Annotated in this window: 101 protein-coding genes and 2 pseudogenes (2 of these 103 cut by a window edge); 56 read left to right on the top strand and 47 right to left on the bottom strand. The window is 71.4% G+C overall.

The genetic code is table 11. From position 1 onward, the window contains the following. From ACZ3KP_RS32440 to iolC, 9 genes are all read right to left on the bottom strand, one after another. Positions 1 to 94, bottom strand: partial view of a vWA domain-containing protein gene (locus ACZ3KP_RS32440; protein ID WP_467503802.1) — the 5' portion only. 1394 nt of this gene lie to the left of the window's left edge; the window shows 94 of its 1488 coding nt (coding positions 1-94); its start codon is at positions 92 to 94; the stop codon falls past the left edge of the window. Between the two features lie 128 nt (positions 95 to 222). After that, positions 223 to 1086, bottom strand: a complete 864-nt coding sequence (locus ACZ3KP_RS32435) for an ABC transporter permease (RefSeq protein ID WP_358972457.1) — start codon at positions 1084 to 1086, stop codon at positions 223 to 225. Beyond that, positions 1083 to 3728 carry a CocE/NonD family hydrolase gene (locus tag ACZ3KP_RS32430; protein ID WP_467503800.1) on the bottom strand — a complete coding sequence of 882 codons (2646 nt, stop codon included), beginning with the start codon at positions 3726 to 3728 and terminating at the stop codon, positions 1083 to 1085. Before ACZ3KP_RS32430 ends, ACZ3KP_RS32435 begins: the two co-directional genes overlap by 4 nt. 355 nt (positions 3729 to 4083) lie before the next feature. Next, positions 4084 to 5481: an APC family permease gene (locus ACZ3KP_RS32425; RefSeq protein ID WP_467503799.1), complete on the bottom strand. Its 1398-nt coding sequence runs from the start codon at positions 5479 to 5481 to the stop codon at positions 4084 to 4086. A gap of 330 nt (positions 5482 to 5811) precedes the next feature. Then, positions 5812 to 7314, bottom strand: coding sequence for a CoA-acylating methylmalonate-semialdehyde dehydrogenase (gene mmsA / locus ACZ3KP_RS32420; RefSeq protein ID WP_467503797.1), 1503 nt, complete (start codon positions 7312 to 7314; stop codon positions 5812 to 5814). Between the two features lie 14 nt (positions 7315 to 7328). Further along, on the bottom strand, positions 7329 to 9200 hold the full coding sequence (iolD, locus tag ACZ3KP_RS32415) for a 3D-(3,5/4)-trihydroxycyclohexane-1,2-dione acylhydrolase (decyclizing) (RefSeq protein WP_467503795.1): 1872 nt from the start codon (positions 9198 to 9200) through the stop codon (positions 7329 to 7331). After that, the gene (iolB, locus tag ACZ3KP_RS32410) at positions 9197 to 10012 is read right to left on the bottom strand and encodes a 5-deoxy-glucuronate isomerase (RefSeq protein WP_132886918.1); all 816 of its coding nucleotides are present in this window, start codon (positions 10010 to 10012) and stop codon (positions 9197 to 9199) included. The genes iolD and iolB overlap by 4 nt, the downstream gene beginning before the upstream one ends. A gap of 10 nt (positions 10013 to 10022) precedes the next feature. Further along, complete coding sequence (locus ACZ3KP_RS32405; RefSeq protein ID WP_358973008.1) at positions 10023 to 10898, bottom strand: Cgl0159 family (beta/alpha)8-fold protein; 876 nt, start codon at positions 10896 to 10898, stop codon at positions 10023 to 10025. Positions 10899 to 10957: 59 nt separating this feature from the next. Beyond that, positions 10958 to 11908: a 5-dehydro-2-deoxygluconokinase gene (gene iolC, locus ACZ3KP_RS32400; RefSeq protein ID WP_467503794.1), complete on the bottom strand. Its 951-nt coding sequence runs from the start codon at positions 11906 to 11908 to the stop codon at positions 10958 to 10960. A gap of 368 nt (positions 11909 to 12276) precedes the next feature. Between iolC and ACZ3KP_RS32395 the strand changes: the two genes are divergently transcribed. Then, entirely contained in the window at positions 12277 to 12477 is a 201-nt protein-coding gene (locus ACZ3KP_RS32395) for a helix-turn-helix transcriptional regulator (RefSeq protein WP_037649824.1), read from the top strand. A 53-nt stretch (positions 12478 to 12530) separates the two neighbouring features. Here ACZ3KP_RS32395 and ACZ3KP_RS32390 read toward each other — a convergent pair whose 3' ends face one another. Beyond that, positions 12531 to 13574 (bottom strand): zinc-dependent alcohol dehydrogenase family protein, encoded by a 1044-nt coding sequence (locus ACZ3KP_RS32390; RefSeq protein WP_467503792.1) that lies wholly within the window; start codon positions 13572 to 13574, stop codon positions 12531 to 12533. Positions 13575 to 14227: 653 nt separating this feature from the next. Between ACZ3KP_RS32390 and ACZ3KP_RS32385 the strand changes: the two genes are divergently transcribed. The 3 genes from ACZ3KP_RS32385 (at position 14228) to ACZ3KP_RS32375 (ending at position 17923) form a co-directional block, all read left to right on the top strand. Then, positions 14228 to 15178 (top strand): PrsW family intramembrane metalloprotease, encoded by a 951-nt coding sequence (locus ACZ3KP_RS32385; protein WP_358972437.1) that lies wholly within the window; start codon positions 14228 to 14230, stop codon positions 15176 to 15178. Between the two features lie 73 nt (positions 15179 to 15251). Further along, entirely contained in the window at positions 15252 to 15491 is a 240-nt protein-coding gene (locus ACZ3KP_RS32380; RefSeq protein ID WP_132887072.1) for a heavy-metal-associated domain-containing protein, read from the top strand. 107 nt (positions 15492 to 15598) lie between these two features. After that, complete coding sequence (locus tag ACZ3KP_RS32375; protein WP_467503790.1) at positions 15599 to 17923, top strand: heavy metal translocating P-type ATPase; 2325 nt, start codon at positions 15599 to 15601, stop codon at positions 17921 to 17923. A gap of 590 nt (positions 17924 to 18513) precedes the next feature. On the opposite strand, the gene ACZ3KP_RS32370 is transcribed toward ACZ3KP_RS32375, so the two are convergent. Together ACZ3KP_RS32370 and recD2 are read right to left on the bottom strand one after the other, a co-directional pair. Further along, complete coding sequence (locus ACZ3KP_RS32370) at positions 18514 to 19803, bottom strand: citrate synthase (RefSeq protein ID WP_132886925.1); 1290 nt, start codon at positions 19801 to 19803, stop codon at positions 18514 to 18516. Positions 19804 to 19981: 178 nt separating this feature from the next. Then, positions 19982 to 22270 (bottom strand): SF1B family DNA helicase RecD2, encoded by a 2289-nt coding sequence (gene recD2, locus ACZ3KP_RS32365; protein ID WP_467503789.1) that lies wholly within the window; start codon positions 22268 to 22270, stop codon positions 19982 to 19984. A gap of 112 nt (positions 22271 to 22382) precedes the next feature. On the opposite strand from recD2, the gene ACZ3KP_RS32360 reads away from it, so the two are divergent. Further along, entirely contained in the window at positions 22383 to 23057 is a 675-nt protein-coding gene (locus ACZ3KP_RS32360) for a ribonuclease FAU-1 family protein (RefSeq protein ID WP_467503788.1), read from the top strand. 183 nt (positions 23058 to 23240) lie between these two features. On the opposite strand, the gene ACZ3KP_RS32355 is transcribed toward ACZ3KP_RS32360, so the two are convergent. Then, a complete protein-coding gene (locus ACZ3KP_RS32355) occupies positions 23241 to 24185 on the bottom strand; it encodes an aldo/keto reductase (RefSeq protein WP_467503787.1) in 945 nt (314 codons plus the stop codon). A 66-nt stretch (positions 24186 to 24251) separates the two neighbouring features. On the opposite strand from ACZ3KP_RS32355, the gene ACZ3KP_RS32350 reads away from it, so the two are divergent. Continuing rightward, on the top strand, positions 24252 to 24881 hold the full coding sequence (locus ACZ3KP_RS32350) for a TetR/AcrR family transcriptional regulator (RefSeq protein ID WP_467503786.1): 630 nt from the start codon (positions 24252 to 24254) through the stop codon (positions 24879 to 24881). 429 nt (positions 24882 to 25310) lie between these two features. On the opposite strand, the gene ACZ3KP_RS32345 is transcribed toward ACZ3KP_RS32350, so the two are convergent. After that, positions 25311 to 25526 (bottom strand): DUF397 domain-containing protein, encoded by a 216-nt coding sequence (locus tag ACZ3KP_RS32345; protein WP_467503784.1) that lies wholly within the window; start codon positions 25524 to 25526, stop codon positions 25311 to 25313. Between the two features lie 7 nt (positions 25527 to 25533). Further along, positions 25534 to 26373 carry a DUF5753 domain-containing protein gene (locus tag ACZ3KP_RS32340; protein WP_467503782.1) on the bottom strand — a complete coding sequence of 280 codons (840 nt, stop codon included), beginning with the start codon at positions 26371 to 26373 and terminating at the stop codon, positions 25534 to 25536. 180 nt (positions 26374 to 26553) lie between these two features. Between ACZ3KP_RS32340 and ACZ3KP_RS32335 the strand changes: the two genes are divergently transcribed. The 9 genes from ACZ3KP_RS32335 to rbsD all read left to right on the top strand — a co-directional run bounded on the left by ACZ3KP_RS32335 (position 26554) and on the right by rbsD (position 35984). Then, positions 26554 to 26958, top strand: a complete 405-nt coding sequence (locus tag ACZ3KP_RS32335; RefSeq protein WP_358972410.1) for an ATP-binding protein — start codon at positions 26554 to 26556, stop codon at positions 26956 to 26958. Positions 26959 to 27090: 132 nt separating this feature from the next. Next, a complete protein-coding gene (locus ACZ3KP_RS32330; RefSeq protein ID WP_467503780.1) occupies positions 27091 to 27837 on the top strand; it encodes a VOC family protein in 747 nt (248 codons plus the stop codon). 86 nt (positions 27838 to 27923) lie between these two features. Further along, a complete protein-coding gene (locus tag ACZ3KP_RS32325; protein WP_467503778.1) occupies positions 27924 to 28709 on the top strand; it encodes a VOC family protein in 786 nt (261 codons plus the stop codon). Positions 28710 to 28855: 146 nt separating this feature from the next. Continuing rightward, positions 28856 to 29746, top strand: coding sequence for an MBL fold metallo-hydrolase (locus ACZ3KP_RS32320; protein ID WP_467503776.1), 891 nt, complete (start codon positions 28856 to 28858; stop codon positions 29744 to 29746). Positions 29747 to 30116: 370 nt separating this feature from the next. Further along, entirely contained in the window at positions 30117 to 31142 is a 1026-nt protein-coding gene (locus tag ACZ3KP_RS32315) for a LacI family DNA-binding transcriptional regulator (RefSeq protein ID WP_467503775.1), read from the top strand. Next, positions 31139 to 32662 carry a sugar ABC transporter ATP-binding protein gene (locus ACZ3KP_RS32310; RefSeq protein ID WP_467503773.1) on the top strand — a complete coding sequence of 508 codons (1524 nt, stop codon included), beginning with the start codon at positions 31139 to 31141 and terminating at the stop codon, positions 32660 to 32662. Before ACZ3KP_RS32315 ends, ACZ3KP_RS32310 begins: the two co-directional genes overlap by 4 nt. Beyond that, entirely contained in the window at positions 32652 to 34589 is a 1938-nt protein-coding gene (locus ACZ3KP_RS32305) for an ABC transporter permease/substrate-binding protein (RefSeq protein ID WP_467503771.1), read from the top strand. The genes ACZ3KP_RS32310 and ACZ3KP_RS32305 overlap by 11 nt, the downstream gene beginning before the upstream one ends. Before the next feature lie 100 nt (positions 34590 to 34689). Next, positions 34690 to 35598: a ribokinase gene (locus ACZ3KP_RS32300; RefSeq protein WP_360563571.1), complete on the top strand. Its 909-nt coding sequence runs from the start codon at positions 34690 to 34692 to the stop codon at positions 35596 to 35598. Then, positions 35595 to 35984, top strand: a complete 390-nt coding sequence (gene rbsD / locus ACZ3KP_RS32295) for a D-ribose pyranase (protein ID WP_467503769.1) — start codon at positions 35595 to 35597, stop codon at positions 35982 to 35984. Before ACZ3KP_RS32300 ends, rbsD begins: the two co-directional genes overlap by 4 nt. Positions 35985 to 36022: 38 nt before the next feature. Here the strand turns inward: rbsD and ACZ3KP_RS32290 are convergent, their stop codons facing one another. Further along, positions 36023 to 36196: a hypothetical protein gene (locus ACZ3KP_RS32290; protein ID WP_467503767.1), complete on the bottom strand. Its 174-nt coding sequence runs from the start codon at positions 36194 to 36196 to the stop codon at positions 36023 to 36025. 29 nt (positions 36197 to 36225) lie between these two features. On the opposite strand from ACZ3KP_RS32290, the gene ACZ3KP_RS32285 reads away from it, so the two are divergent. Then, positions 36226 to 36795: a putative immunity protein gene (locus tag ACZ3KP_RS32285; protein WP_467503765.1), complete on the top strand. Its 570-nt coding sequence runs from the start codon at positions 36226 to 36228 to the stop codon at positions 36793 to 36795. Here ACZ3KP_RS32285 and ACZ3KP_RS32280 read toward each other — a convergent pair whose 3' ends face one another. Then, positions 36796 to 37065, bottom strand: coding sequence for a Smr/MutS family protein (locus ACZ3KP_RS32280; protein ID WP_467503764.1), 270 nt, complete (start codon positions 37063 to 37065; stop codon positions 36796 to 36798). Between the two features lie 203 nt (positions 37066 to 37268). Between ACZ3KP_RS32280 and ACZ3KP_RS32275 the strand changes: the two genes are divergently transcribed. Next, complete coding sequence (locus tag ACZ3KP_RS32275; protein WP_467503763.1) at positions 37269 to 38813, top strand: protein kinase domain-containing protein; 1545 nt, start codon at positions 37269 to 37271, stop codon at positions 38811 to 38813. Positions 38814 to 38858: 45 nt separating this feature from the next. On the opposite strand, the gene ACZ3KP_RS32270 is transcribed toward ACZ3KP_RS32275, so the two are convergent. Further along, positions 38859 to 39179, bottom strand: a complete 321-nt coding sequence (locus ACZ3KP_RS32270) for a GYD domain-containing protein (protein ID WP_467503761.1) — start codon at positions 39177 to 39179, stop codon at positions 38859 to 38861. 244 nt (positions 39180 to 39423) lie between these two features. On the opposite strand from ACZ3KP_RS32270, the gene ACZ3KP_RS32265 reads away from it, so the two are divergent. The 5 genes from ACZ3KP_RS32265 to ACZ3KP_RS32245 all read left to right on the top strand — a co-directional run bounded on the left by ACZ3KP_RS32265 (position 39424) and on the right by ACZ3KP_RS32245 (position 44518). Then, positions 39424 to 40320, top strand: coding sequence for an ABC transporter substrate-binding protein (locus tag ACZ3KP_RS32265; protein ID WP_467503760.1), 897 nt, complete (start codon positions 39424 to 39426; stop codon positions 40318 to 40320). Then, positions 40317 to 41153, top strand: coding sequence for an ABC transporter permease (locus ACZ3KP_RS32260; protein WP_467503758.1), 837 nt, complete (start codon positions 40317 to 40319; stop codon positions 41151 to 41153). The genes ACZ3KP_RS32265 and ACZ3KP_RS32260 overlap by 4 nt, the downstream gene beginning before the upstream one ends. A 245-nt stretch (positions 41154 to 41398) precedes the next feature. Continuing rightward, positions 41399 to 42157 carry an ABC transporter permease gene (locus tag ACZ3KP_RS32255; RefSeq protein WP_467503756.1) on the top strand — a complete coding sequence of 253 codons (759 nt, stop codon included), beginning with the start codon at positions 41399 to 41401 and terminating at the stop codon, positions 42155 to 42157. Beyond that, a complete protein-coding gene (gene mdlC / locus ACZ3KP_RS32250) occupies positions 42154 to 43761 on the top strand; it encodes a benzoylformate decarboxylase (protein ID WP_467503754.1) in 1608 nt (535 codons plus the stop codon). The genes ACZ3KP_RS32255 and mdlC overlap by 4 nt, the downstream gene beginning before the upstream one ends. Before the next feature lie 4 nt (positions 43762 to 43765). Continuing rightward, positions 43766 to 44518: an ABC transporter ATP-binding protein gene (locus ACZ3KP_RS32245; RefSeq protein WP_467503753.1), complete on the top strand. Its 753-nt coding sequence runs from the start codon at positions 43766 to 43768 to the stop codon at positions 44516 to 44518. Between the two features lie 201 nt (positions 44519 to 44719). Here the strand turns inward: ACZ3KP_RS32245 and ACZ3KP_RS32240 are convergent, their stop codons facing one another. Further along, positions 44720 to 45787 (bottom strand): DNA polymerase III subunit beta family protein, encoded by a 1068-nt coding sequence (locus ACZ3KP_RS32240; protein WP_467503752.1) that lies wholly within the window; start codon positions 45785 to 45787, stop codon positions 44720 to 44722. A 196-nt stretch (positions 45788 to 45983) separates the two neighbouring features. On the opposite strand from ACZ3KP_RS32240, the gene ACZ3KP_RS32235 reads away from it, so the two are divergent. Then, positions 45984 to 47297, top strand: a complete 1314-nt coding sequence (locus ACZ3KP_RS32235) for an RHS repeat-associated core domain-containing protein (protein ID WP_467503750.1) — start codon at positions 45984 to 45986, stop codon at positions 47295 to 47297. A 21-nt stretch (positions 47298 to 47318) separates the two neighbouring features. Here the strand turns inward: ACZ3KP_RS32235 and ACZ3KP_RS32230 are convergent, their stop codons facing one another. Further along, positions 47319 to 47600, bottom strand: a complete 282-nt coding sequence (locus tag ACZ3KP_RS32230; protein ID WP_467503749.1) for a hypothetical protein — start codon at positions 47598 to 47600, stop codon at positions 47319 to 47321. Then, positions 47597 to 47797, bottom strand: coding sequence for a hypothetical protein (locus ACZ3KP_RS32225; protein ID WP_467503747.1), 201 nt, complete (start codon positions 47795 to 47797; stop codon positions 47597 to 47599). Before ACZ3KP_RS32225 ends, ACZ3KP_RS32230 begins: the two co-directional genes overlap by 4 nt. A gap of 128 nt (positions 47798 to 47925) precedes the next feature. On the opposite strand from ACZ3KP_RS32225, the gene ACZ3KP_RS32220 reads away from it, so the two are divergent. Together ACZ3KP_RS32220 and ACZ3KP_RS32215 are read left to right on the top strand one after the other, a co-directional pair. Continuing rightward, positions 47926 to 48750 (top strand): helix-turn-helix domain-containing protein, encoded by an 825-nt coding sequence (locus tag ACZ3KP_RS32220; RefSeq protein ID WP_467503746.1) that lies wholly within the window; start codon positions 47926 to 47928, stop codon positions 48748 to 48750. Further along, positions 48737 to 48964: a DUF397 domain-containing protein gene (locus ACZ3KP_RS32215; protein WP_467503744.1), complete on the top strand. Its 228-nt coding sequence runs from the start codon at positions 48737 to 48739 to the stop codon at positions 48962 to 48964. Before ACZ3KP_RS32220 ends, ACZ3KP_RS32215 begins: the two co-directional genes overlap by 14 nt. Here the strand turns inward: ACZ3KP_RS32215 and ACZ3KP_RS32210 are convergent. The 7 genes from ACZ3KP_RS32210 to ACZ3KP_RS32180 form a co-directional block, all read right to left on the bottom strand. Beyond that, the gene (locus tag ACZ3KP_RS32210; RefSeq protein WP_467503742.1) at positions 48954 to 49715 is read right to left on the bottom strand and encodes an HNH endonuclease family protein; all 762 of its coding nucleotides are present in this window, start codon (positions 49713 to 49715) and stop codon (positions 48954 to 48956) included. The genes ACZ3KP_RS32215 and ACZ3KP_RS32210 overlap by 11 nt on opposite strands. Beyond that, on the bottom strand, positions 49712 to 51124 hold the full coding sequence (locus ACZ3KP_RS32205) for an AAA family ATPase (protein WP_467503740.1): 1413 nt from the start codon (positions 51122 to 51124) through the stop codon (positions 49712 to 49714). The genes ACZ3KP_RS32210 and ACZ3KP_RS32205 overlap by 4 nt, the downstream gene beginning before the upstream one ends. A gap of 28 nt (positions 51125 to 51152) precedes the next feature. Next, a complete protein-coding gene (locus ACZ3KP_RS32200) occupies positions 51153 to 51545 on the bottom strand; it encodes a PIN domain-containing protein (protein ID WP_467503739.1) in 393 nt (130 codons plus the stop codon). Beyond that, positions 51542 to 51823 carry an Arc family DNA-binding protein gene (locus ACZ3KP_RS32195; protein WP_366888591.1) on the bottom strand — a complete coding sequence of 94 codons (282 nt, stop codon included), beginning with the start codon at positions 51821 to 51823 and terminating at the stop codon, positions 51542 to 51544. The genes ACZ3KP_RS32200 and ACZ3KP_RS32195 overlap by 4 nt, the downstream gene beginning before the upstream one ends. Before the next feature lie 80 nt (positions 51824 to 51903). Next, a complete protein-coding gene (locus ACZ3KP_RS32190; RefSeq protein WP_467503862.1) occupies positions 51904 to 52701 on the bottom strand; it encodes a sugar phosphate isomerase/epimerase family protein in 798 nt (265 codons plus the stop codon). Between the two features lie 32 nt (positions 52702 to 52733). Beyond that, a complete protein-coding gene (locus ACZ3KP_RS32185) occupies positions 52734 to 53888 on the bottom strand; it encodes a dihydrodipicolinate synthase family protein (protein WP_467503737.1) in 1155 nt (384 codons plus the stop codon). Next, on the bottom strand, positions 53885 to 55042 hold the full coding sequence (locus ACZ3KP_RS32180) for a Gfo/Idh/MocA family protein (RefSeq protein WP_467503735.1): 1158 nt from the start codon (positions 55040 to 55042) through the stop codon (positions 53885 to 53887). Before ACZ3KP_RS32180 ends, ACZ3KP_RS32185 begins: the two co-directional genes overlap by 4 nt. Before the next feature lie 239 nt (positions 55043 to 55281). Between ACZ3KP_RS32180 and ACZ3KP_RS32175 the strand changes: the two genes are divergently transcribed. Continuing rightward, the gene (locus ACZ3KP_RS32175; RefSeq protein ID WP_467503733.1) at positions 55282 to 56328 is read left to right on the top strand and encodes a LacI family DNA-binding transcriptional regulator; all 1047 of its coding nucleotides are present in this window, start codon (positions 55282 to 55284) and stop codon (positions 56326 to 56328) included. Between the two features lie 550 nt (positions 56329 to 56878). On the opposite strand, the gene ACZ3KP_RS32170 is transcribed toward ACZ3KP_RS32175, so the two are convergent. After that, on the bottom strand, positions 56879 to 57274 hold the full coding sequence (locus ACZ3KP_RS32170; RefSeq protein WP_467503731.1) for a hypothetical protein: 396 nt from the start codon (positions 57272 to 57274) through the stop codon (positions 56879 to 56881). A 382-nt stretch (positions 57275 to 57656) separates the two neighbouring features. Between ACZ3KP_RS32170 and ACZ3KP_RS32165 the strand changes: the two genes are divergently transcribed. Both ACZ3KP_RS32165 and ACZ3KP_RS32160 read left to right on the top strand, forming a co-directional pair. Further along, the gene (locus ACZ3KP_RS32165) at positions 57657 to 58592 is read left to right on the top strand and encodes a bifunctional helix-turn-helix transcriptional regulator/GNAT family N-acetyltransferase (protein ID WP_467503729.1); all 936 of its coding nucleotides are present in this window, start codon (positions 57657 to 57659) and stop codon (positions 58590 to 58592) included. A gap of 16 nt (positions 58593 to 58608) precedes the next feature. After that, on the top strand, positions 58609 to 59409 hold the full coding sequence (locus ACZ3KP_RS32160; RefSeq protein ID WP_467503728.1) for a sugar phosphate isomerase/epimerase family protein: 801 nt from the start codon (positions 58609 to 58611) through the stop codon (positions 59407 to 59409). Positions 59410 to 59595: 186 nt separating this feature from the next. Here ACZ3KP_RS32160 and aroA read toward each other — a convergent pair whose 3' ends face one another. Continuing rightward, a complete protein-coding gene (gene aroA, locus ACZ3KP_RS32155) occupies positions 59596 to 60846 on the bottom strand; it encodes a 3-phosphoshikimate 1-carboxyvinyltransferase (RefSeq protein ID WP_467503726.1) in 1251 nt (416 codons plus the stop codon). A 261-nt stretch (positions 60847 to 61107) separates the two neighbouring features. On the opposite strand from aroA, the gene ACZ3KP_RS32150 reads away from it, so the two are divergent. After that, positions 61108 to 62925, top strand: coding sequence for a glycoside hydrolase family 3 protein (locus tag ACZ3KP_RS32150; protein ID WP_467503724.1), 1818 nt, complete (start codon positions 61108 to 61110; stop codon positions 62923 to 62925). A 73-nt stretch (positions 62926 to 62998) separates the two neighbouring features. Further along, a pseudogene (locus tag ACZ3KP_RS32145) lies at positions 62999 to 63406 on the top strand (NF041680 family putative transposase); the annotation flags it as partial. 183 nt (positions 63407 to 63589) lie between these two features. On the opposite strand, the gene ACZ3KP_RS32140 reads toward ACZ3KP_RS32145, so the two are convergent. The 5 genes from ACZ3KP_RS32140 to ACZ3KP_RS32120 all read right to left on the bottom strand — a co-directional run bounded on the left by ACZ3KP_RS32140 (position 63590) and on the right by ACZ3KP_RS32120 (position 69885). Next, positions 63590 to 64006: a nuclear transport factor 2 family protein gene (locus tag ACZ3KP_RS32140; protein WP_467503723.1), complete on the bottom strand. Its 417-nt coding sequence runs from the start codon at positions 64004 to 64006 to the stop codon at positions 63590 to 63592. A gap of 106 nt (positions 64007 to 64112) precedes the next feature. Next, a complete protein-coding gene (locus tag ACZ3KP_RS32135; protein WP_182909808.1) occupies positions 64113 to 64544 on the bottom strand; it encodes an Rrf2 family transcriptional regulator in 432 nt (143 codons plus the stop codon). A gap of 513 nt (positions 64545 to 65057) precedes the next feature. After that, positions 65058 to 65450, bottom strand: a complete 393-nt coding sequence (locus tag ACZ3KP_RS32130; RefSeq protein WP_467503860.1) for a hypothetical protein — start codon at positions 65448 to 65450, stop codon at positions 65058 to 65060. 140 nt (positions 65451 to 65590) lie between these two features. Beyond that, complete coding sequence (locus ACZ3KP_RS32125; protein ID WP_467503721.1) at positions 65591 to 69340, bottom strand: ABC transporter ATP-binding protein; 3750 nt, start codon at positions 69338 to 69340, stop codon at positions 65591 to 65593. A gap of 59 nt (positions 69341 to 69399) precedes the next feature. Next, positions 69400 to 69885 (bottom strand): MarR family winged helix-turn-helix transcriptional regulator, encoded by a 486-nt coding sequence (locus tag ACZ3KP_RS32120; RefSeq protein WP_467503720.1) that lies wholly within the window; start codon positions 69883 to 69885, stop codon positions 69400 to 69402. Between the two features lie 67 nt (positions 69886 to 69952). On the opposite strand from ACZ3KP_RS32120, the gene ACZ3KP_RS32115 reads away from it, so the two are divergent. The 5 genes from ACZ3KP_RS32115 (at position 69953) to ACZ3KP_RS32095 (ending at position 76327) form a co-directional block, all read left to right on the top strand. Beyond that, on the top strand, positions 69953 to 70825 hold the full coding sequence (locus ACZ3KP_RS32115) for an alpha/beta fold hydrolase (protein WP_467503719.1): 873 nt from the start codon (positions 69953 to 69955) through the stop codon (positions 70823 to 70825). A 63-nt stretch (positions 70826 to 70888) separates the two neighbouring features. Beyond that, positions 70889 to 71737: a serine hydrolase gene (locus ACZ3KP_RS32110; protein WP_467503718.1), complete on the top strand. Its 849-nt coding sequence runs from the start codon at positions 70889 to 70891 to the stop codon at positions 71735 to 71737. Between the two features lie 154 nt (positions 71738 to 71891). After that, entirely contained in the window at positions 71892 to 72935 is a 1044-nt protein-coding gene (locus ACZ3KP_RS32105; protein ID WP_467503717.1) for an esterase-like activity of phytase family protein, read from the top strand. Positions 72936 to 73069: 134 nt separating this feature from the next. Beyond that, positions 73070 to 75388 (top strand): ArnT family glycosyltransferase, encoded by a 2319-nt coding sequence (locus ACZ3KP_RS32100; protein WP_467503858.1) that lies wholly within the window; start codon positions 73070 to 73072, stop codon positions 75386 to 75388. Between the two features lie 132 nt (positions 75389 to 75520). Next, positions 75521 to 76327, top strand: coding sequence for an endonuclease I family protein (locus tag ACZ3KP_RS32095; protein WP_467503715.1), 807 nt, complete (start codon positions 75521 to 75523; stop codon positions 76325 to 76327). 145 nt (positions 76328 to 76472) lie between these two features. Here the strand turns inward: ACZ3KP_RS32095 and ACZ3KP_RS32090 are convergent, their stop codons facing one another. Then, positions 76473 to 77774: an RNA-guided endonuclease InsQ/TnpB family protein gene (locus ACZ3KP_RS32090; protein WP_467503713.1), complete on the bottom strand. Its 1302-nt coding sequence runs from the start codon at positions 77772 to 77774 to the stop codon at positions 76473 to 76475. 193 nt (positions 77775 to 77967) lie between these two features. On the opposite strand from ACZ3KP_RS32090, the gene ACZ3KP_RS32085 reads away from it, so the two are divergent. Beyond that, positions 77968 to 78225, top strand: a complete 258-nt coding sequence (locus ACZ3KP_RS32085; RefSeq protein ID WP_467503712.1) for a hypothetical protein — start codon at positions 77968 to 77970, stop codon at positions 78223 to 78225. A gap of 127 nt (positions 78226 to 78352) precedes the next feature. On the opposite strand, the gene ACZ3KP_RS32080 is transcribed toward ACZ3KP_RS32085, so the two are convergent. The 3 genes and pseudogenes from ACZ3KP_RS32080 to ACZ3KP_RS32070 all read right to left on the bottom strand — a co-directional run bounded on the left by ACZ3KP_RS32080 (position 78353) and on the right by ACZ3KP_RS32070 (position 81765). Continuing rightward, the gene (locus ACZ3KP_RS32080) at positions 78353 to 80041 is read right to left on the bottom strand and encodes a thiamine pyrophosphate-binding protein (RefSeq protein ID WP_467503711.1); all 1689 of its coding nucleotides are present in this window, start codon (positions 80039 to 80041) and stop codon (positions 78353 to 78355) included. Further along, positions 80038 to 80184: pseudogene (locus ACZ3KP_RS32075) on the bottom strand (arginase family protein); the annotation flags it as partial. The gene ACZ3KP_RS32080 and the pseudogene ACZ3KP_RS32075, both read right to left, overlap by 4 nt. A 123-nt stretch (positions 80185 to 80307) precedes the next feature. Continuing rightward, positions 80308 to 81765, bottom strand: coding sequence for a sodium:solute symporter family protein (locus ACZ3KP_RS32070; protein ID WP_467503709.1), 1458 nt, complete (start codon positions 81763 to 81765; stop codon positions 80308 to 80310). Between the two features lie 122 nt (positions 81766 to 81887). On the opposite strand from ACZ3KP_RS32070, the gene ACZ3KP_RS32065 reads away from it, so the two are divergent. Together ACZ3KP_RS32065 and ACZ3KP_RS32060 are read left to right on the top strand one after the other, a co-directional pair. Beyond that, a complete protein-coding gene (locus tag ACZ3KP_RS32065) occupies positions 81888 to 83432 on the top strand; it encodes a helix-turn-helix domain-containing protein (RefSeq protein WP_467503708.1) in 1545 nt (514 codons plus the stop codon). Positions 83433 to 83493: 61 nt separating this feature from the next. Beyond that, positions 83494 to 84282 carry a phosphatase gene (locus tag ACZ3KP_RS32060; protein WP_360563507.1) on the top strand — a complete coding sequence of 263 codons (789 nt, stop codon included), beginning with the start codon at positions 83494 to 83496 and terminating at the stop codon, positions 84280 to 84282. A 100-nt stretch (positions 84283 to 84382) separates the two neighbouring features. Here the strand turns inward: ACZ3KP_RS32060 and ACZ3KP_RS32055 are convergent, their stop codons facing one another. From ACZ3KP_RS32055 to ACZ3KP_RS32040, 4 genes are all read right to left on the bottom strand, one after another. Then, positions 84383 to 84673, bottom strand: coding sequence for a hypothetical protein (locus ACZ3KP_RS32055; protein ID WP_467503707.1), 291 nt, complete (start codon positions 84671 to 84673; stop codon positions 84383 to 84385). A 158-nt stretch (positions 84674 to 84831) separates the two neighbouring features. Beyond that, positions 84832 to 85704: an acyl-CoA thioesterase gene (locus tag ACZ3KP_RS32050; protein ID WP_467503706.1), complete on the bottom strand. Its 873-nt coding sequence runs from the start codon at positions 85702 to 85704 to the stop codon at positions 84832 to 84834. A gap of 35 nt (positions 85705 to 85739) precedes the next feature. Then, positions 85740 to 86897, bottom strand: coding sequence for an acyl-CoA dehydrogenase family protein (locus ACZ3KP_RS32045; RefSeq protein WP_467503704.1), 1158 nt, complete (start codon positions 86895 to 86897; stop codon positions 85740 to 85742). Between the two features lie 120 nt (positions 86898 to 87017). Beyond that, the gene (locus ACZ3KP_RS32040; RefSeq protein WP_467503702.1) at positions 87018 to 87614 is read right to left on the bottom strand and encodes an SACE_7040 family transcriptional regulator; all 597 of its coding nucleotides are present in this window, start codon (positions 87612 to 87614) and stop codon (positions 87018 to 87020) included. Between the two features lie 86 nt (positions 87615 to 87700). Between ACZ3KP_RS32040 and ACZ3KP_RS32035 the strand changes: the two genes are divergently transcribed. The 8 genes from ACZ3KP_RS32035 to ACZ3KP_RS32000 all read left to right on the top strand — a co-directional run bounded on the left by ACZ3KP_RS32035 (position 87701) and on the right by ACZ3KP_RS32000 (position 98659). Next, positions 87701 to 89317, top strand: a complete 1617-nt coding sequence (locus ACZ3KP_RS32035; RefSeq protein WP_358972255.1) for a carboxyl transferase domain-containing protein — start codon at positions 87701 to 87703, stop codon at positions 89315 to 89317. Between the two features lie 11 nt (positions 89318 to 89328). Then, entirely contained in the window at positions 89329 to 91383 is a 2055-nt protein-coding gene (locus tag ACZ3KP_RS32030; RefSeq protein ID WP_467503701.1) for an acetyl/propionyl/methylcrotonyl-CoA carboxylase subunit alpha, read from the top strand. An 8-nt stretch (positions 91384 to 91391) separates the two neighbouring features. Next, positions 91392 to 92312, top strand: coding sequence for a hydroxymethylglutaryl-CoA lyase (locus tag ACZ3KP_RS32025; protein ID WP_467503856.1), 921 nt, complete (start codon positions 91392 to 91394; stop codon positions 92310 to 92312). Positions 92313 to 92317: 5 nt separating this feature from the next. Beyond that, positions 92318 to 93478, top strand: a complete 1161-nt coding sequence (locus tag ACZ3KP_RS32020) for an acyl-CoA dehydrogenase family protein (protein WP_132890671.1) — start codon at positions 92318 to 92320, stop codon at positions 93476 to 93478. A 205-nt stretch (positions 93479 to 93683) separates the two neighbouring features. After that, on the top strand, positions 93684 to 96629 hold the full coding sequence (locus ACZ3KP_RS32015; RefSeq protein ID WP_467503854.1) for an alpha/beta hydrolase: 2946 nt from the start codon (positions 93684 to 93686) through the stop codon (positions 96627 to 96629). A 114-nt stretch (positions 96630 to 96743) separates the two neighbouring features. Next, entirely contained in the window at positions 96744 to 96926 is a 183-nt protein-coding gene (locus ACZ3KP_RS32010; RefSeq protein ID WP_132890669.1) for a hypothetical protein, read from the top strand. Positions 96927 to 96991: 65 nt separating this feature from the next. Continuing rightward, positions 96992 to 97795: a 2OG-Fe(II) oxygenase family protein gene (locus tag ACZ3KP_RS32005; protein ID WP_467503700.1), complete on the top strand. Its 804-nt coding sequence runs from the start codon at positions 96992 to 96994 to the stop codon at positions 97793 to 97795. 27 nt (positions 97796 to 97822) lie between these two features. Next, positions 97823 to 98659 carry a PhzF family phenazine biosynthesis protein gene (locus tag ACZ3KP_RS32000; protein WP_467503699.1) on the top strand — a complete coding sequence of 279 codons (837 nt, stop codon included), beginning with the start codon at positions 97823 to 97825 and terminating at the stop codon, positions 98657 to 98659. A gap of 37 nt (positions 98660 to 98696) precedes the next feature. Here ACZ3KP_RS32000 and ACZ3KP_RS31995 read toward each other — a convergent pair whose 3' ends face one another. Continuing rightward, positions 98697 to 99185 (bottom strand): RidA family protein, encoded by a 489-nt coding sequence (locus tag ACZ3KP_RS31995; protein ID WP_467503697.1) that lies wholly within the window; start codon positions 99183 to 99185, stop codon positions 98697 to 98699. 160 nt (positions 99186 to 99345) lie between these two features. Between ACZ3KP_RS31995 and ACZ3KP_RS31990 the strand changes: the two genes are divergently transcribed. From ACZ3KP_RS31990 to ACZ3KP_RS31960, 7 genes are all read left to right on the top strand, one after another. Beyond that, on the top strand, positions 99346 to 100392 hold the full coding sequence (locus ACZ3KP_RS31990) for an ABC transporter substrate-binding protein (protein ID WP_467503696.1): 1047 nt from the start codon (positions 99346 to 99348) through the stop codon (positions 100390 to 100392). A 48-nt stretch (positions 100393 to 100440) separates the two neighbouring features. Next, positions 100441 to 101277: a siderophore-interacting protein gene (locus ACZ3KP_RS31985; protein WP_467503694.1), complete on the top strand. Its 837-nt coding sequence runs from the start codon at positions 100441 to 100443 to the stop codon at positions 101275 to 101277. A 130-nt stretch (positions 101278 to 101407) separates the two neighbouring features. After that, positions 101408 to 102850, top strand: coding sequence for a lysine decarboxylase DesA (desA, locus tag ACZ3KP_RS31980; protein WP_467503692.1), 1443 nt, complete (start codon positions 101408 to 101410; stop codon positions 102848 to 102850). Then, positions 102834 to 104117, top strand: a complete 1284-nt coding sequence (locus ACZ3KP_RS31975) for a lysine N(6)-hydroxylase/L-ornithine N(5)-oxygenase family protein (protein WP_467503691.1) — start codon at positions 102834 to 102836, stop codon at positions 104115 to 104117. The genes desA and ACZ3KP_RS31975 overlap by 17 nt, the downstream gene beginning before the upstream one ends. After that, a complete protein-coding gene (locus tag ACZ3KP_RS31970; protein WP_467503689.1) occupies positions 104114 to 104662 on the top strand; it encodes a GNAT family N-acetyltransferase in 549 nt (182 codons plus the stop codon). The genes ACZ3KP_RS31975 and ACZ3KP_RS31970 overlap by 4 nt, the downstream gene beginning before the upstream one ends. After that, positions 104659 to 106428, top strand: coding sequence for an IucA/IucC family protein (locus ACZ3KP_RS31965; RefSeq protein WP_467503688.1), 1770 nt, complete (start codon positions 104659 to 104661; stop codon positions 106426 to 106428). Before ACZ3KP_RS31970 ends, ACZ3KP_RS31965 begins: the two co-directional genes overlap by 4 nt. Positions 106429 to 106453: 25 nt before the next feature. After that, positions 106454 to 107296 (top strand): DUF4429 domain-containing protein, encoded by an 843-nt coding sequence (locus ACZ3KP_RS31960; protein WP_467503686.1) that lies wholly within the window; start codon positions 106454 to 106456, stop codon positions 107294 to 107296. Between the two features lie 17 nt (positions 107297 to 107313). Here ACZ3KP_RS31960 and ACZ3KP_RS31955 read toward each other — a convergent pair whose 3' ends face one another. Next, positions 107314 to 108879, bottom strand: a complete 1566-nt coding sequence (locus ACZ3KP_RS31955; protein ID WP_467503684.1) for a purple acid phosphatase family protein — start codon at positions 108877 to 108879, stop codon at positions 107314 to 107316. 165 nt (positions 108880 to 109044) lie between these two features. Between ACZ3KP_RS31955 and ACZ3KP_RS31950 the strand changes: the two genes are divergently transcribed. Both ACZ3KP_RS31950 and glmS read left to right on the top strand, forming a co-directional pair. Further along, the gene (locus ACZ3KP_RS31950; protein ID WP_132890701.1) at positions 109045 to 109302 is read left to right on the top strand and encodes a hypothetical protein; all 258 of its coding nucleotides are present in this window, start codon (positions 109045 to 109047) and stop codon (positions 109300 to 109302) included. A 31-nt stretch (positions 109303 to 109333) separates the two neighbouring features. After that, complete coding sequence (glmS, locus tag ACZ3KP_RS31945; RefSeq protein ID WP_358972224.1) at positions 109334 to 111151, top strand: glutamine--fructose-6-phosphate transaminase (isomerizing); 1818 nt, start codon at positions 109334 to 109336, stop codon at positions 111149 to 111151. A gap of 239 nt (positions 111152 to 111390) precedes the next feature. Here the strand turns inward: glmS and ACZ3KP_RS31940 are convergent, their stop codons facing one another. Next, complete coding sequence (locus tag ACZ3KP_RS31940; RefSeq protein WP_467503682.1) at positions 111391 to 111957, bottom strand: GPR1/FUN34/YaaH family transporter; 567 nt, start codon at positions 111955 to 111957, stop codon at positions 111391 to 111393. Positions 111958 to 112051: 94 nt separating this feature from the next. After that, a complete protein-coding gene (locus tag ACZ3KP_RS31935) occupies positions 112052 to 112579 on the bottom strand; it encodes a universal stress protein (RefSeq protein ID WP_132890655.1) in 528 nt (175 codons plus the stop codon). Positions 112580 to 113608: 1029 nt separating this feature from the next. On the opposite strand from ACZ3KP_RS31935, the gene ACZ3KP_RS31930 reads away from it, so the two are divergent. Further along, positions 113609 to 114058, top strand: the beginning of a protein-coding gene (locus ACZ3KP_RS31930; protein ID WP_132890654.1) for a helix-turn-helix domain-containing protein. 723 nt of this gene lie beyond the right edge of the window; only the first 450 of its 1173 coding nucleotides appear in the window; its start codon is at positions 113609 to 113611; its stop codon lies off the right edge, out of view.

Below are 114058 nucleotides of genomic sequence, written 5' to 3'. Positions count from 1 at the left end.
CGTCCGCGCCGCAGCCCGTCAGGAGCAGCGTGACCGCGGTGGTCAGGGCGAGCAGTGCCCCGTACGCCTGTCGTCGGGTCCGGTGTCGTGCCATCGTGCGCCCCCTGTGCCGGTCGGAGTCGACTGCCTGACTTCTCTGCCGACTCCGACGGCGCGGGGGGGCCAAAACGTGCGCCACGACGCGTTGCGGATGGGTCTCGAAGCGGCCACGGGCCGCGTGACCTAGGAGACGACGTCCTTGCGGGCGAAGCCCCGGAAGGCCAGCGCGAACAGTACGAGGGCGTACGTCACGGACACCGCGGTGCCCTGGATCATGCCGGACCACTCGGGGTGCGGTTGTACGGCGTCCGCCCAGGCGAACTGCCAGTGCGCGGGCAGGAAGTCGCGCCAGTGGCCGAGGGCGGTGACCGCGTCCAGGACGTTGCCGACGATGGTCAGGCCGACGGCGCCGCCGACCGCTCCGAGCGGCGCGTCGGTCTTCGTGGACAGCCAGAACGCGAGTCCCGCGGTGACCAGTTGGGACAGGAAGAGGTACGCGACCACGACGGCGAGGCGCTGGGCGGCGGTGCCGGTGTCCAGGGCGCCGCCGGTGGGGATCTGGAGCGGCCCCCAGCCGTAGGCGGCGGTGCCGACGGCCAGGGCGACCAGCGGCAGCAGGATCATCGCGGCGAGGCTGAGGCCGAGCGCGACGACCAGCTTGGACCACAGCAGCCTGGCCCTCGGCACGGGCGCGGCCAGCAGGTAGCGCAGGGAGGACCAGCCGGCCTCGGAGGCGACGGTGTCCCCGCAGAACAGCGCGACCGGGATGACCAGCAGGAAGCCCGCCGACACGAACAGGTTGACCGCGGCGAAGTTGGCGCCCGACGCGGTGGCCGTGTCCAGGAGGGTGACCTGGCCGTTCTCCCGGCCCGGTTGCCCGCCGACCGCGAACGCTATGAGCAGCACGAACGGCAGTACGGCCAGGATGCCGCCCATCACCAGGGTGCGGCGCCGCTTGAACTGGCGGACCAGTTCGACGCGCAGCGGCAGGGTGCGGCCCGCCCGGTAGCCGGAGGCGACCGCCGCCTTCTCGGTGACGGTGCTCATGCGGAACCTCCGATCAGGGTCAGGAAGGCGTCTTCGAGCCGGCGGTGCGGGCCCACCGAGGCCACCGGCACGTCGAGGCGGACGAGTTCGGCGACCAGGCGTGACGCGGTGCCGCCGGGGTCCATGCGGACGAGCAGGCCGTCGTCGGTGCGGGTCACCGAGGCGACGCCGGGCAGTGCGGCGACCTTCTCCACGACCGGTCCCTCGACGGGGGTGCCGGTGCCGACCAGGAGGGTGTCGCCGGAGCCGACGATCTCGGCGACCGGACCGGCCTGGACGAGCCGGCCGCGGTCCATCACCACGAGGTGGGTGCAGGACTGCTCGACCTCGGCGAGGAGATGGCTGGAGACGATCACCGTGCGGCCGGCCGCCGCGTAGCGGATCATCACCTCGCGCATCTCGCGGATCTGCGGCGGGTCGAGGCCGTTGGTCGGTTCGTCGAGGATGAGCAGGTCCGGCAGGCCGAGCATGGCCTGGGCGATGGCGAGGCGCTGGCGCATGCCCTGGGAGTACGTGCGGACCGCGCGGGCGAGGGCGTCGCCGAGGCCCGCGATCTCCAGGGCCTCTTCCAGGTGGGCGTCCTCGGCGGGGCGGCCGGTGGCCTGCCAGTACAGCTCCAGGTTCTCCCGGCCGGACAGGTGGGGCAGGAAGCCCGCGCCCTCGACGAACGCGCCGACCCGGGAGAGGACGGGCGCGCCGGGGCGGATGGCGTGCCCGAAGACCCTTATCTCGCCGTCGTCGGGCTTGATCAGGCCCATCAGCATGCGCAGGGTGGTGGTCTTGCCCGCGCCGTTGGGGCCGAGCAGGCCGAGGACCTGGCCCTGTTCGACGCGGAAGGAGAGGCCGCGTACCGCGTACCGGTCGGTGGAGCGCGCGTAGCGCTTGCTCAGGTCCGTTATCTGGAGCGGGACCGCGGCGAGTTCCGGGGCGGGGGCCGGGCCCGCGGTGCGGCGGCGGCCGCCGAACAGCAGGGCCAGGGCGGCCAGCGCGCCGGCCAGCGGCAGCCACCACACCCAGGCGGGCAGTGCCGCGGCGGCGGTGTCCACCTGCGGTGCCGTGGGCACGCTCAGGGGGCTTTTCAGGGAGACGGTGTAGGTGGCGGGGGCGGTCGGGGAGGCGTAACCGAGGTCGGTGGAGGCGAGGACCAGGCGCAGGCGGTGTCCCTTCTGGACCTCGTGGTCGATGGCCGGGAGGGTGAGGGTGACGTCCTTGCCGGACCTCGCTCCCGTGACACGGACCGGGGCGACCAGCTGGGAGGGCAGCACCTGCTGGGTGCCGTCCGGGCCGACGTCGTACACCTTGCCGAAGAGCACGGCGTCGTCGCTGGTCGAGGTGAGGTGGACGGTGGCCGTCGGGGTGCCGGTGATCTGCACGTTGTCGGCCGTCGGGGCGGAGTCGAAGCGGGCGTACTGGCCCGGGAAGTCCAGGGAGACGCCGACGCCGAGGGAGGAGAGCTGGGCGAGGCCGCCGCCGAGGCCGGGCAGCGCGGAGACGCCGGGCGGGCTGGCGCCGGCCGGGTTCTGGACGCGCTGGGTACCGCCCTTGAGGGCGATGTCCTTCCGGTCGCTCTCCAGGCCGGGGTAGCTGTCGGCGGTCGCGCCGCGCAGCTGGGCGGTGCCGTTGGTGGAGTCGACGCCTCCGGTGCGGGTGATCCGGAAGGCCGGGCCGGTGTCGGTGGCCTTGTCGCCCTTGAGGTACCGGTCGAACCAGGAGGTGACGCGGGCCTCGACGCGGCTGGTCTCCAGGTCGCCGCCGTCGTGGCCGCCGGCGATCCAGTCGACGTCGACGGGGGCGCCGTTGGCCTTGACGGCCTTCGCCGCCGCGTCCGACTGGGAGAGGGTGAACAGGGAGTCGGTCTGGCCCTGGAAGAGCAGGGTGGGCACCTTGATGCGGCTGCCGACGGCCGACGGTGAACGCTCTTCGAGGAGCTTGACGGCGGCGGCGTCCGGCGTGCCCGACTCGGCGACCCGGTCGTACATCGCGCACAGCGCGGGCTCGAACTTCGCGCAGCCGCCGCCGGTGTTGAAGAAGATGCCGGCCCACAGCTTCTTGAAGACGCCGTCCGGGAACAGGGCGTCCGCGAGGTTCCAGTACGTGATCGACGGGGCGATGGCGTCGACGCGGTCGTCGTGGCCGGCGGTGAGGAGGGAGATGGCTCCGCCGTAGGAGCCGCCTGCCATGCCGACGCGCGGGTCGCCGGGCTTGTCGAGCTGTACCTGGGGCTGTTTCGCCAGCCAGTCGATGAGCCGGGAGACGTCGGCGACCTCGGCCTTCGGGTCGTTCAGGCCGATCTGTCCGGTGGACCTGCCGAAGCCGCGGGCGGACCAGGTGAGGACCGCGTAGCCGTCCCGGGCGAGGTCCTCGGCCTCGGCGCGCATGTCGTTCTTGCTGCCGCCGAAGCCGTGGGCGAGGAGGACCGCGGGGCGGCGGGCGGTGCCGGGCGTGGTGAAGAACGAGGTGTCCAGGCGTACGCCGTCCACCGCCATCACCCTGTCGGTACGGCGCACCGCCGGTGTGTCGTCGGAGGCGGCGACGGCCGTCCAGGTGCCGGCGCCGACCAGCACCACGACGGCGGCCGCGGCGGGCAGAAGCCGTCGCGGCCGCCGGAGCAGGGCTCGCCAGGCGGGCAGTCGAAGATCCATGCCTCAACGGTACGGCGCCGGACGGACAACGGATGCCGACGGTGGGCTGAACAGCGGGCCATCCCCGAGGAGTAGGGGCCCGTCGCCGTGTACTTCGGGCGCGGTACACCGGGGGGCCGCCGGGGGCGCGTGTGGGGCAGTGGATGCGTGCGGGCTGCTGGGGGTTGCTCGCGCAGTTCCCCGCGCCCCTGGGTCGGCCGCTCTCCCCGGCGCACGCGGATCACCGCCGCTCCACCCCCTCCCGCCGCCACGGCGATCAGCCGCCGCGGCGGAGTCCGGCGGTGCCGAGCTGGGCAGTGGGTGGGGGCTGCTCGCGCCCGCGCGGCGGAGCGGCGCACAGGGCGAGTCGGGGGCTTTACGGTTGGGCGTCCTGGGGGATGGAGACGACCCAGTGGGTGTTCTTGCGGGGGCGGAGGTAGAAGGCCCAGTAGAGGGTGGCCGCCGCCGTGATGCCGCCGGTCCACAGGAGGTACGTCGTCTCCTGCTGGGTGAGGATGTACGCCAGCACCACGATGAGGAGGACCGGCATCGCCGGCCAGAGCGGCATCCGCCAGGCGGGGGTGTGCTTGTGGTGGCCCCGGCGGGACAGCAGCGCGGCGACGGCGACCAGGAGGTACATGCCCGTCACCGACACGCCCGTCACGCCGTACAGGGTGTCCAGGTTGACGAAGCAGAGCAGGGCGCCGGGGACGCCGACGGCGAGGGTGGCGACCCAGGGGGAGCCGAAGCGGCCGAGGCGGGAGAGGCCGCTGTTGACCGGGTTCGGCCACGCCCTGTCGCGGGCCGAGGCGAACAGGACGCGGGAGTTCTGGATGACCATGACGATGCCCGCGTTGATGATCGCGAGGGCCACGCAGAGGCTGACGAACGTGCCGACCGCGGAGTTGGACCAGGCGGTGACCATGGAGCTGATGTCGCCGCCCGTGAGGGCCTTGAGGTCGGTCGCGCCCATGGTGATCGCGGCGACCGGGACGAGGATGACCACCGTGGAGATGGCGAGGGTGGCGAGGACCGTACGGGCGACGTTGCGGCGCGGGTCCTCCAGTTCCTCGGAGAGGTAGACCGCGGTGGAGAAGCCCTGGGTGACGAAGAGGGCGATGGCGAGGCCGGAGACGACGAGCATCGCGGTGACGGTCGTGGTGTGGCCGCCGGCGTCCGCCACCTGGAGGGAGGTGAGGCTGCCGACCCCGCGGTGGCTGTGGGAGAAGCCGAGGACGGCGACCACGCCGGCCGCGATCACCTCGAGGACCAGGAAGATGCCGGTGATCCAGGCGTTCGCGCGCAGGTCCAGCAGGCCCGCGAGGGTCGCGAGCAGCATCACGCCCGCGCCGGTCATGGCCGGGTCGAGGTGGACGATCGGCGCCAGGTAGTCGGCCGTGCCCATCGAGATCACCGGGGGCACGATCATCACGACGAGCAGGGAGAGGACGAAGACCAGCCAGCCGGCGAGGCGGCCCGCCATCGTGGAGACCATCGCGTACTCGCCGCCCGCGCTCGGGATGAGCGTGCCGAGCTCGGAGTAGCAGAACGCCACGGCGATACAGAGGAGGGAGCCGATGGCGATGGTGAGGGCGGTGGCGGTGCCGAGGGTGCCGAACAGGTCGGGAACGACCACGAAGAGCGTGGAGGCCGGGGTGACGCAGGAGAGGGTCAGTAGGGTGCCGCCTACCACTCCGATGGAGCGCTTGAGCGTCTGGGGGCTGTCGGGCGCCTCGGTGACGGCGGTGTCGACAGGGCGGAGCGTGTCGGTCATGCGGCGGTTCCGATCGACTTGTGCGGATGCCTCCGGCGGTTGGGCTGCGCTGCATGGAACCCCGACGAAAACCATGGCGTCAATGGCTGTTTACCTTCGGATTCCGCAGCCTTAAAGCAAGCCGTGCCACATCACTTTCTTAGGGTTGAATCCCCCAACGTCGCAATCATCAAGACTGTTCGCCGCATAACCTTGCTTTCGAAGGTAGTGAACGCAAAGTACTTAAGTCACCCGTTTCCTCCCATGGAAACGAGAACCGAAGGTGAGCCGCCAAAAAAAGTCGGGGCCGTCCGGAATCCGGACGGCCCCGACGGGGTCAGGCGATCACGCTCAGTGGTTGCGCGGGAAGCCCAGGTCGACGCCCGCGGGGGCGTCCGCCGGGTCGGGCCAGCGGGTGGTGACGACCTTGCCGCGGGTGTAGAAGTGCGTGCCGTCGTTGCCGTAGATGTGGTGGTCGCCGAAGAGCGAGTCCTTCCAGCCGCCGAAGGAGTGGTAGCCCACCGGCACCGGGATCGGGACGTTCACGCCGACCATGCCGGCCTCGATCTCCAGCTGGAAGCGGCGGGCCGCGCCGCCGTCCCGGGTGAAGATCGCGGTGCCGTTGCCGAACGGGGAGGCGTTGATCAGCGCCACGCCCTCCTCGTACGTGTCCACCCGCAGCACGCACAGGACCGGGCCGAAGATCTCGTCGGTGTACGCCTTGGCGGTCGTCGGCACCTTGTCCAGCAGCGAGATGCCGATCCAGTGGCCGTCCTCGAAGCCCTCGACCGTGTGGCCGGTGCCGTCGAGGACGACCTCCGCGCCCTCGGCCGCCGCGCCGGTCACGTAGGAGGCCACCTTGTCCCGGTGCACGGCCGTGATGAGCGGGCCCATCTCCGACGTCGGGTCGTTGCCGGGACCGATCTTGATCTTCTCGGCGCGCTCGCGGATCTTCGTCACCAGCTCGTCGCCGATCGCACCGACCGCCACGACCGCCGAGATCGCCATGCAGCGCTCGCCGGCCGAGCCGTAGGCCGCGGAGACAGCCGCGTCGGCCGCCGCGTCCAGGTCGGCGTCCGGGAGCACCAGCATGTGGTTCTTGGCGCCGCCGAGGGCCTGCACGCGCTTGCCGTTGGCGGAGGCGGTGGTGTGGATGTAGCGGGCGATCGGGGTGGAGCCGACGAAGGAGACCGCCTTGACGTCGGGGTGCTCCAGGAGCCGGTCCACGGCCACCTTGTCACCGTGCACGACGTTGAAGACGCCGTCCGGGAGCCCGGCCTCGGCCAGCAGCTCGGCGATCTTGATCGACGCCGACGGGTCCTTCTCCGACGGCTTCAGCACGAACGTGTTGCCGCACGCGATGGCGATCGGGAACATCCACATCGGGACCATCGCCGGGAAGTTGAACGGCGTGATGCCCGCGACGACGCCCAGCGGCTGGCGGATCGAGGAGACGTCCACCCGGTTCGCGACCTGCGTCGACAGCTCGCCCTTCAGCTGCACGCTGATACCGCAGGCCAGGTCCACGATCTCCAGGCCGCGCGCGACCTCACCGAGGGCGTCGGAGTGCACCTTGCCGTGCTCGGCGGTGATCAGTTCCGCGAGGGCGTCCCGGTTGGCGTCGAGCAGCGCGCGGAACCTGAAGAGGATCTCCGTGCGCCTGGCCAGCGAGGACTGGCCCCAGCTCAGGTAGGCGTCCTTGGCGGCGGCGACCGCGGCGTCGACCTCGTCGACCGACGCGAACGCGACCTTCGTGGTGACCGCGCCGGTGGCCGGGTCGGTGACCGGCCCGAAGGTGCCCGACGTGCCGTCGACGGACTTGCCGCCGATCCAGTGGTTGACGATCTTCGTCATGACCGGTTACTCCTTCACAGATGGCGGCGTCGGGTCGAGACGTGCCGTTCGTAGAGCTCACGTGCCTTGACCGCGGCGGCTCGGGTCGCGGTCGCGGCCACGGGTACATCCCACCAGGCCTGCGCCGGAGGCGGGCCCGACACAGTGTCTGCCGTTTGCGTCTCGACGTAGACACATGTGGGAGCGTCGGCGGCCCGCGCCTCGGCCAGCGCCGCGCGCAGGTCCCGTACGGTCTTCGCGCGCAGCACCCGCATACCGAGGCTGGCCGCGTTGGCGGCGAGGTCGACGGGCAGCGGGGCGCCGGTGAGCGCCCCGTCGTCCGAGGGGAGGCGGTACGCGGTGCCGAACCGCTCGCCGCCCACCGACTCGGACAGGCCGCCGATGGAGGCGTAGCCGTGGTTCTGCACCAGCAGCACCTTGATGGCAGTCCCCTCCTGGACGGCGGTCACGATCTCGGTCGGCATCATCAGATACGTGCCGTCGCCGACCAGCGCCCACACGGTGCGCTCCGGCGCGGCGAGTTTCACCCCGATGGCGGCCGGTATCTCGTAGCCCATGCACGAGTAGCCGTACTCCAGGTGGTACTGGTCGTGCGACCGGGTCCGCCACATCCGGTGCAGGTCGCCGGGGAGGGAGCCGGCCGCGTTGACGATCACGTCGGTCTCGTCGACGAGGGCGTCGAGGACGCCGAGGATCTGCGGCTGGGTCGGCCGGACGTCGGGCTCGTCGGCCTCGTAGCAGGCGTCGACGCGCTGCTCCCAGCGCTCCTTGTCCTCGGTGTACTCGGTGACGTAGGAGTCGGCGGTCCGGTGGCCGTCCAGGGCCCCGCGCAGCTCCGTGAGGGCGCTGCGGGCGTCGGCGACCAGGGGCAGCCCGGCCAGCTTGTGGCTGTCGTGGGGTGCGATGTTGAGGTTCAGGAAGCGGACGTCCGGGTTCTCGAAGAGGGTGCCGGAGGCCGTGGTGAAGTCGGTGTAGCGGGTGCCGACGCCGATCACCAGGTCGGCGGTGCGGGCGAGTTCGTCGGCCGTGGCGGTGCCGGTGTGGCCGATTCCGCCGACGTCCTGCGGGTGGTCCCAGCGCAGTGAGCCCTTGCCCGCCTGGGTGGACGCGACCGGGATACGGGTGGCCTCGGCGAAGTCGGCGAGCACCGCTTCGGCCCGGCTGTGGTGGACGCCGCCGCCGGCGACGATCACGGGGCGGCGGGCGTTCCTGATCGCCGTCACCGCCGCGGCGAGTTCGGCCCGGTCGGCGGCGGGTCGTCGTACGGTCCACACCCGTTCGGCGAAGAACTCCTCGGGCCAGTCGTACGCCTCCGCCTGGACGTCCTGCGGGAGGGCGAGGGTCACGGCGCCGGTCTCGACGGGGTCGGTGAGCACCCGCATGGCGGCGAGGGCGGAGGGGATCAGCTGTTCGGGGCGGTTGATGCGGTCGAAGAACTTCGACACCGGGCGCAGGGTGTCGTTCACGGACACGTCGGCCGCGTACGGGACTTCGAGCTGTTGCAGGACCGGGTCGGCGGGGCGGGCGGCGAAGACGTCGCCGGGCAGGAGCAGGACCGGGAGGTGGTTGATGGTGGCGAGGGCGGCGCCGGTGACCAGGTTGGTGGCGCCGGGGCCGATGGAGGTGGTGACGGCGTGTGTGGCGAGACGGTTCGACTGACGCGCGTAGCCGACCGCCGCGTGCACCATGGCCTGTTCGTTGCGGCCCTGGTGGTACGGCATGTCGTCCGCGTACTCCAGGAGTGCCTGGCCGAGGCCGGCCACGTTGCCGTGGCCGAAGATGCCCCAGGTGGCGCCGATCAGGCGGCGGCGCTCGCCGTCCCGCTCGGTGAACTGGACGGCGAGGAAGCGGACAAGCGCTTGCGCGACGGTCAGCCGAATCGTCATCGGTAACCCTCCAGATGGTCCGGGTGGAAGCAGATCCGCCACTCCCGCGTCGCGCCCGGCCCCGCCATGACGTTCAGGTAGTACATGTCGTGCCCGGGCTGCGCGATCGACGGGCCGTGCCATCCGTCGGGAACGAGCACGGCGTCGCCGGAGCGGACCTCGGCGAGGACGTCCGTACCGCCCTCACGGGAGGGGAATACGCGCTGGTACCCGATACCGTTCGGTCCGTCGATCTCGAAGTAGTAGATCTCCTCCAGCTCCGACTCCTCGCCGGGCCGGTGCTCGTCGTGCTTGTGCGGCGGGTACGAGGACCAGTTGCCGCCGGGCGTGACCACCTCGACGGCGATCAGCTTGTCGCAGTCGAAGGCGTCCGCGGAGGCGAAGTTGCGCACCTGCCGGGCGCTGGTGCCGCTGCCGCGGTCTTCGACGGGGACCTCCGGCGCGGGGCCGTAGCGGGCGGGGAGTCGTCGCTCGCACTTCGCTCCTGCCAGGGCGAAGCGGCCTCCCGCGCCGGAGGCGATCTGGACCTGGGCGTCCCGGGGCGCGTACGCGAAGTCCGAGACTCCGCCGAACACGCTCTCCCGGCCCAGGATCTGGAACTCTTGTCCCTCTGTTCGCACCGTACAACCGCCCTGGAGCGGAAGCACGATCCATTCGCTGTCCCCGGTGGTGAACAAATGCGTTCCACCAGGGGCCAGTTCGACGATCCGCAGGCTGCTGTGCGTCCACCCGGCCCGCTTGGGGTCGATGTCGAGCGCGTACTGGGCGTTCGCGGTCGAACCCTTGGTGAGATGCAGCTCGTTGGTCGTCATCTTCTCGCCCTCACAGGAGTCCGACGGCGGTGTCGACGGCGGCGGCCACGTCGCCGTCCGCCGGGTACAGCAGTGAACGGCCGACCACCAGGCCGCGCACGGTGGGCAGTTGCAGGGCGCCGCGCCATTTCTCGTAGGCGCCGTCCTGGTCGTCCCCGACCTCGCCGCCCAGCAGCACGGCGGGCAGCGTGGACGTCTCCATGACCTGCGCCATGTCGTCCGGGTCGGCGGTGACCGGCACCTTCAGCCAGGTGTAGGCCGAACTCCCGCCGAGGCCCGAGGCGATGGCGATGGACCTGGTGACCGCCTCCGCGGACAGGTCGTTGCTGACCCTGCCCTCGGGGGTGCGGCGGCTGATGAACGGCTCGACGAAGACGGGGAGCCGGCGCGCGGCCATGTCGTCGATGGCGCGCGCGGTGGACTCCAGCGTGGTGAGCGAGCCGGGGTCGTCGTAGTCGATGCGCAGCAGCAGCTTGCCGGCGTCGAACCCGAGACGCTGTATGTCCTCGGCGCGGTGGCCGGTGAACCGGTCGTCGAGTTCGAAGGAGGCGCCCTGGAGTCCGCCCCGGTTCATCGAGCCCATGACGACCTTGCCGTCCAGGACGCCGAGCAGCAGCAGGTCGTCCAGGATGTCGGCGGTGGCGAGGACGCCGTCGACGCCGGGCCGGGACAGCGCCAGGCACAGCCGCTCCAGGAGGTCGGCGCGGTTGGCCATGGCGAGCCGGTCGCCGCCGACGCCGAGCGCGCCGCGGGCCGGGTGGTCCGCGGCGACGATCATCAGCTTGCCGTCCTCGTTGAGGAGCGGACGGCGCGAGCGCCGGGCGGCCGCCTCGGCGATCGCCTCGGGGTGGTGGGTACGGGTGTGGACGAGGGCGGCGATGTCCACGGTCGTCTCCTTGGCGGGGGCGCCGCCCTCGCGGTGGGCGCCGGTGACGCGGCCGGCCCTCACCGCACCGCTCCGGCGGCGAGCGCGGCGGCGATCTCCTCGGCGGTCGGCATCGCCGAGGAGCACTCCAGGCGGGAGGCGACGATGGCACCGGCCGCGTTGGCGTGCCGCATGATCGTCTCCAGGTCCCAGCCGGCGAGGAGGCCGTGACACAGGGAGCCGCCGAAGGCGTCACCGGCGCCGAGTCCGTTGAGGACGTCGACGGGCAGCGGCGGTACCTCGGCGCGGTCGCCGTCGCGGTTCACGGCGAGGACGCCCTTGGGGCCCTGCTTCACGACCGCCACCTCGACGCCCGCGTCCAGCAGGGCCTGGGCGGCGGCCTGCGGCTCGCGGACGCCGGTGGCGACCTCGACCTCGTCGAGGTTGCCGACGGCGACGGTGGTGTGCTTGAGCGCCTCGGTGTAGAAGGGGCGGGCCGCGTCCGGGTCCGCCCAGAACATCGGCCGCCAGTCCAGGTCGAAGACGGTGGTGCCCGACTTGGCGCGGTGGGCGAGGGCCGCGAGGGTCGCCGTGCGGCTGGGCTCCTCGCTCAGGCCGGTGCCGGTGACCCAGAAGATCCCGGCGTCCCGGACGGCGTCGAGGTCCAGTTCGTGGGCGTCGATCTCCAGGTCCGGGGCCTTGGGCTGACGGTAGAAGTACAGCGGGAAGTCGTCCGGCGGGAAGACCTCGCAGAAGGTGACGGGGGTGTTCAGCCCGGGGACCGGGGTGACCCAGCGGTCGTCCACGCCGAAGTCGCGCAGCGCCTGGTGCAGGTAGGCGCCGAAGGCGTCGTCGCCGGTGCGGGTGATGACGGCGGTGCCGCGGCCGAGGCGGGCGGCGGCCACCGCGACGTTCGTCGCGGACCCGCCGAGGAACTTGCCGAAGGACGACACCTGGGCGAGCGGGACACCGGTCTGGAGCGGATAGAGGTCCACCCCGATCCGCCCCATGGTGATCAGGTCGTACGCCATCGGCATCCCTTCGTCATGGCTCTCCCGTGGTTTGTAGCCCTGCGCGGGACGTCGTGTCAATGCTTTGTCCGGACATTCGGACGACAGGATGCGAGACGTGCGGGAGGGCGGGGGCCGGGCGGTCCGTGTCAACCCGACCCGCCGGGGAGTCGGCGTGCGCCTTTGCCCCGGCTCTGTCACAACCGCCCCCGCTCTGTCACACATGTCACGCATACGCGGGTTGTCGGTCACACCAGAACGACAGCCGCTTGCGGACAGTCACTCTGCGTCGTTCACCGGGCACAGGCTTTGATCGCCAGCGCCGCGCCCGGTTCCCCCCGGTGACCGCCTCCGGTCGCCCCCGCGGTGCGCGCAGGGAGGTGCGTCCCATGACCGACCGAAGGCTCTGGTCGTACAAGGAGATCGCTGCGCACATCCGCGTGCAGCCCGACACCGTCCGCTCCTACCGAAAACACGGGCTGCTCCCGCCGCCCGACCATGTCGAGGGCGGCAAGCCCTACTGGTACGCGGACACGGTGCGCGCCTGGGTCGCCTCCCGGCCGGGCAACCGGGGCCGCAGAGACCTCTGAACCACTCCCCCGCGCAGGAGCCCCGCCCGTCGAAACGGCGGGGCGCGTGCGTGTCAGGACCAGGGCTCGACGACCGTCACGCCCGCGGCCGGAGCCGTGTCCATCGCCGCCAGGGCCCGCGGGGCCTGGTCCAGGGTGATCGTCCTGGCGGTCAGGAGGTCGGGGCGGAGGGTGCCGGCGGCGACCAGGTCGAGGAGGGCGGGGTAGGCGTGGGCGGCCATGCCGTGACTGCCCAGGAGCTCCAGTTCCAGGGCGATCGTCCGGGCCAGCGGTACCGGTGTGGTGCCCTCCGGGGACGGCAGCAGGCCCACCTGGACGTGCCGGCCGCGGCGGCGCAGGGAGTTGACCGAGGCGGCGGCGGTGGCCGGGGAGCCGAGGGCGTCCAGGGACAGGTGTGCGCCGCCGGAGGTGAGGTCGCGGACGGCCGCTGCCGGGTCCCCGGTGTCCGCCGCGTTCACGCAGTGGGCGGCGCCGAACTCCCTCGCCAGGTCCAGCGCCCCGGCCGAGACGTCGACCGCCACGACCCGCGCTCCGCAGGCCGCCGCGATCATCACCGCCGACAGGCCGACGCCTCCGCAGCCGTACACCGACACCCACTCCCCGGCCGCGGCCCTGCCCTGCTGCACCACCGCGCGGAAGGCGGTGGCGAAGCGGCAGCCGAGGGAGGCGGCCGTCGCGTACGACATGTCCTCCGGGATCGCCACCAGGTTCACGTCCGCGTGGTCCAGCGCCACGTACTGGGCGAAGGAGCCCCAGTGGGTGAAGCCGGGCTGGGTCTGGCGCTCGCAGACCTGCTGGTCGCCGGCCGCGCAGGACGGGCAGGTGCCGCAGGCGCAGACGAAGGGGACGGTGACCCGGTCGCCGGGGCGCCGGCCGGTCACCCCGGCGCCGACCGCCTCGACGACGCCGGCGAGTTCGTGGCCCGGTACGTGCGGAAGCGTGATGTCGGGGTCGTGGCCCATCCAGCCGTGCCAGTCGGACCGGCACAGACCGGTGGCCTCCACCCGGACGACCACACCGTGGGGCGCCGGGCGCGGATCGGGGACCTCCCTCACTTCGGCGGGGCCGCGGAAGTTCTCGAAGACGACGGCTCGCATACGCGCGTGCTCCTTTCGGGGACTGCGCGAAGGGTAGGCGCTGCCGCGTCCGGAACGCGCAGGTCGCACAGGGCTGACCACCCCCGCCCCGTAACGAGGGGGCCGGTCGCGCCCGCGCGGCAGCAACCGCCCACCCGACTCCACGCTCCCCCGCCGGGACACCCGCGCCGGCTTCGGGCCCGCCGCCGGGCGCGTACGCCCGGACGCGCCCGGCGGCAGCGCCGAAGCCGCGGACGCCGCCGCCCCGACTGTCCCAGGCCCGGACCAGGGCCAGCGCCGTGCTCTCCCTCCCCCCAAGCCGCCCCGCCCCAAGACGCCCGGCGGCGTCACCTAGGGCATGCCCACGCCACCCGACGGCCACAGACCCGGACCAGAGCCAGCCCCGCACCCTCACTCCTCCAAGCCGCCCCGTCCCCACACGCCCGGCGGCGTCGTCGGGGGCACGCGCGCGCCGCCCGGTGGGCGCGGGTATGTGCCGGGTTCTGCGTCCGGGCGGGTCGGCCCCTGAGCGGCGCCCCGCGCGTCGGCCCGGGCGGCGGCCACTCCCCCGCCACTCCCGGACTGCGACATGCCGGGCTTCTGCCTAAAGTTCGGGTAAATCGACCGGTTCCGGTGAGCGCCACCGCGTCCGCCGGAGCACGAGGGGACCCGCCGTGACCCACTCTCCGCCCCCCGGCCGGCCGCAGGCCCGCATCCCGGGTCCGCAGCAGCCGCCCCCGCCGTACCCCCGGATCCGCGCGGGCCTGTGGAAGCGCTGCCTCGGGGGCGGGCTCGCCCTGTGGGCGCTGACCGCGGTGGTCACGTACGCGACGGGGAACACCACGCTGCTGCCGACGCTGATCCTGCTCGGCAGCTTCCTCGTCCCGGTCGTCTTCGTCCTGTGGGCCTACGAGCGGCACGGCCGCGACCTCGGCGTCAGCGCGATCCTCGGCTGCTTCCTGACGGGCGGCACGCTCGGGGTGCTGGGCGCCTCGGTGATGGAGTCCTACCTCGTCCGCCCGTCCTGGGGGATGTTCGTCTGCGTCGGCCTGATCGAGGAGGCGGTGAAGCTCGGCGCGCTGGTGTTCGTCCTGCGCCGGCTGCCCGGGATCCGCGGCGTACGGGCCGGACTGGTGCTCGGCGCGGCCGTCGGCTTCGGCTTCGCGGCCCTGGAGAGCTCCGGGTACGCGTTCAACGCCGCCGTCTCCACCGAGGGCATCGACCTGCGGGCGCTGCTCGAGACGGAGATCCTGCGCGGCGTACTGGCCCCGTTCGGGCACGGCCTGTGGACCGCGATCGCGGGCGCCGCCCTGCTCGCCTCCCGTCGCCCGAACGGCCGCTTCCGGCTCACCGCGCAGGTGGCCGGCAGCTGCCTCGGCGTCGCCCTGCTGCACGCCCTGTGGGACTCCACGCACGGCGTGGCGATCTGGCTGGTGGCCCGTCTGGTGGGTACCGGAGTGCACAGGGAGCTGTTCGCCGAGGGGTACATCCCGCACCCGACCACGGCACAGGAGCACCTCTTCACGCTGTTCTCGGTGGGCCTGCTGATACTCGTCTCCCTGGCGGGGGTGGCCTGGGTGGGCTCGCTGGCGCGCCGGGACCCCTCTTGGAGAAATACCCCCTAGGGGTATAGTGTGAACAGAGTGGGGCCCCCTCCTGGGCCCCATCGGCCCCACCCGCCACGACGAGGAGAACGACATGACCGCCCAGACCGACACTTCGGGCTCCGTGACCGCCGTCTACAAGGTGACCGGGATGAGCTGCGGACACTGCGAGGGTTCCGTCTCCGCAGAGATCTCCGAGCTGCCCGGCGTCAGCTCGGTGACGGCCGTCGCGGCCAGCGGTGAGGTCACGGTCGTGTCCGCCGCCCCGCTCGACGAGGAGGCGGTCCGCGCCGCCGTCGACGAGGCGGGCTTCGAGCTCGTCGGCCGCGTCTGAGAACCCCGCGCAGCAGTACGCACGTCTGACACACATCTCTCCGCCGGGCCGTGCCGACCAGCTGATACTGGATCCGTACGGTCCGGTCCGTTGTCTGGAGTCCGGACATGACCACCAGCACCACCGGCACCGCATCCACCGCGAGGACATCCATAGCCCCGCCGCCTCCGACCACCGGCACGGCCGGCACGGCCGAGGTCGAGCTGCTCATCGGCGGCATGACGTGCGCCTCGTGCGCCGCCCGCGTCGAGAAGAAGCTCAACCGCATGGACGGCGTGACGGCCACCGTGAACTACGCGACCGAGAAGGCGAAGGTCACATACCCCCAGGGGGTTCAGGTCGCGGACCTGGTCGCCACGGTCGTGAAGACCGGGTACACGGCCGAGGAACCGGCACCCCCGGAGCCGGCCCGGCCGGAGCCGGACGCCACGTCCGGCAACGCGTCCGACGCCGCATCCGGCCCGGATCCCGAACTCGCCGGGCTGCGCCACCGCCTCCTGGTCTCCGCGCTGCTCGCCGCCCCGGTGGTGCTGCTCGCGATGGTCCCTGCGCTGCAGTTCGACAACTGGCAGTGGCTGTCGCTGACCCTGGCGTCGCCGGTGGTCCTCTGGGGCGGCCGGCCCTTCCACCGGGCCGCCTGGACCAACGCCCGGCACGGCGCGGCCACCATGGACACGCTGGTCTCGGTCGGCACGCTCGCCGCGTTCGGCTGGTCGCTGTGGGCGCTGTTCTTCGGCGACGCGGGCATGGCCGGCATGCACGACGAGTTCCGGTTCACGGTCTCGCGCACGGACAGCGCGTCCTCCATCTACCTGGAGGTCGCCGCCGGGGTCGTCGCGCTGATCCTGCTCGGCCGCTACCTGGAGGCGCGCTCCAAGCGCCGGGCGGGGGCGGCCCTGAAGGCCCTGCTGGAACTGGGCGCCAAGGACGTGGCGGTCCTGCGCGACGGCCGCGAGGTGCGGGTCCCGGCGGGGTCCCTGGCGGTCGGCGACCTGTTCGTCGTACGGCCCGGCGAGAAGATCGCCACCGACGGGACCGTGGTCGAGGGCGTCTCGGCGGTCGACGCCTCGATGCTGACCGGCGAGTCGGCACCGGTGGACGTGGGCGCCGGCGACACCGTCACGGGGGCGACCGTCAACGTGGGCGGGCGGCTGGTCGTCGAGGCCACCCGCGTCGGCGCGGACACCCAACTGGCCCGGATGGCACGGCTGGTGGAGGACGCGCAGAACGGCAAGGCCGAGGTGCAGCGGCTCGCCGACCGGATCTCCGCCGTCTTCGTGCCCGTCGTCATGCTGATCGCGCTGGGCACCTTCGGGGTCTGGCTGGGCGTCACCGGGGACCCGGCCGCCGCGTTCACGGCCGCCGTCGCGGTGCTCATCATCGCCTGCCCCTGCGCGCTGGGCCTGGCCACGCCGACCGCGCTGATGGTCGGCACCGGGCGGGGCGCGCAGCTCGGCATCCTGATCAAGGGCCCGGAGGTGCTGGAGTCCACGCGCCGGGTCGACACCGTCGTGCTCGACAAGACCGGGACGGTGACCTCCGGGCGGATGAGCCTGCAGGAGGTGTACGTCGCCGAGGGCGCCGACGAGGACGAGGTGCTGCGGCTCGCGGGCGCCGTCGAACACGCCTCCGAGCATCCGGTCGCGCGGGCGATCGCCGCGGGGGCCGGCGAGCGGGTCGGGGAGCTGCCCGGGGTCGAGGACTTCGAGAACGTCCCCGGGCGGGGCGTCCGCGGGCGGGTGGAAGGCCGCGAGGTGGCCGTGGGGCGGCTCGCCGAGATCACCGGCCCGGTTCCCGAGGAGCTGGCCGCGGCGCGCTCCAGGGCCGAGCGGGAGGGCCGTACGGCGGTCCTGGTCGGCTGGGACGGGGCGGCCCGCGGGGTCCTCGCGGTCGCCGACGCGGTCAAGGAGTCCAGCGCCGAGGCGGTGCGCGAGCTGCGCGCGCTCGGGCTGACGCCGGTCCTGCTGACCGGGGACAACCGGCCGGTGGCCGAGACGGTCGCGCGGGCCGTCGGGATCGACCCGGACCACGTGTTCGCGGAGGTGCTGCCCGAGGAGAAGGTGGCGGTCGTACGGCGGCTGCAGGCCGAGGGGCGGACGGTCGCCATGGTCGGCGACGGCGTCAACGACGCGGCGGCGCTGGCCACCGCCGACCTGGGGCTCGCGATGGGCACCGGGACGGACGCGGCGATCGAGGCCGCCGACCTGACGCTGGTGCGCGGGGACCTGCGGGTGGCGGCGGACGCGATCCGGCTGTCCCGGCGCACCCTCGCCACCATCAAGGGCAACCTCGGGTGGGCCTTCGGCTACAACGTGGCCGCGCTCCCGCTCGCCGCCGCCGGACTGCTGAACCCGATGATCGCGGGGGCGGCGATGGCCTTCTCCTCGGTGTTCGTGGTGACCAACAGCCTGCGGCTGCGCGCCTTCCGGTGAGATCCGCCAACTCTTCACCGCGCTGGATGTAGAAGTCCCCCTGGAGTCCGGCGCGCACCTCACATAAGCTCTTCACAAGGCTCGCGCATCATCCTTACGCTTGAGCTCCGATCGCTGTATCGGGGCTCTTGCGCATCTATCGGACATATGCAAGAGACGCAGATCACAGTGATGTGAACGTAACCATCGAAGGGGTTCGAAGGTCTAAGTTGGCGATGTCAGAGAAGCGTCTTGGGGGGCGCTGACCTGGCATCTGGGGATGTCTTGGGGGACTTCCTCAGAGATGCGTTGCCGGGGCACGTACGTCGGGAAGCTTTGAGCGGCCCTCCCGTGCCGTACGGGTCCCGGCAGATCGCACCGCATCACTGGTAGCACGACACGTAGTACGGCGGGCGGTGCCCGTTGTGCTCAACGCAGCGATTCAGGCGCTGCCGCACCGAGCGCCCGGCCGGATCCCGTGGGGGGAATCCGCACCGGGACACGGGAAGGCGCCCTGGTCGCCGGCCCGTGGGGGGACCGGTGCTCCAGGGCGCCTTCTGCTGCGCCGGGGCGGGGGCACCGTGTTGGACGGCGCCCCCTCGGCTGACGGGTCAGCGCTCCTCGACGGGGACGAAGTCGCGCTCGACGACGCCCGTGTAGATCTGGCGCGGGCGGCCGATGCGGGAACCCGGCTCCTTGATCATTTCCTGCCACTGGGCGATCCAGCCGGGCAGCCGGCCGAGGGCGAACAGGACCGTGAACATCTCGGTCGGGAAGCCCATGGCGCGGTAGATCAGGCCGGTGTAGAAGTCCACGTTCGGGTAGAGGCTGCGCGAGACGAAGTAGTCGTCGGAGAGCGCGTGCTCCTCCAGCTTCAGGGCGATGTCCAGCAGTTCGTCGGACTTGCCGAGGGCCGAGAGCACATCGTGCGCGGCGGCCTTGATGATCTTGGCGCGCGGGTCGAAGTTCTTGTAGACCCGGTGGCCGAAGCCCATCAGGCGGACGCCGTCCTCCTTGTTCTTCACCTTGCGGATGAAGGAGTCGACGTCGCCGCCGCTCGCCTGGATGCCCTCCAGCATCTCCAGCACCGACTGGTTGGCGCCGCCGTGCAGGGGGCCCCAGAGCGCCGAGATACCGGCGGAGATGGAGGCGAACATGTTCGCCTGGGACGAGCCGACCAGCCGGACCGTCGACGTCGAACAGTTCTGCTCGTGGTCGGCGTGCAGGATCAGGAGCTTGTCCAGGGCCGAGACGACGACCGGGTCCAGCTCGTAGTCCTGGGCGGGCACCGAGAACGTCATGCGCAGGAAGTTCTCCACGTAGGAGAGGTCGTTGCGCGGGTAGACGAACGGGTGGCCGACCGACTTCTTGTACGCGTACGCGGCGATGGTCGGAAGCTTGGCGAGCAGGCGGATCGTGGAGAGGTCGCGCTGCTTCTCGTCGAACGGGTTGTGGCTGTCCTGGTAGAAGGTGGACAGCGCCGAGACGACCGACGACAGCATGGCCATCGGGTGGGCGTCACGCGGGAAGCCCCGGTAGAAGTTCTTGACGTCCTCGTGCAGCAGGGTGTGCCGCGTGATCTCGGTCTTGAACGTGGTGAGCTCGTCCACGGTGGGCAGCTCGCCGTTGATCAGCAGGTACGCCACCTCGAGGAAGGTGGAGCGCTCCGCCAGCTGCTCGATCGGGTAGCCGCGGTACCGGAGGATGCCGGCCTCGCCGTCGAGGTAGGTGACGGCGGATTTGTAGGCAGCGGTGTTGCCGTAGCCGCTGTCCAGGGTCACGAGACCGGTCTGGGCCCGGAGCTTCCCGATGTCGAAGCCCTTGTCGCCGACGGTGCTGTCGACCACCGGGTAGGTGTACTCGCCGTCGCCGTACCGCAGTACTACTGAGTTGTCGCTCACGTCTTCCCTCACCGACGTAGTGCCTCATCTTCGAGGTGCCCTGACTGTCTCTACCATCCCCCATTTGGCTCAGGAGAGTGCACTCGGGGTCGACCATTGGGCCTATTGGCGGCACTCAGTGCCGCCAACCTGCTCATCCTGCCCCCTTGTCTCCCCATCTGGAAGTGCCTTGTGACCTTCACGACTCATTTGATCGATCATTTTTTGCGAGGCGGCCCGTTGAAAGCCTGAAGTCCAGTGCCGTACAGCGCCGACCTGCCGACACCGTGCGCACCGCCTGCCCGATCGCCTTGCGCGAACCGACGAGGACGACCAGCTGCTTGGCGCGGGTGACCGCCGTGTAGAGCAGGTTCCGCTGAAGCATCATCCACGCCCCCGTGGTGACGGGGATCACCACCGCGGGATATTCACTTCCCTGTGAACGGTGGATGGTCACCGCGTAGGCATGGGCCAGTTCGTCCAGTTCGTCGAATTCGTACGGCACCTCCTCGTCCTCGTCGGTCAGCACCGTCAGGCGCTGGTCGACCGGATCGAGCGAGGTGACCACGCCCACGGTGCCGTTGAAGACGCCGTTTTCGCCCTTGTCGTAATTGTTGCGGATCTGGGTGACCTTGTCGCCGACGCGGAAGACCCGCCCGCCGAACCGCTTCTCGGCGAGGCCGGGGCGGGCCGGGGTGATGGCCTGCTGGAGCAGCCCGTTGAGCACCCCGGCCCCGGCGGGCCCGCGGTGCATCGGCGCGAGCACCTGCACGTCCCGCCGGGGATCGAGCCCGAACCTGGCCGGAACACGGCGGGCGGCGACGTCGACCGCGAGCCGGCCCGCCTCCTCCGTCTCGTCCTCCACGAAGAGGAAGAAGTCCTTCATGCCGTCGGTGACGGGCTGCTGCCCCGCGTTGATCCGGTGTGCGTTGGTGACCACGCCGGACTGCTGGGCCTGCCGGAAGACCCGGGTGAGGCGGACGGCCGGGACCGGGCTGTCGTCGGCGAGCAGGTCCCGGAGCACCTCTCCGGCGCCGACGCTGGGCAGCTGGTCCACGTCCCCGACGAAGAGGAGGTGCGCGCCGGGCGGTACGGCCTTCACGAGCTTGTTGGCGAGCAGGAGGTCCAGCATCGAGGCCTCGTCGACCACGACCAGGTCGGCGTCCAGGGGCCGGTCCCGGTCGTAGGCCGCGTCCCCGCCGGGCTTGAGCTCCAGCAGACGGTGGACGGTCGACGCCTCGGCACCGGTCAGCTCGGCGAGCCGCTTGGCGGCGCGGCCGGTGGGGGCGGCGAGCACCACCTTGGCCTTCTTCGCCCGCGCCAGCTCCACGATCGACCTGACGGTGAACGACTTGCCGCAGCCCGGCCCGCCGGTCAGCACGGCCACCTTCTCCGTCAGGGCCAGCCGGACGGCGGCCTCCTGCTCCAGGGCGAGGTCGGCGCCGGTGCGGTCCCTCAGCCAGGCGAGCGCCTTGTCCCAGGCGACGTCACGGAACGCGGGCATCCGGTCCTCGTCGGTGCGCAGCAGGCGCAGGAGCTGGGAGGCGAGGGCGACCTCGGCCCGGTGGAAGGGGACCAGGTAGATCGCGGTGACGGGTTCGGCGTCGGGGCCGGGACCGGGGAGCCGCTCCCGTACGACGCCCGGGTCCTCCCCGTCCTCCGGCTGCGCCGCCAGCTCGGCGAGGCAGTCGATGACGAGACCGGTGTCGACCTGGAGCAGCTTGACCGCGTCCGCGATGAGCCGCTCCTCGGGGAGGTAGCAGTGCCCCTGGTCGGCGGACTGCGACAGCGCGTACTGCAGCCCCGCCTTCACCCGCTCCGGACTGTCGTGCGGGATCCCCACCGACTGGGCGATCTTGTCGGCGGTGAGGAACCCGATGCCCCAGACGTCGGCGGCGAGCCGGTAGGGCTGGTTCTTCACGACGGAGATGGAGGCGTCGCCGTACTTCTTGTAGATCCGCACCGCGATCGACGTGGACACCTCGACGGTCTGGAGGAAGAGCATGACCTCCTTGATCGCCTTCTGCTCCTCCCAGGCGTCGGCGATCTTCTTCGTCCGCTTCGGCCCGAGCCCGGGCACCTCGATCAGCCGCTTGGGCTCCTCCTCGATGATCCGCAGGGTGTCGATCCCGAAGTGCTGCGTGATCCGGTCCGCGAACACCGGCCCGATCCCCTTGACCAGCCCCGACCCCAGGTACCGCCGGATCCCCTGCACCGTGGCCGGCAGCACCGTCGTGTAGTTCTCGACGGTGAACTGCTTGCCGTACTGCGGGTGCGACCCCCAGCGCCCCTCCATCCGCAGCGACTCCCCCACCTGGGCACCGAGCAGCGCACCGACGACCGTGAGCAGATCGCCGGCGCCTCTGCCGGTGTCGACACGGGCGACGGTGTAGCCGTTGTCCTCGTTGGCGTAGGTGATGCGTTCGAGCACGCCTTCGAGAGTGGCGAGCCGCCGCTCACCTGTGGGGGTCCCCGTCTGCTGAGCCATGATCCGACGGTACTGGCGGGGACTGACAGCCGGGAACGGGGTGCGGATTTCCGGGCGCCGAGAAGACGCAACCGCGGTGGCGGCACCGCGCGTCATGATGGCGGGAGGCGCCATGCGATGGTTCCGGCCGGGTGAGACCGCTGTCCGGCGTGACGTGTTCCGCCGAAAGGTGTGGAGCGCACACGCGCTGCATGTCGTCGAGGACAGCACCGAGGCGCTTGTCGTGGGCTGCCCGCCCGGCGCGCAGGTGCTGGCCCCCACGACCTGGATCGAATGGCTGCTGACCGGGAACGACGAAGCCAGGATCGGGGCTCTGCCGCACCTGGCCGACGGCAGCTGGCGGCTCGGCCGCTGGTCGTGGCGCGACACGGCACATCTGCAATGGGTTCCGCCGGACACATGGTTCAGCATGAACGCGTTCTACGACGTCTCGGACGGTCACCGGCTGACGCACTGGTACGTCAACTTCCAGCGACCGATGCGCCGCACGGACGTCGGCTTCGACACCTTTGACCTCCTCCTCGACCTGGTGGTGGCACCCGACCTGTCCCGCTGGGACTGGAAGGACGAGGACGAGTACGCCCACGGCCGCCGGCTCGGTGTGGTGAGCGAAGCCGATCACCGGGCCGTCGAGCAGGCCCGCGGGCAGGCGATGGCCATGATCGAGGAGCGTGGCGGGCCGTTCATCACTGAGGCGGACTGGCCGACCTGGCGCCCCGATCCCGACCGGCCGGCTCCGTCGCTGCCCGCCGATGTCCTGACCTCGGATCTGGACGGGGCCCAATGATCACTCCGCCCCGGCGTCCGGCACAGCGGCGCACACCCCCGCTCCCGGGGACCTCGATCTCCGATCCGCAGCTGACGAGATCATGGCGCAGTACGGCGTCTGACGTGGGACTTTCCCACCGGGGATGACGAGGCCCCGGGACGAACTCCGGCGGGGGCCCGAGCGCATCCGCCATGGCGGGGATCAGTCGAGTGCGGCGTCGGTGGGCTGCGGGTCGACGCTGTTCAGTGCGGCCAGTGCGGCGTCGTCGAGCCTGATCATTCCGGCGGCGGTGTTCGCCTCCAGGTGGCCGGCGTCCGCAGTGCCGGGGATGAGCAGCAGGTTCGGCGCATGGTGGAGCAGCCAGGCGAGGCCGATCTGCGAGGGGGTACAGCCGACGGCATGGGCGGCGGCGGTGACGGCCGGTTCGTCGGTCACCTTCGGCCCGTCGGGGAAAGCACCGCCGAGCGGGAAGAACGGGACCCAGGCGATCTGCCGGTCGGCGCACAGCCGCAGCATCTCCTCGTCGCCGCGTGACACCAGGCTGTAGGAGTTCTGGACGCAGGCGATCCCAGCGGGGAGGGCTTGGCGCAGTCCGTCGAGGGTGACGCCGCTCAGGCCGATCGCGCCGATCTTGCCCTCGTCCCGCAGCGCGGTCATCACCGCGAGCTGGTCGTCGAGGTCGACCATCTGGTCGCCCTCCGCCCGTATCCCCGGCCCGTCGCCCGGGCGGCGCAGGTTCACCACCGGGATCTGGTCCAGGCCGAGGGATGCGAGGTTGTCCTCGACGCTCGCCCGCAGCTCCTCGGGCCGTTGGGCAAGGCGCAGCGGGATGGTGCCGCCCGGATCGGGGTCGGCGCCGATCTTGCTGACGACCACGACGCCGTCCTCGGGGCGGAACGCCTCACGGATGAGCCCGTTGACGAAGCCGTCGCCGTAGAACTGGGCGGTGTCGACGTGGTCGATGCCGAGTTCGACCGCGCGGCGCAGGAGCGCGATGGCGGCGCCGCGGTCGGTGTGCAGGCGCCTCAACTGCATGGCTCCGTATCCGATGCGGGAGACCGTACGGCCGGCGAGCGTCCCGGCTCCTCCGGAGCGAGGGGCGCCGGTGGCCGTGAGCCGGGCGGAGGATGTGCTGCTCGCGGGCATGGGAGGCTCCAGCCGTTATGAGACGATGAGAGAAGCGGAGGACCCTCCGCTTGCTGCGACCGTACCATGCATACCGGAGGTTCCTCCGCTTTGAGTTCCGTCGACCCGACACCCCCGGGGACCGGCCCCTCGAAGAAGCCGCGCGGCCCGCGCGCCGACGCGCTGCGCAACCGGGACAGGCTCGTCCAGGCCGCCCGGGCCGCGTTCGCGGCCTCGGACGGCGCCCTCCCGCTGGAAGGCATCGCCCGCGAGGCCGGTGTCGGCATCGGCACGCTGTACCGTCACTTCCCGACCCGCGAGGCCCTGGTGGAGGCCGCGTACAGCGCCGAACTCGACGACGTCACGGACAGCGCTCCCGCCCTGCTCGACGAGTTTGCGCCGGACGCGGCGCTCAGGGCCTGGATGGAGCGCTACACCGCATTCGTCGCGATGAAGCGCGGCATGGCCGACACGCTCCGCGCCGGCTGGTCCTCGGGACGGGTCACCACACCGGCCACTCGGGAACGCATCACCGCTGCCCTTGCCACACTCCTCGCCGCCGGAGCCGAAGCCGGATCCCTGCGCACCGACGTCGAGCCGCAGGACGTCGCCGTGATGCTGCTGGGGATCTCCCTCGTCGGCACCCCCGACAACGCCTGCGAGCAGACCGGTCGGTTGATCGACCTCGTCATGGATGCACTGCGGCCGTCCCGGTGACCGTGCACCGGCGGCCGGTCCCCGCGATCAAGCCGGTCACAAGGAGGGTGCTGGTCGACGGGTGTGGATCGTGGCAGCGTCCGGCATACCGGTGCTCGTCAGCCTTGCCTCCGACGCCCCGGGGTCAGCCGTTCCGGGCACGCATCCAGTCGTTCACGCGGTCATCATGTGCCCGGCGTCCCACCGGTCACAAGACAGCCCGCAGACCGGCTCAGGAACTCCTGGGCCGTCGCCACCCGCGCAGCTGGCCGAGGGCAATCAGGAGCAGCCCGGCAAACAGGAGGGCGTTCCCGCCGAAGAAGCGAGTCTCCCAGGAGACGCTCGGCAGGACTCGAAAGTAGAAGAGGCCCTGCGAAACGACCGAGACGCCCATGAGCAGGGCACCAAGACCGTGCGCCGGCAGCGCCCGGGGGCTGGCCATCGAGCGGGTCACGCCACTGCAGGGCGCGGTGCCTGACGTCCCGGCGACTCCGCGGACTTGATCTCCGCAACGAAGGCAGCGAAGGCTCCTGCCGGGAAGGTGAGGGTGGCACGGGCGGGGGCTTTGGAGTCGCGGACGGCTGTGCGGGTGGGGGTGGTGGCTATCTCGACGCAGTTGTTGCCGTCGCCCTCACCGGAGTGGGACGACTTCCGCCAGTTGTCCATCGGGGCCTCACAGCTCTTTCAGCAGCCGGTTGATGAAGTCGCGCGACCGATCCGGTTCGAGCGACACGCCCTCCACCCTATGGAAGCGTGTTCGGTAGGTGTTGAGCTCAGCCTCGGAATCAAGGAAGACCGAGCCATGGGGAGCGTCGCGTGAGACCGTGTCCAACTTCGGCACAGGTCCGCCCACGTACGTCATCGTGCTCGACGCCACGGCGAAGCCGTCCAGGTCGAAAGGGATGACCCGCAAGGTGATGCGATCCGCTTGGGACTGCTCCAGGAGCCGGAGGAGTTGAGCCCGCGCGGCGGCACGGTCGCTGACCCGCATGCGCAGCGCGGCCTCGTGGATCACGATCTCATGCGGGAAACCGACCTTGGACTGGCGTGCCATTCGGTGACTGACGCGCAACTCAAGTTCGTCGGGCGTCAGTTCCGGGAGCCGGGAGGAGAAGACCGCGCGAGCGTACTCCTCCGTCTGAAGCAGGCCCGGCACGTACAGGATCGCCACATCCCTCTGGAAGGCGGCATGGTGGTCCAGCTCCGACAGATCCAGGAACGAATTAGGCAGAAGCCCCCGGTACTCCTCCCACCAACCCTGCGTTCGATCGGTGGCCATCTTGACCAAGGCGTCGATGAACTCCCGGTCCGTACAGGCGTAATGAGACGCCAGTCGGCGTACCCGCTCCTCGCTCACGCCTGTGAGCCCCAGCTCGATGTGACTGATCTGGACCCTGTTCGCCCCGAGTAGGGCCGCCGCCTGCGCACCGGTCATGCCGACCGCCTCACGGAGCCTGCGCAACTCAAGGCCCAGGCGCACCTGACGTGCTGTCGGATCGGGTCGCTGGACCACGAGTTGCTCTCCTTCTTTCAGGGGCGGATCACGCGATCAGCTTGCCACGGGTAACAAGTTACCCATACCGTCGGTGACGCATCGATCACGCAGCGGAAGTGCACCGCCCCGTCCTGCCACGACGGCCGCGGCAACGCCACCCTGCGGAAAGTCCCCCACCACCACCGGAGTTGATGACGCATGCCCGAAGGCTGGGAGTACACGCTCACCATCCCCAACGACCTCCGTGCCGTCACTGTCAGCCGTCACACGCTGAGACTGGTGCTCACGGCGCACGGGCTGACCCCCTCCCTCGACGTCGCCGAACTCCTCGCCACGGAACTGGTGTCCAACGCCGTACGGCACACCAAGGGCCCCGCCGCCCTCCGTATCCGCTGGTCGCCGCCCGGCACCCTCCGGATCGGGGCGTGGGACGCAGACCCCGGACCACCCGAGCCGCCGGTGCCGTTGGAGCGGCTCGGGGAGGTGGAGGAGGGGCGGGGGCTCGCGCTGGTGCGGGCCTGTTCGGACCTGTGGGGCTGGCAGCCGCTGTCGAGGTTCGGCAACCGGGGGAAGTACGTGTGGTGCGAGGTGGCCGCGGCGTAGGCACAGTCGCCGACCGCCGGGCCCACCCGGTGAGAAACCCGGATGCGGGCGGCCTCGCGGCCGCCCTAGGCTGCGCCCCCGGATGAGGCGAGGGGCCGCGGCGGCCGTCGGTGGATCGGAGATGCGCAGGGTATGACCAGTCAGCTGTACGCGATCTACTTCAACGCCACCGAGCCGGCGGCCCTGGCGCGGTTCTGGTCCGGGGTCCTGGGCTGGGAACCGGCCGGGGGACCGGGCGACGGCGTCACGCTCCTTCCGCCCGACGGCGCCGGGTTCCGCATCCGGTTCCTGCCGAGCCCGGTGCCGAAGACCGGTCAGAACCGGGCGCACTTCGACCTGACCAGCGCCTCCCCACAGGAGCAGCGGCGGACGGTGGCCAGGGCGCTGGAGCTCGGCGGGAGCCACATCGACGTGGGACAGCTCCCGGAGCAGGGGCATGTGGTGCTCGCCGATCCGGACGGCAACGAGTTCTGCGTCATCGAGGCGGGCAACAAGTTCCTCGCAGGCACCGGTTCCGTCGGAGCGCTGGCCTGCGACGGCACGCAGGAGGTCGGCTACTTCTGGAGCGAGGCGCTGCGCTGGCCGCTGGTGTGGGACCAGGACCAGGAGACCGCGATCCAGTCGCCCGCCGGCGGTACGAAGATCACGTGGGGTGGACCGCCGGTGGCCCGGAAGACGGGTCCGAACAGGCTGTACGTCGAGTTGGAGATTCCCGCCGGCGCCGACCGGGAGGCGGAGGTCGGCCGCCTGGTCTTTCTGGGGGCGACGCGCACGGACGGCGGCGCGGGCGACGGCGACCGCGACGGCGTCCTGATGCTCGACCCCGACGGCAACGAGTTCCGCGTGCGGGGAACTCGTGCGCAGGTGAGCCGAGCGTAAGACCACGGTCGTTCCGGTGGCGGGAAATCGCCGATACGGTGATGGTGGGCGGCGTGGGACTTCTTCGCGCGCAGGGAGAGCTTCAGATGCCAGAGATCACCACTCCGTACCCGACCGGCACGCCGTGCTGGGTCGATCTGATGGCGCAGGACCAGCAGGCGGCGCTGGACTTCTACCGGGACCTGTTCGGCTGGCAGGGCGAGGTCGGCGGGGCCGACTTCGGCGGGTACGCGGTCTGCACGCTGCACGGCAGGCCGGTGGCCGGCATCGGCGCGGCCATGGCCCCGGAGGGGCAGCCGGAGCCGCCGACCGTGTGGACCACCTATCTGGCCAGCACCGACGCCCAGGCGACCCAGGACGCCATCGTCTCGGCGGGCGGCACGCTGATCGCCCCGGTGATGGACGTCGGCGGCATCGGCCGGATGCTGATCGCCGCCGATCCGCAGGGCGCGGTGTTCGGGGTGTGGCAGCCCGGCGAGTTCCACGGCGCCGGGGTGGTCAACGAGGCGGGCGCGCTGATCTGGAACGAGCTGAACACCAGTGACGTACCCGGAGCCACCGGCTTCTACGGCGAGTGCTTCGGCATCGAGATCCAGCCGATGGAGGGGGCCGAGGGGAACTACTGGGCGCTGAACGTCGGCGGCCGGGGCGTGGGCGGCGCCACCCGGCTCGGTGACGACCGGCCCGGCACCCCGCCGCACTGGCTCACGTACTTCGCGGTGGACGACGTCGACTCCACCGTGGACGCCCTGGTCAAGCGGAACGGCACGGTCCTCGCACCGCCCTTCGACATGATGGCCGGCCGGATGGCCGTGGTCGCCGACCCGCAGGGCGCGGTCTTCGCGGTCCTCAAGCCGAAGCCGATGGCCTGACACGCCGATGGCCTGACACGCCAATGGCCTGACACGCGGAGCAGCCCCGCGCCGAAAGCAACAGGCCTGGCCCCCCTTCCGCTTTCGCCTCCGCCGGGGATACCCCTGAGATGACCGGCGGTACGGATGCGGAAGGGGACCGGGTCATGGCGGGAAGCGAACAGGCCGCGCACGGCTGGCAGGTGGACGCGCGCTGCACCAACTGCGATGTCGCGCGGCAACTGGCCCCCGGGCTGATCGCCGAGGTGGGCGGCCGTTCGGCGGTGGTGCGCCAGCCGCGCGACGCCGCGGAGGCCGGGCTGTTGCACGCGGCCGCGCACGCCTGCCCCACCCGGTCCGTGCGTCCCCCGGGCGGCCGGCTGGACGCGGCACGGGACCCGTTCCCGCTGGCCCTGGACGACACGGTGGCGCTGTGCGGGCACAACTCCCCGCACACCGCCGGCGCCAACTCCTACCTCCTGCGCCGCCCCGGCGGCACGTCGATGATGGTGGACACGCCCCGCTGGAGCCCGGCCCTCGCCGCCCGCTACGAGGCGTCCGGCCCGGTCACCGACGTCCTGCTCACCCACCGCGACCACGCCGCGCACGGCCGCCGGTACGCCGACCGGTTCGGCGCCCGGCTCTGGATCCACGAGGGCGACCTCGACGCCGCCCCGGACGCCGACCGGGTGCTGCACGGCACCGCACCGACCGGGATCGCGGACGGCGTCCTCGCCCTCCCCTTCCCCGGTCACACGCGCGGCAGCGTGCTCTACCTCGCCGACGACCGGTACTGCTTCAGCGGCGACAGCTTCTACTGGTCGCGTACGACGGCGGACATCGAGGTCGCCGAGAGCGTCACCTGGTACTCGATCCGCGAACTGGCCGCCTCCCTGACCCGGACCGCGGACCGGCTGCGCTTCGAGTGGCTGCTCCCGGGCCACGGCGACCGCCGCCGCCTGCCCGCCGACGACATGGCCGCCCGCCTGCGACGACTGGCGGCCCGCACGCACGCCCTGCGCCCCCGCCCGGTGGACTTCACCGCGGTGCGCTGGTGACGCCCGCCTCCCGCCGACCCCGACACTCGGTGTCCCTGAACCCGGCGGTCTCTCTCCGCCGTGCCCGGCCTCGGCTTCCGCCGTCCCCGGCTCCGGCTTCCGCCGACCCCGGCGGCCTGCTCCCGCCACCCCCGGCACCCGGCTTCCGCTGACCCCAGGGGCCCGTTCCCCCACCCCCGGCACCCAGCTTCCTCTGCCCCCCCAGCGGCCGGCGCCCCTGAGCGCAGCCGCGCGATCAGTCACGATTCGATTTCGGCCACCCCCGCCCTCTTGCCCCACCCTCGTGTAATCGATTCCAATCCTCCGTACACGCAACCGTGTAATCGATTCCACGCACGGTGCACGAGTTCCACGAGGAGGTGGAGCGGCGATGGCGAGCATCAAGGACGTCGCTGCCGCGGCCGGGGTTTCCGTCGCCACGGTGTCGCGCGTCCTGAACGACCATCCGTCGGTCAGCGACGACGCCCGCACCCGGGTGCTGGCCGCCGTCGCAGCGCTGGGCTACCGCCCGAACGCCGTCGCCCGTTCCCTGCGCACCGACCAGACCCGCACCCTCGGCCTGGTCATCAGCGACGTGCTCAACCCGTACTTCACCGAGCTGGCCCGCTCCGTGGAGGAGGCGGCCCGCGCCCTCGGCTACAGCGTCATCATCGGCAACGCCGACGAGCGGCCCGAGCTCCAGGACCACCACGTACGGACCCTGCTCGACCGCCGGATCGACGGGCTGCTCGTCTCCCCCACCGACGGCGCCTCGCCGCTGATGCTGGAGGCGGCGCGCGGCGGCACGCCGATGGTGTTCGTCGACCGGTGGATCCCGGGCGTCGACGTGCCGGTGGTCCGCTCGGACGGCCGGGCCGCCGTCCGGGACCTGGTGGCCCACCTGAACGGGCTGGGGCACCGGCGGCTCGCGATCATCGCCGGGCCGGCCGCCACCACCACCGGCAGCGAGCGGGTGCGGGCCTTCCGGGAGGCCCTCGCCGAGTACGGCGTCCCGCTCCCCGAGGCCTACATAGGCCAGGGCGACTTCCAGGCCGAGAGCGGCCGGCGGGTCACCGAGGGCTTCCTCGACCTGCCCGAACCGCCCGAGGTGATCTTCGCCGCCGACAACCTGATGGCGCTCGGCGCGCTGGACGCCGTCCGGGCGCGCGGCCTGCGGGTGCCGGACGACGTGGCGCTGGCCGCGTTCGACGACATCCCGTGGTTCGTGCACACCGACCCGCCCGTCACGGCGATCGCCCAGCCCACCGGCGAACTGGGGCGCGCCGCCGTACGGGCGCTGGTCGACCGTATCGAGGGCCGGCCTCCGCAGTCCGTGACCCTCCCCGCCCGGCTCGTCGTGCGCCGCTCGTGCGGCGAGAGCCCGGTCCAGAACGTTCAGAACAGGAGCCAGTCGTGAGCAACCAGGACGAGTTGCTGCGCATCGAGGGCATAAGGAAGTCCTTCCCGGGCGTGATGGCGCTCGACGGGGTCGACTTCGACCTGCGCCGGGGCGAGGTGCACGTACTCCTCGGCGAGAACGGCGCGGGCAAGAGCACCCTCATCAAGATGCTCTCCGGCGCCTACACGCCCGACGCGGGGCGGATCCTGGCCGACGGCCAGGAGGTGCGCATCCACGGCGCACAGGACTCCGAACGCCTCGGGATCGCGACGATCTACCAGGAGTTCAACCTCGTACCGGACCTCACGGTCGCCGAGAACATCTTCCTGGGCCGGCAGCCGCGCCGCTTCGGGGTGATCGACCGCAAGCGGATGGAGGCCGACGCCGAGGTCCTGCTGCGCCGGGTCGGGGTCGACGTGTCACCGCGGGCACGGGTCCGGGAGCTCGGGATCGCCCGGCTCCAGATGGTGGAGATCGCCAAGGCGCTCAGCCTGGACGCGCGGGTGCTCATCATGGACGAGCCGACCGCCGTGCTCACCACCGAGGAGGTGGAGAAGCTCTTCACGATCGTGCGCCGGCTGCGCGCGGACGGCGTCGGGATCGTCTTCATCACGCACCACCTGGAGGAGATCGCCGCCCTGGGGGACCGGGTGACGGTGATCCGGGACGGGAAGAGCGTGGGCCAGGTCCCCGCCACCACCCCCGAGGACGAGCTGGTCCGGCTGATGGTCGGGCGCTCCATCGAGCAGCAGTACCCGCGCGAGCGGGCCGAGACCGGTGCCGCGCTGCTCACCGTCGAGGGCCTGACCAGGGACGGCGTCTTCCACGACGTGAGCTTCGAGGTGCACGCCGGCGAGGTCGTCGGGGTCGCGGGCCTGGTGGGCGCGGGCCGTACGGAGGTCGTACGGGCCGTGTTCGGCGCCGACCCCTATGACGAGGGGACCGTGAAGGTCTCCGGTACGGCGCTGCGGCGGCACGACGTGAACGCGGCCATGTCCGCCGGGATCGGGCTCGTCCCCGAGGACCGCAAGGGGCAGGGGCTGGTCCTGGACGCCTCCGTCGAGGAGAACCTCGGCCTGGTGACCTTGCGCAGGGCGACCCGTGCCGGGATCGTCGATCTCAGGGCGCAGCACGCCGCCGCCGAGCGGATCGCCGGGCAGCTGGGCGTCCGGATGGCGGGCCTCGGCCAGCACGTGCGCACGTTGTCCGGCGGCAACCAGCAGAAGGTCGTCATCGGCAAGTGGCTGCTCGCCGACACCAAGGTGCTGATCCTCGACGAGCCGACCCGCGGCATCGACGTCGGCGCCAAGGTCGAGATCTACCAACTGATCAATGAGCTGACGGCCGCCGGGGCCGCCGTACTGATGATCTCCAGCGATCTGCCCGAGGTGCTCGGTATGAGCGACCGGGTGCTGGTGATGGCCCAGGGCCGGCTCGCGGGCGAACTGACCGCGGACGAGGCCACCCAGGACGCCGTGATGGCGCTCGCCGTCAGCAACCCCACCACGACCGACAAGGAGGCCGCTCGTGGCCACTGACACGCTCAAGGGCAGCACTACGGGCGCCGGTGGCGTACGCCGGCTGCTCCTCGACAACGGCGCGCTCACCGCGCTGATCGTCCTCGTCATCGCCATGTCGGCGCTGTCCGGGGACTTCCTGACCACCGACAACCTGCTGAACGTCGGTGTCCAGGCGGCCGTGACGGCCGTCCTCGCCTTCGGCGTGACCTTCGTGATCGTCTCGGCGGGCATCGACCTGTCGGTGGGCTCGGTCGCGGCCCTGTCGGCGACCGTGCTGGCCTGGAGCGCCACCCAGAACGGGGTGCCGGTCGTCATCGCGGTGGCCCTCGCGGTCCTGACCGGTGTCGCGGCCGGACTCGTCAACGGGTTCCTCATCGCGTACGGCAGGCTGCCCTCGTTCATCGCGACGCTCGCGATGCTGTCGGTGGCGCGCGGTCTGTCGCTGGTGATCTCCGGGGGCTCCCCGATCGCCTTCCCCGACTCGGTCTCGCACCTCGGTGACACGCTCGGCGGCTGGCTGCCGGTGCCGGTCCTCGTCATGATCGTCATGGGGCTGATCGCGGCCTTCGTGCTCGGCCGGACCTACATCGGCCGTTCCATGTACGCGATCGGCGGCAACGAGGAGGCCGCCCGGCTGTCCGGGCTGCGGGTGTCGCGGCAGAAGCTCGCCATCTACGCGCTGTCCGGGCTGTTCGCGGCCGTCGCGGGCATCGTGCTGGCCGCCCGGCTGTCCTCCGCGCAGCCGCAGGCCGCCAACGGCTACGAACTCGACGCGATCGCCGCGGTCGTCATCGGCGGCGCCTCGCTGGCCGGCGGCACGGGCAAGGCGTCCGGGACGCTGATCGGCGCGCTGATCCTGGCGGTGCTGCGCAACGGCCTCAACCTGCTCAACGTGTCGGCGTTCTGGCAGCAGGTCGTCATCGGTGTGGTGATCGCGCTCGCGGTGCTCCTCGACACCCTGCGCCGCAAGGCCGGGGCCACCCCGGCGGCGCCCCGGATCGGCGGGAGCAAGGGGAAGCAGGCCGGGACGTACGCGCTGGCGGTGGTCATCACCGTGGCGCTGGCCGCCGCCACCTCCCTCCTGCACACCGGCTCCGGGTCCGGCACGCCGCGGGTCGGGCTGTCGCTGTCCACCCTGAACAACCCGTTCTTCGTGCAGATCCGGTCCGGCGCCGAGGCCGAGGCGAAGAAGCTGGGCGTGGACCTGACCGTCACGGACGCCCAGAACGACGCCTCGCAGCAGGCCAACCAGCTGCAGAACTTCACCAGTTCCGGACTCGGCGCGATCATCGTCAACCCGGTGGACTCGGACGCGGCGAGCAACTCCGTGAAGGCCGCCGACAAGGCGGACATCCCCGTCATCGCCGTCGACCGGGGCGTCAACAACGCCAAGACCGACACGCTGATCGCCTCCGACAACGTCAGGGGCGGCGAGCTGGCGGCCAAGACGATCGCCGAGAAGCTCGGCGGGCAGGGCAAGATCGTGATCCTGCAGGGCCAGCCCGGCACCTCCGCCGCCCGGGAGCGGGCGCAGGGCTTCGCCAACGGGCTCAAGGCCTACCCCGGTATCCAGGTGGTGGCCCAGCAGCCGGCCGACTTCGACCGCACCAAGGGCCTCGACGTGATGTCGAACCTGCTCCAGGCCCACCCGGACGTCCAGGGTGTCGTCGCCGCCAACGACGAGATGGCGCTGGGCGCGATCAAGGCGCTCGGGTCCAAGGCCGGTACGTCGGTCTCGGTGGTCGGCTTCGACGGCACCCCGGACGGCCTGGCCGCGGTCAAGAACGGCACGCTGTACGCCTCGGTCGCGCAGCAGCCCTCGCAGCTCGGGAAGATCGCCGTGGACAACGCCCTCAAGGCCATCAAGGACGAGAAGGTCGACCCGATGATCAAGGTGCCGGTGAAGGTGATCACCAAGGCCAACGTGGCCGGTTTCACGGGCTGAGGCACAGCCGAACCGCTGAGGCACCGCCGAGGCGGCCGGGCCGTTCACTTCGGTGTGCGGCCCGGCCGCCTCGTCGCTCATTCGCTTAGGGAGTCATGTGATGTACGCGTACGACCTCCTGGTCGTGGGGTCGGCCAACGCCGACCTGGTCGTCGAGGTCGAGCGGCGGCCGGCCGCCGGGGAGACGGTGCTGGGCGGCGACCTCGCCACGCACCCCGGCGGCAAGGGCGCCAACCAGGCGGTCGCCGCCGCCCGGCTCGGGGCCCGTACCGCCCTGCTGGCCCGGGTCGGCGACGACGCGCACGGCGGGCTGCTGCTCGACTCGCAGCGGTCGGCCGGGGTGGACACGGCGGGCGTGCTGGTCGGCGGGGCCCCCACGGGCGTCGCCCTGATCACCGTGGACCCCTCCGGTGACAACAGCATCGTGGTGTCCCCCGGCGCGAACGGACGTCTCACCCCGGCGGACGTACGGGCCGCGACCGGTCTCCTGGGCGCCTCCCGGGTGGTCTCCGCACAGCTGGAGATCCCGCTGGAGACGGTGGTGGAGGTGGTGCGGAACCTGGCGCCGGGCAGCCGCTTCGTGCTCAACCCGTCACCCCCCGCGCCGCTGCCCCCGGAGGTGCTCGCGGCCTGCGACCCGCTGATCGTCAACGAGCACGAGGCGAAGGTGATCCTCGGCGGGGCGGACGGGGACGTGAGCGGGGAACCGGCCGACTGGGCCCGGCTGCTGCTCGCGAAGGGACCGAGGTCGGTGGTGGTGACGCTGGGCGCGGACGGCGCGCTGGTGGCCGACGGCCGGGGAGTGACGGCGGTGCCCTCCGTGCGGGTGGCCGCGGTGGACACCACGGGCGCCGGGGACGCGTTCACGGCGGCCCTCGCGGTACGGCTCGGCGCCGGCGCCTCGCTGCCGGAGGCGGCGGCGTACGCGGCCCGGGTCGGGGCGGCGGCGGTGACGAGGCGGGGCGCGCAGGATTCGTACCCGACGGCCGAGGAGGTCGAGGCGCTGTGAGGAAGGCCGGAATCCTCAACCGTCATCTGTCCGGTGCGCTGGCCGAGTTGGGGCACGGGCACGGGGTGCTGGTCTGCGACGCCGGGATGCCGATCCCGCACGGGCCGCGCGTCGTCGACCTCGCGTTCCGGGCCGGGGTGCCGTCCTTCGCCGAGGTGCTGGAGGGGCTGCTGGACGAGCTGGTCGTGGAGGGCGCGACGGCGGCGACCGAGATCCGCGAGGCGAATCCGGCCGCCGCCGCCCTCCTGGACGCCCGCTTCCCCGACCTGGCCCTGGTCCCGCACGAACGGCTGAAGGCCCTGTCGGCGGACGCGTACCTGGTCGTCCGCACGGGCGAGGCCCGGCCGTACGCGAACGTGCTGCTGCGGTGCGGGGTGTTCTTCTAGAGGGGGGCGTTCAGAGGGGGCGTTCCACGCGGGGATCCTCAGTAGCCGATCGCTTCCCGGAGCGGCAGCACGGTGCCGCGTCCCGGCCGGGGGTCCGCGTGGAGGACGAGCAGGCGGTTGACGGCGCTGGGCATCCCGTAGACCGCCTGGGCGCGGACGTTCTCCGGCGGGAGCGCCCCGAGAAGCTCCGCCCGTGGCGGATCTGCTGACACGACCTGGCCACCCTGAGGAAGATGGAACGATGACGGCGGACGTGCGCGAGATCGCCCTGAGCAAGCAGGACCTTCGTGAGGTCACCGCGTTCGCCGCGGCGTGTGCGGAGGACGTGCTCAGGATTTACGAGGCCGATCAGCCGGACGACTCGCGGCCCCGGGACGCCGTCCGTGCCGCGTGGGAGTTCGCCCGGGGCGGCGAACGCGGGAAGTCGCTGCGCGACACGGCGTGGGCGGCCCTCAAGGCGGCCAAGGACGCGGACAGCGCGGCGGCGCGCGAGGCGGCGTGGGCGGCGATGTCCGCGGCGGGCGCCGCCTACCTGCATCCCTTGGCCAAGGCCACCCAGGTCAAGCACGTTCTCGGAGCCGCCGCCCATGCGGCCAGAGCGGTCGAACTCGTCGCCGACGACGATGGGAGCATCGGCGCCGGGCACCTTGGGCAGGCGGTGCTGCGCGCGACGCCCCTCGTGGTCGACGTGCTGGAACGCTTCCCGGCGGCGCCGAGCGGCGGCGGACGGGTGGGTGAGCTGATCCGGATGCTGGACGCCGAGCTTCGTTCGCTCACCTTCGCTGCCGACTCCCAGCGTTCGGGCGGCTGATCACACGGCGGCATCCGACCCGGGCGCGACCATGCGAACGATGACCCGGCCGCTGTTGCCCGTGGGGGTTTCCACAGCGTGGTACAGCTTCCTGATGTGCTTCTGCGCGAGGAACGCCAGCACCCGCTGCCTCAGCTGCCCCGATCCTTTGCCCGGAATGAACTCGACGACGTCCTCGCCCGTGTGCGCCGCCCTGAAGAGGGTCTGTCGCAACGTCAGTTCAATGTCACGATTGTTCTTGAAGATCGGATGCAGATCCACGGTGATCACTCTCGTCCGCCTCCAGCACTCGGGATGATCACGGCCACGATCCATGTTCCTCGGTTCACAGGCCGATCGTCGCACGGTTGATCGGGCCGGAGGTCGCGCTGTCCGGCATACTCGCGGCAGCGGACCGCAGGTTCAGCCGCTACGCAGGTCATGGCCCAGCGCACGGTTCGAGCGCTGCCGCACACTTCCGGAGAACAGTCGTCATGAACAACCTCCAGCCTTCGGACCCGACGTCCGTAGGCGGCTATCCCTTACTCGGTCGGCTCGGCGCGGGCGGCATGGGACAGGTGTTCCTGTCCCGTACGGCTTCCGGTCGGCTGCTCGCGCTGAAGACGATCCGCGACGACCTCAGCGCCGAACCGGGATTCGAGGAGCGGTTCGCCCGCGAGATACGCAACAGCGACCGTGTGCGTTCCCCGTGGACCGTGACCGTCGTGGACTACAGTGCCCCGGGGCAACGCCCGCAGTGGCTGGCCACCGAATACGTGCCCGCGCCCTCGCTCGGCGACTGGGTCGCGACCCACGGACCGCTGCCGCAGCCCGCTGTGCTCTCGCTCGGCGCCGAACTGTGCGGTGCCGTGCAGGCCGTGCACCAAGCCGGCCTCGCGCACCGGGACATCAAGCCCGGGAACATCCTGCTGGCCCGCGACCGTCCCCGGTTGATCGACTTCGGTGTCGCACGGGCCACCGACGACAGCAGGCACACCCGGGTCGGTGTCTCCGTGGGCTCGCCCGGATTCCTGGCCCCGGACCAGGCCGTCGGCGGGGTCGCCGCCGCACCCGCGGACGTCTTCTCACTGGCCGCCCTGCTGGTGTACGCCGCAACCGGGCGCAGCCCCTTCTCGCGCGTGGGGGAAGAGATCTCCGCGGCCGCGCTGCTGTACCGCGTGGTCCACGGGGAACCCGACCTCACGGGCGTCGACCCCGCACTGGTGCCGCTGCTCACCACCTGTCTGGCGAAGGACCCCGCCGAGCGCCCGACCGCCGACCGGCTGGGCGAACGGCTGGCCGAGCTCGGCGGCCGGATCGGACGTTGGCCCCAGGAAGGTCCTGCGGCGCTCGCCGCGAGTGTGACCGAGGCCGAGTACGCCGCACGCACCGTGGTCGACCTCGCCCATCACTCCGACACGCTCCCCGCCGGTCAGCAATCGCCTCCGAGCGCAGCAGCCGGACACACGTCTGTTCTCGCCGCCCAGGACGGCCCCGGCAGACGCCGACCGCCCGCCTGGCTGCCGGCCACGGTGGTCGCCGCGATCGCGGTCGTGGTGGCCGTGGTGGCCGTCGTCCACTTCGGTACGCAGCGTTCCGCGGCCGAGTCGTCCCCGTCCAAGCAGGGGCGATCGTCCCACTCCGCCGCCTCCAAGGCATCCGGCGGCACGGCGTCCGCCGCGGCCCCGCAGTCGCAGGCGGCGAGCGTGGCACTCAAGACCGTGCAGGCCACGTTCGAACTGGCCACCGGTGCGTCGGTGGGGACCGGGGCCAGGACCCTGGTCATGCAGGAGGACGGCAACCTGGTGATCTACGACCAGGACGGCAAGGCCCGCTGGGCCGCGATGACCAACGGCGAGGGCAACTCCGCCCGCTTCCAGCCGGACGGCAACCTGGTTGTCTACAACAGCGAGGGGCAGGCCCTCTGGGCGTCACGGACCGATGGCCACCAAGGAGCGGTCCTCGTGTTCCAGGCCGACGGGAACGTTCTGATCAAGTCCGGCGACACCGTGTTGTGGGCGGCGGGAACGGAGAACTGACCCGCGTCCATGCCTGTGCCGGTGCCCGGCCCGGCGCCCGTCCGCCTATGCGCCCGGTGGGCGGAAGTCGACCTGTCTGCGGGTGGCCTCGTCGATCTCGTCGAGGGTGAGGAGGGGGGTGGCCCGGGTGTGGAGGGCGCCGCTGGCCTTGACGGTGAGGGCGGCGGCGGCCATGGAGACCGGGTCGGGGAAGTCGAGGATGCACACGAGGTCGTCCTCCCCGAAGGAGAAGTACATGGTCTCGACCGTGCCGCCGAGGCCTGCGACCACCCGCTCCACGGCGGCGCGGCGGCCCGCTCCGCCTTCCTTGAGCAAGCCCTTCGCGCCCTCGGACGTGTAGGTGGCCTGGATGAGGAACTTCGGCATAGCGGGTGCTCCCTGCCCGTGACGTGTCGGCTCCGGGTGTCCTTCCCGCCGGCGCGTCGGCCGCCTGTCGACGGACGGCCGGATTCACCCGTAAGACCCCGAAAGCCGGTCCGGACCTGTAGAGATCATGACAGATCCGGGTAGTGATGCCGACATGCCTTTACGTCGGTTACACCGGTCACGTCGATCACATTCGGGAACGAAACGCCTCGCCGCGCTGGCCGCCGCGGCGGCGCTGATCCTGGTGGGCTGCGACAGCGGCGGCGCCTCGCACTCCGATGACGGGCGGCAGCAGCTGACCGTGGCGGCCCTGCCGCTCACCGACTCCGCCGCCCTCTACCTGGCCCGGGACCGCGGCCTGTTCGCCAAGGAAGGCCTGGACGTGCGCATCCAGCCCGTGCAGCAGAGCATCCAGGCGCTGCCCGCGCTGCTCAAGGGCCAGGTGGACGTCATCGCGAGCGCGAACTACGTCACCTACCTCCAGGCGTACGAGAAGGGCACTCTGGACCTGCGCATCCTCGCCGAAGGCGTACGGATCGCACCGCACATGATGGACGTCCTCGTGCCCAGGGACTCCGCCCTGAAGTCGCCCGCGGACCTCGCCGGCAAGAAGGTGGGCGTCGCCGTCCTCAACAACATCCAGTCCCTGACCCTGAACGCGATCCTCGACGCCCGGCACGCCGGGCGCCCCGTCTACCGGCAGATCCTGTTCCCCCAGATGGGGGCCGCCCTGCAACGGGACCAGGTGGACGCCGTACACGCGGTCGAGCCCTTCGACACCGCCGTCCAGGGCGAGTTGGGCGCGCGGGTGCTGCTCGACGGCGGATCGGGACCGGCGAAGGGCCTGCCCGCCAGCGGGTACGTCACGACCGCCGGCTTCGTGAAGAAGAACCCGAAGGCGGCCGCCGGATTCCGGCGCGCCGTCGAGGCGGCGTCCGAACTGGCCGCACGGAACCCCTCCGTGGTGCGCGCCGAACTGCCCAGGTACACCAAGGTGACCGCGGACCAGGCCAGGTCGATCCACCTGCCCACCTATCCGCCGACCGCCGACCCGACCGTCCTGCGGCGGCTCGTCCGGCTCATGCGCGACCAAGGACTGCTGACGAAGGACATCGACCCGGCTCCCCTGCTGGTGACATGACCCGGCGCCAGGAACCGCTGCTCGGCCTGCTCGGCGCGGCGGCGGCCTTCGGGATCTGCGAGGCGGTGTCCCGGGCCGGGCTCGTCCGGCGCAGCTATCTGCCACCCGCGTCCGAAGTCCTGTTCCGCGCCGTCCGGTTGGCGGGTGACCGGGCCTTTGTCGACGGGATCGGGGTCACGCTGCGGGCCTGGGCGCTCGGCCTCGGGCTCGCCTGCGCGCTCGCCGTACCGCTGGGGCTGCTGCTGGGCACGGTGCCGGTGGTGGAGGCCGCCACCCGCGCCGTGCTCGAGTTCCTGCGGCCCCTGCCGTCCGTCGCACTGATCCCGCTGGTGTCGCTGCTGCTCGGGTCGGGCACCCGGACGGAGGTGACGCTGATCGCGTACGCCTCGGTGTGGCCGGTGCTGTTCAACACCGTCCACGGCCTCGGCGAGACCGATCCGCTGGCCAGGGACACCCTGCGCGCCTTCGGGTTCGGACGGCTCGCGGTGCTGCTGCGGGTGGAGCTGCCCGCCACCGCCCCGTTCATCGCAGCCGGGGTACGGATCTCGGCCGCGGTCGCCCTGATCATCGCCGTCGCGACGGAGATCCTCTCCGGCTTCGGGCAGGGCCTCGGCATCTTCATCGCCCAGGCCCAGACCGCCACCGACGGCACCCGGGACGTGCTGGCCGGGGTGGTGTGGGCGGGCGTCCTCGGGCTGGCGATCAACGGCGTACTGGTCGGCGCCGAGCGCCGGTTGTTCGCCTGGGCACAGGACCCCCGGCCGGAGGGGGCGCGGAGGGCACGGCGCACACCGCCACAGCCGTGGCCGCAGCCGGGACGTGGCCGCCCATGACCCAGCCAGAGCCGACACCGAGGGTGGGCCCGGAGCCCGAGCCGCAGGCAGAGCCGACACCGAGGGTGGGCCCGGAGCCCGAGCCGCAGGCACAGCCAAGGCCGCAGGCACGACTTCGGCCACTGTCACGTCCGCACCGGTACTCTGACAAGCCGCCAGGCTCCGCGACCGGCCCGCCCCGGCCCGGCACCACCTCCGCCCCCGTCCACCTCACCCTCCCCCTCCCCTTCCTGCTCCGCTGGTCCGTGTTCCTCGGGGTCGCCCTCTGCTGGGAGTGGGCGGCGCGGGCGCAGCGCAGCGTGTACTTCCCGCCGCCGCTGCGGATCGTCCGGCACGCCCGTGAGCTGTGGTTCTCCGGTCCGGCCCGCCACCTGTTCCTCAGCTCGGACGCCGTCGGCACCCTCCTGCCGAGCCTCGGCCGGATGGCGGCCGGGTTCGCGCTCGCCGCGGTAGCCGGGATCGCCCTCGGGATCGCGGTGGGGCGCTCACGCCGGGCGTACGCGCTGTGCAACCCGGTGCTCCAGTTCGCGCGGGCCGTGCCGCCGCCCGCGCTGGTGCCGGTGTTCGTCGTCGTCTTCGACGTCGGTACGCCCATGCAGGTCGCGTCGATCGTGTTCGGCGCCGTGTGGCCGGTGCTGGTCAACTCGGCCGAGGGCGCCCGCGCCACCGACCCGCTGCGGCTCCAGGTGGCTGCCGTGCTGCGGCTGACGGCGGCCGAGCGGCTGTGGTTCCTGATCCTGCCCTCGGCACTGCCCCGGATCTTCGCAGGGCTCCGGCTCAGCCTGTCGCTGAGCCTGATCCTGATGGTGTTCTCGGAGCTGCTGCCGGGCAGTGACGACGGCATCGGGTTCACGCTCACCGACGCCATGACACGCTCCGACCTGCTCACGGTGTGGTCGGCGCTGCTGCTGCTCGGTGCCCTCGGGTACCTCCTCAACATCGGACTGCTGGCGGTCGGGAAACGACTCGTCGGCCCGGGACCCCCGGCAGGGAGGACGGTATGACGACACCCACGGTGCGCGAGGCGGTCGTACGGTTCCTGCGCGACACCGGCACGACCACGGTCTTCGGCAATCCGGGCTCCACGGAACTGCGGATGCTCCGCGACTGGCCCGCCGACTTCACCTACGTGCTGGGGCTGCAGGAGTCCGTCGCCGTCGGCATGGCGGCCGGGTACGCACTCGGCACCCGGCGGGCCGCGCTCGTCAGCCTGCACTCGGCCGGCGGGGTGGGGCACGCGCTCGGCGCCGTCTTCAACGCCTACCGCGACCGGGTACCGCTGGTGATCGTGGCGGGTCAGCAGGCGCGCTCGCTGATCCAGTTGCGGCCGTTCCTCGGCGCCGACGAACCGGCCCTGTTCCCGCGCCCGTACGTGAAGTCGGCGCGCCAGCCCGAGCGCGCCGAGGACGTGCCGACCGTGCTCGCCGAGGCGTACCGGGTCGCGATGGCGCCGCCGCGCGGCCCGGTGTTCGTGTCCGTGCCCGAGGACGACTGGGACCGGCCCGCGGAGCACGTCGTCCCCCGCGCGGTGCACTCCGGGTTCACGGCCGCCCCGGCCGCCCTCGACGCGCTCGCCGCCCGGTTGGAGGGCTGCGCGCGCCCGGCGCTCGTGGTGGGCCCCGGCGTGGACGACGAGGACGCGCTGGACCGGGTGCGGGCGCTGGCCGAACGACTCCGGGCCGCGGTGTGGATCAGCCCGCTCTCCGGCCGTTCCGGCTTCCCTGAGTCGCATCCCCTCTTCCAGGGCTTCCTGCCGCCGCTCGCCCGCGCGCTGTCCGCACGGCTCGCACCGTACGACGTGGTGGTGGCCCTCGGCGCGCCGGTGTTCACCTATCACGTGGCGGACGGCGGGCCGCCGCTCGCGCCCGGCACCGAGCTGTTCCACCTGGACTGCGACCCCGGGCAGGCCGCCTGGCTGCCCACCGGCACCAGCATCGTGACCACCCTGCGGCCCGCGCTGACCCGGCTCACCGAGCTGCTGAAGGAGACCGACCGCGATCCTCCGCCGCCCCGTCCGGTACCGCCCCCGGCCCCCGCCGACGGGGACATCACCCCGGAGCTGCTCTTCGACCTGCTGCGCGCCCGGCTGCCCCGTGACCGGGTGCTCGTGGAAGAGGCACCGAGCCACCGTGACGCGCTGCACGCGCGCGTGCCCGTCGCATCCGGCGGCGGCTTCCTCACCACGGGCAGCGGGGCCCTCGGCTGGGGTCTGCCCCTCGCGGTGGGCCGGGCGCTCGCCGACCGGCGCCGGGTGGTGTGCGTGGTCGGGGACGGTTCGGCGATGTACTCGGTGCAGGCGCTGTGGAGCGCCGCCCGCCACACGGCCCCCGTCACCTACGTGTTGCTGGACAACGGCGGTTACGCGGCCGTCCGCGCGCTGGGCCGCCGGATCGGCCTCCCGGCCGTGCCGGGCACGGACATCACGGGCATCGACTTCCCGGCCCTGGCCGAGTCCCTCGGCTGCCCGGCGGCGCGCGCCGAACAGGCGGCGGACCTGCCGGCCGCCCTGGACCAGGCCCTGGGCCTCGGCGACGACGCCGGCCCCTTCCTGCTGCACGTCGAGGTGACCGGCAGCGCGGGCACCCTGTACGAGCCCTGGGCCGGGTGAGGGGATGCTGCGCCTCGACTCCGTCGGCCGGCACTTCGGCGACCAGCACGTCCTGAACGGCATCAGCCTCACCGTGCCCCAGGGGCAACTGCTCAGCGTGGTCGGGCCGTCCGGCTGCGGGAAGTCCACGCTGCTGCGCACCATCGCCGGGCTGCTGCCCGTGCAGGAGGGCACGGTCACGGTCGACGGGACACCGGTGACCGGTGTGCCGGAGCGGCTCGCGGTCGTCTTCCAGGAGTACGGCCGCTCGCTGCTGCCCTGGCTCACCGTCCGCGACAACGTGGCCCTGCCGCTGCGCCGCCGGGGCCTGCCCCGTGCCGCCCGCCGGGCCGAGGCCGAGACCATCCTCGAACGGGTCGGCCTGCACGGGGTCGCCCGGCGCCGTCCGCGCGAACTGTCCGGCGGCATGCAGCAGCGCGTCGCCATCGCCCGCGCCCTGGTCCCCCGGCCCTCGCTGCTGCTCATGGACGAGCCGTTCGGCTCACTGGACGCGGGCACCCGCGAGGACCTGGAGGACCTGCTCCTGGAGGTCCACCGGGCCGACGACACGACCATCGTGTTCGTCACCCACGACATCGACGAGAGCGTGTACGTGGGTGACCGCGTCGTCGTCCTCTCCCCCGGCCCCGGCTCCCAGGTCGTACGGGACCTGCCGGTCACCCTGCCACGTGAGCGGGACCAGATCACCACCCGCGCCTCGGCCGCCTTCGTGGCACTGCGCACGGAGGTGGGACGGGCGGTGCGGGGCACGCCCTGAGAGGGATGCGGCCGGGACATGCTTCGAGGGGGGCCGGTCCGTCGACCGGCCCCCCTCGGCTTTCCCCTCCGGATCAGAACCCCCGCGATCCCCCCGGATCCCCCTCCGAAAGTCCTGACGCCACGTATGACAGGCGGGAAACGGGGAGGGTTGTACGGGGAGTTCAAGATTTTTTCCGCGGTGACTGCGTGGCGCGTACGGTCAGTTCTCCAGGCGGACCGGCATCACCATCGAGAAAGTGTCCTCGTCGTCGGAGCGGCGGATCACGATCGGCGCCGTGGGAGCTCCGAACTCCAGGACCAGTCGGTCCCGGGCGCCTGCGGCCAGCGCCGCCAGCAGGAACTCACGGTTGACGGCGACACGGTCCGGGTCGTCGTCGCCGTCGGCGCAGAGGACCACCGAGCCGCCGTCCGTCACCCTGAGCACGCTGAGGTCGGCCGCCCCGGCCTCTGCGGAGCGGACAGGACCGGACTCCAGTGCCTGCCGGAAGGCCGCCACCTCGACGACGGCGCGGCGTTCGCCGGCCCGGGGCAGGAGCCGACGGTAGTCGGGGAATTCGTGGTCGAGGCACCGACCGGCCGCCTGCCTGTCCCCGGCCTCCAGGGTCACGTGGTCACCGTCGAGAGACAGCAGTACCGATGCCTCGCCGTCCAGCAGCGCCCGCATCGCGTCGACGAGCGCAGTGGGCACGACGACCTGCACGCGGCTCCCCTCGTGCCCGCCGACACCGGCCCGCGCGACCGCCATGCGGTACCGGTCGGTGGCCACGGCGTGCAGGTTGTCGCCCTCGATGTCGAACAGGACCCCGGCGAGCATCGGCAGCTCGGGATCGGTGCTCGCCGCGAAACGAACGGCGTCCAGCGCGGCGGCCAGCTCCGGCGCGACGGCGGACAGGCGGACGGGGTCGGTGCGAAGCGAAGTCATGACGTTCTCCCGTTGATCGAGTAGGGCTCGGAGCGCGGAGAACTCACCACGGGCATCGGACAGCCCCTGTTCGAGACGGCGCAGGTGCGCCCGGAGCAGTTCCCGAACCAGATCGGTGTCGGCGCCGGCCCAACTGGCCAGCACCAGCCGGATGTCCGCCAGCGGCATCCCGGCCCTGCGCAGGCGGGCCAGCAGCCGGGCCTCCGCCAGCTGCTCGGGCTCGTACCAGCGGTAGCCGCTCACCGGATCCACCCAGGCGGGGACCAGCACCCCGGCACGGTCGTAGAACCGCAGGGCACTCACACCCAGGCCGCTGTCGCGGGCCATCTCCCCGATACTGCGCATGTCGCTCTCCACACCCGGCACTCTGGGCCCTGCACAAGGTCGAGGGTCAACCCGGCCGAGTCAGTCGCCACGCGATGCTCCGCGAAGAGGGCCCGAGCCGCATGTCCAGACTGGTTGCCGGATCGCGGCCGACCAGTTGCAGCCGTCGTCGATGTGACTCAACTCGGGTACGACGCTGTATCTGGGCGACACCGAGGTGCACCTGGCCAAGGGCGCGACGGCGACCACGGGAGTGCGCTACTACGAGTGGGCGGGCCAGACCATCGCGGTGCGCACGAGCGCGGGCGCCCTGCAGTGGCAGGTCACGGACGCGCACAACACTGCGGAGACCGCGGTGGACGCGGCGACACAGACGATCACTCGGCGGCAGCTCGACCCGTTCGGCAACCCCCTTGGCCCACAGCCGACTTCGAGCGCCTGGCTGGGTGACAAGAGCTTCGTGAGCGGGGTGCAGGACGCGGTCACGGGGCTGACGCACCCGGGGGCGAGGGAGTACGAATCGACGATCGGCCGTTTCGTCTCGGACGACCCGGTCCTCGAACTGACCGGCGCCCAGCAGATCGACGGGTACACATACGCGGCGGACAACCCCATCACGGGCAGTGACCCGACGGGCCTGGACGACTGGTACAACGACCCGACGATGAACACGTGCGCCATCGACTGCGCCAAGAATTCCTCCCACGGCTCCAGGCCGTCGGTGAGGGCGGAGTGCGGGACACCGACCAAAGTGCCGTTGATCAGGGGTACTTGCGCCGGGAGAATGCTGAGGAAGCGGCGCGGTCGGCGGAATCCGCGCACGAGGGACGAAGGGACGGCGGCAGCGACAACAAGGGCACCGGCCACAGTCTCGGTCTTGGCCGTGGGCGTCGCGCTTCTGCGGTCGGCGTGCGGCGACGGCGGCGGTGGCGGTGACGGCACGAAGGCGGAGCCGTCCTCCGCCTCCACCGCGACCTCCACTGCTCCTGCCACCCCCACGGTCGCCGTACACCCCGTCGCGACGGACGCCTCCGACCTCTGGGGGTACTGCTTCCCGCACGGCACCGCCACGTTTCTGACAGGCCAGCCTGCGTACCGGGGCAAGGGGCCGCATCCCGTGCTCCTCGCCACCGCGGACCCGACGCCGCTGTCCGTCAACGCGAGCCCGATCCCGTCCCCGGGCGAGACGCCGACCGCGCCGGCCCACGACACGTACCACCCCGATCCGGCGAAGGCACAGCTCGTCGGCTGCGTCGCCAACGAGGAGTCGGGCAAACTGGTGACGACCTGCAGTTACTTGGACGGCTACGTCCGCTACCACAGGCAGGGCCACTACGAGATCACGGTGTACGAGCCGAGGACCGGCCGCAAGCTCGGCACCACGAAGGTGCTGGGGGACGACCAGTACACGTGCATGGCACAGGTGTCGTTCTTCCAGGGAGAGCCCAAGTCGAAGACGCTGCGGCTGGATCCGTCCCTCCCGGCGTACCGAAAGGCCCTGGCTCCCTGGGTGAACGCGGTGAAATCGTAGTCGCGGCCCGGTGGAGGTGGCTCAGCCCACGGGATCACACGGCAGCCGTGCACCCCTGCTCTCCGCGACGCGTTTGACGTCACGCAAGGATTCAGTCAACCGCGCTGCGAGGTAGCGCAGTTCGTCACGGGCCACGTGGTGCTCCGCGAGGAGGGCGGCGGCGTGGTCCAGCAGGCCGTCCGCCATGCCGAGGTGCAGACTCTCGATCTGGTCCGCAAGCCGGGAGACGTGACCATCGCCGTCACCCACGAGGTAACACGGCTTGCCGTCCGCACCGGTCCAGGGAAGCAGGCGCCCGTTCACGCGTAGGTCTCCACGTGGTCGAGATAGGGGCGGACGAGCGGGCTGTCCTCGCCACGCAAGGGGGCTTCGCCCCTGCGGTACGTCGTCGGGCGGCCGACGTACGGGCAGGAGTACGGATACGTGTCGCGCCGTCGCCCGCGAGCGGGCAGGAAGAGCCGGAGCAACGGCTCGACCAGCCGGGCCAGGAGATGTGCCATGCCGACCTTCTTTCTCACCTGCGGTGACTTCGTTGTGTAGCGAATCGCTCACAGAATGGGGTCGGAGGTGGCTACGCTTCCAGAGGCGGGGACTTGACAGAGCCTTTGTCAGGACGGGAGTTGGCCGCATGAGCGAGCGCCAGAAGCCTCGGACGCAACGGGAGAAGTACGGGGAGGAGCTGAGACTGCGGCGCGTCGCGGCCGGACTCACCCAGGAGGGACTGGGCGAACTGGTCGTGTGCTCGCCCACGTTGATCAGCCACTTCGAGGCGGGGAGGAGGCTGCCGAAGTCCGACGACGCGCGCCGGGTCGACCGGGCCCTCAAGACGGACGGGTTCTTCGAGCGGTGGCTGGAGGATCTGGACTCGAAGTACAACGACTACTTCGCGGCCGTGGCCGAGCTGGAGCAACAGGCCTCGCTGATCCAGCAGTTCGCGCTCTCCCTGGTGCCAGGTGTCTTTCAGACCGAGGCCTACGCGCGCGCCTTGTTCCGCGCTTACCGGTCGAACCACACCGCAGAGGAACTTGACGAAGCTGTTGTCATTCGAACACAGCGTGCCCGGATTCTCGACGGCCCGTTGAAGCCGGTCGTCTGGACACTGCTCGACGAGTCTGTGCTGCGACGCCGCGTCGGCGGGCCGCAGGTCATGGCCGAACAACTGCACAAGATCGCAGCCTTGGCCGAGATCGGAAGGGTGCGGTTGCACGTGATTCCGTACGGCGTCGGCGCGCATGCGCTCATGGAGAGCCTGCTCACGCTGATGAGCTTCGAGGACTCCGCTCCGGTGGCCTACGTAGAGGGTCTGCTGACCGGGAATTTGATGGATGATCCGGCCCTGGTGAGCGCCTCTCAGACCGCTTACGCTCTTGCGCTGAGCGACGCATTGTCGCAGCAGGAGTCACTTGCCCTCGTCAGAGCGGCAGCGGAGGAACACGCACATGGCCAGCAGTGAGCACACCGTCTCCGACGCTTCCATCCTCACCGGGTGGTACAAGTCCAGCTACAGCGGTGGCAGCCAGGGCGAATGCCTGGAAGTCGCCCGCGGCCACGCCGTCGTCCCCGTCCGTGACAGCAAAGCGGGACCCACCGGCCCGGCGTTGGTCTTCTCCTGCGACGGTTGGGCCGCGTTCGTCGGGGCCGTGCGGGACGGACGTATCAGTAGCTGACGCCCCTGAAATGCATGAATGCGGCGCGTAGTTCGGGATCCAGGAGAAGGTCGAGGATCTCCTCCTCCCCGGCGAACAGATCACCGGCCGCCGGGTGGCCGGCCTGGTGGAACATGGCGACCAGGACATCGACGAGAGGGTGGTTCCAGGCGAGCCGGACGATCTTCTTCGCGTCGTCGCTTTTCCCCCTGTCCATGGTCATGCGCCACTGCTGCATGAAGATCCCGGCCGTCGCGTAGGCGTCCATGCGCCCCTTGACCAGGACCGTTCTCGTGTTGAGGCCGAACACCTCGATGCAGGCCCGGCCCCGGTCGGTCAGCCCCCGGTACGTTCCGACCGGGAGCACCAGGTGGAGGTGGTCCAGTGGATCCTCCGCTGTCGGGTCCACAAGCAGGGGGCTGCCGTCGGGCGCGAGGGGAAAGCGGTTGCGCTTCTGGTTGCTGTTGCAGAACGAGCAGGCCAGCAGATGGTTGAGCCAGTCGAAGGTACGCAGCGGAGCGAGGCTCTTCGGCTCGAAGTGGTCGATGTCCGTACCCTGACTGTCACCGCAGTACATGCAGCGCTCGTGGCCGGGAGCCATCTCCGCGAGTCCCTTGAGGAGTGCGGGGCGGACCTGCCGGCGGTTCGCCCAGAGATTCTTCGCCCTGTCCTTGCGTTCCTTCTCCGTGGCCTGCTGCCTGATCTCGTCGGTGTAGTCCTTGAGCAGTTCCGCCGTACCCGCCGACAGGACCGCACGCCGAAGCCGGATCACTCCTCTTCGTCCCCCGGCCCCCTGGTGATCTCCTCCCCGATCCGGCGGAGGTGCGCGCTCACCTCGTCCACTCTGGCCGACGGCGAGCTGGTGAGCCGCTGCTTCAGCTCCCGGTAGCGGTCGAGAGACTCCCGTGACGAGGCTCCGTCGTAGATCTCCGCCTCCAGCTCCACGAACTCGGCCCTCGCCTGTTCGGCCCGCTCCGAGTAGGGCGTGTCGAGACCGAAGAGGTCGGAGAGGACGGCGTCGTCGCCGCTGCCGTACACCACCCGGTCGTAGAGGTCCTGGCCGACGACCTCGGGCGGGCGCGCCTCGTCCACGCCCGGCAGCCGGATCAGGCCGCCGGGGTCGGCGGCCTGGCAGATGTAGGGGCTGTGCGTGGTGACGATGAACTGGATGCGCGGGAAGTGGGCGGTCAGCCAGGGACCGATCCGGCGCTGCCAGGAGACGTGCAGATGGGCGTCGATCTCGTCGATGATGACGACGCCGGGTGTCATCAGCGCGATCGGCCCGCCTCCGGCTTTCCATGGACCGGGCGCCCACAGGTCGTCGCCGAACACGTCGTGCAACTGCTTGAGGATGTCGACGACGAGCGCCGCCACCGTGCGGAACCCGTCACTCATCTCCCGCAGGGGGAAGCGGCTGTCGTGCCGCTCGACCCACAGCCCCTCGGAGTCGACGTCATCGATCCGGTACCCGTCCGGCAGCAGTCCGTCCCCGAGCAGCGCCAGCGCGAACGTCTTCAGTCCCCGGGCACCCCCTCTGCCTTCCAGCGCTCGCAAATGCTGTTCGATCAGCCAGGCGACGCCTTCGGCAAGGGAGGCGTCCTCGTGGAAGAGACTCGTGTGCCTGGCCACGGGTCCGGACGCCAGCATCAGCCGTTGCACCTCGCCCGAGCCGCCGGCCATCCGCCGGAACGGCCCGTAGGCTGCGGAGAACCAGCCCGCGGGATTGTCGGCCCAGGGACCACGGCGGGCGATACTGGTCTGCGCCTTGGTGTACCTGATCTCGTCGAGCCCGGACTGGACGCCCCGGCGGACCGGAACTCTGCCCGCCATACCGTCGCGGGGCGTTTTCCAACGAAGCCCGGCCCGGAAGTCGTGGGCCGGCGGGCGGCCCTGCGAGAACCGGTCGTGCTGGGTGTCACGGCTGATCTCGACCTCAACCTGACCGGCCGTACGCTCTTCCGTCACCCAGTTCTCGAACTGGGGCACCAGACTCCGGGCCACCGCCGGTCCGGTGAGCGCCAGCGCCACGGCCCGCAGCAACGTCGTCTTGCCCGAGCCGTTGCGCCCGGCGAGCACCGTCCATCCGGCGTGGCTGCCGTCGGGGCGGGTCAGGGTGAGGTCGATCTCGCGGGGGCCGTAGAAGGACTTGATGTCCTTCACGATGATCCGGCTGACGTACATGAGAATCGATCCTACGGTCGGGCGGCCCTCAGCGGTTCAGGTCCATGACCCCGACGCCGAGTCCTTCGTAGGGCTCGGGTGCCACGGAGGCGATCAGGCCGCCCGTGGGGAGCGTCCGGTTCGGCCGCGCGGTGTGCACGGCGGCGGAGACACCGATATCGACGCCCACGCGGAGCAGTTCGGCGACGGTGACCGCCATGGAGTAGTCGTCCTCGACGATGTGGAGGACGTCCACCAGCACGCCCACGTGGTCGACGATGCCGGCGCGTCGGCGCTCGGCTTCCAGAAGGCACAGGACAGGCACCCACAGACGCATGTCGTCACTGGCGGCAGCGGCATGGATCAGGCCGGAGACCTGCTTGTCGCCTCCCATCGCCAGGAGGGTGGGGGTGTCGAGGACGTAGTGCTCGGTCCAGCTCAAGGGTTCGGCTCCGGCTCGGCCGAGGCGGCACGGTGAGCGGCGGCGGCCTCCCGCATCTTGCGCCGCATCTCGGCGGACTCCTCGTCCGAGACGTAGTGCCCGAAGCGCTCGGCGAGCAGCGCGCGCGTGCGGTCGGCCCGCTCCCTGATCTGCTCGGGGGTCAGCGTCTGAGCGGCTATGTCCTGCATGAGGGCACGGAGGCTGGTCCCCCGCGCCTCGGCCACGGCGGCCAGCTGGTCACGGACTTCGGCGGGCACACGGATCATGACGTCGGACATGCACCGAGTATACGGCACGTATACGTCGCCGTGCGGTGGCGGCCGGAGAGCAGGTCCACTTCTTCGGCCGCCTCGCTGAACTACGCCGCGTGTGTCACGAACCTCTCCGCCGTCTCCCTGAGGACCTCGCGGCCGTCTCGGGCCCACAGGCCTTCATTGAAGAGTTCGACCTCGATGGGGCCGGTGTAGCCGGCCGCCTCCACATAGCCCTTCCACTCCCGCATGTCGATCGCGCCGTCGCCGATCTGGCCCCGGCCGTTCAGGACGCCCTCCGGCAACGGGGTGGTCCAGTCGGCGAGTTGGAAGGTGTGGATACGGCCGCCCGCGCCGGCGCGGGCGATCTGGGCGGGGGCCTGGTCGTCCCACCAGATGTGGTACGTGTCGACGGTGACGCCGACCTGGTGGGCGGGGAAGCGTTCCGCGAGGTCCAGGGCCTGGGTGAGGGTGGAGACCACGCAGCGGTCGGCGGCGTACATCGGGTGCAGGGGTTCGACGGCCAGCCGGACGCCGTACTCCTCGGCGTAGGGGCCGAGGACGGACAGGGCGTCGGCGATGCGTTCGCGGGCGCCGTGCAGGTCCTTGGAGCCCGCCGGGAGACCGCCGGAGACCAGCACCAGCACCTCGGTGCCGAGGGTCGCGGCCTCCTCGACGGCGCGGCGGTTGTCGGCCAGGGCCGCCGCACGTTCGTCCGGGTCGATCGCCGTGAGGAAGCCGCCCCGGCACAGGGTGGTCACCGTCAGGCCCGCCTCGCGGACCAGTTTGGCGGTCGCGTCGACGCCGTACGACTGCACCGGTTCGCGCCACAGGCCCACTCCGGGGACGCCCAGTTCCCGGCAGGCGTCGACAAGTTCGGGCAGTGAGAGCTGCTTGACGGTCATCTGGTTGATCGAGAAGCGGGACAGGTCGCCGGTCACTGGTTCACTCCGTGCAGGGCGAGGAGGGTCTTCATGCGGTCCTCGGCCAGCTTGGGGTCCGGGAACAGGCCCAGCCCGTCGGCGAGTTCGTAGGCGCGGGTGAAGTGCGGAAGGGAACGGGCCGACTGGAGGCCGCCGACCATGGTGAAGTGGGACTGGTGGCCGGCCAGCCAGGCCAGGAACACCACGCCCGTCTTGTAGAAGCGGGTGGGGGCCTGGAAGAGGTGGCGGGAGAGTTCCACGGTGGGGTCCAGCAGGCCGCGGAAGCCCGCCGTGTCCCCGGTGTCCAGGACGCGGACCGCATGTGCCGCCAGCGGGCCCAGCGGGTCGAAGATGCCGAGCAGGGCGTGGCTGAAGCCCTGCTCGTCGCCCGCGATCAGCTCGGGGTAGTTGAAGTCGTCGCCGGTGTAGCAGCGGACCCCGCCGGGCAGGCGGCGGCGGATGTCGATCTCGCGCCGGGCCTCCAGGAGCGACACCTTGATCCCGTCGACCTTGTCGGGGTGGGCGGCGATGACCTCCAGGAAGGTGCCGGTGGCCGCGTCCAGGTCGGACGAGCCCCAGTAGCCCTCCAGGGCCGGGTCGAACATGGGGCCGAGCCAGTGCAGGACGACCGGCTCGGAGGCCTGGCGGAGCAGGTGGCCGTAGACGTCGAGGTAGTCCTCGGGTCCGGAGGCGGCCGCGGCCAGCGCCCGGGAGGCCATCAGGATGGCCTGGGCGCCGGTCTCCTCGACGAGGGCGAGCTGCTCCTCGTAGGCGGCCCGGACCTCGGCCAGGGTCGCCGGGCCGGTGAGCTGGTCGGTGCCGACGCCGCAGGCGATCCGGCCGCCGACGGCCTTCGCCTCGGCGCCGCTGCGCCGGATCAGCTCGGCCGCGCCCGCCCAGTCCAGGCCCATGCCGCGCTGGGCGGTGTCCATCGCCTCGGCGACGCCCAGGCCGTGCGACCACAGGTGGCGGCGGAAGGCGAGGGTGGCGTCCCAGTCGACCGCGGCGGGCGCGTCGGGGTTGGTGTCCGCGAACGGGTCGGCGACGACGTGCGCCGCCGAGAAGACCGTACGGGAGGTGAAGGGGGTGCCGGGGGTGACCGCGAGCGGTTCGGTGCGGGGTTCGTACGTCCGCAACGAGCCGTCGGACAGGGGCAGACGGATGGTCACAGCGAGATCTCCGGGACGTCGATGCGGCGGCCCTGCGCCGAGGACTGCAGGCCCAGTTCGGCGAGCTGGACGCCGCGGGCGCCGGCCAGCAGGTCCCAGTGGTAGGGCGCGTCAGCGTAGACGTGCTTGAGGAACAGCTCCCACTGGGCCTTGAAGCCGTTGTCGAACTCGGTGTTGTCCGGGATCTCCTGCCACTGCTCGCGGAAGGCGTAGGTGGCCGGGATGTCCGGGTTCCAGACCGGCATGGGGGTCGCGCTGCGGTGCTGGACACGGCAGTTGCGCAGGCCGGCGACCGCTGAGCCTTCGGTGCCGTCCACCTGGAACTCGACGAGTTCGTCGCGGTTGACGCGGACCGCCCAGGAGGAGTTGATCTGGGCGATGGCGCCGCCGTCGAGTTCGAAGATGCCGTAGGCGGCGTCGTCGGCGGTGGCGTCGTAGGGCTTGCCGCCCTCGTCCCAGCGCTGCGGGATGTGGGTGGCGGTGAGGGCCTGGACGGACTTCACCCGGCCGAACAGCTCGTGCAGCACGTACTCCCAGTGCGGGAACATGTCGACGACGATGCCGCCGCCGTCCTCCGCGCGGTAGTTCCAGGACGGCCGCTGGGCGGTCTGCCAGTCGCCCTCGAAGACCCAGTAGCCGAACTCGCCGCGGATCGACAGGATCCGGCCGAAGAAGCCGCCGTCGATGAGCCGCTTCAGCTTGAGCAGGCCGGGCAGGAAGAGCTTGTCCTGGACGACGCCGTGCTTGATGCCCTTCGCCTCGGCGAGCCGGGCCAGCTCCAGGGCGCCCTCCAGGCCGGTCGCGGTCGGCTTCTCGGTGTAGATGTGCTTGCCGGCGGCGATGGCCTGCTTCAGGGCGTCCTCGCGGGCGGAGGTGACCTGGGCGTCGAAGTAGATGTCGACGGTGGGGTCGGCGAGGATCGCGTCCAGGTCGGTGGAGACGTGCTCGGAGGACAGGCCGTGCCGGTCGGCGATCTCGCGGAGCGCGTGCTCCCGGCGGCCGACGAGGACCGGTTCCGGCCACAGCACGGTGCCGTCGCCGAGGTCGAGGCCGCCCTGTTCGCGCAGCGCGAGGATCGAGCGGACGAGGTGCTGGCGGTAGCCCATGCGCCCGGTCACGCCGTTCATGGCGATACGCACCGTCTTGCGTGTCACGTGTTTCCCTTCGTCCGCGTGCGCCCCAGCGGCGCAGCAAGCGCTTTCTATACGGTCTGAAGCTAGCCTTTCCCCGCTGGTCTGTACAAGACCGTGACGGGGTCGAGTCGTTCGAGGGGGCGAACAACCGGGGTGATTGGCCTTATGGTCTGCACGGCAAGGGGGCTTCCTTTGAGCTGGCTGTTGATCAGTCTGTGTACGACGACGTACGACGAGATGCGCGACCGGAGGACGACGACATGACGGTGACCCTGGCGGACGTGGCAGCCCGCGCCCAGGTCTCGCCCGCGACGGTGTCGCGCGTACTGAACGGCAACTACCCGGTGGCGGCGACCACTCGGGAGCGGGTGCTGCGAGCGGTGGACGAGCTGGACTACGTCCTCAACGGCCCGGCGAGCGCGCTGGCGGCGGCCACCTCCGACCTCGTCGGCATCCTCGTCAACGACATCGCCGACCCGTTCTTCGGGATCATGGCGGGCGCGATCCAGTCGGAGATCGGCGGGCCCGGCGGGCGAGCGGGCGGCGAGCGGCTGGCTGTGGTGTGCAACACAGGGGGGTCGCCCGAGCGGGAGCTGACCTATCTGACCCTGCTCCAGCGGCAGCGGGCGGCCGCCGTGGTGCTGACCGGCGGGGCCGTGGAGGACGCGCCGCACGCGGCGGCGGTGGCGGCGAAGCTGCGGAAGCTGGCGGACGCCGGGACCCGGGTGGTGCTGTGCGGGCGGCCGCCGGCGCCGGACACCGACGCGGTGGCGCTGACCTTCGACAACCGCGGGGGCGGCAAGCAGCTCACCGAGCACCTCATCGGGCTCGGGCACCGGCGGCTCGGGTACATCGCCGGTCCCGAGGAGCGGACGACCACCCGGCACCGGCTGGAGGGCCACCGGGCGGCGCTGGCCGCGGCCGGGATCGAGGAGGACCCTCGCTGGACCGTGCACGGCCGGTACGACCGGCGGGCGGGGTACGAGGCGACGCTGGAGCTGCTGCGGCGGGACCCTTCGCTCACGGCGGTGGTGGCCGCGAACGACTCCGTCGCGCTGGGGGCGTGCGCGGCGCTGCGGGAGTCGGGGCTGCGGATCCCGGCGGACGTGTCGGTGGCCGGGTTCGACGACCTGCCGTTCAGCATCGACGCGGTGCCCGCGCTGACGACGGTGCGGTTGCCGTTGGCGGAGGCGGGGGCGCGGGCCGGGCGGATCGCCATGGGGCGGGAGGAGCCTCCGCCGGGGGGGATCGCGACCGTGCGGGGGGAGTTGATGGTGCGGGGGTCGTCGGGGGCGCCGCGGGGATGAGGCTCCGGGAGGGTCCCACCCACCCACCCGTTCACCGTCGACGAAGAGGTGACATCCGGGGGCACCCTCGGCGGACGGGGGCGTGCGCGCGGGGCGCCCGGCCGGACCCCGAGGGGGCGGCGCCCGAGGCACCCCGACGGAAAGGCGACGTGTGCGTGCGGGCCGCCCGCCGGGCCCCGAGGAGCGGCGCCCGAGACTCCCGCAAACTCCCGGAGGGCAGCCCAAAAGCCACGCCCCAAGGCACCCCCGACCGAAGCGCGGTGTACGCGCGGACCGCCCGACCGGCTCCCCCAAACCCCGGCTACACCCCACAAGGCCACGCCTCAAGGCACCCCCGGCCGAGGCGCGGTGTACGTGCGGCCGCCCCACTGGCTTTCCAGGAGCGGCGCCCGAGGCTCCCGCAGCCGTTGGCTGACGCCTCAGGTCACCGCATCCGCAGCCTTGGGTCCTGGTGGCCCGTGAGGGTTCTGGTGCACGGGTCCGGGTGCCCGCGTACGGGCACCCGGGTCCTTCCTTTGCTCCCAGGGAGCGTCAGAGACCGCGACTTGGCTCAGTCTCCCCAGCCATTGTCGTAGCCGCCACCCCAGCCGTAGTCCTCGTTGTCACCCCAGTAACCGCCGTGGTCGCCACCGTGGTCGCCACCGTGGTCGCCGCCGTAACCGCCGTAGTCGCCACCGCCGTGGTCACCGCCACCGCCGTAGTCGCCACCGCCGTGGTCACCGCCACCGCCGTAGTCGCCGCCGCCGTGGTCACCGCCGCCGCCGTGGTCACCGCCGCCGCCGTGGTCTCCGCCGCCGCCGTGGTCTCCGCCGCCGCCTCCGCCGTGGTCTGCCAGGAAGGTGTTGACGTGGGCGGGTGCGGAGATGGTGGTTGCGCCGGCGACTCCCGCTCCGGCGCCGAGCGCCAGGATGGGTGCCGAGAGCGCTGCGATGGCAACCCTCTTCATCCGTGTGGTGTGCGCGCGCATGTTTCGCCCCTCTCCGAGGGTGTGGATGTGTACGGCGGCCGCTCCGGGGGGCCGCCCTGCGTGCGCTCCAGAGCCTGCGCGCAGCTCTGAGCGCGTCCGCCGCCCTCGATGCCGGTTCTCCGCACCGCACGGGTTCTCCGGCGGACCACGTCACTCCCGAAGTTGAAACGGACATAAGTGACGTTCGTGTATAAACCTACGGCGCTGACGCTTCGAAGTCAAAAGCAGAACCGGTTCCGAGCCGAAAGAACAAGTGAAGTGTGCGGGGCCCGCGTTCGGGCCGACGCCTTCCGACCTGACGAGGTGACGGGATAGCCTCGCAGGACGGTATCTCTGACTCAGTCAAACATCGGAGACCAGTATGACCGTCCAGGACGTCCGCGCCTTCAACCGCTTCTACACCAACCTCATCGGCGCCCTCGACTACGGCCGCCATCTCTACGCCCCGTACACCCTGACCGAGGCCCGGGTGCTGTACGAGCTCGCGCACGCCACGGACACCGACGCCGCCGACCTGCGCACCGATCTCGCGCTGGACGCCGGGTACTTGAGCCGGATCCTCAACAAGTTCGAGGAGGCCGGACTGATCGAACGCGCCCCCTCGCGCAGGGACCCCCGGCGGCGACGGGTGTCCCTCACCCCGGCCGGCCGGTCCGCCGCCGGGCTGCTGGACGAGCGGGCCCGGGAGTCGGTCGGCGCGCTCCTCGGCGCCGTCGGCCCGGCCGAGCGGGTGCGCCTCGCCGAGGCGATGCGCACCATCCGTACGATCCTCGGCGACGGGCCCGCCCCGGACGCCGCCGACGAGGCGGTGCTCCGCGAGCCGCACCCCGGCGACCTGGGCTGGATCGTGCAGCGCAACGCCGCGCTGTACGCCGCCGAGTACGGCTTCAACGCCGACTACGAGGGGCTCGTCGCCCGGATCGTCGCCGACTACGCCGAGGACCACGACCCGCACCTGGAGCGGACCTGGATCGCCGAGCGGGCGGGGCGGCCGGTGGGCTGCGTGATGTGCGTACGGGACGACGCCCCCGGCACCGCGCGGCTGCGGCTGCTGCTGGTCGAGCCGGAGGCCCGCGGGCTCGGCATCGGGGACCGGCTGGTGGGCACCGTGGTCGACTTCGCGCGCGGGGTCGGCTACCGGGACCTGGTGCTGTGGACCAACGACATCCTGTCCTCGGCCCGCCGCCTCTACCAGCGGCACGGTTTCGTCCTCAGCGCCGAGAAACCGCACCGCTCCTTCGGGCAGGACCTGGTCGGGCAGGACTGGCGGCTCGATCTGCACGGAACGGGCCGGTGAGACTAGGTTGGTGGACATGAAGTTCGCCTTCTCGACCCTCGGGGTCCCCGGTCTGCCGGTCACGGACGTACTGGCGCTCGCCACCGCGCACGGCTACCACGGTGTGGAGCTGCGCGCCCATCCGGAGGAACCGGTGCACCCCGGCCTCGGACCCGCCCAACGCTCCGACATCGCCGCCGAGTTCAAGTCGTGCGGGGTGGAAGTCCTGGGCGTCGCCGGGTACGCGCGCGTCGCCGCACCCGGCGAGGACGCCCCGGTCATCGACGAGGTGCGCCAACTCCTCCAGCTCGCCCACGACCTGGGCGCCCCCTTCGTCCGCGTCTTCCCCGGCGCGGACCCCGACCTGCCGGTCGCCGAGTCCGACGCGATCGCCGCCCGGCGGCTCGGCACGGTCGCCGAGGACGCCTCGGCGCTCGGCGTGCGCGTCCTGCTGGAGACCCACGACTCGCACCGCACCGGCGCCGACGCCATCCGCATCCTCGGCCCGGTCGGCCACCGCATGGCCGGGGCGCTCTGGGACGTGATGCACACCTGGCTCGGCGGCGAACAGCCCGCCGAGACCTATGCCGCCCTCGCCCCCCACCTCGGCTACGTCCAGGTCAAGGACATCGCCTCGGCCGAGGACACCACCCCGCTGCCGCTCGGCGCCGGGATCCTGCCCCTCTCCGACTGCGTGGAGGTCCTCTCCCGGCACGGCTGGGACGGGTGGCTGTGCTGGGAGTACGAGAAGCGCTGGTACGAGTCGGCGGCCCCGCTGCCCGGTCTGCTGCAGGCGGGCCGCGACCACCTGGCCCGGCTGCTCAACGAATCGGCGTGAGCACGGCGCCACCGCGCACAACCGCCCCACCGGCACGACAGCCAGCCCACCGACGCGACAGACGCCCCACCGCACGACGGCCGGGCCGCCGGCGCGTCGGCCGGGCCGCCGGCGCGTCGGCCGGGCCCCGGCACGTGGGCGACGGGGCGGCAGGACGACACGGCCCGTCGGCGCGGAGCCGGGCCCTCAGGCGGCGTCGAGCGGGATCCCCCAGCCCGCCGCCAGTTCCCCGAACGCCTCGTGGAAGTCCGGGAAGGTCTTCTTCACACACGCCGGGTCGTCGAAGGTGATGCCCGGGGTGCGCAGGGCGGTCACCGCGAAGGACATGACGACGCGGTGGTCGCCGTAGGTCTTGATCTCGGCGGGGGCGGGGGTGCCGGGGCGGATCTCGATCCAGTCCTCGCCCGTCTCGGTGTCCACGCCCAGCCGGCGCAGGTTCTCCGCGCAGGCGTCCAGCCGGTCGCACTCCTTGACCCGCGTGTTGGCCACGTCCTCGATGCGGACGGGTCCGTCCGCGAAGGGGGCGACGGCCGCGAGGGTGGGCATGGTGTCGGAGATGTCCCGCATGTTGACGGTGAGGCCGCGGAGTTCGCCGGTGCCCCGCACGGTGGTGCGGTCCGCGGCGACCTCCACCTCCGCGCCCATCCGCCGCAGGACGTCCACGAAGCCCAAGTCGCCCTGAAGGGCTCCCTGTCCGAGCCCCGGGACGGTGACCTCACGGCCCGTCACGGCCGCCGCGGCGAAGAAGTAGCTCGCGGTGGAGGCGTCGGGCTCGATCGCGTAGGTGGTGGCCCGGTAGCCGCCCGGCGGTACGACGAAGGTGTCCCCCTCCCGCGCCACCTCCACCCCGAACGACCGCATCATCGCGAGCGTGATCTCCACGTACGGCGCGGAGACCAGGTCCGTCACCCGGATCCGCAGGCCCCTGCGGGTCAGCGGGCCGAGCATCAGCAGGGCGGTGAGGTACTGCGAGGACTGCCCGGCGTCGAGCGTCACCTCGCCGCCCTCGACCCCGGCCGCCTCGACGCGGAGCGGATGGTGGCCGTCCGCCGCCTCGTGGCGCAGGTCGACCCCCAGGTCGCGCAGGGCACGGGTGAGCGGGGCGAGGGGGCGGCGGCGCATCTGCTCGGACGCGTCGAAGCGGTAGCTGCCGTGGCCGGCGGCGGCGAGGGTGGGCAGGAAGCGGGCGGTGGTGGCGCCGTCCCGGCAGTAGACGTCGGCCGAGGGCAGCGCGGGGCCCTGCGGGCGGCCGTCCACCTGCCAGGTGTCCGGGGTGCGGCCGATGCGGTAGCCGAGGCGGGCCAGGCCCTCGGCGAAGCCCTCGGTGTCGTCGGAGCGGAGCGGGCGGACGAGGGTGGTGACTCCGTCGGCGGCGGCCGCGAGGAAGAGGGCGCGGGCGGTGACGGACTTGGAGCCGGGGATGTGGACGAGGGGCATGCGTCGATGATCTCCGGTTCCCGGCGGGTGGGGGATGCCTGTCCACGGGGTGGAACAGGGGGATCGTCGTGCGCGGGCCGGTGGGGGTTGCTCGCGCAGTTCCTCCCCCAGCCTTCGGCCGGGGGTACCCCCAGCGCCCCTTCGGGGCGCTTCCTTGCGGGTGCCGGGCCGCCGCCGTCGGCGTGCCCCGCCAATGCGCCGGTGGCGGCCCCGTTGCGGATACCGTGCCCTCAGCCGTTCCCCCCACCGCAAGGAGCGCACGTGCCCTCCAGACGCACCCTCCTCGCCGCGACCGCGGGCGTCACCGCGGCACTGGCCGTCGGCAACAGCGCGTACTCCCTCGGCACCGACGACGAGGCCCTGCGCTCGCTCGTCTCCCGGATGACCCTCCCGGAGAAGGTCGGCCAGCTGTTCGTGGTGCGGTTCTACGGCCACTCCGCGACCGCCCCCGACCAGGCCGACATCGACGCCAACCTCAGGGAGATCGGCGTCCGCACCGCCGCCGAGCTCGTCGCGAAGTACCGCGTCGGCGGCGTCATCTACTTCACCTGGACCCACAACACCCGTGACCCCCGGCAGATCGCCGAGCTGTCGAACGGCATCCAGCGGGCGTCCCTGGACCAGCCGCGCGGACTGCCCGTGCTCATCGCCACCGACCAGGAGCACGGTGCCGTCTGCCGGATCGGTGAGCCCGCCGCCCTGTTCCCGGGCGCGATGGCGATCGGCGCGGGCGGCTCGACGGCCGACGCCCGCACCCTCGGCCGGATCTCCGGCGCGGAACTGCGGGCGATGGGCGTCCGCCAGGACTACTCCCCCGACGCCGACGTCAACGTGAACCCGGCCAACCCGATCATCGGCGTGCGCTCCTTCGGCGCCGATCCGCACGCGGTGGGCGCGCTGGTCGCCGCCGAGGCGCAGGGCTACCAGGAGGCCGGGGTGGCCGCCACCGCCAAGCACTTCCCCGGCCACGGCGACACCGCCGTGGACAGCCACACCGGCTTCCCCGTCATCACGCACAGCCGGGAGCTGTGGGAGAAGCTCGACGCGGTGCCCTTCCGGGCCGCGATCAGGGCCGGCATCGACTCGATCATGACCGCGCACATCCAGTTCCCGGCCCTGGACGACTCCGGCGACCCGGCCACCCTCTCCCACCCCGTCGTCACCGGCATCCTGCGCGGCGAACTCGGCTACGACGGGGTCGTGGTGACCGACTCGCTGGGCATGGCGGGCGTGCGGACGAAGTACGGTGACGACCGGGTGCCCGTGCTCGCCCTCAAGGCCGGTGTCGACCAGCTCCTCGACCCGCCCGACCTCGACGTCGCGTGGCACGCCGTCCTGAAGGCCGTCCAGGACGGCGAACTGACGGAGTCCCGGCTGGACGAGTCGATCCTGCGCGTCCTGCGGCTGAAGTCCCGGCTGGGGCTGCTGGACCGGCCCTACGTCGACGCGAAGGACGTGCTCCGGGTGGTCGGCACCGCCGGGCACCTGGCCGCCGCCGACCGGGTCGCCGAGCGCACCACCACCCTGCTGGTCAACGAGGACGGCGTGCTCCCGCTGTCGCCCCGTACGCACGGCAGGGTGCTGGTGGTGGGCGCCGACCCGGCCTCCCCGTCCGGTACGACGGGTCCGCCCACCGGTGTCCTGGCCGCCGCCCTCACCGAACTCGGTTTCACCGCACGCGCGTTGTCCACCGGTACCGACCCCTCCGCCGAGACCATCGACAGCGCGGTCGCGGCGGCCGGCGGGTCGGACGCGGTGGTCGTCGGGACGTACAACGTCACGGCGGGCGGCGGACAGCGGAAGCTGGTGGAGCAACTGGTCGGCACCGGGCGGCCGGTGGTCGTGGTCGCGGTGCGCAATCCCTATGACGTCGCGCACCTGCCCATGATGAAGGCCTGTCTGGCGTCCTACTCCTGGACCGACGTCGAACTGCGGGCCGCCGCCCGGGTGATCGCGGGCCGGGTGGCGCCGCGGGGCAGCCTGCCGGTGCCGGTGCAGCGTGCGGACGACCCGGCGCGGGTGCTCTACCCGATCGGCCACGGGCTGACGTACCGGACGCACGGGACCGACCGGGTGTGAGCCTGGGGGGCGGTATCAGTACCGGTTTCTGAAGTCCCGTTCGGTCTGGGACTGTTGAGCGCCCTCGAGGGCGGCGGACGTTGACCGCTGCCGGCAGTCCTTCCTGAGGCGTTTCAACCTGGAGCACACGTTCCGCCTGTTCAAGCAGACCCTCGGCTGGACCAAGCCCCGGCTTCGCAGCTCGGAAGCGGCCGACCGGTGGACATGGCTGGTGATCGCCGCCTACGCCCAGCTCCGACTCGCCCGGCCACTGGCCACCGGCCTCCGCAGACCTCGGGAGAAACCGACCGAGCCGAACAGACTCACCCCCGCCCGCGTCCGACGGGGGTTCAGGAACCTGCGCGCGAGGACCGGCTCCCCGACCAGCGCACCGGAACCATCAACGCACCTACCAGGAAGGCCACTTGGTTCGAGGAACCGCCGTCCAGCCGCCCGTCACGACGTGGGCCGCGTCCTTGCGACCGGCGAGGCATACAGCCGCCCGCCCATCACGAAGTCGGCACGAAACCACGGTGCGCCGCCTGGCACCACCTGGTCTGACGACCGGGAGGCCTGTACGCGACCGGGGGGAGAGATCCGCCGACAGCTGCGGCCGCGTCTCGGCCGACCCTCTGCGCCCATGCCCGGCTGCCCCGGGCCGCAGGGGCCCCTGAAGTCTTTCCGCTCAGCCGGCGTTGAACGCCTCGGCGACGGCCAGCGTGTCCTCGTACACGTACAGGCGAGCGATCCGGCCGTCCTCGATCGCCAGGTGAAGGGCCACCGGTGTGGTGAACTCCTTGCCGGTGGGTGCGGCGGTGTGCGTGAAGACCGCCAGCAGCACCACGTCACCGCCGTCGACGATGAAGCGCTCCAGCACGACCTTGCTCCGGCCTTCCGCGAAGTGCGACCACATCGTGGTGAAGTACGGCGCGACCTCCTCCCGGCGGGTACGGCGCCCGGTCCAGGGCAGCGCGTCACTGCCGGGGACGTGCCAGTCGATCTCCTCGGAGAACAGTTCCTGGATGCCGTCGGGGTCCTGCCGGCCGAGGCGCTCCAGGAACTTCTCGGCCACGGTCCGCGAGGTCTGAGCGTCTGTTGTCATCGTCCTTGTCCTTGTCTTCTGTCTTTTCGTCGGCGTAACCATTTTGGTTACATCGACGGCCGTGGAATGCGACTCCCCCCGGCCAGGGGAAGTCGACGGTCCGAGGTCAGGCAGCTTTCAGGACGTCCCGCAGTACATCCTCCAGCGTGGTCTTGGCCAGCTCCCTGCACAGGGCGGCCTCCACGTCGTCGTACACGGCGGTCATCGCCGGCCCGATGCCGTGGCCCACGACGCACTCGGGGTCCGGTGTCGCGCGATGCAGGGCGAAGATCGGCCCCGGTTCGATCGCCTGATAGACGTCGAGCAGAGTGATCGCCGCCAGGTCCCGCGCGAGCATCCAGCCCGCCCCCGCACCTCGCCGTGAATCGGCCAGGCCGGCCTTGCGCAGCTCGCCCAGCAGGCGGCGGATCACCACGGGGTTGGTGTTGACGCTCGTCGCGATCTGCTCGGAGGTGGCGACCTCGTGGCCACGCCGCTGATACAGCCCGATCCATGTCAGGGTGTGCGCCGCGATGGTCAGCCTGCTGTTGGCACTCATGTCGGACTGCACCTCCGGCGCCCCTCGGTTCTGGTTGTAACCATATTTGTTACAGCTGTAGGTGGCAAGTCCTGCGGGGCCGGCTGGGCCCGCCTCGTCATGGAGCACGCCGCCCACAGGACCCCAACATCACCCGGTGGCGGGATTCCGGCGTATCCGGGTCACGCCCGGGGTCAGGGGCAAGGAGATGACGCCGCCCTTGGAAACGATCAGTCGCGGACTGTTTCGCGGGAGGCCGGTCCTCGGGCTTGACCTGCGCGACCACGGCCGGACGCCGCAGCACGGCGCCACCGCCTGGCCCGACCGGCCGCCGAGCAGAACCTCGTACGAGTTGGAGCACCCGGCCTCAACCGCTCACCACAGCCCTCGCACACCCGCCCTGCAGCCTTGCCGGCGCCCTCGGACACCCAGCCGAAAACAGAGGACCGAAAACAGGTGCTCAGGAACCGGCGTGTCGCGGGCGGGCCGGTGACGCCGATCTTCGCCCCGCCGGCCTCGTCCGGGGCACCGGCCTCAGCAGAGGATCCACCCCGAACTCACCGAGCCGCCCGCCACCGCGCCCTTCACCCAGACGCAGCGGTGACCGGCGTGGACGGTCACCGGGCCCGCGCGGTGGGTGTACCTGCCCTTGTCGACGACCGGGCGGTTGCCGCGGGCCTGGACGCTGACGGACATGGTGTGCTGGGTGCCGGGGTCCTTGGAGAGGGTGACCGCACAGACGTAGCCGCCCTGCCGGTAGACGTGCACCGTGCCGGTGGCGAAGGGCAGCGCCCGGACCTCGCGGCCGGCGCAGTTCCCGGCCGTCACCGCCTGGGCCTGCGCCGGCGCCACGAGGGCCAGCGCCCCGGAGACGGCCAGCACGGCCGCGCCGAACACCAGCCGCCGTCGTGTCGCACCACTGTCCACCGTCGTCCCCTCCCGCGTCACGGCCACACCCCATCCATCTACGTACTGATGTACGGACGCACGACGTATGTCGGATGGTTGCACGGTCGTCAGGGACCCGCGCGCACCGCCCCCGCTGAGCCGCTCGGCCGGACGGCGGCTCAGCGGGCGGCGCCCACCGGCTCCTCCGGCTCCTCGGACCGGCCGATGAAGGTGCGCCACAGTTCGGCGTACCGGCCGCCGCGCGCGAGGAGTTCCTCGTGGGTGCCGTCCTCGGCGACCCGGCCGTGGTCCATGACCACCACCCGGTCGGCGCGGGCGGCGGTGGTCAGCCGGTGGGCGACCACGAGCGTCGTACGACGGCCCGCGAGGCGGTCGGTGGCCAGGGTGACCTGTGCCTCCGTGGCCAGGTCGAGCGCCGCCGTCGCCTCGTCGAGGAGCAGCACGTCGGGGTCGACGAGTTCCGCGCGGGCCAGCGCGATCAGCTGGCGCTGGCCGGCCGAGAGGTTGCGGCCGCGCTCGGCCACCTGATGCAGGTAGCCGCCGTCGAGGGTGGCGATCATCTCGTGGGCGCCGACCGCGCGGGCCGCCGCCTCCACCTCGGCGTCGCTCGCCCCCGGCCGCCCGTACGCGATGGCGTCCCGGACGGTCCCCGGGAAGAGGTACGCCTCCTGGGGGACCACGCCCAGACGGTGCCGGTACGAGGTGAGGTCCAGGTCGCGCAGATCGGTGCCGTCGGCCGTCACCCGGCCGCCCGTCGGGTCGTAGAACCGCGCGACCAGCTTGACCAGGGTGGACTTGCCCGCGCCGGTCTCGCCGACGAAGGCGACCGTCTGCCCGGCCGGGATGACCAGGTCGATCCCGGCGAGGGCCGCCTCGGAGTCGTCGGCGCCGCCGTAGGAGAAGCGCACGTCCTCGAAGGCGATGTCGCCGCGCAGGGAGCCGACCTCGCGCGGCCGCTCGGCGGACCTCGTGGACGTCGGCTCGCGCAGGAGTTCCTGGATGCGGCCGAGGGAGACGGTCGCCTGCTGGTAGCCGTCGAAGACCTGGGAGAGCTGCTGGACGGGCGCGAAGAACAGGTCGATGTACAGGAGGTAGGCGACCAGCGCGCCGGTGGTGAGGGTGGCCGCCTCGACCCGGTGCGCGCCCGCGATCAGCACGCTCGCGGCGGCCACCGAGGACAGCAACTGGACGAACGGGAAGTAGAGCGATATCAGGTGCTGTCCCCGGATCCGGGCCCTGCGGTAGCTCTCGCTGCGCTCGGCGAAGCGCCGGGAGCCGTCGCGCTCGCGCCGGAAGGCCTGCACGATCCTGAGGCCCGCCACCGACTCCTGGAGGTCGGCGTTGACCAGCGACACCCGCTCACGGGCGAGTTCGTACGCCTTCACGCTCGCCCGGCGGAAGAAGAAGGTCGCGACGATCAGCGGGGGCAGGGTGACGAAGACGACGAGCGCGAGCTGCACGTCGATCACCAGCAGGGCGGCCATGATGCCGAAGAAGGTGACGACGGAGACGAACGCGGTGACGAGGCCGGTCTGCAGGAAGCTCGACAGGGCGTCCACGTCCGTGGTCATCCTCGTCATGATCCGGCCGGTCAGCTCCCGCTCGTAGTAGTCGAGCCCGAGCCGCTGGAGCTGGGCGAAGATCTTCAGCCGCAGGGAGTAGAGGACCCGTTCGCCGGTACGGCCGGTCACCCGGGTCTCGCCGACCTGGGCCGCCCACTGGGCGAGCACCGCGAGCAGCCCCAGCAGCGCGGCCGCCCAGACCGCGCCGAGCGCCATCCGGGAGACGCCCTGGTCGATGCCGTGCCGGATCAGCACCGGGAGGAGCAGGCCCAGGCCGGCGTCCGCGGCGACCAGGCCGAGGCTGACCAGGAGCGGTGCGCCGAAGCCCCGCAGCAGGCGGCGCAGGCCGTAGGAGTCCTCGGGGCGGACGGCGCCGGCCTCGTCGATGTCGGGGGTGTCGGTCGCCGGGGGCAACGCGTCCACCTGGGCCAGGAGTTCGGGGGTGGCGGGGGTGCCGGAGAGGGCGAGGTCCCGGGGCGTGCGGTCGCCGGTCCACAGGCGCGGGGTCACGCCGCGCTCGGCGTCGAACTCGGCGTCCAGCTCCTCCCGTACCGACGTGTCCTCGGCCGGGCCCGCGGGCAGGGCGTGGCCCGGGGAGACGCCGCCCAGCTCGTCGGGGTCGGTGAGCAGCCTGCGATAGAGAGCGGACCGTTTCTGCAGCTCCTCGTCGGTGCCGATGTCGGCGAGCCGGCCGCCGTCGAGGACGGCGATGCGGTCGGCGAGGTTGAGGGTGGAGCGGCGGTGTGCGATGAGCAGCGTCGTGCGGCCCCGCATCACGTGGGTGAGCGCCTCGTGGATCTCGTGCTCCACCCGGGCGTCGACGGCCGAGGTGGCGTCGTCGAGGACGAGCAGCCGCGGGTCGGTGAGGAGGGCACGGGCGAGGGCGACCCGCTGGCGCTGGCCGCCGGAGAGGGTGAGGCCCTGCTCGCCGACCTTGGTGTCGTAGCCGTCGGGCAGCTCGGCGATGAAGCGGTCGGCCTGGGCGGCGCGGGCGGCTTCGCGGATCTCCTCGTCGGTCGCGTCCGGACGGCCGTAGGCGATGTTGTTGCGGACCGTGTCCGAGAAGAGGAACGAGTCCTCCGGGACCAGGCCGATCGCGGCCCTGAGCGAGTCGAGGGTCAGCTCGCGCACGTCGTGGCCGCCGACCAGGACGGCGCCGTGGGTGACGTCGTAGAAGCGCGGCAGCAGGAGGGAGACCGTGGACTTGCCGGAGCCCGAGGAGCCGACGACGGCGAGGGTCTCGCCCGGGCGGATCTCGAAGCTCAGCCCCTGGAGGACGGGACGCTCGTCGTCGTACCCGAAGGAGACGTCGTCGAACTCGACGGTCGCGGGCGCGTCGGCGGGGAGGGTCTTGGTGCCCTCCTTCAGGGTCGGCTCGGTGTCGATCAGCTCCAGCACCCGTTCGGTGCCGGCGCGGGCCTGCTGGCCGACGGTGAGGACCACGGCGAGCATCCGGACCGGGCCGACCAGCTGGGCGAGGTAGGAGGAGAAGGCGACGAAGGTGCCGAGGGTGATGTGGCCGCGCACCGCGAGCCAGCCGCCGAGCGCCAGCATGGCGACCTGGCCGAGGGCCGGGACGGCCTGGAGCGCGGGGGTGAACCTGCTGTTCAGCCGTATGGTCCGCAGCCGCCCGGCGAAGAGCCTGCGCCCGACCTCGCGGAGCTTGCCGGTCTCCTGCTCCTCCTGCCCGAAGCCCTTCACCACGCGCACGCCGGTCACGGCGCCGTCGACCACGCCGGCGACGGCGGCGGCCTGGGCCTGGGCGTACCAGGTGGCGGGGTGGAGCTTGCTGCGGCTGCGCCTGGCGATCCAGTACAGCGCCGGGGCGACGGCGAGGGCGACGAGGGTGAGCGGTGGTGACAGCCAGGCCATGATGGCGAGGGAGAGCAGGAAGAGGAGGACGTTGCCGATGGTCATCGGCAGCATGAACAGGAGGCCCTGGATCAGCTGGAGGTCGCTGGTGGCCCGGCCGACGACCTGGCCCGTGGACAGCCCGTCCTGGCGCCGCCCGTCGAGCCGGGTGAGGGTGTCGTACATCTCCGTGCGCAGGTCGTACTGGACGTCGAGGGCGAGCCGACCGCCGTAGAAGCGGCGGACGTAGGTGGCCGCGTAGACGAGGACGGCGGCCCCGACGAGCGCGCCCGCCCAGGGCCCCATCGACCGGCTGTGAGCACCGATCACGTCGTCGATGATCACCTTCGTGATGAGCGGTACGACGGCCAGCACGGCCATTCCGGCCAGCGAGGACCCGAGCGCGAGCACGACGTCCCGTGGATGCCGCCAGGCGTAGCCCGCCAGCCTCCGCGCCCAGCCACCCTGCTGCCGCTCCCCCTGTTGCGCTGCCACGCGGTGCCCTCCGATCGCCCTGCTCTTCCGCAACGCCACAACACCAACGGAAGCGGATTTCATCCCTCCGCAACAAACCGACCCGTCCCGCCCTCCGCACCCCGGGCGGAGGCCGCCGCCAGCACCGCGGTGAGGAAGCGGCGCACCGTCTCCAGTTCGGCCGGCTCGAACCCCTCCGCGGCCGCCACCACCTCGCCGATCACCGGCCCGAAGAAGGCCCACCCCAGTTCCGTGGCCCGCTCCTCCACCTCCAGGAGCACGCGGCGCCGGTCGGCGGTGTCCCGGCCGCGCCGGACCAGCCCGAGCCGCTCCAGCCGGTCCACCAGGGCGGTGGTCCCCGCCGAGTTCAGGCGCAGCTGCCCGCCGAGCCACCCGGGTGTGGCACGGGTGCCGGTGCGCGCCGCGTCCAGCAGGTGGATCAGCGCCCGCACATCGGTGGGGTGCAGCCCCTGACGTGCGGCGAACTCGGCGCCGAGCAGGTCGAACTCGACGGTGACCGCGCGCAGCAGGTGGACCAGCCGCATCGCCGGGCTCTGGTCGTCCATGTACACCTCTCGGATCCGTGGCTCACGCTAATATCTCGCTCAACGAGATTATCGCTCGGCGAGAGGAATGCCCGTGCGCTCTTTCGACCGCGTCTACGAAGAGCTTCGCGCCCGCTGGCCCGAGTCCACCGAGGAGCGCGACGTCGCCACGCCCTACGGGCGCACCCGGGTCCATGTGTACGGCCCGGCGGACGGCGCCCCACTGGTGCTGCTGCCGGGAGGCTCCGCCACCGGACTGGTCTGGTTCGCCAACGCGCCGGCCCTCGGCGAGCGGTACCGGGTCCATGCGGTCGACCTGCTGGGCGACGCCGGCCGCACCGAACGCCACGGCGCCGCGCCGCGGACCGCCGACGACCTCACGGCCTGGCTGGACGCGCTGCTGGACGGACTCGGACTCGCCCGCACCCGGCTGTGCGGGCACTCGTACGGGGCCTGCCTGGCCGTCCGGTACGCCCTGCACGCGCCCCAGCGGGTGGACCGCCTCGCCCTCGTCGACCCGACCCAGGTCTTCGCCGGATTCCGACCCGGCTACCTGCTGCGCGCGCTGCCCACCCTGATCCGCCCGACGGAGGCCCGCGCCCGCGCCTTCCTGGCCTGGGAGACGGCGGGCAGCCGCCCGGACGAGACCTGGCAGCGCCTGTACGCGCTGGCCACCACCGTTCCCGGCCGCAAGCTCGTCGTGGGCAGCCGTCCCCGGGCCGGCGGCCTCGGCATGCCGGTACTGGTCCTGCTCGCCGAGCACAGCCGCGCCCACCACGCCCGCAAGGTCGCCGAAAGGGCCCGCCGGGCACTCCCGCACGGCGAGGTCGCCCTGCTCCCCGACGCCACCCATCACTCCCTGCCCCTCACCGCGCCGCAACAGCTGAACGACCGTCTGACGGACTTCCTGGAGCGGCCGTTCGGGGTGACCGTCGCGGGAGCTGACGGCCCGACCGGATAACGGAACGTCAAAGCCGCCCGTTCTCGTACAACCATTCGTGCGAACAACCGCGTCAGAACGGGCATGACTCACCGGATATCCAGACGTGCCAGAGCGCTGGCGGCGGTTGCCGGCGGGGCCGCGCTCACCGTGGGCATGGCCGCCGTGCCCGCCTCGGCCGCCGCGCCCGCGGTCAGTTGTACGTCCGCGAAGGCTGCCCTCGCCACGAAGTTGAAGACGGACATCACCGCGGCCGTCGCGAACCGCAGGGGGACGATCGCCGTCGGGCTGTACGACCGGTCCACGAAGACGACCTGCACGCTCCGCTCCACCACGCACTACGACTCGGCCAGCACGGTCAAGGTCACCGTCCTCGCCACACTGCTGTGGGACGCGAAGAAGCACAACCGGTACCTGACGACCACCGAGCAGACGCTCGCCAAGGCCATGATCACCAAGTCGGACAACGACGCGACCAGCAAGCTGTGGAAGCAGCTGGGCCTGACGAAGATCAAGGGCTTCCTCAGCGCCGCCGGCATGACGCAGACGACCCCGGGCGCCAACAACTACTGGGGCCTGACCCAGATCGACGTGCACGACGAGCAGAAGCTGCTCGCCCTCGTCACCGCCAAGAACAGTGTGCTCAGCGACAACGCGCGGGCCTACATCCTGAAGCTGATGGGGCAGGTCATCTCGTCCCAGCGGTGGGGCACCCCCTACGGCGCTCCCTCCGGCGTCTCCGTACACATCAAGAACGGCTGGCTGCAGCGCTCGACGCACGGCTGGCGGGTGCACAGCCTCGGCACGTTCACGGGGGGCGGGCACGACTACCAGATGACCGTGCTGACGCAGGACAACAGCACGATGTCCTACGGCATCGACACGATCCAGGCCGTCGCGAAGGTGGTCCACAGGGATCTCAAGGCGTCCTGAGACCCTCACGTAACCGTGCGGCCCTCACGTGAACGTGCGGCCCTCAAGGCAACGTGAGACCTTCAAGGGAACGTGAGACCCCTTCGGCCGGAAACCGGCCTTCCTTCACGGGGCGGCCCCCGGCCCGTCACCGGCGCGTCCTACGGTGACCCCCATGCGCCTGCGAACCGTACTCGCCACCGTCACCGCCGGCCTGGCGGCGGCCACCTGTCTGTCCGCCGCCGGGCCCGCCACCGCGGTCACCCCCGACCCGGCCGCCGACGGCCACGCCTGTTCCCCCTCGGTCTCCCTCGACGGGTTCTCCGACGCCCTCGACAAGACGACCTTCGGTGGCTATTTCGTCGGCAACCTCTCCGCGCTCGCCGTCGACGCGGACGGCTCCCTGGCCGCCCTCGCCGACCGCTCCTACCTCTTCGACCTGAACGCGAGGACGCTCGCGCCGAGGAAGGTCGTACCGCTCGCCGACGAGAACGGCGCCGCGCTGGACTCCGAGGGCCTGGTGGTGGACCGGGACGGCACCCGGCTGATCACCTCCGAGACCGAGCCGTCCGTCCGCCGCTACTCGCCGGACGGCAGGATCCTGGACCGCCTCCCGGTGCCGTCGTCCCTGCTGGTCTCCCCCGCCGGGCGGGCCACCGCCAACCAGACCTTCGAGGGCCTGACCCTGCTGAACGGCGGCCGCACCCTGCTGGCGTCCATGGAGGACGCGATCTCCGGCGACACCCCGGGAATCGTCCGCTTCCAGACCTGGCAGCGCACGAAGGGCGCCCCCTTCCGACTGTCGGCCCAGTACGCCTACCGCACCGACGACCCGGCCCTCGGCGTCCCCGAGGTGCAGGCGCTGCCCGACGGCCGGCTGCTGGTCCTGGAGCGCGGGTTCACCACCGGCGTCGGCAACACCGTCCGCCTCTTCCTGGCCGACCCCCGGCACGCCACGGACACCTCCGGCGTCCAGAACCTGACCGGGCAGGCGGGCGTCCGCCTGATCAGGAAGACCCTGCTCACGGACATCGCGAGCTGTCCTTCCCTGGGCGCCACGGCCAAGCAGCCCCAGCCCAACCCCCTCCTCGACAACATCGAGGGCATGGCCGTCACGGGCCGCGCGAAGGACACGTACCGGGTCCTCCTGGTCAGCGACGACAACCAGAACGCCGCCCAGACGACCCGGTTCTACCGGCTGTCGGTCCGGGTGCGCTGACCAGCTGGATCCCGCCCGCACCCCCGCGGAGGGCGGCCCGCACCGGCCGCCCTCTTACCGACATCTCATTCGCCCACAGGCTGCACCAAGGATCGGCACAGCCCCCGCCCATCCGTCGCCCGCAGGGTGGGATGGTGACATCTGCCACCGATCCCGTCCCCCACTCGCCCGTGTCCCCCGACTGGGGCCCGCCCACGGCGACCGCCACGGCACCCCCGACGGCCACGCCCGCGGCCGCCCCGCCGGACCGGGCACCGCGCTGGTCGCTGCCCGCGTTGATCGCGATCCTGGTCCTCGCGGCGGTGCTCTACTGCTGGAACCTCTCCGGTTCCGACATGAACACCTTCTACAGCGGCGCCGTCTGGGCCGGTACGAAGAGCTGGAAGGCCTGGTTCTTCGGTTCACTGGACCCGGGCAACTTCCTTACCGTCGACAAACCGCCGCTCGCCACCATGGTGATGGGCCTGTCCAGCCGGGTCTTCGGCTTCGGCACGTGGCAGATGATGGCGCCGATGATCGTGCTGGCGCTCGCCACGATCTACATCCTGCACGCCACCGTGAAGCGGGTGTGGGGTCACGGCGCGGCGACCGTCGCCGCGCTGGTGCTGGCGCTGACCCCGATCACCGTCGCCATCAACCGCGACAACAACCCCGACACCCTCCTGGTCTTCCTCATGGTGTCGGGCGCGGCGCTCGCGTTCCGCGCCACCCGTGACGAGAGGCTGCTGCCGCTGCTCGGCGCGGCGGCGTGCTTCGGTCTCGCCTTCAACACCAAGCTCCTCGCGGGCTGGATCGCGCTCCCCGCCGTCTTCGCGCTCTACCTGTACGCGTCGCGGGCCCCCTGGGTGAAGCGGGCCGTCAACCTGGCGCTCGCCGCGGTGGTCCTGGCCGTCTCCAGCTTCTGGTGGGCGGTCGCCGTCTCCCTGGTCCCGGCCTCCGACCGGCCGTACATCGGCGGCTCCACGGACGGCTCCGCCTGGGACCTGATCATGGGGTACGACGGTCTCGGCCGCGTCTTCGGCGGCGAGGGCAACGGCGGGGGCGGGGGCGGCGGAGGCGGCGGCTTCTCCGGTTCCGCGGGCCTCGGCCGGATGTTCAACGACATCCTCGGCGGCCAGATCTCCTGGCTGCTGCCCTTCTCGGCCATCGCGCTCGTCGCCGGTCTGGTGCGGTGCGGGCGCGCCCCGCGCACCGACCTCAGGCGGATGGCGCTGGTCCTGTGGGGCGGCTGGACCCTCCTGCACTACGTGATCTTCGCGACCGCGCAGGGCACCATGCACCCCTACTACACGACCGCGCTCGCCCCCGGCATCGCCGTGCTGTGCGCCGGCGGCGGCGTGATGATGCTGGACGCGTTCCGCGCCGACAAGCGGTGGGTGTGGGTGCTGCCCGTCGCCGTCGGGGTCACCGGCGTCTGGGCGATCGTGCTGCTGCGCCGGGCCTCCGGCTGGAACACCTGGCTGTGGCCGACGGTCGGCGTGCTGACGGCGGCCGGCATCGTGGGCATGATCCTCTTCCGGTCCGGCAACAGGGCCCGGCTGCTCGCGGCCTCGCTGGCGGCGGCCACGGTCGCGGCGCTGGCCGGTCCGACGGCGTACGCGGCGACCCTGCCGTTCGGCAGCGGCACCGGCGGGGGCATGCGCGGCGGCACGAACCCGACCGCGGGCCCCTCGACGGGCAGCGGCTTCGGCGGTGGTCCCGGCGGGGGCGGCAACCGTGCCGGGGGCTTCCCGGGCGGCGGCGAGCTGCCGGGCGGTACGCGGCAGGGCGGCGGGAACGGCCAGGCCGGCGGTGAGACGGGCGGCGGCTTCCCGGGCGGTGCGAGCGGTGAGGCTCCGAGCGGTACGAACGGTGGCTTCCCGGGCGGCGGCACCGGGCAGATGACGCCCGGCGGCGGCACCGGTGAACTGCCGAGCGGCGGCACCGGCACCGGCGAGATGCCCGGCGGAACGGGCAGCACCGGGGGCACCGGCGAGATGCCCGACGGCGGCACCGGCGGCACGCGCGGCGGCTTCGGCGGCGGTATGGGCGGCGGTGGCGGTATGGGCGGCGGCGTGGACAGCGAGCTGATCGCCTACCTGAAGAAGCACATGGACGGCGCCACCTGGCTGCTGGCCGTCTCCAACTCCCAGTCCGCGGCGCAGATCGAGCTGAGCGCGCGGGAGCCGGTGATCTCCATGTGGGGCTTCACCGGATCCGACAAGGCGATGACGGTCGCCAAGCTTCAGGAGCTGGTGAAGGCGGGCAAGCTGCACTACATCCAGGTCGGGTCCGGCGGCATGGGCATGGGCGGCGACAACACGCTCAGCTCCGCGGTGACGACATGGGTGAAGAAGCACGGCACCGCGGTGAAGGCGAGCGCGTACAGCAAGAGCACGAGTTCCTCTTCGAAAACGTCCACGCAGAGCAGCACGTCGACGCTCTACCGGTTGGACCCCTCGGACGTCGGCTGACACACCGGCACAAGAGGCCCCCGACCGCACGGTCGGGGGCCTCTTTTTACGTCCCGTTTACCTGCAGGTTCTCATGTCCATGTCACCCTGCTTCTCGCCGCCTCATCAACCCGCGTAGATGGGAAACTCTTTATGCTGGCGACACGCATCCGGCGCTGGAAGCCGGTGGCGCTGACGACCGCCGCCGTCCTGGTGGGCCTGACCGCCCCGGCGCTGACGGCGACCCCGGCCGCCGCCACCACGACCGCGTACGACTCGACGTACTACAAGAACGCGATCGGCAAGACGGGGACGAGCCTCAAGTCGTCCCTGCACACAATCATCAGCGCGAACGTCACCAAGCTGTCGTACTCGGCCCTGTGGGACGCCCTGAAGAAGACCGACCAGGACCCGAACAACAGCAACAACGTGATCCTGCTGTACTCGGGCATGTCGCGCAGCAAGACCCTCAACGGCGGTGACAGCGGCGACTGGAACCGCGAGCACGTCTGGGCGATCTCGCACGGCGACCTCACCACGTCCACCGGCCCCGGAACGGACCTGCACCACATCCGCCCCGAGGACGTGGCGGTCAACGGCAAGCGCGGCAACCTCGACTTCGACGAGGGCGGCTCCACCTTCACCAACAGCGGCGGCAGCAAGGTCGACTCGGACTCGTTCGAACCGCGCGACGCCGTCAAGGGCGACGTGGCCCGCATGATCCTCTACATGGCCGTGCGCTACGAGGGCGACGACGGGTTCGCGAACCTGGAGCCCGACGACAAGGTCGACAACGGCTCCAACCCCTACATCGGCAAGCTCTCGGTCCTGAAGCAGTGGAACGACGAGGACCCGCCGGACTCCTTCGAGGAGAACCGCAACGACGTCATCTACTCCACCTACCAGCACAACCGGAACCCGTTCATCGACCATCCGGAGTGGGTGGACGCGATCTGGTAGCCGGACCGGTCGTACTACTTACCTCGCACAGGTAAAGTCGATCTTGAGCCTGGGCGTGTCCGCGTGACCGCCCACCAGCATGGGGACCGCTTCTGGAGCGGCGAGTACTTCGGCGGCGACTACTGGGATTGACATCCTCCCCCTCTTAAAAGAGGCGGATTCCAACCCAGGCGGGTTGAGGTTCACGGGGGTTCGAACGACCGCTGGCCGCTGTCACCCCTCCGGCACCGGCTGCTCGCCGGGGGCGGGAAATCCCACCCTGTCCTGCCGCGACATTGATACTTGCGTTCTCATCCGCGTTGCAGGTGAACCCGCAGGACACGCAGCCGAAGTCGGCTTGGCTCTTGCGCGACTTCTTCTCGATCCATCCGCAGGCACTGCACCGCAGACTCGTGTAAGGCGCGGGAACATCCTCGACCCGACCGGGGGCCTTGTGCCCGGTGCGCTGCCGCAGCAAGCCCCAGCCCTGGGCGAGGATGCCCCGGTTCAGCCCAGCCTTCTGGCGGACGTTCACGCCGGGCTGCTCCGTCGTTCCCTTCGCGGAGCGGGTCATGTTCTTGATGTTCAGCTTCTCGAACCGGATCACGTCGTAGGAGCGGGCGAGCATGGTGCTGGTCTTCTCGCACCAGTCCTTGCGCCGGTTCACCTCGCGTGCCTTGAGCCCGGCGACCATCGCGTACGCGGCGGCCTTGGGCGCACTGCCCTTGGGAGCCCGGGCCGCGCGCCGCTCATGCTTGCGGATCTGTGCCCGCTCCCTGACCGTGAGGTGCGGGCAGTTCAGCTTCCGCCCGTCCGATAGGGCCGCCGTGATCTTCACGCCCCGGTCAATACCGACGACCTCACCCGTGCCGGGCTTCTCGACCGGCTCGGGGATGACCGCGAACGCGATGTGCCACTTACCGTTGTGACAGGTGACCCGGAACGTCTTCGCAGCGGGAAGCCGCGCACCCTTGCCCTTGATGCTGAGGCGGAAACGGACCCAGCCGCAGCCGGGGACCTTGACCTGTGCCCACCGCCGGTTGAGCTTCTCCACCACCACGGAGCGACCCATGACCTGTTTGCCGGTCTTCCGGTTCAGCTTCGGGCTGCCGTCCGGTTCATACTCGAGTACACGGCCCGTGCCGATGACGCGGAAGCCTTCGTGCTGGTGCTTCCTGCGCCAGGTCGGCTCACCGAAGCCGGAGGCGAAACGGGCGTTCTTGGCCGAGGCGAAATCCTTCAGCGCCTGCTGCTGCACGTCCGCGTTCCCGGCCGCCAGCCACTCGTTTCCCCGCCGAGCCTCCGTGAGTTGGCGGCACTGCTCCGCAAAACCTGGCGCGGACCTGCGGCCCGGCTTCCAGTACGCGTGCTGCTCGACAGCCAGATTCCAGACGTACCGGGCGTGCGCACAGTGCAAGAGCATCTGCTCCGCCTGCGCGGACGTCGGGTACATCCGGAAACGTGACATGCCGCGAACCTAGCCACCACGCTCCCCACCCGCGCACACCATCGACCAACATCACCCGAGTGAGTGACCGCACCGGCCGGCCACCACCACCGGATCTCAACTCCCCTCACCACCGCTCGTGCGGGGCCATCCTCACTACCAAGCACGACAATGCCGATTCGCCCCAACTGCGATTCGGCTTCTTCTGCCCCGCTTGGCGGGAGCGAGCATCCACCCCGGCACTGAAGGACCGGGCGCCCTGCCCGAGAGCGAGTTGGACGGCCCGCAGCGGCTACCGCGACATGCCGCCGGGCCTCCTGACAACGTCGGCTCCTTCGTCGCCGACACCCGCGCCTGCTTCGTCAACTGGTCGCCGGCCGCGAAGCGCGACGTCTTCAACGGCGACTGGCGCTCCCAGTACCGCGGCGACTTCGGGGGACGGATCGACGGGGTGGGCGCGGGGGCCTGCTGAGCGGTTCGGCAGGCCCCGTAAGGGGCGCAGGGCCGTATCCGATGTACGGCTCCGCCGCGTGGGCGCGACCAGCCGCGACAGCACCGCAGACGACAGACGGCTTTTCGCGGCGCTTCCGGCGGAGCGGTCAGTCCCCCAGGTGTGTCGGCGCGAACATCCGCAGCAGGGCCGGGAGTACGACCACCGAGGGGCCCGGCGCGGACAGGGCCTTCGCCAGGTCCGCCGCCAGGGTCTTTGGGGTCGTGCGGACCCCCGGTACCCCGAAGGACTCGGCGAGCGCCGCGTAGTCGGGGCGGGTCAGTTCGGTCGCCGTGGGCTCACCGAAGGCGTCGGTCATGTACTCGCGGAGGATGCCGTAGCCGCCGTCGTCGACGATGAGCCAGGTGACCGGGAGGTCGTACTGCCTGGCGGTGGCCAGTTCGGCGATGGAGTAGAGGGCGCCGCCGTCGCCGGAGACCGCCAGCACCGGGCGGGTCGGGTCGGCGGCGGCCGCGCCCAGGGCCGCCGGGAAGCCGTAGCCGAGACCGCCGGCGCCCTGCGCCGAGTGCATCAGGTTCGGGGCCTCGGCGTCGAACGCCGACCACGCCCAGTACGCCAGGATCGTCATGTCCCAGAAGGACGGGGACCCGGCGGGCAGGGCCTGGCGGACCGACGCCAGCACGTCCTGTTCCAGGGTGAGTTCCTGCGCGGCGATGCGGGCGGCGACCTTGTCGAGGAGGGCGCGCACCCGGTCGGGTGCCGTCGCGTCCGGGCGCGGCACCACCGTCTCGAGGAGCGCCTGCAACGCGAGCCGCGCGTCCGCGTGGATGCCGAGGGCCGGGTGGTTGGACTCCAGTTTGCCGAGGTCCGCCTCGATCTGGATCACCCGGCCGCGCGGCCTGAACGTGTGGTAGTTGGAGGAGAGTTCACCCAGGCCCGAGCCGACCACGAGCAGGACGTCCGCGTCCTCCAGGAAGTCCGTGGTGTGCCGGTCCTCCAGCCAGGACTGGAGGGAGAGCGGGTGGTGCCAGGGGAACGCGCCCTTGCCGCCGTAGGTGGTGACGACGGGGGCGTTCAGCGTCTCGGCCAGCTGCCGCAGCTTCCCCGCGGCGTCCGACCGTACGACCCCGCCGCCCGCGATGACCGCGGGGCGGGCGGCGCGGGAGAGCAGGTCCGCTGCCACGGCGGTCAGTTCGGGGCGCGGCGGGAGTTCCTCCGGGGTCGCGTCGACCGCGGTCACGACGGGGAGGGACGTCTCGGCGAGAAGGACGTCCTGCGGGATCTCCACCCACACCGGGCCGTGCGGGGCGCTCAGCGCCGACTTCCAGGCCGCCGCGATCGCGGAGGGGATCTGAGACGGGGTGCGGACGGTGTGGACCGACTTCACCACGCCCCGGAACGAGGCGGACTGGTCCGGCAGTTCGTGCAGGTAGCCGTGGCGGCCGCCGCCCAGTCCCGCCGTCGGGACCTGGCTGCTGATCGCCAGCACGGGCGCGGAGGCGGCGGCCGCCTCGTGCAGCGCGGCCAGCGAGGTCAGCGCGCCGGGGCCGGTGGAGAGGAGCAGCGGGGCCGCCTCGCCGGTGATCCGGCCGTACGCGTCCGCCGCGAAGCCCGCGTTGTTCTCCACCCGCAGGCCGACATAGCGCAGCGAGGAGCGGCGCAGCGCGTCGAACATGCCGAGGGCGTGCTGGCCGGGCAGTCCGAAGACGGTGGTCGCGCCGAGCCCGGCCAGGGTCTCCACGACCAGGTCCCCGCCGTTGCGACCGGCGGGAGGGTCGAGGGCCGCGGCGGTCTGCGCCTCGGTCGGGCGGAGCACCAGGTCGTGGTCGTGGGTCACTTGGAGCGCGCCTCGGCAATCTGTCGGGTCATGATCGTGGTCAGTTCGTAGGCGGTGTGCGAGGCGGCCACCGAGGTGATCTCCGCGTGGTCGTACGCGGGGGCCACCTCGACGACGTCCGCCGACACCAGGTTGCAGCCGGCGTACCGGGGGATGCGGGAGGAGTCGACGGGACCGCGGGGCGTCACGTTGCCGCTCATCGGGTGCTGCCTTCTTTCCTGCGCTTCGTCGCTCATGTACCGCTATGCACTGCTTCTTTTACGACCTTACTGGTGGGCCGGAACCGGCTCGGACACGGGTTCGGGAGTACCCCGGCCGGCGAGCCGCTCGCGCCAGTTCGCCAGTACGGCCTCGTCGGTCGGCCTGGTCGCCAGGGAGCCGGCGACGTAGGCGACGAGGGAGGAGAGGAGGCCGTAGTAGACGGGCTCGTTGGCGAGGATGCCGTACCCGGCCATCAGGCCGATCACCGCGAGGCCGCCGACCACCACGGCGGCGAGGGCGCCCTGGACGGTGCCGCGCTTCCACAGCAGCCCGCCGAGGATGGGCACCAGCAGACCGCCGACGAGCAGGTTGTAGGCCACGGTGAGCGCCTCCACCACGTTGTTGAGCGCGATGGCCGTGCCGATCACCCCGAGTCCCATGACCAGGATGAAGACCCGGTTGCCCCGCACCTCGTCGTGGTCACCGGGCCGCGCCTTCCCGCGCAGCCGCGACCAGATGTCGTTGTTGGCCACGGTGGCGCAGGCGATCAGCGCGCCGGAGGAGGTCGACATCACCGCGGCGAGCGCCGCGGCCAGCACCAGCCCGCGCACACCGACGGGCAGTTCGTCCTTGACGATGGTGGCGAAGGCGTCGTCCGCGCTGCCCAGCTTCGGGTAGAGCACCTTGGCCGCCGTCCCGATGACCGCCCCGGCGAGGGCGTAGACCAGGCAGTAGGTGCCCGCGACCGTGCCGCCCCACTTCGCCGTCGTGTCACTGCGCGCCGTGAACACCCGCTGCCAGATGTCCTGCCCGATGAGCATGCCGAAGGTGTAGATCAGCACGTAGGTGAAGATCGTCTCGCCGCCGATGCCCAGCGGGTCGAAGTACGACGTCGGCAGCTTCGCCCTCATCTCCGAGAAGCCGCCCGCCTTCACCACGGCGATGGGCAGCAGGAGCAGCAGCACGCCGATCGTCTTCACGACGAACTGGACCATGTCCGTCAGCGTGATCGACCACATGCCGCCGAGCGTCGAGTAGGCGACCACGATCGAGCCGCCGATGACGATCGCGACGGTCCGGTTCATGTCGAAGAGGACGTCGAAGATCGTGGCGTAGGCGATGGTGGAGGTCACGGCGAGCATCAGGGTGTACGCCCACATGACCACGCCGGAGATGACCCCGGCTCGGCCGCCGTACCGCAGGTCCAGCATCTCGGAGACGGTGTACACCTTGAGGCGGGCGATCCGGGCCGAGAAGAAGACGGAGAGGGCGAGCAGACCCAGGCCGATGGTGAAGACCATCCAGGCCCCGGACAGCCCGTACCGGTAGCCCAGGCCGACCCCGCCGATGGTGGACGCGCCGCCGAGGACGATCGCGGCCATGGTGCCGGAGTACATCGCGGGCCCGAGCCGGCGTCCGGCCACCAGGAACTCGCTCTTGGACCTGGCGCGGCGCATGCCCCACCAGCCCATGGCCAGCATCCCGGCGAGATAGAGCACGATCACTGAGTAGTCGACGGCCATGGGACCTCCCTCGAATCATGTGCACGAATGGACGACGTGCCACGACACTAGGTGGCCGGAAAGCGACTGCGAAGTGTACGTTTCATCCATCCGAGCCGTACGGGACAGAGGAAACGCACACCATGCCGGATCCCACGGTTCCCCCCACGCCCGCCGTACCCCTCGCCGCCCTCCTGGCCCGCGAGGACCTCGCGCTGCGCCAGATCGCCGGACCGTCCGGCCCTTCCGTCGCCGTCCACGCGGCCCACACCTCGGAGATGGCCGACCCGTACCCGTACCTGCTGGGCGGTGAGCTGCTGCTGACGGCCGGGGTGCACATCCCGGAGACGGCGGGCTCGGGCCCATACTTCGACGACTACGTCTCCCGGATCGTGGCGGCGGGCGGCGCCGCCCTCGGCTTCGGGCTGGCCCCCGTGCACGACACGGTCCCGCGCGCCCTGGCCGAGGCCTGCGACAGCCACGGCCTCCCGCTCGTCGAGGTCCCGCCGAGGACCCCTTTCACCGCCGTCGCCCGCGCGGTCTGGCAGCTGCTGGCCCAGGCCCGCCTGGCCGAACTGCGCCGCGTCACGGAGGCCCAGCAGAGCCTGGCCGCGGCCGCGGCCCGCCCCGACCCGGTCCCCGCGGTGCTCCGCCAGCTCGCCACCCGGCTCGGCGGCTGGACGGCCCTTTACGGACCGGAGGGCACCGAGATCGCCTCGGCGGGCCGGGAGCCCGGGGAAACCGCGCGCCGGGCGCTGGCCGAGCTGGCGGAGGTGGTCCGCCCCTCCGGCCCCGGCACCCCCACCTCCGCCACCCACGCCATCGCCGGCACCCACCTCGCGGCCTACGCCCTCGGCACCGGCTTCGCACTCGGCGTGGCCACCCCGGCCCGCGAAGCGGGCGACCACACCATCGCCTCGGTGGCCACGGTCCTGCTCACCCTCCTCACCGGGGACCAGCAGAGCGGCTCGGGCGCGGCCCGCACCTCAGCACTCGTACGACTCCTGCTGGGCGGCACACCGGAAGAGGCGGCCCTGCTGCTGGGCAGTGGCGACACCTGGTTCGTCGTGCACGCCTCGCCGAACGACCGACGGGACCGTGCCTACCCAGGGGCGCGGGGCCCTGTCGACATGCGGCTCCGCCGCGGGGCGCGACCAGCCCCCGCGCACCCGCAGCCGCCCGACCCCCTGGCCGCCACCGCACTGGGCGCCAAACTCGGCTCGCCCCTCATCGATGCCGTAGGGGAAACCGTCCGCGTCCTGGTTCCCGCGGACCGAACGCCCCAGCCACAGCCCGGCTGGACCCTCGGCGTCAGCGCTCCCGTACCCGCACAGCACCTGTCGACCGCAGCCACGCAAGCGGCCCGCGCCCTTGCCCGCGCCCGGGCGACCCGCACCCCGCTGCTGAGGCACGGCAGCCACCCCGGCCTCGCCGAACTCGTCCCGCGGGAAGAAGCACAGGCCCACGCCCGCGCCCTCCTCGCCCCGCTCGCGGAGCACCCCGCCCTCACCGACACCCTGCGCACCTGGCTGTCGCTGCACGGCAGTTGGGACCGCACCGCGGTCGCCCTGGCCGTCCACCGCAACACCGTGCGCCAGCGCATCGCCCGCTGCGCGGCCCTCCTCGGCACCGAACTCGACGACCCGGACGTGCGGATGGAGCTGTGGTTCGCCCTCGGGCAGCAGTGACGCACGTCCCAGCGGGCGATACGCACCGGAACCGCGCCGCCCCCTGCCTCACAATGTAGGCATGCCGATACCCGGGACACCCAGCCGCGCCGAGCTCGTCGAGCACCTTGTGAAGACCCGTATCGCGGGCGATGTCGCCACGCCCCGTGAGAACAACCTGCTCCACTACCGCAAGCTGGCCAACGGCGAGCGCAACTGGTGGCTCGGGCTGGAGCTCGGCGACCGCTGGACCGACGAGCAGGACGTCCTGGCCGTGATGGCCGAGCGGGTCGGGGTGAACGACGACGCCGAGTACCGGTACGGCCAGGACACCATCGACCCCGAGCTGACCGTGGACGGCCTGGACCGGCTGGCGGCACGGCTGCGCAAGGCGGCCGAGGGCAGGCAGCGGGTGCTGTTCGCGACCGGTCACCCGGGCGGCCTGCTGGACGTGCACCGGGCGACTGCGGCGGCGCTGCGGGCCGCCGGCTGCGAGATCGTGGTCATCCCGGACGGACTGCAGACGGACGAGGGGTACGTCATGCAGTTCGCCGACGTGGCGGTCCTCGAACACGGGGCGACCCTGTGGCACACCCACTCCGGGGAGCCGATGAAGGCGATTCTGGGCGGTCTGGAGCGTGCGGGCCGGCCGCTGCCCGACCTGGTCGTCGCCGACCACGGCTGGGCGGGGTACGCGGCGCAGGCCGGCCTGGACTCCGTCGGCTACGCCGACTGCAACGACCCGGCGCTGTTCCTCGCCGAGGCGGAGGGCACCCTCCAGGTGGCCGTACCGCTGGACGACCATGTGCTCAGCCCGCGGTACTACGACCCGTTGACGGCGTACCTGCTGGCGGAGGCGGGCCTGGCCTGACGCGCCGGTGTGCGGCCCCCGCCTCGCGGGAGCCGCACACCGTGCCTTGGCCCTAGACCCTCAGTTCTTACGGTTCCTGGTCCGGTCGTGCCCGGCCGACTCAGCCGAACCCGAACCCGCCGAAGCCACCGAAGCCGCCGAAGCCGCCGAAGCCGAAGGCGGGGACGACCACGACCGGGACGACGGGGACCACGGCGAAGCCGCGGAAGCCGCAGTTGTCGAACCCGCCGCCCCGGAAGCCGTTGCAGCCGAAGCCACCGGTGACGACGGTCTGGTGAGTGGAGGCGGGAGCCGCCGAGGCGGTACCCGCGGCGCCGATCGCGGCCCCACCGGCCAGCAGCAGGCCGGCGGCGGACATCGCGGCGAGACGCCTCGCGCGCTGTACTCGCATGGGAAATACCTTTCTGCCGGACATACGTCCGCTACGCGGCACGTCCGCTATGCGGCACATGCACTGTGCGGCATTTCACTCATAGAGCTTAATCTCGGACAAGCCGGACGGCACGTCGGACCATCACCGACCGTCATCATCCGAGGTCCGGCGCCCGCTCAGCGCTCCCGGGGGACGCGGACGACGCCCTCCTGGATCACGGAGACGGCGAGCGACCCGTCCTGCGTGTAGATCCGGGCCTGCCCGAGCCCGCGGCCGCCGGACGCGGACGGCGACTCCTGGTCGTACAGCAGCCACTCGTCGGCGCGGAACGGGCGGTGGAACCACATGGCGTGGTCGAGGGAGGCGCCGACCACGTCGCCCACCGCCCATCCCCCGCGGCCGTGCGCGAGCAGGATCGAGTCGAGGAGCGTCATGTCGGAGACGTACGTGGCGAGGACGACGTGCAGCAGGGGGTCGTCGTCGAGCTTGCCGTTGGTGCGGAACCAGACCTGGCTGTGCGGCTCGCGCGGCTCGCCGTACTTCCCGTACGGCGGCTCGTCCACGTACCGCAGGTCGATCGCCTCGCGGGCCTCCAGGAACTTCTCCACCACGGCGGGCGGCAGGTGGTCGTAGCCGCGCAGCCGCTCGGCCGAGGTGGGGAGGGTGACCGGGTCGGGCGCGGGCGGCATCGGGGCCTGGTGGTCGAGCCCGTCCTCGTGCGTCTGGAAGGAGGCCGAGAGCGCGAAGATCGGCCGGCCGTGCTGGACGGCGACCGCGCGCCGGGTGGTGAAGGAGCGGCCGTCGCGGATCCGCTCGACGTTGTAGACGATGGGCGCGCCCGGGTCGCCGGGGCGCAGGAAGTACGCGTGCAGCGAGTGGGCGTGACGGTCCGCCGGGACGGTGCGCCCGGCGGCGACCAGCGCCTGGGCCGCCACCTGTCCGCCGAAGACGCGCGGGACGACGGCGGACCGGGACTGGCCGCGGAAGATGTTCTCCTCGATCTGCTCCAGGTCGAGCAGGTCGAGGAGATCATTCAGTGCCTGGTTCATGGCACCTTTTCTACTGGCCGGGAATTGCGGAGGGCTTACAGGCCCATGTCCTTCGCGATGATCGTCTTCATGATCTCGCTGGTGCCGCCGTAGATCCGGTTGACGCGGTTGTCCGCGTACAGGCGGGCGATCGGGTACTCGTTCATGAAGCCGTAGCCGCCGTGCAGCTGGAGGCAGCGGTCGATCACGCGGTGGGCGACCTCGGTGGTGAACAGCTTGGCGCTGGCCGCCTCGGCGGGGGTCAGCTCACCGGCGTCCAGGGCCTCGGTGGCGCGGTCGACCACGGCCTCGGCGGCGTCCACCTCGGCCTGGCAGGCGGCCAGCTCGAACTTGGTGTTCTGGAAGGCGGCGACGGGCTGGCCGAAGACGACCCGCTCCTGCACGTACTGCTTGGCGAACCGGACGGCGGCCTTGGCCTGGGCGTAGGCGCCGAAGGCGATGCCCCAGCGCTCCGAGGCGAGGTTGTGGCCGAGGTAGTAGAACCCCTTGTTCTCCTCGCCGAGGAGGTCCTCGACCGGGACCTTCACGTCGACGAAGGCGAGCTCGGCGGTGTCGGAGGTCTTCAGGCCCAGCTTGTCGAGCTTGCGGCCGACCGAGTAGCCCTCCGCCTTGGTGTCGACCACGAAGAGGGAGATGCCGTGCCGGCGGTCCTCCTTGGTGGGGGCGGCGGTGCGGGCGCAGACGATCATGCGGTCGGCGTGCACGCCACCGGTGATGAAGGTCTTGGCGCCGTTGAGGACGTAGTGGGTGCCGTCCTCGCTGAGCCTGGCGGTGGTCTTCATGCCGGCGAGGTCGGAGCCGGTGCCCGGCTCGGTCATCGCGATGGCCCACATCTCCTCGCCGGAGACGAACTTGGGCAGGTAGCGCTTCTTCTGCTCGTCGGTGGCGAGCAGCTTGATGTAGGGCAGGCCGAGCAGGACGTGCACGCCGGAGCCGCCGAAGGAGATGCCGGCGCGGGCGGTCTCCTCGTACAGGACGGCCTCGAACTTGTAGGAGTCGATGCCGGCGCCGCCGTACTCCTCGTCCACGCGGATACCGAAGACGCCCAGCTCGGCGAGCTTGTAGTAGAAGTCACGGGGGGCCTGGCCGGCGGCGAGCCACTCGTCGTACACCGGGACGACCTCGGCCTCTATGAAGGCGCGGAGGGTGTCCCGGAACGCCTCGTGATCCTCGTTGAACAACGTACGGCGCACGGCCGCCACCTCCAGGCACGTCAGCTGTCTAAGCGCTTGCTCAGACTCCAAGGTACCGGCGGGTAGGCCGACGGGTCCAGGGCGCGGGGAGCGGGAGGCGGGTAACGCTCGTCACGCTCGTCACTCGGCCGCCGCCGCGGTGAACGCCCCCTTCGCCATGCGGTGCAGCAGGGTCGCCGTGGTCGCCCGGCCGGGGAGGGAACCCGGTCGGCCCAAGTGGGGGGTGGAGTTCAGGAGGCCGAAGACCGAGTGGACCGCCGAGCGGGCGGCGGGCTCCGGCAGGGCGGGGTGGACCTCCCGGACCACCTCCACCCACAGCTCGACGTACTGCCGCTGCAGCTGACGCACCAGTTTCCGGTCGCTGTCGCGCAGGCGGTCCAGTTCCCGGTCGTGCAGGGTGATCAGTGGACGGTCGTCGAGGGCGAAGTCGATGTGCCCCTCGATGAGGGAGTCGAGGACCTCCTCGGCGGGGACCCCGTCGGCCTCCGCCAGGCGTCGCTTCGCCCCCGTCAGCAGCTGCCCGCTGATCCCCACCAGCAGCTCCGCGAGCATCGCGTCCTTGCCCGCGAAGTGCCGGTAGAGACCAGGGCCGCTGATGCCGACCGCCGCGCCTATCTCGTCCACGCCGACACCGTGGAAGCCGCGCTCGGCGAAGAGCCGGGCGGCCTCCCTGAGGATCTGCTCGCGACGGGTCGGGGCGTCGGTTCTCGTGACCATGAGGCCAATTCTAGACAGGGAGGTTAGCGGTCGTTAACCTGAGGGAGATGCGTTAACGCTCATTAACAAAGTGAGGGGATCGCGGCATGGACCAGGCACCGGAGCTTCGGAGCGCGGCGGACCCCGCGTCGGAGGCCTTTCGGGCCAACGAGGAGGCGCACCGCGTCCTCGTGGAGGAGCTGCGCGGCAAGCTCGCCGCGGCCGCGCTGGGCGGCGGCGAGAAGGCACGGGCGCGGCACACCGCTCGCGGCAAGCTGCTGCCGAGGGACCGGGTGGACACCCTGCTCGATCCGGGGTCCCCGTTCCTGGAGCTGGCCCCCCTGGCCGCCGACGGGATGTACGAGGGAGCCGCCCCCGCGGCCGGCGTGATCGCCGGGATCGGGCGGGTCAGCGGCCGGGAGTGCGTGATCGTCGCCAACGACGCGACCGTCAAGGGCGGCACGTACTACCCGATGACCGTGAAGAAGCACCTGCGGGCGCAGGAGGTGGCCCTCGACAACCGGCTGCCCTGTGTCTACCTGGTGGACTCCGGGGGCGCCTTCCTGCCCCTCCAGGACGAGGTCTTCCCGGACCGCGACCACTTCGGCCGGATCTTCTACAACCAGGCCCGGATGTCCGGCGCGGGCATCCCGCAGATCGCGGCGGTGCTCGGGTCGTGCACGGCGGGCGGCGCGTACGTCCCGGCGATGAGCGACGAGGCGGTCATCGTCCGCAACCAGGGGACGATCTTCCTCGGCGGCCCCCCGCTGGTGAAGGCCGCCACCGGTGAGGTGGTGACGGCCGAGGAACTGGGCGGCGGCGAGGTGCACTCCCGCGTCTCCGGCGTCACCGACCACCTCGCCGAGAACGACGCGCACGCGCTGCGCATCGTCCGCGACATCGTCGCCACGCTCCCGGCCCGGCGCTCCCTGCCCTGGGCGGCCACCGCGGCCGTCGAGCCCAAGGTCGACCCCTACGGCCTCTACGGCGCCGTCCCCGTCGACTCCCGCACCCCCTACGACGTCCGCGAGATCATCGCCCGGGTCGTCGACGGTTCCCGGTTCGCCGAGTTCAAGAGCGAGTTCGGGCAGACCCTGGTCACCGGCTTCGCCCGGATCCACGGCCACCCCGTCGGCATCGTCGCCAACAACGGCATCCTGTTCTCCGAGTCCGCCCAGAAGGGCGCCCACTTCATCGAGCTGTGCGACCAGCGCGGGATCCCGCTGGTGTTCCTGCAGAACATCTCCGGCTTCATGGTGGGCAGGGACTACGAGGCGGGCGGCATCGCCAAGCACGGCGCGAAGATGGTGACGGCGGTGGCCTGCACCCGGGTGCCGAAGCTGACGGTGGTGGTCGGCGGCTCGTACGGCGCCGGGAACTACTCCATGTGCGGGCGGGCCTACTCCCCCCGCTTCCTGTGGATGTGGCCCAACGCCAAGATCTCGGTGATGGGCGGGGAGCAGGCCGCCTCGGTCCTCGCGACGGTGAAGCGGGACCAGCTGGAGGCGCGCGGCGAGGACTGGCCCGCGGAGGAGGAAGAGGCCTTCAAGGCACCCGTCCGCGCCCAGTACGAGCGCCAGGGCAACGCCTACTACGCGACCGCCCGCCTCTGGGACGACGGGGTCATCGACCCCCTCGACACCCGGCAGGTGCTCGGCCTCGCCCTGACGGCCTGTGGCAACGCGCCCCTGGGTGAGCCCCAGTTCGGCGTCTTCCGGATGTGAGGAGGGGACTCGTGTTCGACACCGTACTCGTGGCCAACCGGGGCGAGATCGCCGTCCGGGTCGTCCGCACGCTGCGCTCGCTGGGCGTGCGCTCGGTGGCCGTGTACTCCGACGCCGACGCGGACGCCCGGCACGTCCGGGAGGCCGACACGGCGGTACGGCTCGGCCCGGCGCCGGCGGCCGAGAGCTACCTGTCGGTGGAGCGGCTGCTGGACGCGGCCGCCCGCACCGGCGCGCAGGCCGTCCACCCCGGTTACGGCTTCCTCGCCGAGAACGCGGCCTTCGCCCGCGCCTGCGAGGAGGCCGGACTGGTCTTCGTCGGGCCGCCCGCCGACGCGATCGCGCTGATGGGCGACAAGATCCGGGCCAAGGAGACCGTGGCGGCGGCCGGGGTGCCGGTGGTGCCCGGCGGACGTGACCCCGAACTGGCGGACGCGGCGCGGGCCTTGGGAGCGCCGGTGCTCCTCAAGCCGTCCGCGGGCGGCGGCGGCAAGGGCATGCGGCTGGTGCGCGACCTCACCCTGCTGGACGAGGAGATCGCGGCCGCCCGCCGCGAGGCCCGCGCCTCCTTCGGCGACGACACGCTCCTCGTCGAGCGGTGGGTGGACCGGCCCCGGCACATCGAGATCCAGGTGCTGGCCGACGGCCACGGGAACGTGGTGCACCTGGGCGAGCGCGAGTGCTCGCTCCAGCGCCGGCACCAGAAGGTGATCGAGGAGGCGCCCTCGGTCCTGCTGGACGAGCAGACGCGGGCGGCGATGGGCGAGGCCGCGGTGCAGGCGGCCCGCTCGTGCGGGTACGTCGGGGCGGGCACGGTGGAGTTCATCGTGCCGGGCGGCGACCCTTCGTCGTACTACTTCATGGAGATGAACACCCGGCTCCAGGTGGAGCACCCGGTCACGGAACTCGTGACCGGACTCGACCTGGTGGAGTGGCAGTTGCGGGTGGCGGCCGGTGAGCCGCTGCCGTACGGGCAGGACGGCATCACGCTGACCGGACACGCGGTCGAGGCGCGGATCTGCGCGGAGGACCCGGCGCGCGGCTTCCTGCCGACCGGCGGCACGGTGCTCCTGCTGGACGAGCCGGCCGGCGCCGGGGTCCGCACCGACTCCGGGCTCAGCGCGGGCACCGAGGTCGGCAGCCGGTACGACCCGATGCTGTCCAAGGTGATCGCGTACGGGCCGGACCGCGGGACCGCGCTGCGCAGGCTGCGCGCCGCCCTCGCGGAGACGGTCACGCTCGGCGTGGTGACCAACGCCGGGTTCCTGCGCCGGCTGCTCGCCCATCCGGCGGTGGTGGCGGGCGAGTTGGACACCGGGCTGGTCGAGCGCGAGGCGGGCGGCCTGGTGCCGGACGCCGTCCCGGAGGAGGTGTACGCGGCGGCGGCGCTGCTGCGCCAGGGCGCGATGGCGTCCGCCGGTGGCAGGGGGGCGGGCCGGCCCTCGGGGTCTGCCTCCGGCTCCGCCGCGGGCTCGGGCTTCGGCTCCGGTTGGACGGACCCGTTCGCCGCCGCCGACGGGTGGCGGCTCGGCGGCCGGCGGGCGTGGACCCCGCACCACCTCCAGGTGCCCGGCCGGGAGCCGGTGACCGTCCGCGTGCGCAGCACCCCCGAGGGGGAGGTGGAACTGCTCCTGCCCGGCCGGGCGGAACCCCTGCGGGGATCCCTGCCTCAGGAGGATCCGGCCGGGCACCGGTTCGGCTTCCGGCTCGACGGCGTCACCCACACCTTCGCCGCGCTGCCGGACGGCACCTGGCTGGGCCGCGACGGCGACGCCTGGCAGGTCCGCGACCACGACCCGGTCGCCGCCTCGCTGAGCCGCGCCGCGCACGCGGGTGCCGATTCCCTCACCGCGCCCATGCCCGGCACGGTGACCGTGGTGAAGGTCGCCGTCGGGGACCGGGTGACCGCCGGTCAGAGCCTGCTGGTGGTCGAGGCGATGAAGATGGAGCACGTGGTCTGCGCCCCGCACGCCGGCACGGTCGCCGAACTCGACGTGCGGCCCGGCGCCACGGTCGCCATGGACCAGGTGCTGGCCGTGATCGCACCCGAGGAGGAGGAACAGTGACGCTCCCCATGGTCGTGCCGGCCACCGATCTGCCCGCCCGGGTGCGGATCCACGAGGTGGGCGCGCGCGACGGCCTGCAGAACGAGAAGACCACGGTCCCGACCGAGGTCAAGGCCGAGTTCATCCACCGGCTGGCCGACGCGGGCCTGACGACGATCGAGGCGACCAGCTTCGTACACCCCAAGTGGGTGCCCCAACTGGCCGACGCGGAGGACCTGTTCGCCCGGGTCGGCGACCTCTCCGGGGTCGCCCTGCCGGTACTCGTGCCCAACCGGCGCGGTCTGGACCGGGCCCTCGCCCTCGGCGCCCGCCGGGTCGCCGTCTTCGCCAGCGCCACCGAGTCCTTCGCCAAGGCCAACCTCAACCGCACGGTGGACGAGTCGCTGGCCGTCTTCGACCCCGTCGTCCGGCAGGCGAAGGACGCCGGTGCGCACGTCCGCGGCTATGTCTCGATGTGCTTCGGGGACCCCTGGGAGGGCGCCGTGCCGCTCCACCAGGTGGTCCGGGTCTGCACGGCGCTGCGCGACATGGGCTGCGACGAACTGAGCCTCGGCGACACCATCGGGGTCGCGACCCCCGGCCACGTCCTCGAACTCCTCTCCCTGCTCAACGAGGAGGGCGTGCCGACCAACGTCATCGGGGTGCACTTCCACGACACCTACGGCCAGGCGCTCGCCAACACCTACGCGGCCCTGGAACACGGCGTGACGACGGTCGACGCGTCCGCGGGCGGCCTCGGCGGCTGCCCCTACGCCAAGTCCGCCACCGGCAACCTCGCCACCGAGGACCTGGTCTGGATGCTCCAGGGCCTCGGCATCGAGACCGGAGTCGATCTCGGCCGTCTCACCGCCACCAGCGTGTGGATGGCCTCGCACCTGGGCCGACCCAGCCCGTCCCGTACCGTACGCGCCCTCTCCCACCAGGAGTGACGACCATGGACCACCGCCTCTCCCCCGAACTGGAAGAACTCCGCCGCACGGTGGAGGAGTTCGCGCACGACGTCGTGGCGCCGAAGATCGGCGACTTCTACGAACGGCACGAGTTCCCTTACGAGATCGTCCGCGAGATGGGCCGCATGGGCCTGTTCGGACTGCCGTTCCCCGAGGAGTACGGCGGGATGGGCGGCGACTACCTCGCGCTCGGCATCGCCCTGGAGGAACTGGCCCGGGTGGACTCGTCGGTGGCGATCACCCTGGAGGCGGGGGTCTCGCTGGGCGCGATGCCGATCCATCTGTTCGGCACGCCGGAGCAGAAGCAGGAGTGGCTCCCCCGCCTCTGCTCCGGGGAGATCCTCGGCGCGTTCGGGCTCACGGAACCCGACGGCGGCAGCGACGCGGGCGCCACCCGCACCACGGCCCGCCTCGACCCGGCGACCGACGAGTGGGTGATCAACGGCAGCAAGTGCTTCATCACCAACTCCGGCACCGACATCACGGGGCTGGTGACCGTCACCGCCGTCACCGGCCGCAAGCCCGACGGCAAGCCGCTGATCTCCTCGATCATCGTCCCCTCCGGCACGCCCGGCTTCACGGTGGCCGCCCCCTACTCCAAGGTCGGCTGGAACGCCTCCGACACCCGGGAGCTGTCCTTCGCCGACGTCCGGGTCCCCGCCGCCAACCTGCTGGGCACGGAGGGCCGCGGCTACGCCCAGTTCCTGCGCATCCTGGACGAGGGCCGGATCGCCATCGCGGCCCTCGCCACCGGCCTGGCCCAGGGCTGCGTGGACGAGTCGGTGAAGTACGCGAAGGAACGGCACGCCTTCGGCAGGCCCATCGGCGCCAACCAGGCCATCCAGTTCAAGATCGCCGACATGGAGATGAAGGCCCACACGGCCCGCCTGGCCTGGCGCGACGCGGCCTCCCGCCTGGTCGCCGGCGAGCCCTTCAAGAAGGAGGCGGCCCTCGCCAAGCTCTACTCCTCCACGGTCGCCGTCGACAACGCCCGCGACGCCACCCAGGTCCACGGCGGCTACGGCTTCATGAACGAGTACCCGGTGGCCCGGATGTGGCGCGACGCCAAGATCCTGGAGATCGGCGAGGGCACCAGCGAGGTCCAGCGGATGCTGATCGCCCGGGAGCTGGGCCTGGTGAGCTGAGGGGGCGCCGACCTCTTACGTCATGGAATTGATCGCAATTGACGGATCAAGTACATGATCGCCCCCTGCCCATGCCGACGAGGTAGCAGCCGCCCTTCGCGGGGCATACGCTCCGTATGCCCCGCGAAGGGGCGGATCCGACGGACAGGGCGGGGGACGGTCCATGGCGGTTCATACGATCACGCACCCGGAAAAGACCATCCACGTGGTATTCGTGCACGGTCTTTTCTCGTCGACCGAGGTGTGGAACCAATTTCGCAAACTACTGGCCACGGACGACGAATTACACGGGGCGGTCGCGCACTGCTTTCCTTATGACAGCCCGAAGGTGAAACTCCGTCCGGACCGCGTCGTCGCCGCCTACGACGACATCGCCGACGCGCTGGACACCTTTCTGCGCGTTCAGATTCCCAGAACCGGCCGGGTGGTGCTGGTCAGCCACAGCCAGGGCGGACTGATCATCCAGAGATTCCTCGCCCGCACCCTCCACGAGGCCCGCGGTCCCGCGCTGGCCCGCATCGCCCACATCGTCATGTTCGGGTGCCCGAACAACGGGTCCGGCTTCTTCCTGGCGCTGCGTCGTTCCGTGTTCTTCTGGCGGAACGCGCAGGAGCGGCAGCTGAGGCCGTACCAGAGGGAAGTCCTGGAGACCCAGCGCACCGTTCTGCGGGCGGTCGTGCAGGCGGTCGACAACACGCAGAGCCAATGGCGCATCCCCATCCAGGCGTACGGCGGGACCGAGGACAACGTCGTTCCGGCCCGAGAGGCCAGAGGCGTGTTTCCGGTCAGCGCGACCGTGCCGGGCGACCATTTCCAGATCGTCCAGCCCAGCGATCACGACAACGCCTCCTACCGAGTCCTCAAGGACGTCCTGAGCCATCTGCTCGACGAACGCGAGGACCAGGCCACCGACGGGCGGGCCGCCCCCGTCCCGGTACAGCGCACCCCGGCTCCCACACCGTCCGAGCTCATCGGCGACCGGCCCGAACGGCCCCTGCTCCCGCAGCAACAGGGCGGCATATCGGTCAGCCCTCCGCACGGCAGGCGCAGGACGAGACTCTTCGGACGTGAGCCGCGTGGCGTCTTCGCCGCCCTGACGGCCGCACCGACAGCCTCCGCCCCCAGGATCCACGTACTCACCGGCCTGGGCGGTTCGGGCAAGAGCCGGATCGCGCTGGAAGCCGCCCATCACGCGGCCTCCACGCGCCGCGTGTGGTGGGTGAGCGTGCCGCAGATCAACGCCTCCATGCGGGAGATCGCCAACCAACTGCACGCCCCGACGGGCGAGGTGGAGCAGGCCTTCCGGGGCAACGGCAGCCCCATGGACCTGGTCTGGCGCTACCTGGAGACCTGCCCCGACCCATGGCTTCTGGTGATCGACAACGCCGACACGCCCGACCGGCTCGCCGGCGCGGCCGGGCAGGTGGCGGACGGAACCGGATGGATCCGCCACCCCACCCGGACCGACAGCCTGGTCATCGTCACCAGCCGGGACCGCTCGGCGGCCGACTGGCTTCCCCCGTGCCAGGTCCACCACGTACCGCCCCTGACCGATGACGAGGGGGCCGAACTGCTCATGACCGTCACCGATCACGGCGGTTCGCGCCGGCAGGCGCATCTCCTGTCCGCGGCGTTGGGCGGGCTGCCCCTGGCCCTGCACGCGGCGGCGTCCTACCTGAACTCCGTGCACCGGTCGGCGCCGTCCCTGGACGATCCCGTCATCCATGACTTCGACAGTTACCGCGAGGCCTTCGAGGCCCGAAGCTCGTCGCCGCCGGGAACCGCGGCCAGTGGTCTGCAGGAGATGCTCGGCATGTCCGCGATGGCCGAGGTCTGCGGCATCGCACTGGACCTGCTCGCCGAACAGGGGCTGAAGCAGGCCGGTCCCCTGCTGCGGGCCTTCGCCTGTCTGGGCATCACACCGATCCCTTTCCGGCCGCTGCTGGAGAGCAAGGCCATCACGGGGTCCCCGCTGCTGCCGGACTTCACCAGGGAGCAGCGCAACCTGGTGCTCAAGGGCCTCGACGACCTCGGACTCGTCGAGCGGGTCAGCCGCCCGGAGGCGGCGAGCGGCCACCTGGCGCACGGTCTCACCCTGCACCCCGTCGTCCACGCCCTGCTGCGCGGCGATGCGGAGATGGAACGGCACAGAACCGACTACTACGGCCTCATCGTGGATCTCCTTCTGGACGTCACCCGCGAGTCGCCTCCGGACGACCCGACGAGCTGGGACGTCTGGACCGCTGTCGCCCCGCATGTGATGGAAGTGGTCCGCGCCTGCCTCGCGGGCGACCAGCACGTCAGGAGCGACGAGATCCTGAGGGGCGCGGTGGAGCTGGCCCGGCAGGCCGTCCGGTACCTCATCGTGGTGGGACTCCTCGGACCGGCCGACGAGATGGCCCACCTGGTCCTCGACAACTGTGACGCCATCGACTTCCAACGGGACGACCCGGAGATCCTCGGCATACGACACGAGACGGGCCGCATCGCGCTGGAAAGCTGCGACTACACCACCGCGGAGGACGAACTCCGGCAGGTGGTCGCCGCACGTGAGGCACTGCACGGTCCGGACGACCCCAGGACACTGGCGAGCCAGCACAAGCTCGCCCGCAGCATTCTCGAGCAAGGCGGATTCGCCGAAGTGGAGCCTCTCCTGCGGACCATAGCCACCGCGGAGCTCACCGTGCACGGGCCCGACCACTCGGACACCATCACCGTGCGTCACAGCCTCGCGCGCGCCATGTTCGCCCTCGGACGTCCCGCGGAAGCGGAGACCGAGCTGCGCGACATCCTCCGGATCAGCCTGGACAGGTGGTCCCCGTCGACCATGGAGACGCTGCGCATCCGCCAGACCCTCGCGCGCTGCCTGCTGAAGGCCGGACGCGCCGACGAGGCCGAACAGATGATCCAGCAAGGACTGGCCGACACCACCCAGGGGCCGCAGTCCGTGCTGGCCATGACACTGCGTTTCACCTGGTGCCAGGTGCTTCTGGCGCAGGGCCAGGTGCAGGCGGCGCACCTGGAGGCGGCCCAGTTGCTGGCCGACCGTCGGCGGATTCTCGGACCGGAGCACTCCGAAACCGTCCGGACCCAGAAGCTGTTCGACGCGATCCGTAAGCTCCTCGATCCGGGTACGGGTGCGCAGGAGTGACCAACTCGCTCAAGTGCCCGACATCCCAGGGCACTTGCGCCTAGCATCTCTGTCCGTCACTCTCTCAGTGAGACGTCGACCACACTGCGTCACCGCACCGCAAAGGAGCGCTGCATGAATGCGACCCCCCAGGGGCACGCCGACCTCAACCCGGTCCCGGGTGACGCCGACCTCGACACCGATCCGGACCAGTTGGCATCGGCCCGCCGCCTGGCGCTCGAATCCGTCGAGGAAGACCACCGGGCTCTCGAACGCGACGCAAAGTTGGCCTACAGTCCGGCCCTCCTCCTGGGATGATTGCACCGCGGTCGACGCGGACAACCGAGCCGGGGCGAAAGCACGGCAAGGGCAGGGGGGAGCCGATGAGTTCTGCAGGCCTGCACGATCCGTTCTTCCGTGTCGTCACCGCACCCGCCTTCTCACGGCAGCACATAGCCGACCTCGCGTCCGGTCGCTGTGCCGTGCTCCGGGTGCCGGAGCTGCTCAGCGAGGCCACCTGCGCACAGCTCGTCGACAGCCTCCTGACGGCGGACTTCGACAGTTACGGCAGGGAGCGCGTCCACCCGGCGGTCATGCGCTTCGGAGTGGGTGTCAGCGACCACCGCACCGAGGGCGGGATCGCGGACACCTACTGGCCGGCCCTGGACGCGGCCCGTCGGGCCTGGCGGTCACTGCCACTGCCCTTCGATCCGCTGGAAACCGCCCGCCGGGCGCTGACGTCGGACTGGCCGGGCAGATCGGGCATCGCCCGGCACCGGGGCCGCGAGCTGGGACCGGGCGTGGCACGCGAGGCTCCGCAGGGCTTCCTGGTCCACTTCGACGACGCCGTACGCGAGTTCCCGGCCTCGTTGCTGGACGACCCGCCCGTGGCGCAGCTGGCCTTCAACCTCTACCTCGCCATGCCGGAGGCCGGCGGTGAAACGGTGGTGTGGCGCCATCGCTGGCATCCCGCCGACGAGGCCTTCCGCCCCCCGAACTCCTACGGCTTCACGGAAGAATGCGTTCAGGGTGCGGAAGAACTGGAAATCAAACCGGCCGTCGGCGAAGCCCTGCTGTTCGACTCCCGTAATTATCACGCCGTACGCCCCGGAAGCTCCGGAAGACGCATCACACTGGGTTTCTCCGTCGGCCTGACGGCACACGGAGAGTTACTCGCCTGGGGCTGACCTTCGGAATACTGTGACGGGGTGCACATGAACGTCCTTCGCTACGCTGCTTTCACGGCGGACCCCGGCGGCGGCAACCCTGCCGGGGTGGTCCTGGACGCGACCGGACTGAGCGCGGCCGAGATGGCGGAATGCGCCGCGGAGGTCGGTTTTTCCGAAACGGCGTTCGTCACCTCCGACGGCGGGGACGACCTTCGGGTGCGCTACTTCAGTCCGAGAGTCGAAGTGCCGTTCTGCGGTCACGCGACCATCGCCACCGCTGTCGCCCATGCCCGAACGCACGGCACGGGCGACCTGACGTTCCACACCCGGGCCGGTCGCATTCCGGTGCGCACGGACGTCGACTCCGCGGGCAACGTAGTCGCCACCCTGACGAGCGTCCCGCCGCGGTGCGTCGACCTGACACAGCGGCAACGTGACGCCCTGCTGTCGGTGCTGGGCTGGGACCCCTCGGAGCTCGACCCCGGCCTGCCGGCCCGGGCCGCCTACGCCGGCGCCTGGCACCCGGTGCTGGCGGCCGCCTCCCGCGAGCGGCTGGCCGGGCTCGACTACGACATGGCGCGGCTGGCCGACCTGATGAACAGTCATGGCTGGGTGACGATCGATCTCGTATGGCGCGAAAGTCCCGAGGTCTTCCACGCCCGGAACCCCTTCCCCACCGGGGGTGTTTTCGAGGATCCCGCAACAGGGGCCGCCGCCGCGGCGCTCGGCGGCTATCTCCGGGAGCAGAAACTGGTCACTCCGCCCGCCCGGGTGACCGTGTTCCAGGGGCAGGACATGGGCCGGCCGAGCACCATCACGGTCACCATCCCCTCCGGCCTCGACGAGGGCGTCTCCGTCACCGGTACCGCGGTACCCATGTGAGCCGCCGAGCCGAGCGGGCCCCTCAAGCCCCTCGGAGCTATCGACTGATCTCCATCAGGGTCTCGACCTCGACCGGCGAGTTCAGTGGCAGGACAGCCACGCCCACATCACTACGCGCATGACCGGCGTACGCCCGGAAGACGGCGTCGTAGAGATCGCTCGCGCCGTCGAGCACGCGTGACGGTGCGGTGAACCCGGGTGCACACGCGACGTATCCCGTCACCTTGATCACCCGGGTCACCCGGTCGACACCGACCGCGGCATGGGCGGCGGCCAGTGCGGTGAGGGCGCACCACCTGCTGAGCTCCTGCGCCTGAGCGACCGAGACCTCTGCTCCCACCCGGCCCTTCATCAGCAGTTCGCCTCCGGACAAGGGCACTTGTCCGGCGACGAAAAGATGATCCCCGCTCACGACAGCCGGAACGTACCGCCCCTTCGGCGCACTCACCGGCGGCAGACGCAGCCCCAGGGAGTCGAGGACCGCCCACAGCGAAGCGCCACCTGACGCCTCCTCAGCACACTGCATGACCGACACCCTAGCGCCGCACGGCCCCCGAGGCGGGCCGGTTCGGAGTCGACCGGGAACCGGGGGGCCGGAAGGCAGACTGGACAAGATCTGAGGTTAGGCTAACCTAAGCAGCGACTTGTCCGGCGGTGTTTCCGCATGTTCGAAAGCAGCCACGCCTATGTCCAACGTCAGGGCCGCCCACCTCACCCGTCGTGGCATCCTCGCCGCGGGTGGCGCACTCGGTCTCGGTGCCGCGCTCGCCGCCTGCGGTGGCGACGGCAAGAGCGGGGGCTCCTCCGGCGAGGAGACGACGGCCGCCAAGTCCGGCCCCTGGACGTTCAAGGACGACCGGGGCACGACCGTGAAGCTGGACCGGGTCCCGGCGAACATCGTGGCGTTCGTCGGGGTCGGCGCCGCGCTGTACGACTACGGCATCGACGTCAAGGGCGTCTTCGGCCCGACGACGACCAAGGACGGCAAGGCCGACGTGCAGGCCGGTGACATGGACGTCAGCAAGCTGACCGTCCTCGGCAACGCGTGGGGCCAGTTCAACGTCGAGAAGTACGCGGCCCTCGCCCCGGACGTCCTCATCACCACGATGTTCGACGGCGCCGGCACCCTCTGGTACCTCCCGGACGAGTCCAAGGACAAGATCGCCAAGCTCGCGCCGAGCGTCGGCATCTCGGCCTACGACCGCCGGCTCACCGTCCCGCTCCAGCGCGTCTGGGCGCTCGCCGAGTCCCTCGGCGCCGACATGACGGCCCGTAAGGTCACGGACGCCAAGAAGCGCTTCGAGGCGGCGTCCATCCGGCTGCGCGCCGCCGCCAAGGCGCACCCCGAGCTCAAGGTGATGGCCGGCTCGGCCGCCGACGCCCTGTTCTACGTCTCCGGCACCAACCTCTCCGTGGACCTGGAGTACTTCAAGGCCCTCGGGGTGAACTTCGTCGAGCCGCCGGAGTCCGCCAAGAAGCAGGGCGGCGGCTGGTACGAGTCGCTCAGCTGGGAGAACGTCGACAAGTACCCGGCCGACATCATCATGATGGACGACCGCTCGGCGACCATCCAGCCCGCCGACATCACCCAGGCCACCTGGAAGAAGCTCCCCGCGGTCAAGGCCGGACAGGTCATCGCCCGCTCCCCCGAGCCGATCTTCTCCTACGACAAGTGCGTCGCGATGGTCGAGAACCTCGCCAAGGCGCTGGAGACGGCGAAGAAGGTCAGCTGACCCGCCACCGACCCATCCGGACGACTCCCTGAGTCCCCAGGAGCCCCCATGACGACGGCCGTAGCCGCCCCGTTCCGTTTCTTCTCCCTCCGGGTCGCACGGACGAGGCGGCTCGGTCCGTCTCTGGCCCGGGTCACGTTCTCCGGCGCCGACCTGGCGCACTTCCACTCCCACGGGCGCGACCAGTCCCTGTCCCTGTTCCTCCCGGCGGAGGGGCGCACCGAGCCTGCCGTACCGGTCGAGCTGGGCGACGGCTGGTGGCAGGGCTGGCGGGAACTCCCCGACGACGTACGGGCCGTGATGCGCTCGTACACGCTGCGGGCGCTGCGCCGGGACCCCGACGAGATCGACGTCGACTTCGTGCTGCACGGTGTCGAGCCGGGTGCGGCCGTCGCCGCCGGACCCGCCTCCCGGTGGGCCTCCCGGGCGGCCGCCGGTGACCCGGTGATCCTGCTCGGCCCGGCGGTCGCCGACAACCGGGCGATCCGCTTCCGGCCGCCCGAGGACACCGACCTGCTGCTGATCTGGGGTGACGCGACCGCCGTACCGGCCGCGACCGCCGTCCTGGAGTCGCTGCCGGCCGGCGTCCGGGTCCGCGCCTGGCTGGAGGTGCCGGAGGCCGGTGACATCCAGGACGTGGCCACCGCGGCGGACGCGGAGATCACCTGGCTGACCGGTGGCCGGAGCGCCGTGGAGGCGGTCCGCGCCGCACGCCTCCCCTCCTCGGCACACCCGTACGCCTGGATCGCCGGGGAGTTGGGGCGGGTGAAGGAGCTGCGCCGGCACCTCGTCGGCGAGCGCGGGATCGACCGGCGCCGGGTCACCTTCGTCGGGTACTGGCGGCGGGGCCTGACGGAAGAACAACTCCGGGTGGTCGCAGGGTAGTCGGGTGAGCCGCGTGACGGCCGTCACGGGGGAGGCGACGTTTACCCCATGGCAAGTCAGGTTAGGCTTACCTAAGTAACCGTGATCACCCCGCTCCCTCGCACGGACCCCGCCCCCGGAGGACTCCCGCATGCGCTCCCACCTGCTCAATGACCTCACCGCGGAGCACTACCGCCGCCGCGTGACCGAAGGAGTGGAGCGGGTGGCGGCCAAACTGGCCACCACCACACGTCCGTTCACGGGCGTCACCGTCGACGCCCTCGCCCCCCTGATCGACGGCATCGACCTCGACCGGCCGCTGCACGACACCACCGCGGTCCTGGACGAACTGGAGGACGTCTACCTCCGGGACGCGGTCTACTTCCACCACCCCCGCTACCTCGCACACCTCAACTGCCCCGTGGTCATCCCGGCGTTGCTCGGCGAGGCGGTGCTCTCCGCCGTCAACTCCTCCCTGGACACCTGGGACCAGTCGGCGGGCGGCACCCTGATCGAGCGGAAACTGATCGACTGGACGACCGCCCGCATCGGCCTGGGCGAGAGCGCCGACGGGGTGTTCACCTCCGGCGGCACCCAGTCCAACCTCCAGGCGCTGCTGCTGGCCCGCGAGGAGTCGAAGACCGACTCCCTGGCCCGGCTGCGGATCTTCGCCTCCGAGGCGAGCCACTTCAGCGTGCAGAAGTCCGCGAAACTGCTCGGCCTCGGCCAGGACGCGGTGGTCCCCGTCCCCGTCGGCCACGACAAGCGCATGCAGTCCGTCGCCCTCGCCCGCGAGCTGGAACGGTGCCTCGGGGACGGCCTGGTGCCGATGGCGGTCGTCGCCACCGCGGGCACCACCGACTTCGGCTCCATCGACCCGCTGCCGGAGATCGCCGAGCTGTGCGCGCAGTACGGCGTGTGGATGCACGTCGACGCGGCCTACGGCTGCGGACTGCTCGCCTCCCTGAAGCACCGGGACCGGATCGCCGGCATCGAGCGCGCCGACTCCGTCACCGTCGACTACCACAAGTCCTTCTTCCAGCCGGTGAGTTCGTCCGCCGTGCTGGTCCGGGACGCGACCACCCTGCGGCACGCCACCTACCACGCGGAGTACCTCAACCCGCGCCGGACGGTGCGCGAACGCATCCCCAACCAGGTCGACAAGTCCCTGCAGACCACCCGCCGCTTCGACGCCCTCAAGCTGTGGATGACCCTGCGCACCATGGGCGCCGACGGCATCGGCGCACTCTTCGACGAGGTCTGCGACCTGGCGGCCGAGGGCTGGCGGCTGCTCGCGGCCGACCCGCGCTACGACGTCGTCGTCGAGCCGTCCCTGTCCACCCTCGTCTTCCGCTACGTCCCGGCCTCCGTCACCGACCCGGCCGAGATCGATCGGGCCAACCTCCACGCCCGCAAGGCCCTGTTCGCCTCCGGTGACGCGGTGGTCGCGGGCACCAAGGTCGGCGGCCGCCACTACCTCAAGTTCACCCTGCTCAACCCCGAGACCACGACCGCCGACATCGCCGCCGTCCTCGATCTGATCGCCGGCCACGCCGAGCAGTACCTGGGAGAGTCCCTTGACCGCGCGTCCTGAACACCCGACCACCGTGCATGACTTCGTCGGGATCGGGCTGGGGCCCTTCAACCTCGGCCTCGCCTGCCTGACCGAGCCGATCGCCGAACTGGACGGCGTCTTCCTGGAGGCGAAGCCAGGCTTCGAGTGGCACGCCGGCATGTTCCTGGACGGCGCCCACCTCCAGACCCCGTTCATGTCGGACCTGGTCACCCTCGCCGACCCGACCTCGCCGTACTCCTTCCTCAACTACCTGAAGGAGAAGGGGCGGCTGTACTCGTTCTACATCCGCGAGAACTTCTACCCGCTGCGGGTGGAGTACAACGACTACTGCCGCTGGGCCGCGGGCAAACTGACCAACGTCCGCTTCGGCAGCACGGTCACCGAGGTCCGGTACGCGGACGCGGACGCGGTGTACGTGGTCACGACGGCCGCCGGCGAGACGTACCGCGCCCGCCGGCTGGTCCTCGGCACCGGCACCCCGCCGCACGTCCCGGCCGCCTGCGAGGGCCTCGGCGGTGACTTCGTCCACAACTCGCAGTACCTCGGGCACCGCGAGGCGCTGCGGGCCAAGGAGTCGATCACGCTGGTCGGCAGCGGCCAGTCCGCCGCCGAGATCTACCAGGACCTGCTGAGCGAGATCGACGTCCACGGCTACCGGCTGAACTGGGTGACCCGCTCCCCGCGCTTCTTCCCGCTCGAATACACCAAGCTCACGCTGGAGATGACCAGCCCCGAGTACATCGACTACTACCACGCCCTGCCCGAGGACACCCGCTACCGGCTCACCGCCGAGCAGAAGGGCCTCTTCAAGGGCATCGACGGCGACCTGATCGACGAGATCTTCGACCTGCTCTACCAGAAGAGCCTCGGCGGCCCGGTGCCGACCCGACTGCTCACCAACTCCTCCCTGAACGCCGCCACGTACGACAACGGCACGTACACGCTGAAGCTGCGGCAGGAGGAACAGGGCAAGGACTACGAGATCGAGACCCAGGGCCTGGTCCTGGCCACCGGCTACCGGTACGCCGAGCCGGAGTTCCTCAGGCCCGTCCGGGACCGGCTGCGCTACGACACGCACGGCAACTTCGACGTGGCCCGCAACTACGCGATCGACGTCACCGGCCAGGGCGTCTTCCTGCAGAACGCCGGCGTCCACACCCACAGCATCACCAGCCCCGACCTGGGCATGGGCCCCTACCGGAACGCGTACATCATCCGCGAGCTGCTCGGCTCCGAGTACTACCCGGTGGAGAAGACGATCGCCTTCCAGGAGTTCTCGGTATGACCACCACCGCCACCCCCGCCTTCACCTTCCGGCCCGTCGACCCCCTGCAGGACGCCGCACTCCTGCACCGCTGGGTGACGCATCCCAAAGCGGCCTACTGGATGATGCAGGACGCCCGGCCGGCGGACGTCGAACGGGCATACCTGGAGATCCAGGCCGACGAGCACCACCACGCGCTCCTCGGCGTCGGCGCGGACGGCGAGCCCGCCTTCCTCATGGAGTACTACGACCCGGCCCACCGCGAGCTGGTCGGGCTGTACGAGCCCGAGCCGGGGGACGTGGGGATGCACTTCCTCACCCCCGCCACCGACACGCCCGTGCACGGGTTCACGAAGGCCGTCATCACCGCCGTCGTCGGCCGCCTCTTCGAGGACCCGGCGGCCCGCCGGATCGTCGTCGAACCGGACGTGCGCAACACGGCCGTGCACGCGCTGAACGAAGCCGTCGGGTTCGTGCCCGTGCGGGAGATCCAGAAGCCGGAGAAGAAGGCGTTGCTGAGCTACTGCACCCGGGAACGGTTCGAGCGGGCGGTGGCCGCCGTATGAGCCTCTCGGACGCGGTCGCCCACCTGTCCCCCGAGCGCTGGGAGCGGGCCAACCGGCTCCTGATACGCAAGGCGCTCGCCGAGTTCGCCCACGAGCGCCTGATCACCCCGGAGGCGGACGGACCGTCGTACGTCGTCCGCAGCGACGACGGTCTGACGTGCTACCGCTTCGCCGCCGTCCGCCGCGCCCTCGACCACTGGCAGGTGGACGCCGACTCCCTCACCCGTAGCCGCGACGGTGCCGAACTCCCGCTCGCGGCACTGGACTTCTTCATCGAGCTGAAGGACTCCCTGGGTCTCAGCGACGAGATCCTGCCGGTCTACCTGGAGGAGATCTCCTCCACCCTCTCCGGCACCTGCTACAAGCTCACCAAGGACCCGGTCCCGGTCGCCGAACTGGTCCGCGCCGGCTTCCAGGCCATCGAGTCCGGCATGACCGAGGGCCACCCCTGCTTCGTCGCCAACAACGGACGGCTCGGCTTCGGCGTCCACGAGTACCTGTCGTACGCCCCCGAGACCGCGAGCGCGGTCCGGCTGGTGTGGCTGGCGGCGCACAGGTCGCGGGCCGCGTTCACGGCCGGGGCGGGGATCGAGTACGCGTCCTTCGTGCGGGAGGAGCTGGGCGAGGCGACCGTCGAGCGCTTCGACGGCGTGCTGCGCGAGCGGGGGCTGGACCCCGCCGACTACCTCCTCATCCCGGTCCACCCCTGGCAGTGGTGGAACAAGCTCACCGTCACCTTCGCCGCCGAGGTCGCCCGCGGGTACCTGGTCCCCCTGGGCGAGGGCGACGACGCGTACCTGGCCCAGCAGTCCATCCGGACCTTCTTCAACCGCTCGCACCCCCACAAGCACTACGTCAAGACCGCCCTGTCGGTCCTCAACATGGGCTTCATGCGCGGGCTCTCGGCCGCCTACATGGAGGCGACCCCGGCCATCAACGACTGGCTGGCCGGGATCATCGAGAACGACCCGGTGCTCAAGGCCACCGGCCTGTCGATCATCCGGGAGCGGGCGGCCGTCGGCTACCGGCACCTGGAGTACGAGAGGGCGACCGACCGCTACTCGCCGTACCGCAAGATGCTGGCGGCGCTGTGGCGGGAGAGCCCGGTGCCGTCCCTGCGGGAGGGCGAGTCGCTCGCCACGATGGCCTCCCTGCTCCACGTGGACCACGAGGGCGCCTCGTTCGCGGCCGCGCTCGTCGAGCGGAGCGGGCTGGCCCCGCGGGACTGGCTGCGGGCGTACCTGCGGGCCTACTACGTCCCGCTGCTGCACAGCTTCTACGCCTACGACCTGGTGTACATGCCGCACGGCGAGAACGTCGTCCTGGTGCTGAAGGACGGGGTGGTCCAGCGGGCGGTGTACAAGGACATCGCCGAGGAGATCGCGGTCATGGACCCGGACGCGGTGCTGCCCCCGGCGGTCGAGCGGGTGCGCGTCGAGGTCCCCGACGACAGGAAACTGCTGTCGATCTTCACGGACGTCTTCGACTGCTTCTTCCGCTTCCTCGCCGCGAACCTCGCGACCGAGGGCGTCCTGACGGAGGACGACTTCTGGCGGACGGTCGCCGAGGTGACCCGCGCATACCAGCAGTCGGTGCCCGAACTCGCCGACAGGTTCGAGCGGTACGACCTGTTCGCGCCCGAGTTCGCGCTGTCCTGCCTCAACCGGCTCCAACTGCGCGACAACCGGCAGATGGTGGACCTGACGGACCCGTCGGGCGCCCTCCAGCTGGTCGGAACCCTGAGGAATCCCGTCGCGGGGTTCTGATCCGGACCGGTGGAACAATCGGCCCGTGGCGGAAATCATCCAGAGGGACGGCACGTGGGTCTTCGACGGGGACGCCCTGCGGCTGACTCCCGGGCCGGACAGGAACGTCGGCGTGCTGCGCCGGGAGCTGGGTGAAGTCGTCGTGCCGCTGGGGGCGTTGGCGGGGATCTCGGTCGAGCGGGGGCGGCGGTCCGGGCGGCTGAGGCTGCGGCTGCGGGACGGCTCCGATCCGCTGACGTACGCCACCGGGGGCCGGCTCGCCGAGGCCGACGACCCCTACCGGCTGACCGTCGAGCCGGACCGGTACGGGGTCGCCGAGTACGTCACGGACGAGGTGCGCGACGCGCTGCTGTCGCGGGGGGTGCCGGGCACGCCGGTGCGCGAGTACCTGCTGCCGGGGCCGCCGCTGCCGCTGTCGGTCTCCGCCGGGGACGGCACGGCCTCGTTCGACGGGGAGCGGGTGCGCCTGGAGTGGAACTGGAAGACGGAGGACGTCAAGGCCGCCGGGGGTCCGCGCACGCTCGCCCTGGCGGACATCCTGGGCGTGGAGTGGCAGCCCTCGGCCGGTCTCGAGAACGGCTTTCTGCGGTTCCGGGTGGCCGGCGCGCCGGCCCGGGAGCGGCCCAGGTACGACCGGAACGCCGTGGAGCTGTGGGGGTTCAAGCGGGATCCGCTGATGGCGCTGGTCGCGGCGGCGGTGCAGGTTCGGCTGCCGCATCCGTCGGCGGCCGGCGAGCCGGGGGCGCCCGAAGCCGATCACGACGCGTTGCTGCGCCGGTTGCGTGAGCTGGGTGAGCTGCGCCGCGCGGGGGTGCTCACGGACGACGAGTTCACGACGGCCAAGCGGGCGGTCCTCAAACGCATGTGAGGACCGCCCGCGGAGCCTTACTTGGCCTTGCGCGCCACCGTGAAGTGGTCGATGCGGTCGCCGGTCTCGGCTATGCCCGACACCTTCAGCTTGGCGTACTGGCCGCGCGGGGCGGGCTCGACGTCCACGCGCAGGAACGAGTAGTTGAGGTAGCGCACCCGCGACCAGGTGACGGTCTCGTTGACCTTGCCGTCCTTGGTGTTGATGAAGGAGGCGACGGAGTCGACCTCGTTCAGGTGGCCCTCGTAGGAGTCGGGGGCGGTGAAGGCGTAGAGGCTGCGGCCGGCCGCGCCCGCGGTGACGTAGACGACGCCCTCGGTCTCGGGGTAGGCGGTCTCGCCGATCGGGAGCTTCTTGGTGACCGTGTTGCCCTTGATGACGTCGGTGCGCTCGTACTGGTGGTTGTGGCCGTTGATGACCAGGTCCACCGTGTACTTCTCGAACAGCGGCACCCACTCCTGGCGCACGCCCCCCTCCGAGGCGTGCGCGGTGGAGGTGCAGTAGGCGCAGTGGTGGAAGAACACGACGATGAAGTCGATGTCCTTCGAGGCCCGGAACTTCTTCAGCTGCGCCTCGAACCACTTGGTCTGGGTGCCGCCCGAGATGCCCAGGTTGGCAGGGATCTCGAAGGAGACGTCGTTCGGGTCGAGCGAGATGATCGCGGTGTTGCCGTGCACGAAGGAGTAGACGCCCGGCAGGTTCTTCTTGTCCGGCCCGTTGTCGGGCAGGGAGAAGCGGGCCTCCTCGCCGCCGTAGCCGTTGGGCGAGTACCAGGCCTCCATGTCGTGGTTGCCGTACGACACCATCCACGGCACGGACTTGGCGACCGACTCGGTCTGGGCGAGGAACTGGTCCCAGGTACGCGAGTCGAACACCGAGTCCGAGGTCTTGCCCTGGCCGGCCGGGTCCGCGTAGGCGATGTCACCCGCGTGCAGGTGGAAGCTCGGGTTCTGGCCCAGGATCAGGCTGTCGTTGGCCAGCGCGTGGTAGCTGACGCCCTGGTCGCCGAAGGCCGTGAAGGTGAACGGCTCCTTGCGGCAGGGAGCGGTGGTGAAGGTGCCGATGGTGCTGGCGAACCGCGGGGAGGCCGGGTCGAAGCCGTCGTGGCCGACGCCGTAGTAGTAGGTCTTGCCGGGCTTGAGGTGGGCCAGCTTGGCGTGCACGTAGTACTGGGTGTGGTCGCCGCTCGCGCCGATGCCGGCCGGGGTGTAGAGGGAGCGGATCTCGGCCTCGATCTTCACGGAGAGGTGCGAGGCGTGGGTGCCGATCCGGACGAAGGGCCGCTTGACCGGGACCGGGACCTGCCAGGAGATCGTCATCTCGGTGCCGGCGTCGTTGCCGAAGGCGAGGTGGCGGCCGAAGGGCGCAACGAAGGCCCCGTCGACGTACGGGGCGGCGGGGGCGGCGGAGCGGGTGGGGGCGGCGGCCTGGGCGGTGCCGCCCAGCACGAAGGAACCGCCCGTGACGGCGCCGAGCGTGACGGCGCCGCCTCTGATCATGGAACGCCGGGAGAACTTGGCGCGGAGGTACTCGTGCTGCTCGGCCATGCTCATGCGGTCGGCGAGCTCATCGGGTACGCCCATACGAGGAATGTCCATGGCGTCTGAAAATCGTCTCCACAAGCAACGTGGCGCAAGACACAGGATGGACAGGTCCCGAACAGCACCCCATAAGAGATTCAACTGAGCGTTGCCCGGAATCGGGCAGGATTCTTGCGAAACCGACGCCGGTACTCCAGGATCTACCGGGTGCACGACGAACTTGTTGATCATCTGACGCGGTCCACGCCCCTGAGCCGGGGCGAGGCGCTGCGGGTGATCCAGGACGTGCTCGCCTACTTCGACGAGACGGCCGGGGACTACGTCCGGCGCCGCCACCGCGAACTCCAGGCGGAAGGCCTGGTGAACGCGGAGATCTTCGACCGGATCGCGGCGGACCTGAAGTACCGGGCGGTCGCACCGCCGGAGCTCACCCTCCGGCAGCTGCGCCGACTCGTCTACGGCTGACCTTCCAGGTTGAGGATCGGAACACCTATATATGTGCGGGATTGTCGGATACATCGGTAAGCGCGACGTCGCTCCCCTTCTCCTCGAAGGTCTGCAGCGGCTGGAATACCGCGGGTACGACTCGGCGGGCATCGTCGTCACCACGCCCAAGGCCGGCGGCCTGAAGATGGTCAAGGCCAAGGGCCGGGTCCGGGACCTGGAGGCGAAGGTCCCGGCGCGCTTCAAGGGCACCACCGGTATCGCCCACACCCGCTGGGCCACCCACGGCGCCCCCTCCGACGTGAACGCCCACCCGCACATGTCGGCCGACCAGAAGGTCGCCGTCGTCCACAACGGCATCATCGACAACGCGGCCGAGCTGCGCCGCAAGCTGACCGCGGACGGCGTCGAGTTCCTCTCCGAGACCGACACCGAGGTCCTCACCCATCTCATCGCCCGCTCCCAGGCGGAGACCCTGGAGGAGAAGGTCCGCCAGGCGCTGCGCCTGATCGAGGGCACCTACGGCATCGCCGTCATGCACGCCGACTTCCCCGAGCGCATCGTGGTGGCCCGCAACGGCTCCCCGGTCGTCCTCGGCATCGGCGACAAGGAGATGTTCGTCGCCTCCGACATCGCGGCCCTCGTCACCCACACCCGGCAGATAGTGACGCTGGACGACGGCGAGATGGCCACCCTCAAGGCCGACGACTTCCGGACGTACACCACCGAGGGCACCCGCACGACGGCCGAGCCGACCACCGTGGAGTGGGAGGCCGAGTCGTACGACATGGGCGGCCACGACACCTACATGCACAAGGAGATCTTCGAGCAGCCCGAGGCGGTCGACCGGGTGCTGCGCGGCCGGATCGACGACCGCTTCTCCACCGTGCACCTCGGCGGCCTCAACCTGGACGCACGGGACGCGCGCGCCGTGCGCCGGGTGAAGATCCTCGGCTGCGGCACCTCGTACCACGCGGGCATGATCGGCGCCCAGATGATCGAGGAGCTGGCCCGCATCCCCGCGGACGCCGAGCCGGCCTCCGAGTTCCGCTACCGCAACCCGGTGGTCGACCCCGACACCCTGTACATCGCGGTGTCCCAGTCCGGTGAGACGTACGACGTCCTCGCCGCCGTCCAGGAGCTGAAGCGCAAGGGTGCGCGGGTGCTGGGCGTGGTGAACGTGGTGGGCTCGGCGATCGCCCGTGAGGCGGACGGCGGGACGTACGTGCACGCGGGCCCGGAGGTCTGCGTGGTCTCGACGAAGTGCTTCACGAACACGACCGTCGCGTTCGCCCTGCTCGCCCTGCACCTGGGCCGCATCCGCGACCTGTCGGTGCGCGACGGCAAGCGGATCATCGAGGGGCTGCGCAAGCTGCCGGCCCAGATCTCGGAGATCCTCGCCCAGGAGGCGGAGATCGAGCAGCTGGCGAAGGAGTACGCCGAGGCCCGCTCGATGCTCTTCATCGGCCGCGTCCGGGGTTACCCGGTGGCCCGCGAGGCGTCCCTGAAGCTGAAGGAGGTCTCCTACATCCACGCGGAGGCCTACCCGGCGTCCGAGCTGAAGCACGGGCCGCTGGCGCTGATCGAGCCGGCGCTGCCCACGGTGGCGATCGTCCCCGACGACGACCTGCTGGAGAAGAACCGCGCGGCCCTGGAGGAGATCAAGGCCCGCAGCGGCAGGATCCTGGCGGTGGCCCACCGGCACCAGGAGAAGGCCGACCGCACGATCGTCGTCCCGAAGAACGAGGACGAGCTCGACCCGATCCTGATGGGCATCCCCCTCCAGCTCCTCGCCTACCACACGGCGAAGGCGCTGGGCCGCGACATCGACAAGCCGAGGAACCTGGCGAAGTCGGTGACGGTGGAGTAGGACCGTCCGAACGTGCGGGCCGGTGGGGGCCGGTCGCGCAGTTCCCCGCGCCCCTGACGGGGCGCTGACCCGCCGTCGGGATCAACGCGCCCCAGGGGCGCGGGGAACTGCGCGAGCAACCCCCACCGGCCCGCACGGCCCACACGACCGAACGGACCCCCACGTGGGCCCAATTGCCACGCAGGGGTCCGCTCATTGGATCGCCGGGTCCGCCCAACTCCCCGGCGTCGGCTGCCACTTCAGCCGTGGGCCGTCACCCCACGCCCGGCAGCCCGCCTCGGCAGCACCGTCGGCCAGTGCGCGAGCGCGGCGGTGGCGGCGTACCAGGCCACCGCCCCCGCGGCCACCGCGACCCAGCCTCCGACCTTGGCAAGTGACGAACTGTCGGCGAAGTTCGCGACGGCGAGCAGCAGCATCGCCAGGAACAGCAGCCCGTACACGCTCTGTCCGAGCTGGTCCCCGCCCGCGAGGGTCAACGACAGGGCCACGAGGGCGAAGAGGAGCAGGAAGAGGCCGGCGCCGTTGGCCGAGGCGTGGTCGGCGGACGAGACGGCCCAGGTGAACCAGAGGGCACCGAGGGCCACATAACCGGTGCCGCTCACGGCGTCACGGTCGCGGAAGGCCAGCAGGCCGACCAGGAAGAGGGCGACTCCGCCCACGTAGTGGGCGATGGACACGGCGTCAGAGGTGGTGACGTTGTCGATGACACCGGTGGTGCCGAGTCCGAACGCCAACAGGGTGATTCCCAGGGCGAGTCGACCGGCCACGGTGGTGGTTCCGCTTCCCGCGGAGACGTCATTGTCCACGGCGGGCTCCCTTCATGCGCTGTGCAGTGGTACGCGGTGACCGATATATGCCCTTCACAAGGGCACAAACACCTCTGCACGGCAGAACGGAGCGTTACGGAATGACAACGACGGGTCGCCTGGCCCGTTTGGCGAGCCGCCCGGCGACGGAGCCGAAGATCCGGCCGACGATCCCGTGGGTGGATCCCACGACGATCGCGTCCGCCTCGTACTCCCGCCCCACCTCTTCGAGTTCGTGGCAGATGTCACCGCCGCGCTCGACGAGGATCCAGGGCACCTCCGACAGGTAGTCGGCGCAGGCGAGCTCCAGACCGAGCACCTCGGTGCGGTGGTCCGGCACGTCGACGAAGACGGGTGGCTCGCAGCCGGCCCACACGGTGGTCGGCAGCCGGTTGGCGACGTGGACGATGATCAGCCCGGTGCGGGAGCGGTGTGCCATCCCGATCGCGTAGGCGAGGGCGCGTTCACTGGAGGTGGAGCCGTCGAAGCCGACGACCACCCCGTGCTTGAAGGCGGGATCGCAGGAAGGACGTGACTCTTCCGCCGCCAGCGCGTCGGCCGCCGTGGGGTCGGCGACCGGTCGCTTGCGGTCCGCTGGATCGAAGAATTCGTGACCGGCCATGGCTGTCTCGGCGTTGTGATCCTTATGTATGGGAGGGACGACAGAGTGCGGCGGAGCTGTGTCCGGGAAACATCTTCCCAAGCCCATACCCCCAAGGGTACGGCGGCACGCCTCCTCAGCCCAGATCCCGCGCACGCTCCGTAGGGGACCCTCCCCGGAACCGGTTAGGGGTTCCCCGGAGCATGCACGAGCCGCGCCCGTAACGCAATGGTTGCTGCCCCGTACAGGCGGTTTGCGCAGGATTCGGACAGGCCGGACCGCACCCACGGTGACCGTCCGCCCCGCCGCGCGTTGATCACGGCACGAGAGCAGCACGACAGGGAGTACGCCGATGCCCGGACCGCGCCCCGCCACCCGCCGGCCGCGTCCAGCCCCGGACGCCGCGGACGCCGCGGACGCCGCGGGCGACGTGGTCCGCTGGGCCGCGTTCTCCTGCATCCTCGTCCCGGTGGTACTCCTCTGGTACGGCACCCCGCCGGCCGGTGCGGCGGGCACCGCCCTCGGCCTCGCCGCCGTCACCGCCGCGTGCCGGTACCTGCTGCGCCGCTCGGAGCGCGGGAGGCACGGGAGGCACAGGACGGCATCCCGGGGAGGCGGACGTCACACCCGGGGCACCGCACCGGCCCCCAGGCGCACTACACCGGTCGACTGACCGGTTTTAACACCCTCGAACGCTGCTTTTCAGCCAACTTCTCCACCCTGCGCAAGGAGCGCCCCCACCACCCCCCAACCCCCGTTCCACCTGCACGGAAAGGGTCCGGGAGACCCCGTGCACCCTACGCGGTTTGGCCACTGCCACGAGGCGCACTTCCCTGCACGGCCCGCGAGTGCAACCCTTCGTGATCGAATGCTTCACGCCAAGTTGTCATGTCGACAATCGGCGGCGTGTCGAACTGGTCAACGCGACACCGCGGGAACCAGTAGATTCGATCTTGACGTCTTACGGCGGGGGACTCGTGCAGGACCAAGGGGAAACGTGCAGGAGCGACACAACCGAGGAGCCGCGACCACCGAGGGGGGCTTAGCAGTATGAGCCACGACTCCACTGCCGCGCCGGAAGCCGCGGCCCGGAAACTGTCCGGGCGACGCCGCAAGGAGATCGTCGCGGTGCTGCTGTTCAGCGGCGGCCCCATCTTCGAGAGTTCCATACCACTGTCGGTGTTCGGGATAGACCGCCAGGACGCCGGCGTGCCGCGCTACCGACTGCTGGTGTGCGGTGGTGAGGAAGGCCCGCTGCGGACCACAGGGGGCCTGGAACTCACCGCGCCACACGGCCTGGAGGCGATCTCACGCGCCGGCACGGTCGTCGTGCCGGCCTGGCGCTCGATAACGGCGCCACCACCGGAGGAGGCGCTGGACGCGCTGCGCCGCGCCCATGAAGAAGGGGCGCGCATAGTCGGGCTGTGCACCGGGGCGTTCGTCCTGGCCGCCGCCGGACTGCTGGACGGCCGCCCGGCCACCACCCACTGGATGTACGCG

The sequence above is a fragment of the Streptomyces sp. NPDC020958 genome (assembly GCF_055562175.1).
This window is presented reverse-complemented; position numbering and strand designations above follow the sequence as displayed.

Coding starts and splice junctions, on each gene's coding strand:
- ACZ3KP_RS32115 (WP_467503719.1), top strand. CDS start 69,953: ATGCCCGTGCGCTCTTTCGACCGCGTCTACGAAGAGCTTCGCGCCCGC.
- iolB (WP_132886918.1), bottom strand. CDS start 10,012: ATGACGACCAACGAGCTGCATCTCACCAAGGGTTCGACCGCGAACGCC.
- ACZ3KP_RS32040 (WP_467503702.1), bottom strand. CDS start 87,614: ATGGTCACGAGAACCGACGCCCCGACCCGTCGCGAGCAGATCCTCAGG.
- ACZ3KP_RS32275 (WP_467503763.1), top strand. CDS start 37,269: ATGAACAACCTCCAGCCTTCGGACCCGACGTCCGTAGGCGGCTATCCC.
- desA (WP_467503692.1), top strand. CDS start 101,408: ATGCGCTCCCACCTGCTCAATGACCTCACCGCGGAGCACTACCGCCGC.
- ACZ3KP_RS32105 (WP_467503717.1), top strand. CDS start 71,892: ATGCGCCTGCGAACCGTACTCGCCACCGTCACCGCCGGCCTGGCGGCG.
- ACZ3KP_RS32110 (WP_467503718.1), top strand. CDS start 70,889: ATGACTCACCGGATATCCAGACGTGCCAGAGCGCTGGCGGCGGTTGCC.
- ACZ3KP_RS32395 (WP_037649824.1), top strand. CDS start 12,277: ATGACCGACCGAAGGCTCTGGTCGTACAAGGAGATCGCTGCGCACATC.
- ACZ3KP_RS32325 (WP_467503778.1), top strand. CDS start 27,924: ATGCCAGAGATCACCACTCCGTACCCGACCGGCACGCCGTGCTGGGTC.
- ACZ3KP_RS32380 (WP_132887072.1), top strand. CDS start 15,252: ATGACCGCCCAGACCGACACTTCGGGCTCCGTGACCGCCGTCTACAAG.
- ACZ3KP_RS32260 (WP_467503758.1), top strand. CDS start 40,317: ATGACCCGGCGCCAGGAACCGCTGCTCGGCCTGCTCGGCGCGGCGGCG.
- ACZ3KP_RS32010 (WP_132890669.1), top strand. CDS start 96,744: ATGAATGCGACCCCCCAGGGGCACGCCGACCTCAACCCGGTCCCGGGT.
- ACZ3KP_RS31985 (WP_467503694.1), top strand. CDS start 100,441: ATGACGACGGCCGTAGCCGCCCCGTTCCGTTTCTTCTCCCTCCGGGTC.
- ACZ3KP_RS31990 (WP_467503696.1), top strand. CDS start 99,346: ATGTCCAACGTCAGGGCCGCCCACCTCACCCGTCGTGGCATCCTCGCC.
- ACZ3KP_RS32120 (WP_467503720.1), bottom strand. CDS start 69,885: ATGGACGACCAGAGCCCGGCGATGCGGCTGGTCCACCTGCTGCGCGCG.
- ACZ3KP_RS32020 (WP_132890671.1), top strand. CDS start 92,318: ATGGACCACCGCCTCTCCCCCGAACTGGAAGAACTCCGCCGCACGGTG.
- ACZ3KP_RS32360 (WP_467503788.1), top strand. CDS start 22,383: ATGCGATGGTTCCGGCCGGGTGAGACCGCTGTCCGGCGTGACGTGTTC.
- ACZ3KP_RS31995 (WP_467503697.1), bottom strand. CDS start 99,185: ATGCAGTGTGCTGAGGAGGCGTCAGGTGGCGCTTCGCTGTGGGCGGTC.
- glmS (WP_358972224.1), top strand. CDS start 109,334: ATGTGCGGGATTGTCGGATACATCGGTAAGCGCGACGTCGCTCCCCTT.
- ACZ3KP_RS32270 (WP_467503761.1), bottom strand. CDS start 39,179: ATGCCGAAGTTCCTCATCCAGGCCACCTACACGTCCGAGGGCGCGAAG.
- ACZ3KP_RS32390 (WP_467503792.1), bottom strand. CDS start 13,574: ATGCGAGCCGTCGTCTTCGAGAACTTCCGCGGCCCCGCCGAAGTGAGG.
- ACZ3KP_RS32425 (WP_467503799.1), bottom strand. CDS start 5,481: ATGACCGACACGCTCCGCCCTGTCGACACCGCCGTCACCGAGGCGCCC.
- ACZ3KP_RS32205 (WP_467503740.1), bottom strand. CDS start 51,124: ATGTACGTCAGCCGGATCATCGTGAAGGACATCAAGTCCTTCTACGGC.
- ACZ3KP_RS32220 (WP_467503746.1), top strand. CDS start 47,926: ATGAGCGAGCGCCAGAAGCCTCGGACGCAACGGGAGAAGTACGGGGAG.
- ACZ3KP_RS32215 (WP_467503744.1), top strand. CDS start 48,737: ATGGCCAGCAGTGAGCACACCGTCTCCGACGCTTCCATCCTCACCGGG.
- ACZ3KP_RS32315 (WP_467503775.1), top strand. CDS start 30,117: ATGGCGAGCATCAAGGACGTCGCTGCCGCGGCCGGGGTTTCCGTCGCC.
- ACZ3KP_RS32190 (WP_467503862.1), bottom strand. CDS start 52,701: ATGACCGTCAAGCAGCTCTCACTGCCCGAACTTGTCGACGCCTGCCGG.
- ACZ3KP_RS32300 (WP_360563571.1), top strand. CDS start 34,690: ATGTACGCGTACGACCTCCTGGTCGTGGGGTCGGCCAACGCCGACCTG.
- ACZ3KP_RS32285 (WP_467503765.1), top strand. CDS start 36,226: ATGACGGCGGACGTGCGCGAGATCGCCCTGAGCAAGCAGGACCTTCGT.
- mdlC (WP_467503754.1), top strand. CDS start 42,154: ATGACGACACCCACGGTGCGCGAGGCGGTCGTACGGTTCCTGCGCGAC.
- ACZ3KP_RS32435 (WP_358972457.1), bottom strand. CDS start 1,086: ATGAGCACCGTCACCGAGAAGGCGGCGGTCGCCTCCGGCTACCGGGCG.
- ACZ3KP_RS32070 (WP_467503709.1), bottom strand. CDS start 81,765: ATGGCCGTCGACTACTCAGTGATCGTGCTCTATCTCGCCGGGATGCTG.
- ACZ3KP_RS32005 (WP_467503700.1), top strand. CDS start 96,992: ATGAGTTCTGCAGGCCTGCACGATCCGTTCTTCCGTGTCGTCACCGCA.
- ACZ3KP_RS32050 (WP_467503706.1), bottom strand. CDS start 85,704: ATGAACCAGGCACTGAATGATCTCCTCGACCTGCTCGACCTGGAGCAG.
- mmsA (WP_467503797.1), bottom strand. CDS start 7,314: ATGACGAAGATCGTCAACCACTGGATCGGCGGCAAGTCCGTCGACGGC.
- ACZ3KP_RS32355 (WP_467503787.1), bottom strand. CDS start 24,185: ATGCCCGCGAGCAGCACATCCTCCGCCCGGCTCACGGCCACCGGCGCC.
- ACZ3KP_RS31955 (WP_467503684.1), bottom strand. CDS start 108,879: ATGGGCGTACCCGATGAGCTCGCCGACCGCATGAGCATGGCCGAGCAG.
- ACZ3KP_RS32170 (WP_467503731.1), bottom strand. CDS start 57,274: ATGAAGAGGGTTGCCATCGCAGCGCTCTCGGCACCCATCCTGGCGCTC.
- ACZ3KP_RS32225 (WP_467503747.1), bottom strand. CDS start 47,797: ATGGCACATCTCCTGGCCCGGCTGGTCGAGCCGTTGCTCCGGCTCTTC.
- ACZ3KP_RS32195 (WP_366888591.1), bottom strand. CDS start 51,823: ATGTCCGACGTCATGATCCGTGTGCCCGCCGAAGTCCGTGACCAGCTG.
- ACZ3KP_RS32095 (WP_467503715.1), top strand. CDS start 75,521: ATGCTGGCGACACGCATCCGGCGCTGGAAGCCGGTGGCGCTGACGACC.
- ACZ3KP_RS32000 (WP_467503699.1), top strand. CDS start 97,823: ATGAACGTCCTTCGCTACGCTGCTTTCACGGCGGACCCCGGCGGCGGC.
- ACZ3KP_RS31970 (WP_467503689.1), top strand. CDS start 104,114: ATGACCACCACCGCCACCCCCGCCTTCACCTTCCGGCCCGTCGACCCC.
- ACZ3KP_RS31935 (WP_132890655.1), bottom strand. CDS start 112,579: ATGGCCGGTCACGAATTCTTCGATCCAGCGGACCGCAAGCGACCGGTC.
- ACZ3KP_RS32065 (WP_467503708.1), top strand. CDS start 81,888: ATGCCGGATCCCACGGTTCCCCCCACGCCCGCCGTACCCCTCGCCGCC.
- ACZ3KP_RS32035 (WP_358972255.1), top strand. CDS start 87,701: ATGGACCAGGCACCGGAGCTTCGGAGCGCGGCGGACCCCGCGTCGGAG.
- ACZ3KP_RS32165 (WP_467503729.1), top strand. CDS start 57,657: ATGACCGTCCAGGACGTCCGCGCCTTCAACCGCTTCTACACCAACCTC.
- ACZ3KP_RS32135 (WP_182909808.1), bottom strand. CDS start 64,544: ATGAGTGCCAACAGCAGGCTGACCATCGCGGCGCACACCCTGACATGG.
- ACZ3KP_RS32160 (WP_467503728.1), top strand. CDS start 58,609: ATGAAGTTCGCCTTCTCGACCCTCGGGGTCCCCGGTCTGCCGGTCACG.
- ACZ3KP_RS32240 (WP_467503752.1), bottom strand. CDS start 45,787: ATGCGCAGTATCGGGGAGATGGCCCGCGACAGCGGCCTGGGTGTGAGT.
- ACZ3KP_RS32320 (WP_467503776.1), top strand. CDS start 28,856: ATGGCGGGAAGCGAACAGGCCGCGCACGGCTGGCAGGTGGACGCGCGC.
- ACZ3KP_RS32175 (WP_467503733.1), top strand. CDS start 55,282: ATGACGGTGACCCTGGCGGACGTGGCAGCCCGCGCCCAGGTCTCGCCC.
- ACZ3KP_RS32140 (WP_467503723.1), bottom strand. CDS start 64,006: ATGACAACAGACGCTCAGACCTCGCGGACCGTGGCCGAGAAGTTCCTG.
- ACZ3KP_RS32345 (WP_467503784.1), bottom strand. CDS start 25,526: ATGGACAACTGGCGGAAGTCGTCCCACTCCGGTGAGGGCGACGGCAAC.
- iolD (WP_467503795.1), bottom strand. CDS start 9,200: ATGACGATTCGGCTGACCGTCGCGCAAGCGCTTGTCCGCTTCCTCGCC.
- ACZ3KP_RS32375 (WP_467503790.1), top strand. CDS start 15,599: ATGACCACCAGCACCACCGGCACCGCATCCACCGCGAGGACATCCATA.
- ACZ3KP_RS32025 (WP_467503856.1), top strand. CDS start 91,392: ATGGTCGTGCCGGCCACCGATCTGCCCGCCCGGGTGCGGATCCACGAG.
- ACZ3KP_RS32350 (WP_467503786.1), top strand. CDS start 24,252: ATGCATACCGGAGGTTCCTCCGCTTTGAGTTCCGTCGACCCGACACCC.
- ACZ3KP_RS32245 (WP_467503753.1), top strand. CDS start 43,766: ATGCTGCGCCTCGACTCCGTCGGCCGGCACTTCGGCGACCAGCACGTC.
- aroA (WP_467503726.1), bottom strand. CDS start 60,846: ATGCCCCTCGTCCACATCCCCGGCTCCAAGTCCGTCACCGCCCGCGCC.
- ACZ3KP_RS32090 (WP_467503713.1), bottom strand. CDS start 77,774: ATGTCACGTTTCCGGATGTACCCGACGTCCGCGCAGGCGGAGCAGATG.
- ACZ3KP_RS32060 (WP_360563507.1), top strand. CDS start 83,494: ATGCCGATACCCGGGACACCCAGCCGCGCCGAGCTCGTCGAGCACCTT.
- ACZ3KP_RS32330 (WP_467503780.1), top strand. CDS start 27,091: ATGACCAGTCAGCTGTACGCGATCTACTTCAACGCCACCGAGCCGGCG.
- ACZ3KP_RS32335 (WP_358972410.1), top strand. CDS start 26,554: ATGCCCGAAGGCTGGGAGTACACGCTCACCATCCCCAACGACCTCCGT.
- recD2 (WP_467503789.1), bottom strand. CDS start 22,270: ATGGCTCAGCAGACGGGGACCCCCACAGGTGAGCGGCGGCTCGCCACT.
- iolC (WP_467503794.1), bottom strand. CDS start 11,908: ATGGCGTACGACCTGATCACCATGGGGCGGATCGGGGTGGACCTCTAT.
- ACZ3KP_RS32055 (WP_467503707.1), bottom strand. CDS start 84,673: ATGCGAGTACAGCGCGCGAGGCGTCTCGCCGCGATGTCCGCCGCCGGC.
- ACZ3KP_RS31965 (WP_467503688.1), top strand. CDS start 104,659: ATGAGCCTCTCGGACGCGGTCGCCCACCTGTCCCCCGAGCGCTGGGAG.
- ACZ3KP_RS32430 (WP_467503800.1), bottom strand. CDS start 3,728: ATGGATCTTCGACTGCCCGCCTGGCGAGCCCTGCTCCGGCGGCCGCGA.